Origin of the sequence: Nocardia sp. CA-120079 (assembly GCF_050955745.1) — a bacterium.
In the GTDB taxonomy this organism is placed as follows: domain Bacteria; phylum Actinomycetota; class Actinomycetes; order Mycobacteriales; family Mycobacteriaceae; genus Nocardia.
Genome location: NZ_CP192088.1, coordinates 4,969,565 through 5,084,907 on the forward strand (window position 1 = coordinate 4,969,565; position 115,343 = coordinate 5,084,907).

A 115,343-nucleotide genomic window follows, 5' to 3' on the forward strand; every position below is an offset into this window, starting at 1 on the left:
TCGATGCCCTGACCCGCCGCAAAAGGATGCAGGGCTACGAGACTCTGTGGCAGCCCGGCATGGATCACGCTGGTATCGCTACTCAGAACGTGGTCGAACGCGAACTGGCCAAGGAAGGCTTGTCCCGTTACGACCTCGGGCGAGAGGCGTTCGAGCGGCGGGTCTGGCAGTGGAAGACGGAATCCGGCGGCGCTATCGGCGATCAGATGCGCCGCCTCGGCGATGGCGTCGACTGGGACCGCGAACGCTTCACCATGGACGAGGGCCTGTCCCGCGCGGTGCAGACCATCTTCAAGCGCCTGTTCGACGACGAGCTCATCTACCGGGCCGAACGCATCATCAACTGGTGCCCAAGGTGCACCACCGCGATCTCCGATATCGAGGTCGACCACCAAGAACTCGACGGCGAGCTGGTCTCGATCCGCTACGGCGACGGCAAGGACTCAATCGTGGTCGCCACCACCCGCGCGGAGACGATGCTCGGCGACACCGCCGTGGCTGTGCACCCCGACGACGACCGCTACCGCCACCTCGTCGGCCGCGAAATCGAACTCCCGCTGACCGGACGCCGCATTCCCGTCGTCGCCGACGACCACGTCGACCCGGAATTCGGTACCGGCGCGGTCAAAGTCACCCCAGCTCACGACCCGAACGATTTCGAGATCGGCGGGCGCCACGACCTGCCCTCGATCACGATCATGGACGAACGAGCGATCATCACCGCCGCCGGTCCATTCCAGGGCTTGGACCGGCTCGAAGCCCGCAGTTCCGTGGTCGCCGCGCTGCGCGCCGACGGACGCATCGTCGCCGAGAAACGTCCCTACCCACACGCGGTCGGACACTGCTCACGCTGCGGCACCGTCATCGAACCCCGGCTGTCGATGCAGTGGTGGGTCAAAGTCGCCCCGCTGGCGAAGGCAGCAGGCGACGCCGTCCGCGACGGGCGAGTCGCCATCCACCCACCAGAGCTGACCAGCCGCTACTTCGACTGGATCGATAACCTGCGCGACTGGAACATCTCCCGACAGCTGTGGTGGGGCCACCGCATCCCCATCTGGTATGGGCCCACGGGCGAAGTTGTGTGCGTCGGGCCGGAGGAGACCGCACCGGATGGCTGGGTGCAAGACCCTGATGTTCTCGATACCTGGTTCTCCTCCGCGCTGTGGCCGTTCTCGACGATGGGCTGGCCCCAACAAACCGAAAGCCTCGCGAAGTTCTATCCCAATTCGGTGCTGTTCACCGGCTATGACCTGTTGTTCTTCTGGATTGCCCGGATGATGATGTTCGGGCTCTACGCCACCGGCCAACCACCTTTCGCGGTGATCGCTTTGCACGGCATGGTTCGCGATAAGCACGGCAAGAAGATGAGCAAGTCTTTCGGCAACGTAGTCGACCCGATCGAATGGATGGACGCCTACGGCACCGACGCGTTGCGGTTCGCGCTCGCCCGCGCGGCCAACCCCGGCACCGACGCACCCATCGCCGAGGAATCGGTCGAAGGCGCACGCAACTTCACTACCAAGGTGTGGAATGCTACCCGCTTCGCACTGCTCAACGGAGCCACGACAACCGGTCCGCTTCCTGTCGCCGAAGAGTTGTCATCGGTGGATCGATGGATTCTGTCCCGGCTCAATACCGTTGTCGCCGAGGCAGATACCCTATTCGAGGACTATCAGTTCGCGAAGCTGACAGAAGGGCTCTATCACTTCGCGTGGGACGAAGTCTTCGACTGGTATCTCGAACTGTCCAAATCGACGTTTGCTGCGGGCGGCGACGCGGCCGAAAAGTCTCGGCGCGTGCTCGGTCACGTCCTGGATACCGTTCTGCGACTTCTGCACCCGATCATCCCCTTCGTCACCGAGAAGCTCTGGACAACACTTACCGGGAAAGAATCCATCGTCATCGCCGAATGGCCGACCGATAGTGGCTACCGCGATCGTGGTGCGGAGGGCGAGATCGCGGATCTGCAACTTGTCGTCACCGAGGTCCGGCGGTTCCGATCGGATCAAGGAGTGCCGCCCGGCAAGCCAGTACCAGCACACCTCGAGTTGCCCGCCAGTTTGCAGATACACGAGCCTGCGATCCGACAATTGCTGCGCCTCCATACCGGTACCGAATCGTTCTCCGCGACAGCCACGCTGTCGATCGGCCAAGCGCGAGTCAGTCTCGACCTGTCGCAAGCCATCGACGTCGACGCCGAGCGCCGCCGCTTGGAGAAAGCCCTCGCCTCGGCGCAAAAGGAACTTGAAGCCGCAGTGAAGAAACTGAACAACGACGGCTTTCTTGCCAAAGCACCTGCCGATGTCATTGAAGGTATCCGCACTCGACAGCAGACCGCTCACAACGAAATCGACCGAATCCAACGTCAACTCCAAACGTTGCCGAGTTAGCGACAAACTCACGTGAACGGAGCCTCCCGAATCCGCCACGACCCCGGAGACACCAGCGTCGACCACGAATCCGTCACCGCCGCACAAGTCGCCGCTATGCCCGAACCCCATGCGGAAGCTGTTGAACGACACTGCCGCCGAGTTCGAAGCCCAAGCCACCGTCGAGGCGGTCTGTGCCCGCGACGCCGACCGTCTCGAGTGCTTGTTCCAGGCACTCGAATATCGCGCCGCGGGCAAGACGCTCATACAGGAATGGATCACCGACTCCCGCGCTCGGCTGAAAACAACCACCGCGATACGTCTAGCCGACGCGGCACTGACCACCCCGCCGTTGAAGTGGCGTTAGTGACGGCTGGCACTGCATACCGACCGTGTCTGCCGCGAGACCGCTGGTCAACCGGATTGTGTGAGGCAATAATTGCCTTGTGCGACCAGCCCTTCGCCAATCCGATCCGCGGGAAACCGCGGAAACGCTGTTCGGCGCCGAACTGCGCGCCCGACGTAAGGCCGCCGGCCTTTCATTGCGGCAGTTGGCCCCACACGTGCTGGTCAGCCACGATCTGCTGTGGAGGATCGAGACGGCACAGCGTCGGCCGCATCCTGACTTGGTTGACCGGCTCGACCGAGCCCTCGATGCTCGAGGCCAGCTGAATCGGCTCGCCGCCCCGTTCACCGATATTGTCCTTCAGCCTCAAGATATTTCGTTGGAGCCAGACCTCGTCGGACCGTCGCTTCGTGATCTGATCACGGAGGTCCGCATGGCTGACCACACCATGGCAGCCAAACGCCTACCCGAGGTGGTGGTCCAGGCGAAGGCGGCCGAGAATGTTGTATCGCGGGTCAACGAGTCGCAGAGGGCGCAGTTACTGCGGAATATCGCTGAAGCGCATCAGCTCGCCGGTTGGATGCTGTTCGATCGAGGCAGCATCTCATTAGCCGAGAATGCGTTCGCCAATGCCCGGCGGACGGCAGAACGCATCGGCGCAATGGATCTAATAGCGTTCGTTGGCGGTCCAAATGCCGCCTTCATGAGCACCTGGAGCGGGGATCCAGCCCAGGGTGCCGAGCGAGCCTATGGGGCGATGTCATGGGCCCGGCGCAGTGGAAATCGGCGCTTGACGGCATTCGTGGCCACCATCGCCGCGCGTGCACACGCGAGAATGGACGAAGCCAACCTCTGCACGAAGATGCTGGTTGAAGCCGAAACGGAGCTGTCCCGGCATCAGCCACAAGAGCCCGACCCGGTCTGGTTGGACGTGTTCGATGACGCTGCCTTGGCTGGGCATCGCGGTTCGTGCTTGTTGGATCTCGGGCAGCCACGGCACGCCGTCGAATCCTTGCGTGAGCAGGATTCGGCCAGCCCAGTGGCCTTTCTGCGCAATCGCACTATCTGGCAACTAGAACAAGCCGAGGCGCAATTGCGAATGGGTGAGGATGAAGCCGCAGCAGCGGCGGTGAATCATGCGATGGATGCCGTAACAGCCAGTTCCATTACTCCTCGGGTTGCGCGCATGTTCCGTTCAATCCTTCTGAAACTGCGTGCATCCGGTGATCACGCGGTGACACCAACTGCTGACCGGTTAGAGGTCTTCATCGGGGCGTGCGTGTGAGTGGGTAAGTCGCCCAACGCATCTCGATACCCCTACTTGAGTCCACGACAATCAGCAGCTCGCCTTGCAACCGGCCTTCCGCTGCCCGGAACCGTCCCGGCCCTTCCAGTTCGAAGCGGGTGTCGCTGGCGAGCGGGTCATCGGCCAGGCTTGCATGCAGGCCGTCGTGCTCCCACCGGAACACCGTCTCGTCGGCTTCCGACCACCAGCTGCCGAGAAGCGGGCGGATCTCCGGTGGACACGACACCGGCTGCCACTCGCGTGGCGGTTGTGTAGGCTGGGATGCGATTGCCTCGCAAAGGGTTTCGGCGGCGAGGTCAGCAGGTTTGATCCCCCGGGTGGCGTTGGCCAAAGCAACCACTGTCACTCCGGTAGCACGGTCCAAAGTCAGCGCGGACTGGAAGCCCGGCATCGCGCCGGTGTGCCCAGCAAAAACATGGCCGCCTCTGCGTTCCAGGATCAACCCAAGGCCCCAGCCTTTGGTCCATGCTTCGGTGTCGACCATTACCTGCAGGGTGTGCATGCTGTCGACGACCTGTGCAGGAAGAACATCGGGTTCTCTCCCCGCGAGAGCGTGCCCCCAGCGCAGGAGATCTCCGGGCGCGGACCACATTTGGCCGCCGACACCGATCGAGGCTTGGTCCATTACCGGTTCGCGATGGACCGTGGCGATATACGGATCCAGCCGGTATCCGATCGCCGCATCGGCAGGGCGTGTCCAACTCGTCCGAGAAAGGTCGAGCGGAGCTAGCAGTCTCTGCTCGATCAGCTGTTCGCACGGTTGCCCACTGACGTTTTCGATGATCTGGCCGAGCACGGCGTATCCGAGATTCGAGTAATGCCACCGCTGTCCCGGATCAGCGACCAATTCAACATCCTGAAACGCGTCGCGAAGTTCGGCGCCTGTCGGTCCTTGCATGCTTTCCCACATGTCCACTGGGGCTTCGCGTTGCAGCCCACTGCTATGCGACAACAGCATCCGAAGTGGCAGCTGCCCGAACGGCGTGTCGGGTAGATAGCGATCGACGGTGGCGTTCAGGCTCAGATCACCGCGGTGGGCCAGTAACAACGTGGCCGCCGCGGTGAATGTTTTCGTGATCGATCCGATGCGGTAGATGCTGTCGATCGTGGCTGGCGTTAGGTTCTCAACGTCCGCGTACCCGGATGAGGCTGCCGCAAATGGGACGCCGTCGACGCCCACCGCGACGGTCAAGCTGGGTATCCGTGCGGCGGTCTGCGCCTGTGCAACCCTGGCGGCCAGCGCCGTCTGGAAGTCGGTGTCCATGCGCCCCTTTCCTTCGTGACCAGCATCCCACACCCTCGGCCACGCTCTGTTGACAAAGTTTCTGTCCACAGCAAAGTCCTTCCACACCGGATTTCCGCAGGCCAGGGTGAAATCAGCACCGCGGACGTCGGTCCGTTTCACAGAGGAGTGTCATGAGAACAATCACCACGGCACGGGATGTATGGACACGCCGCCACGCCTATGAGTATTGGTACGGAGTGGCCGTCTCGAAATCGGAGCCGGGCGCCGAACGTCAGCGAAACGTCAGTGCAACGCGATCAAGCGACAGTTCCGGACACGCGGTCGCGCACCGATTCTGAGGTCCATGCAAATCACGCCTGATGACCCGATTTGGCGGGAATGGTTTTCGTGGCTCGGGCCCGTTGCGGTCGGTCCCTGAGGCCGCTTCCTAATCGCTCCGCTATTCAATCTTTCGCGGGCCGCTGACAACGGCGGTCCCGGGGAGCGTTTGTCAAGAAACGGAGGTTGCCGCGGTGGCTACAGCGGTAATGCATGTCTACGTCCGAGATGACCTGGCCGAGCCCGGATGGCGCGATCGTGTCGAAAGGTTCATTCGCGCGCAGTTGTTCGCCTTGGGCACCATCATCCGCGCCTCGGCAGATGCGGATTCCGATGACGCTGAGGCACCCGAATCCGCCGCGAGACGGTTGTTGAAGGAGATGCTGCGGACCGACAGCTTTCACGCCGTGACCCCGTCGCGGGCGCACCTGCAGGACATTCCGGTTGCTCTGCGAGAGCGATTCACGCGGGCGGAGATGTGGTTCTGGACTGTCCCTGATGACCAGGGGGAGCGATGACGACGGTGGGACTGGTCCTGGTCGAACGAGTCGCCGCGACCGCGGCTGTTGAGATGGTGCTGCCGACGAAGTCGGAATTGACGCGGGCTGCTTGGGGCCTGTCGGTCGAGGCTAAGGGCGGACTCGCAGCGGGAGCCATCATGCGGCTGTCGCACGCGCTGGCGGAACTTCACGCATGGGATCTGGGGTTCCGTGCAGAGCTCGGAACCCGGCCCGCCGGACAGTTCGATCGCAACTACAAGGCCCTGCTCGACAGGGTTGCTGACGTGTTGATGCGCAATCTGCCTGATCTGCCGACCAAGGACCTGAGAGCGGTTGCCGATCGGATCGGGCGAATCACTCGCCTCTCGGCACAAGCGAACCGGCTTGGCCGCAGTATCCGGCGACCGGCACGAGCCGATCAATCGCTTCCCGACTGCTACGTGGATCTGATGGATTATCACCAGATTTGGACGCGGTTGGCCCAATGGATCGACCACTACGACCAGGACGTGTCGGCGCTGGTCGCGCGGGCACCCTGGCGCGCACCGGCCGCCGACGAGCCTTCTGCCGAGGAGCCCAACGCGCACCCTCCAATCCACGGTCCGGTAGCGATCACGTCACCCGTGGATAGCTCGGCGTCGCGCTCGACCCGCCAATGTGGATCGGTTCACCCACCACCATCCGCACCGCAAACACCCGCACCGAAGCACCCCCGGGGAGTGAATGACTGATGTTGCGGTCCAAACGCAAACCCATCCCCGAGTCAGCGCCGGTCCTGCTCGGCTACATCGACACCGCCCGCATCCCGACCGGGAAGACAGCGATCGACGTCGGCGCGCCGATGCGTGCCCGCGCCACCGAGTACGGATACAGCTGGGGCGGAACCTATCTCGACCACCACACCCACGGTGAAACCGTCGCTGCACTCACCCGCGCCGCCGCAGCCGACCCAGCCGTGGTCGCGGTGATCGTCCCCGACCACACCCACCTCCCCGACGGCCTCCACACCATCACTGCCAGCACACGCCGGATCCGCGTCCTGACCACCCACACCCTCAACGACACCCTCGGTCACCGGGCGCGCCCCGCCACCGGGAAGGCCGGGCACGATGACTGAGGACACCGCATACCCCACCTGCGTCGACAATGGTCTGAGCGGGTCGAACGCCAGGGACTGGTCATGACCGGGCCGCGCGTGCGGGCCTACGGGATTGTGAGCTTAGACCGATCCGGGCCGCAGGCCGCGACCGATGTGCAGGCCATCCGCGAGGCTGCTGGCTTCGCACGCGTTGATCTGCGTGCGGTCTCGGTGACGCGTTCGGCGAACCTGAGTGTGCTGCTGGCCAGTTTCGCTGCATCAGGAATCGGTATGGTGATCGTGCCGAGCGTGTTGCATCTGACCGGTTGGCTCGACGTGGTGCGTCGCGACTGCGAGGTGTGGACTCTGTCGCCGCCTGGCTATTGGCCCCGCGTCCACGCTTCGGGGCAACCGGGTGAGTTCATCGCCAGCTCGGGGTTGTGCTGATGAATCCACTTCAACGCATCCGGGACATCCACATCGAGTCGGGTCCGCTCACATTGGTGCCGACCAAATCCACAGTGTCGCTGCTGAACTGGGCGCGACCGCGTACTTGGAGGTCACCATCGACGGCGATGTGCGACCCGGCACTCCGGCGCTGCCCTGCGGCGGGCTCCGGGGGATATCCCGACCCGCGCGTCAACCCGTCGAGTGGCCCCGGTCGCCGCACTTGCACACCACGACTGGATGCCGCGCGGACTGCGTGACTGGTGAATGCCCCGGTCGAATTCGAAAGGACAATTCAGTGACGACAGCGACGGTTTCCATCCCTGAGACCACCAATGCCGAAGCCCTGGCCGCCGAGCGCGCGATGATCGATGAGCGTCGGCGGGTGTATCGGGATCAGTTCGGGTTCAACACTTTCCGTGATCCGCGTACCGATGCGATCACGATGGTCGCTGGCTCGGTGTCGGCGGTGATAACACCAAACAGTCTCGGCGCGCGGGTCAGAGCCTTGTTCGGCTCCGGGGCCGTGCCGGTGTTCTCGGTCGGGCATCGTCTGTGGGTGTTTTTGGCCGACGGCCCGACACCGATGGACAACACCGCTCAGCTGACGGCTGATTTGTTCAAATATGGTGCGGTGCCGCTAGTCTCGGGCGCACTGATCGTGCTGCCAACCCCGGGCAGCGAGAAGCGGTGCTGGATGCACGTGCCCGACGGTGCTGCCCGGCCCCCGTTCGCCGCGGTAGTCGAGGCGGTCCACACCGCTTCAACTGAGGTGGGTTCGCGGTGAGCGCGGTCGATCCGAGCATGTCGCGGCGGTCGCTGGGTGATCAACTGGCCCCGGTCTGGGTGGATTGGCTCGCGTACAAGACCGACGCGTTGGACCGGTTCGTCATCCATGACGTGCCGCATCTGCCGCCGGACCGCTACTCCGAGACCGGCATCCGTGTCGCCGAGCAGGCTCTGCTCGCCCGCTTCACTGCTCTGGACACCGCTGATCCCGACGATCCGCTGCTCACGCGGTTCGGCTGCTACCTCGGTGAGACCTTGACCGAAGCCCTCGACGGGTATTGGTTCAACGACCCGTTCCCGGATCCCCGTCTCCCACGGGCGACGGTGCGGTTCCTTTACACCGATGTCCGGCTGTGTGTCCGGGAGCAGGTTGTCCTGGCCCTGCATCACCGATCCGGCACCTACTGGTCGCACATCTATCGCGCGTTGTCGGGTCTGTGCATGTCGTGGTGGGAATCCGGTCACAGCCGCCGCTGAACCACACCACGCGATACCGCGCCGCCCACGCCGCTGGGCGCGCCCCGAACAGTCACTACCACCAAGGAGTTGGAGAAGGACATGGCCGAGGGAGCCATCAAATGGTTCGACAGGAAACGCGGGTTCGGATTCATCGTGCGCCCCGGCGAAGCGGACATGTTCGTGCACTGCTCCGGCCTGGCGAACCCCGACACCTCTCTCCTCACCGACGGCGTGTGGGTCACCTACGACATCGTCGCGGGCACCAAAGGACCCGAAGCGATCAACGTTCGCCCCGTTCCCAGCAACCGGCCTGCACGGCCTGGTCCGCGCGCTGCCAACCCCACCCACGACCGGGACTGGGACTGACCAGCTCCGGCCGGGTACGAGCCCGACCCGATGACCACGAATCCAGCCTCTAGCTCCCGCCCGCACTAGGAGAGAACCACGGAGATGACCGACCCCACCACGCACACTTCCGGGACTACGATCGGTCCCACGCCGCTGCCGCATGTGACCGGACTTCGCTTGTCTCGCAAGCAAAGCCAGCAGCGGACCCGCCAGCGCGTTCTCGATGCCGCCACCGTCTTGTTCCTCACCGATGGCTACCCAGCGACGTCGATCGAGGCGATCGGCGAACGCACTGGATACACCTACGGTGCGGTTTTAGGCCACTTCCGGACCAAGGACGCACTCGCGGTCGCTGTGCTCGAACAGGTATATCGCCGTGCCCATACCCGTGTGCACCGTTTTCAGGTCCGCGATCACGATCACCTGCGGGCCACCGTCACTACCTGGATGCACATCGCGATCACCCATCCCGGCTGGATCCGCCTCGAACACGCCATCGCCGAAGCCGGGCGATATCGCGACACGCAGATTCGGTTGCGTGATATCCATAGCACCGCAACGACTTTCATCGCCAACGCTATTCGCGTGACGCGCATGGAGCCGGCCGTCCCCCCTGCTACCGCCGCGGCGATGCTGCTGTCGATCGTGATCGGGCATGCCGCCATCGACTTCGACGAGGCCACCACCTCGGCCGGTCTGCGTCTGCTGGTCGACCACGTGCTCGCCCCGGCCAATCCTCAGGCCTCGACGCGTGCCGACACCGCCCAGGCCACCGCACCCGACTCTGACACCGTGACCGAATTCGCCGCCAGCGACGGCCCGTGCGATCGCCGGGTCCACACGTGACGGGGTGGTCGACCGCCCTACGGATCGGGTCGGGGGCGAGAGCGGTTGCCAGAGCATCAGGATTCGACACTTGATGAAGGAGAACACACCAGATGGACGTGGGAGTCTCGGTGAACGTGCCGGATGTACTGGTGGTCGACGATGGGCATTTGCGAGCGAATTGGCCGTATCTGGGGGCCCGGTTGCGGGCCGGGCTAGTCGATCACGACCTGACTGTCCTGTTCGCCAGTCTCGGTGCGGGCCAGCGGATCCGGGATCTGTACGGGATCGCCGCAGTGCCCGCGTTGGTCGTGATCGATGTCGAACCTGATGCCGAGGACATCGCGGCACTGACCAAGCTGGAAGTGGTGGCGGGGGTGACCGGCTGCGCCGAACTCGCCGTCGCCGGCCGGCTCGCGGAGCGGGGCATCGTGTTCGTGGATGGATCACGCGGTCGCGCCCGGTCACAGGCGGAAATCGTGATCGGGCTGATGATCAACGCCCTGCGCCAGATCTGCGGCTGGCACAACATCATTGCCGCCGCCGGACCGTGGCCGCACCCGAGCTGGCAGTTCACCGACCACCCGAGCTACGTCAACGGCACAGTGTGCGGCAAGCAGGTTGCTGTGATCGGGATGGACCCGGTGGGTCGCGCGGTGATCGGATTGTGTGTGGGGATGGGGGCGCAGGTGTCGGCGGTGGACCCGGGCGTCGAGGAGACAGATTTCCAGGAGTTGGGGGCGCGGCGCATTCAACTCGATGAGGTGGCCTCGGTCGCCGATATCGTTGTCGTCGCGGGAAATTGGAGCACACCGCCGCTGACCGGCGCGATGGTCGCACGGTTGGCCAACAGAGCGCTGGTGGTGACGGTGCGCGGCGGCGGGATCGACCTTGTGGCGTTGCGTGCCCGCGTGCTGGCCGATGAACTTTTCTGGGCGACTGATGTCTACGAGTCGGTGCCCGTCGCGGCCGGTGATCCGATCCTGGGCCGCAACAACGTCATTCACACACCAGGCATCGCAGCCTGTACGCGGGAGGCGAACCTCGCCGTGGCCGACATCCTGACCGCCAACATCGACCGTGTCCTGCGTGGAGGTCCACCACTGCGATGGGATTGCGTCCCGGCCTTCACCGTCGAGGACACATCGGGTGAACCCGCTGGAGGCCCTGCGGCAGATGAGCTGATCAACAGTATCGGCGCTGCGGGAGGACATCCATGATCGAGATGACGAAATCGAATATGTTGCGGCACGGCAAACCGTTCGGTGATCCGCGAGCGACATGTGGCAGCCGCCCGGCGGTGGCCTCGATGGCGGTGACCGATATCGGCGTCGGTTTGGTGTATGTACGCTTCGACGCCGATCATCCGCTCGACCTCAACGACGGGTGTGGCTTCGTATTCGACTACGAGTTGCTGGACTCTTCCGTTTACACCCCCGAGGTCTTCGGGGGGATCATCGATGACCGCCTGTTCGAGATCGACCTGCACGCTGAGCTCATCACCGGCCACGACATGCTTTCGGGCCTGGCGAAACTCCGTTACGACATCACCGACCCGGGGGCTCTGTCCAGCATCGAGGGCTGGATCCAGATGTGGACCGAGCGCGAGAACGTCAACGCCAGTGACGACTTCGAACGCATCATGGTTGACACCGCCTACGATCTCACCGTTTCTCATGTCGATCTTGTCCAGACCTGTCGGCAATTGTGGGTGCACAGCTGGTATCTGGATCCTGATCGCCGTACCCAACGGTTCCCGATCACCACGGCCCTGGCATCGGCGGTCCTCGCGGGGCGCGAAATGGGTTGGTGCAGTTGGGACATGCTCGATCTGGATCCGCTGGTGACCGAATCCATTCGAGGCCTCGATGTGTGAGGCGGTGTGTGCATGAGAGCCGCAATCACGGAGGATCGGCACATCGTCGAGGCAGGAAACGACACCGCCGAGGACATAGGCCCGCCGCATCACAGTGACGGAGCTACCGCCGAGCTGGTGAGGGTCGGTCGCCGAGGGGCGCGTGCCCAAGAGTGCAAGCACCGAACAACGGCTGGTCCACCGGCCGGGCCGGTGCGCGAGCCGTCTGCAAATCACTCACTGACCGCGAGATCTGGTGGACGCCAGCAGAATCCGGAAAGCCGCGCTGCGGCCCACGCCAATGGGGGAGAGCTCAAGAATGAACGGAAGACGTTGTCGCTCATGTGGCGGATCGTTGACTGCGGGGCACGTGGGCGATTTGTGCGCGAAGTGTGCATCGGTGGCGGGGTTCAAGAAGCCGATCCCGCCGGGATTCTTCGACTCGCCATCTATGCGGAAGGCCTTGGCGCAACAGGATTTCGGGAGTGTTTTCGGCGCGGTCAGGACAGAAACCGGGTTGAGCCAAGGCCAGTTGGCGCAGCTGGTGGGGCTGAGCCAGGGTCGGGTCTCGGAGATCGAGAACAGGGGCCACAAGGTCACTGGGCTTTCCCTCGGTGCACGGATCTCCATGGCGCTGGGGATCTCCGCGAGCACGATGGGTTTCTGGAGCGAGCCGGGTAGCCTTGTCGATGAGGAGGTGAGTTGGGTGTACCGACGCGACTTCCTCTCACTGGCGACGGCCACCGCGCTGGGCTCGAATCTGCACCCGGAAATCGATCGGCTCGGCAGCGCGCTTCCCACACGAGTGAAATCCTCACCGCGCACAATGATCGGCGCCAACGACATCGAAGCGATCGAAGAAGTCGCCGACTTCTTTCGCCGCCAAGGGCTGGCCCGTGGCAGCGGCTTGTATCGCGATGCTGCCTTGGCGCAACTGCATGAGGTCCGCTCGTATGAGCACGTCGAGTGCAGCGCGGTGTTGCGGCCCTGGTTGTGGGTGGCGACGGCGGAGCTGGCGTGGGTGACCGGTTGGCTGGCCTACGACGTGGAAGATCACGACGGCGCGCGCCGGCTGTGGTCCTATGCTCTGTGGGCCGCTGGTCAGGGCGTCGATCACCCACGTAGTACCGATTTGTCGGTGGCGATCCTGCTGGATTTGGCGCACCAGGCGCTGCATTTGTGGCGGCCGTTGTGGACGGCACCGACTCGTGCGGAACGTGACCACCAGCAGCAGATGCTCGATGACGCATTGCGGTGCGTGCAGACCGCGGCCGTGACCGCGAGTAGCCGCCGCCATCCGGTCTCTACGGTTACCGAAGCGTATATCGCGTCGGTGACGGCGTGGTGCTGGGCGGCTCGTGGTGACGCCGCCGCCGTGCACCGGTCGATCCAGCAATCCCAGGACCTCTACGCGAGGGTGGATCGAAGCAGCCTTGCCCCGTGGGCGGCGTTCATCACTCCCGCCGAAATCTCCGCCCAGCACGGGCATTCGTATTACCTGCTCTCCACCCATGATCGCGATCATGCCCCGACAGCGGTGCAGCTGCTGCGCGCCGCCGTTGAGGGCCACGCGCTTGCGCACGCCCGCAGCAAAGCCGTTGCTCTGCCGACCCTGGCTGGGGCATGCCTGCAGGCCGGTGACCACGACAGCGCCGCTGCCTACTGTGACACCGCGATCGAAGCGATCGGTGGCTTGACCTCGCGACGCTGCTATACCCGGCTGCGCGATTTGAATCGGATTGCGGCCCAATACGATCGCGACTCCCTGGTCACCGATATGCGAGCTCAGATCAGCGACACCCTCGTCGAGGCGAAGTGATCGACAGCGGTCTGCCGGGCCGCGATGCTCTGGGTGCGGTGTGCGCGGAATTCGGTGTCGCCGGCGTCGAGGATGCGGTGATGCTGCATCACCGATCGAACGCGGTGTGGCTGGTTGGTTCTGTCGTGGTGCGTTTGGCACCCGCGACCGAGCTGCGGCGTCAACGCGCTACCGCGGCCGTCGCGGTGACTCGATGGCTGTCGAACCCAGACGATCCGATCGCGCTGACCCCGTTGCCGGGGCGACAACCGGTCCTCGCCGGTGGGGCGGTAGCCACTTTCTGGCCGTACCGGCCTACGCAGGGATCCGCCGATCCGGCCGCTCTCGGCGCGCTGGTGCGGCGACTGCACACGGTCGGTGATCCGCCGCAGGACGCCCCGATTCCGGCCTACCGGCCGTTGCTGCGCCTGGGCGAGGCACTCGACATCGACGACCGTCGCACACGACCGGCGCTGTCTGCCACTGACCGCGTGTGGCTGCGGAGCCGGGCCGATGAACTGGTCGCCGAGTTCGCAGACACGAAGTGGCCGTTGGGAATCGGGCTGATCCACGCCGACGCTCACTCTGGCAACGCGGTTCGCGACCAGGCCGGGTGGGTGTTGATCGACTGGGACGGCACCAGTATCGGCCCCCGGGAGCTGGACCTGATCGGTACGGTTCCCGACCATTTCCACGAATCCGACTGCTATCGACAGCAATTCGCCGACGCCTACGGCTACGACATGCTCACCTGGCCTGGCTGGGTCCTGCTGCGCGACATCGTCGAACTGCACTCGGTCGGGTCCTATATCCGTCTAGCGCCGGACAAACCGGCCGCCGCGACCGAACTCCACCGCCGCGTCCAATCCCTGCGCAGCGGCGACCGATCCGTCCTCTGGCACCCAGTGCACTAAGCCCGCCACCGTAGTCGGGTGCGCGGCCGAGTACTGGCCCCGCACGATCGAAGTTGCGGAATTTCCTGTACGTCCAATGATGTTTTCGCGCAGAGGTTTTCGGTGTCTAGCTAGGCGAGATATTCGACGGTCCCCGAATGCGATCCCTAGCAGGGATATCCCTGCCAGGGATTGGATGACCCTTTCGCGAGCGCGAGCCTGATACAGGCATCCGGCACCGGATTCGCTTCGGTCACATCGTCGTGAACCGTTCGCCGTCCGAGACGTGGCGGACGGCGGGCCCGGTGTCCGGATGCTGTCGGGCTACCTGGGAGGCGCGCATGACCACTGTTGTGGACAAAGAGCTGTGGATTGTCGGACACGCCGACTGCGCCGCCCACGGCGACGTGCGGTTCGGGTCGATCGATGAAGCCCGTTTCATCCGGGTGACCCACTCCGGGCACGGTCCGCAGTGCCGCCAGTACCTCGCTGCCGCCGCATACAGCGGCGGGGTGAACGCCCAAGACGACTGGGACGACTAGCTGGCTCCCATGATCCATCGGTGTGCAGTCGCTGTCAGGGGCGACCGGACCAAGGGGGACGTGCCGGGACCGCATGACGTATACGCCGACGCGCCAAAGTCCGTGCGCCACAGTGAAAGGCCGAATATCAGTGACCACTGGGCAACCAGCTTCACCGCCACCTCCGGTCGACCCGTCGGGGATGCCGGTGCCGCTATTCGGGCCAGAATTCAGGGCGGACCCGCATCGTGCGTACCGGGAAATGCGGCAGCGTTTCGGGTCTCTGGTCCCGGTGGACATCGGGGTACCGGCCACCCTGGTCACCGAATATCGCGATGCACTGGAGATCCTCACCCACGAGGAGCGGTATCCGACCGATCCGACGGCTTGGGCGCAGCAGGTGCCTCCAAACTGCCCCGCTTTGCCGAGCTTGGGCCCGCGCCCGGACGCACTACACACCTCGGGAGCCACACGCTCCAGGTACCGGCTCGCCATCAGCGAAACCCTCGCCAGCATCGACCAATTCGCTCTAGAGGACACAGTCGAACGCGTGGCAGTGACGCTGATCAACGGCTTCTGTGACGATGGTTCGGCGGATCTGCTGGGCCAGTTCGCGCAACCGCTGGTTGTCGACGTGGTTCATGAGGTTCTGGGCCTATCGCCGGAGGCAGGACAGCACGCATTGAACGCGATCATGACGCTGCGAGCCACCGATCCCGCGTCGGTGAAACTGGGCAACCGCATGCTTGAAGAGGCGATCAGCGACACCGTCTCGGCCAAACGGTCCGCCCCAGGCATGGATGTCACATCGTGGCTGCTGAAGCATCGGTCCGGGCTATCGGTCGACGAGGTCATCTGCCAACTGACGATGCTGTACAGGTTCACCGAGCCGACGTGGGACCTGATCGCCAATGCTGTGCTGCGGGCGATGACCGATGAGCCGTTCGGCGGCGACGCTGTTGGTGGCGCACTGTCGCCGCAGGAAGCGATCGAGGAAGTGCTCTACAGCGATCCGCCGCTGGCGATCGCGTTCGCGCGCTTCCCACGGCAGATGCAGATCCTCGACGGCGGCACGGTGCACGAGCACGAACCGGTACTGGTCGGAGTGGCGGCGTGCAACAGCGATCCCGCTGCGATGAATGTGACACGCACGGAGATCCGCGGCAACCGCGCGCACCTTTCTTTCGGTGCGGGAGCCCAAAAGTGCCCGGCAGACGAGCTGGCGACGCTGATCGCGCGCGAGGCCCTCGCTCAACTGTGGGACGCGTTGCCCGATATCGAGCTGGCTGTTCCCGTCGAGAGCCTGGAGCGGGTGGCGAATCCCTTCCTCAGCGCCGTGGTCGCGCTACCGGTCAGGTTCCGCCCGTCCCCTCAGCTTGAGCTTCCATAGGAGACCCCGGCCGTGATGCAGAACTTCCCCCCGGCTCCTGCTGCCCCTGCGCGGGCAGCTTCGGAACCGATCGAACAGGTCGGTCCCCGAATCCTGCTGCACACTCCCGAGTTCGCGAAAGACCCGCACGCCGCCTATCAGGACATGCGGAGCAAGAAGTACGGGTCGCTGGTCCCGGTCGAACTCGCGCCACGCGTCCCCGCGACACTGGTGATCGGCTACTACACCGCAGTGCGGATTCTCACCGATCCCGAGCACTTTCCCGCCGACCCCCGTGCCTGGCAGGACACCATTCCCGCCGACAGCCCGGTTAAGCCGATGTTGGAGTGGCGGCCCAACGCATTGCGTAGCGCGGGCCTCCCGCATGCTCTCTATCGCGGTGCCAACACCGCTGGACTCGACGGCGTCGAGCCGCACCGCCTGCGCGATCAGGTGATCGCCACCACAACGCCGTTGATCAATAAGTTCTGTCGCGCCGGAAAAGCCGATGTCATCGTCGACTACGCGCGGCCACTGGCCTTCTCGGTGATGAACACAATGCTGGGCTGCACCGATGACACCGGAAACGATGTCGCGTGGGCGCTGGCAAGGATGTTCGACTCCACTACCGACACCGACAAAGTCAACCAGGTACTTGTCCAAGCACTTGGGCGTCACATCGCAGACAAGCGGGCGAACCCCGGCGACGACATCACCACGCGGCTGCTCGCCCATAAGCCCGGATTGTCCGACGAGGAACTCATCAACCAGCTGGTCACCCTCTACGCCGCGGGGATCGAGCCGATGGTGAATCTGATCGCCAACACGGTGCTACTGATGGTGACCGAGGACCGATTCCTCACTAGCCGCGAGTCGTTCGGAATGCCGATCGCGGACGCGCTCACCGAGATCTTGGTGAAAGACCCACCGATAACCAACCTCTGCCTCAGTTACCCGCCGCAACCCATCAAGGTTGACGGCATCTGGCTCCCGGCGAATCAGCCTGTCGTGATCAGCATGGCCGCCTGCAACAACGATCCCACCGTCAACACAGGCCAGTTCTTCGAGGCCGAATGGCATCTGTCCTGGGGTGCCGGCCCACACGCGTGTCACCGATCGGCGCGAGTTCTGGCACGCATGATCGCCCACACCGCCATCGAACGACTGCTCGACGCGCTACCCGACCTGGTACCGGCCCGCCCGAAAAAGCAACTCGTCTGGCGTCCCGGACCGTTTCATCGCGCACTGGACGCATTCCCGGTCGTATTCAATCCAGCTCCGCCACTGCACATCTAAGGACAACGCGATGACCATCGACGTACTGCGCCCCCCAGCTCTCGATCGCGACGGTATCCCGGTCCCGCACCGATTCCTCGACACCTATCACCGCGAGTTCATCGAGCACCACCGTGGCACCGGAAGGCTGAACCAAGAGCAGCTGCAGGCTCTGGATGACGACCCCCGGTACTACCTGGAGTTCTTCGACCAGCAGCTGGCCGCCGCGCGCCAGGCGTGGAATCCCGAGCAGGCGGTGGTGTTGCCGCTGACGCTGTGTGACGTCATCGACACACCCGTCGCGCGGTTCGACCACCGTTGGTGGCCCCACCCGGGTCAAACCATGGAGACCATGGTCCGCACCGGCGCCATCGTGGCGCACCACAACGAACGGTGGCGCGCCGATTGGAACACTCTGGCCGGGGTGTGCGAATCCTGGCGACCGGAAGAAGCTTTCGCCGTTCTCGGCGCCATCACCCGCCATCGCGTAGTCGCCCGCGACAGGGTCACAGCTCTCCAAGCCGTCGGTCTATTGCCCTGATCACACAGACCGGGCGACACAACGTTTCGGCCTACCGATGACATTTCCCCGGATCCGAACGCACACGAAAGGTATTGAAACCCAACATGATTCGGCGGCACGCCGCGCGGCTACAGCCGTCGGCGGGGCGCCTGGCGAGAAGGCGAGTTCCACATGACCATCGATCTCACCACCACCCGCGCGCATGTCGGCAGCGAACCTGTCGAGGCGTTGCGGACCGCGTTGTTCGGCCCAGACACCGTGCAGCGGGCATGGGTCCGCGACGCGGTAAGGGCAGTGGAGGACCTGCCGGTGTCGGGCCTGACCTATAACGAGCACGCAGCACGCGGGCCCGTCCTGCTGCGGTCGGCGATCGAGAAGCTCGGCGTACCGGTGCGAGACCTCGCTGCCGACCCCCAGTTGCGGGGTGCGTTCTGCGATGAGTCCGCCGTCAGCGCGACCCACGTGCTGCCGCTTCTGACCGGGGACATCGACCTAGTGGCACACGCGATTCTGACCCTGGGGACCGGCACGCCGTACCAGCAGAAGTGCCTGGCCGATCTCGACACCGGTGCCGCGGTGGGGGTGTTGTCATTGACCGAGCTCGGCGGCACCAACGGCGCCGACCACCGCAACTTGGCGGTCTGGGATTCCACGACAAACGGGTGCTGGATGCGCACCCCCGACCTTCTTGCGGCGTACTCGATGCCGAATCTCGCCGACCGCGACGTGCCGAACATCGTGGTGGCCATCGCCCGCCTGTACGTGCACGGCCATGATGAGGGGGTCTTTGCGTTCCTGCTGCGCTTTCGGACCGCTGACGGATTGGCTGCGGGTGTGGACCTCAAGCCATTGCCGGACAAGGACTTTTCGCCGATGGCTCACGCGATCATCCGGTTCCGCGATTGCTGGGTACCGAAAGATGCACTGCTGGCAGGGGATTGGGCCCGCTTCACCGAGGTCGGGAGTTTCGAATGCGACATCGTTGACCCACGCGAACGCTTCCATCGCACGATCAGTGCACTGGGAGACGGTCGTCTCGACTTGGCGAACGCTTCTGTTGCCAGCGCTCGCGCCGCCCTGCACGGTTTAGACAATTTCGCCCGCCAACGCCGACCAGGCGCAACTGTGATGGCCGACCGTGACGCGGTACAAGACAACCTCGCGACCGGGCTGGCCGCGGTCTACTGCGCGAGTATCCTGGGCCGCTATCTGCGTGACATGCGCGCGGTCACCACCAACAGCGACCCTGCAATGGGACTGTGGTCGATGCTCGCCAAGACCACGCTGACGCAGCTCGCGGAGCGGGTGCTGCTGATGTGCCGGATGCGCACCGCCTCCCACGGCGCGACCGTGCTGAGCCGCCTGGGCGCGTGGCACGAGAACATTTTCGGGGCCATGGTCGCGGAGGGGGAGACACAAGTCCTGCAGATCAAAGCAGGAAAGGCGCTGTTGGACATTGCCACCCCGCAGTTGCCGGGCACACCGGACGATCTGCCTTGGCCGGTCAAGCTTCTTGTCCGGCGCGAGCGGGCCATCGCTGAGGGGCTGCGCCGCGGAGATCTCACGGCGGCAGGGCCGGTCGTGGGCCCAGGCACGGCGGCCATCGCACTGACGGTCGCCGCCGGGGACCGGGCAGTGGCTATCGCCCCGATCATCGCCGCATCCGCCATCACCGAGCCCCTCGCGAAACACCTCCTCATCACCGTCGGTGAGACCTTCGCGCTCGGCCTCATCTACTACCTGTACAGCGGCTGGTACAACACCCACCCAGTCCAGGGCTGGAACGAGCACAACGCCTCGATCGAGGAAGCACTCGCCACACGCCAGCGCTTCCTCATCGACCACATACCGGACCTATGCGCCGCCCTCGACGTCCCCGACCTCCCCGGCTCACCGCTCAGCGGCGACAACTACCTCGCACCCTACGAGGAACTTACCGGCTGGACCCCCGACAGCTTCATTACCGCCACCACACCATGACCCGCCGTCAGCCGGTCCTGGTGGCCGCGCTGGTGGTTGACCGATGCGGCTGTGAACAACGGCGCTTGCAGCCGTATCGGAAGGAAATAGAACGCGCCCACGTGGACTCTGTGACAACGCGCGCCGCCGTTGATGATCCTGCTCAGCCTCAGTTTCTGGGCCGCACACAGCCTTCACCACCTCACACGGCCGCGCAACTACCAAACAGGTTGCAGGAGAAGGGAAATTCATGTCCAGCGTGGAACTCATCCCCGGTTGCTTCTCGCCGACACCATGTTCGAACTCGCGGCTGCGGGCGTCGCCGAGCATGCACGAACCCGGCACCATGAGCCTGATGGTCTGCGGGAACGGCGAATTCGGGAACCGGCGCCACCTCTACCGCCACAGAATCGGGTGCTGTCGGCGTTGGCCAAGGCTGGTTGCCCGCTGCAGGCGATCGACTTCCCAGGGGGCGACGACGTCCCGGGCCGCGGCGGGATCGTGAAAACCCCGAAGATCTGTGGACGCAACAAGTTCGCAGTCGCTCTCCAGGCTAACAACTCCCACATCGTCGGGGCTCGACCTGCTGGTCACCACATCGGCGCGCGGCCAGATGCAGCGGCATATGGTTGAGGTGGAACCGCGAGCGCTGATCCGGAACGACATCCCCCAGTCGGCGCGGATCTGGAACTTCTGGATGGGCGGCAAGGACTACTGCGACATCGATCGGATTGTCGGGGGCGAGTGCATCAGTGTGTACCCGGACATCACCACGATGGCGGTGCAGTCGCGGCAGTTCTTGGTCCGCGCGGTCGATTTCGTCGCCCGTGACGCCGGTGTCCACCAGTTCCTCGATATCGGCTGCGGCTTGCCGACTTTGCTGAACACCCATGAGGTAGCCCAGGCTGTGGCGCCAGCGGCGAGAGTGGTTTACATCGACAACGATCCGCTGGTACTCGCATACGCCCGAGCGTTGCTGATCAGCACGACACCGGAAGGCATCACAAGCTGCGTGTACGGAGATTTCCATGAACCCACGCAGATCCTCTACCAGGCGCGGAACCGACTGGACTTCACTGAGCCCGTCGCGGTGATGTTCATGGGGGTGCTCGGCCACGCCCGCAGCCACGACGACATGCTGCAGACGGTGCGCACCGTGATGGCCGAGATGCCCTCTGGCAGTTTCCTGGCCATGTGGGACGGCACCGACGACAGCCCGGCCTACGTGGAAATGTGGCGCCGCTACGGAACGGCCGGTGCGGTGCCCTACGTTCCTCGTCCCCGTGAGGCGATCCGCGCCGCGTTCGACGGTTTGGAATTCGTAGAACCGGGCTTTGTGCCGATCACGAACTGGCGTGCCGTCGCCGCCGAAGTCGGCCAGACCACACCGGTCTCGGCCTACGGTGCAGTTGCACGCAAACCATGAGAATAGGGAGCCACGACTTGCGAGCAGTCCCGCTTTCCCTTGACCCCACGGATCCATGAACCGCTCTAGGTTTCCGGCGCGGGGTGGGCGCGGGCCGGTGACCAGCAGATCACCCGCAAGCGCATCCTCCACTCGGCGCGTGCGTTGTTCCTTGCCCATGGCTTACGTCCACATCGATCGATCAGATCGCTGAGTGCGTCGCCTATACACGAGGCGCGGTCTACAACAACATCGACTCTCACGAACGGGCTGGGACTATCGACAAGGCTAGCGACCCGACAGACCCCCGCCCAGCGCAACGGCTTCCAATAATGACTGGAGCGCAGCGGCGCGCGGCATCACGATGGTGCGATGGGAGAGATCACGGGCACCGCGGCGCGAATCGCGTGGGCGGACCTGCCACGGCCGGTACGCGCCGAACTCGAACGCCGCCTCGGTGCACGGGTTCGCACTGCTGCCTCCCAATCGGGTGGGTTCAGCCACGGCATGGCCGCGCGACTGCTGTTGGATGATGGCCGCAGGGTGTTCGCGAAAGCGATCAATTGCGCGGACAACCTGTCAGGCGTGTACCGGACCGAAGCGCGGACCGCAGCACGGTTACCGCGCACGGTGCCGACTTCGTCAGTCCAGTTCACGGTCGACATCGCGGGATGGTTCGCCGTAGTGTTCGACGACCTCGACGGCCGCCACCCCCGACTCGAACGGCCGACCGAGTTGCGTGCGGTCCTCGCCACAGTCGAGCAGTTGACCCACACACTGACACCGAGCCCACTGTCCGATGCGCCCACGATCGCCGATGGCTACGGGCCGAGCCTGAACTGCTGGCGGCGATTCGCCGGGCAGGGCCCGCCCTCCGACCTCGACAGCTGGTCGCTGAGCAACCTCGACCGGTTGGCCGAGTTGGAATCGACCTGGCCTGAACACGCCGCCGGTGACACCCTGTTACACACCGACTTACGGCCGGATAATATGCTGCTGCGTCCCGAAGGGGGCGTGTCGGTGATCGACTGGGCGTGGCCGTGCGTCGGCGCAGCCTGGATCGACCTCGTCTCGCTGGCGCCATCGATCGCGGCCAGCGGCGTCGACCCGGACCCAATCCTTGCCGCGCATACGTCGACTCGTGATGCCGAGCCAGCGGCGATAGACGCGTTCATCTGTGCGCTGGTCGGCTACTGGGAGAACAACAGCCGCCAACCCGGCCCACCACGATCACCAAATCTTCGCCGCCACCAAGCGCACTCGGCACAGGTGTCACGGGCATGGCTGAGGCGACGGCTGGCATGGCCGTAGAGACGGCGTCGCGATCGGCTCACTGGAGAGAATCTTCGAGTCGTCGCGACACCGCCTGACCATTGATCCGCTTTGCCGGGGCCCTGTTCTCTTTCTACGGCAGCGGCAGGGCCAGCCCATACCGCGACGCGATCTTGGGCTGACGTCAAAAACCTGGTTCGCCACACCTAGTGTGGCGTGGCGGGACCCCAAGGGCTACATGGTCGCCGCCACGAGGTGGCCCGATCGTCGGTGATTCATCGCGATACGTGTTTGCGCTGAGGGGTCGGCGGGATGGGATCGGTCGTTGACAGCCGGAGGTATTGACCACTGGACTGCAAGCTCCATTTCGCGTAGTAGTCGGCAACGGAGTCATCTGCGACCAGTCCGACGTGGCTGATCCCGCATGTACTGGCCCATTCGATCAAGCGGTTGATGATTGCTTGACCGATGCCGTGACCGTGAAAACCCTCTGCGACAACGACATCCACGATGGTGGCGTACACCGCGCCGTCGCCGACGACCCGGCCCATCCCGACTGTGATGCCATCCCGTAGGGCGACGACACCGAACAGCGACTGTGCCAGCGCTGCCTGGCATTTCGACCGCGGAGGACTCGCCCATCCGACTGACTCACGCAGAGATCGATACTCCTCGACGGTCGTGGTTCGATCTACAATGGTGAATTTCGGCAGCATCATCGGGGCACTGCTGCGACAGTTGTGTCGTCCCAGTAGGCGGTGTCGCGGCCGTAGTTCGGTGTGGTGTAGGCCGTGTCCCAGGCGGCACCTGATTCCATCAGGTCTCTCCATGGGGCGACTTCGACGTAGAGGACGCGCATCGAGTTCAGTGCTGCGTAGTGCAGTGCTGGCCCGTCAGTGGTGACGGCGTCCTCGGCTACGGCGACTTCGAAGTTGTGTTCGAGGCCCGCCCGTACGGTGGCTTCGACGCACACGTTGGTTTGCAGACCGGCGACGACGAGTCGTTGAGCGCCGAGGCTGCGCAGTATCGGCCCTAGTTCGGTGTAGGCGAAGAAGTTATGCCTGGTCTTCTCCAACACCACATCACCGGATTCGGGTGCCACCGCATCCATCAACTGCGAGCGCCACACCTTTTCCTCCGGTCGCAGGTGCGGTACCCGTGAGGCCCGATATCGGCGGTGTCGCGCGGCCCGCGGGTTGAATGCCAACTGCCCTGCCGGGCTGAGGGTTTGGCGTGAGTAGATCACAGGTACATCGGCGGATCTCGCTGCGGCGAGCAGGGTTGCGCACTCGGTGACCACCTCGTGCAGCCGCCAGATTGGTGGCCACCCCAGCGCGTCGCGTACATCTTGGACCAGATAGCTGTTCTGCAGGTCCATCATGAGCAGCACGGTGCTCGGCATCGAAACGCTCCCTCCCGCTGGACGCGGGTATTGATTGTGCCGATGGCTGCTCGAGCTGTCGACGCTGTCGAGTGTGGTGGTCGTGACGTTGAAGGCGGTCGCGCGGGCCTGCGGCCGCGACTGGTTCCAGGGCTGAGACGAACTGAGTCCATACAGCCTCCCGTATAGATAAACCAGTGAAAACGGAATCCCACAGACCAGCACTGCACTGCACTGCCGGATCCTCGTTCCGACCTACGATGCCAGCCCTGCCGCTCGCGGACATCGCCATGGAGTCCGCGACAGTTGCCGTCGCCGAGTCCGTACGCGCAACCATGTTCGGGTTGTCCGGCCCGACTCGTCCCGGCGATAGCTCCGCCACCGTGTCCAGTCATCATGCGACGGCACGACAGCCTCGCGGGTTTGCTGGACGCTCTGATCACTCGCGCCGAGGCAGGCAGCTAGCCGTAAGACACCGATCCGGTATCCGAAGAACCGCTAAAATGCTTGGAACACAGTCTATTTGACGAGAGAACCGGCGACGTTGCGCCGGGGGTGAACACATGGGGTCCACTAATAGACTGCCTGGCTGGAGACGGCCGCACGTGCCGTCGGAGGTTGGGCTCGGTCTGGCAGTTCGTTCATTCCACGCCACCTTGATTCCATGATTCGCGGGAAGGATTGCCCCTGATGCCCGAGAAGGTCGTCAAGGAGAAGGTACTGGTCTACGTCGTTTACGACGGCAAGCTGCTGGTGTTCCGGCACACCGACTACTCGTGGGAGGAAGTCGGGATCCAGGTGCCCGCTGGCAGCATTCGAGCTGGGGAAACGCCCGAGGATGCGGCGCTGCGCGAAGCGAGGGAGGAGACCGGGCTGTCGGAGTTCAAGATCGTACGCAAGCTCGGAGAAGCCGAATACGACATCAGCCCCTACCGGTTCGAGATCCAGCACCGGCACTTCTTCGAGTTGGAGTTGTGCCAGGACGCGACCGACCGGTGGGCAAGCCAGGAAGACCACGACGGCGAGGCAGAGCCGACACGGTTCGAATGCTTCTGGATTCCGCTCGAAGCCGCCCACGTTCTGCAATCGGGACAGGGTGCTCTGCTCGGCCGCCTCCTCGACTGAGCCAGACCAAAGCCACCGATTCGGGTTGGGAGTGAGCCGTGTGAACGGGGACAACGACAGCCCGTATTTGACGATGACGCAAACCGGAACCGAGACAGCGGCGTCGGTCATCTGCAAGCTGCGCGGAGAGACCTGCGACATCGACTGTCTCTACTGCCGCTTAGCCTGACAGCTTTGCGATCATTCCCTGACGCCGGCTTTGCCGAGTTGACGGTTGTAACTGTGCGGGCGGGACACGATGGTTGTCCCTGAGGGTGTTCGCTCGTCGCGCACTGACGTAGAGTGCACATTTGGGCCGCCCGCGCTGGCCCGCACCGTGCCGGACACCGACGCCCACGCCGTCGCCGGGCTGTTCACGGTCAAGGTCTGTGATCGTGCGGAGCGTGTGTTGTCGTGCCTGGAAACTTATGAGGCGCGGAGCGTGGAAAGCCGTGCCGCACAAGGAGTTCCGGATGACCCGCGATTACTGGCGCAAGAAGGCCGTGCGTGACCACGCCGCAGCGACCGGCAGAACCTACCTCGATGCAGCTTCCTCCATGCGGACCACTCAGCCGGGAGGAGTTGCCCTTGCGAGCGATCTGCACGACAGCCTGGCCGCCGGGCTCGACACAGCGGGATGGCCGGTCGAGATCGAGCACCACCCCGAGGCGACCGGACTGCGTCTGTATGCCGGGCCCGCGACGATCTCCGTCGAACGGCAGAACGAGCTGTCTAGTTTCACCGGCGACGAGCACCCCGACGACCCCGACACGTTTGACCTGTCCATGCCGCTTCGCGTGATCGTGTGGGCCCCGCTTGTCGTCGACTTCTCCGAGGAACTGGGCCGGGTCCGCGGCGTCGACGCCCACGAGATCCCCGCCAGCGGTGGTGTATCCCGGATCATCGCTGAGATCGACCGCGTGGTGGGGCAGGCTCGTCAACGCGATCATGCCGACACAGCCGTCGACACCGACTGCGCAATCTGCGGGGACTCGTACCCCGCATCGGCGTTGTTGGAGCCCACCACGACTAGGGTCAGCGTGTGTCCTGCGTGCGCATTCGACGGCGATCTGCTCGGTGCCCATCCTGCCCAGCTCGCCTTCCAACTCGACCAGGCCGCCACCACGAACCTGGCACTCGCGGCCGGCTGGGCGGGAATGCAGGCATTGTTGTGTTGTTTGGGCGGCGGCGAGTTCCACACATGGCTGACCCAGGAGTGGACGGCAGCCGGCACCGTTTTCCGCCCACTGGAGTGGTGGCACGATCCGGGAAAGACGTGGATCTGGCTGCCTCCGGCAGATCGCCGGCCGAGCGTGTTTGCCGATTTCGGCTGCGGCGCCTCCCTCAAAGACATTGCCGCCGCGATCGACCAGGCCCACCCGGATCTGCGCGCTCTCAGCCGAGCCAATCGAGCGGACGAGGTGAGCGAATACCTGGACGACGGCGAAAGCGACGATCTCGATGACACCACGCTGGAACGGATCTGGCCCGCGGCTGTCGCCTACACTGTCGCCCTGCTCACCCAGAAGACCGAACGCCCGAATCACCGCACGCCCTGGCACGTGATGGAGTCATTCGAACTCGCGGAGTGGGTCGACGAACTGGAATCCGATCTCGACTATTACCAAGTGGAATCCGTTCTGGGCGTCGCCATTCCGACCATCCTTCATGCCCTCGACCCGGTCGACCAGGAGATCTGAACGGTGAACGCCTGGAGAGCGTGATCGTGGACCTGATCCGTTCCGACGACACCCAGTGGCCTTGGCCCGATGCCATCGATCGCACGATCAGCGCCTGGCACTGCGATGCATCCCCACTTTGACCACCGCGCCGGATCATCCGCTCCACGGCGCACTCGCCGCCGCGGTGACCGCTACATCCTTCAGGCCGTGATCTTCCTGCCCGCCAAGCCAACGATGTGGTCGACCCTGGCCTTGTCACCGTCGTAGTCGGCGCTGGCGGCACGGTAGAACAAGTTCCGCTCCTCGACGAAAGCCCAGACGGCGACCGCTGACTCAGTGTCGCGCTCACCATAATTGGTGGACTGTGCGCGGACCTGGGATTGCGGTTCACGGACAGAAGGTGGCTCTTTCGAGTCGAACCAGTCGTCATGGGCGTAGACGCTGTACTGTGTCTGCCGCTATGTCTCTGGCGTGCAAGCTCATTGAGATCGATGTCATGGGTCGGCGGTCACCGTTTGGCGTCAGTTTGGTTACAGTGGATTGCGGTGGGGCTCAGGCCCGACGGACTTCGTTCGCCATGGGGGGGATCGATTGTGGCCATTGTTCTTTCGTGTCCGGTGTGGTGTGTGTGGCATCGCGATCTGGATGAGCCCGATACTTGTTGTGTGCATTACGGTCCGGAATTGTCGGTTCCGGTTTCGGGGATGGTTTCGTCGAGTGCGCAGCGGCGTGTGTTTGTGCGGTTGACTGCCGTGGACTGTGATGGTGTGCGGCACCGCGTAATTGCTCTCGTCGTGCCAGGGGTTGGTCATGTGGAGTTGACCTCCGGGCAGGCGCGTGCGCTGGCTGAGTGGTTAATTGTCGGGACCGAAGTGTGTGGTGTCGCGTCCGCGGTGCCGATGTGTCGGCCGTTGTGGTGTGTCGATCATCGCGACCTGGATCCATCGGATCCGGGTGCGCTGGTGCAGCATTACGGTCCGGTGGTGTCGGTGAAGGTGTCGGGGCCCGAGCTGTCGGCTGCGGTCGGGGTGCGAGTGAAGGCGGCGGATGTAGACGGGGATCGGCATGTTTTCCTGGAGTTGATATTGCCGGACGCGCTGACCAGCGTGACAGAAACACAGGCATGCAAGATCGCGGCGAACCTGCTCGATTCAGCGGATGTCTACGACGGCCTCTCGTAACGACAGTGCGGAGGTCTCGGGATCGGTGTGGCTGGGTGGTGTCGGGTGCGTGCGGAATCGGCGGGTGCGGCCGTGCTTAGTCGTGGGGCTCGGGGATGCGGCGGAGCCGTGGCCGGTATCGGCTCGTTTCGGATGAACAGCGCCCGACTCGTGGCGTGACACGATATTTCGCGTGACACATGGATAAGTGGTGGCGAGGTCAGCGACCAACGGTTCTGCTGTTTCGTTCAGTATTTACAGTCCGAGGTCATCGTCTGGAAGGTGATTGACAGGCTCGGGGTGGTCAGTGCTGTTCTCATGGCCGGGTTCGTCTGCCGGTTCGATGAGCTGGCGATGGTGTTGTTCGTACGCTAGCTGGGTGTGGTTGAGGTTGCGGCGGCGGCGTTGCTCGGCGTGGTATTTCTCGAGCTGTTGGTTGATGTCGGCGATGCGGGTCCGGACTTCTTCACTGGTGTGGGTTCCCGCTTCGGTGTGGTGTTGGTCGGTGTCTAGTGCGTGTTCAGAGGCGGTGTTCAGGAGTTGGTCCCAGCCGTCGGGGGTTCCGGCGAGCAGGATGGCGTCGCGTTTTGCCTGGCGTGCGGCGGCGCGTGCGGTGCTGTGTTCGCGGTTGCGCGTGGTTTGTTCGGCGATCAGGGTGTCGATGCGGGTTTGCAGAGCTCGGCGTTGGCCGCGCCGGTAGGTGGGTGTGGCGTCGAGATCGGCGCGCGCGTCGTGGAGTTCGGTCGCAACGGCGTGGAAGGCTTTGGCGGCGGTGTGGAGTTGCTGGTCGGCGGTGTGGGCGTCGCGGATCGCCTGTTGTGCTGCGGTGTGGCGGCGGGCGAGATCGTCTGGGTCGGGTGGGTGCTGGGGTGGGTTGAACAGGAATGTCTCGGTGTCGGCGAGGGCGAGGCGTTGGTGTAGTTGGGTGATGTGCTCGTCGAGTTGAGCGTCGGCGAGCACGTAGAGCGGATTGTCGAATGCTGGATCGGCGGGGTCGGCCGAGCGCGATGGCTGGGTGGTGTCGGGAAGTGGATGATCGTGGAGCCAGGCTTCGATCGCGGCTCGGTGTGCTGGGTTGGGGGTGGCGCGCCAGTCGCGGCGCAGCATGGCGAGAGCGGCGGCGGGGGGTTTGGTGGCGGCGATGTGGGTGCAGCGTGCGGCGATGTGGTCGGCGGGATCGTGGTCGGGGATGCCTTGCTGGTTACCGTCGCGGCATTCGCCGCAGAGCCCGTCGTCGGCGCGGCGCGGAGGTATGGGGGAGGCGTCGGTTCGGGTGCGTTCGAGACTGCAGGCGACACAGCCCAATCCGCGGGTGTCGGGCAGGGCGGCGCGGTCGTAATCGAGTGGGCGGTGCTTCGGCCGCGCATCGGGTAACACCTCGCGGTAGTAGTGATGCAGAACTCCATCCGGAACCACGTTGTCGTAGGGCTGGTCGTCGACGTCGGCGCGGTTGTCGTGGTAGCCCTGCTCGGCTCGGCGGGCATCGATCTGTGCGTCGGTGAGTTGTTCGCGGCGTGCATCGGGGTTGATGTGGTCAGGGTGGTCACGGGCGACCTCGCGGTGTCGGTCACGCTGGTAGATGGGTTCGGCTGGGCGGGTGGGGGTTTGGTAGACGTGCGGGTCGCTGGCCGGTGTGCATGCCTCGATGAGTGCCCGATGCTCAGGGAGACGCTCGGCAGCCCACCGCAACCGTGCGCGGGCGATGGGAAAGGCATTGCGATAGAGGGTTTCGGCGATGTCGGCGAGGACGGTGTGTTGTTCGTCGGTGGCGATGTCGGCGAGCTCGCCGAACGCATCGACGGCTGCGGCGATCTGGCCGGTGCGGAACAGTTCGGCCACCTCGCGAATACGTTCGGGGAACTCAGCGGCGTCGGTTTCAGTTCCGATGTCTACCTCGGAGGCCGGTAGTGACGCGGGTTCGGGGGGCATTGGTTGGCGGCCTTCCTGGTTGTATTCGGGTTGCGGTGGTACATCAGGGGGTGTGGTGGACTCGGGTGAATCCGCGCGACCAGGCGCGTCGGCGGTGGGAGCGTTGGTGTGTGGGGTGGGTGTGTGGTGCAGGAGTGCGTCGATGCGCCAGGCCAGCGCGGAAGCGAGTTGGTCGGGGCGCAGGCTGGAGGTGTCGTCGGGTTGGGCGGCGAGGAGCAGTTCGTGCGCGGTGGTGAGTAGTTGCTGGGGCGTCCAGTCGGTGCCGGTCGCGCGGTCGATCGCAGCGACCACACGCGGCCACGCCGGGTCGGCGATGACGCGGTCGGCGGCCTCGTCGCCGAGCACGGCGCATAGATCGGTGATCCAGTCCGGGCGCAGGTTGCGGTGTCCGCGGCCGGTGTCGAGTGCGGAGGGTTCCAACTCCAGGCGTGACCACAGTGCGGCCGCGGGCATCTGATCGGGCAGCGGGCGCAGCGCCGCGGCGTCGGTGAGCCGGATTTCGATGTCGATTCCCGCGCGGGAGGCGACTTCGATCTTGTCCGCGAGGACGGGCCAATACGGGTCTTCCACGACGCGGGCCTCCAACCGCTCGACGGTGGCGGCCCATTTGTTCACCGGCAGACCGATATCGCCGAGCGCGTCAGTGACGCGGGCGTCGAGGAGTTGTTTGTGCTCACGTTCGAGCGCGCCGTAGCGGGGTGGTCCGGTGGGGCGCATGTCGCGGTCGTCGACATGCAGGCTGGCGCGCCAGACCGCGAGCTCGCCGAGCAGCCACGGATCGGTGCCGACGAGAGGTCGTGCCCAGTGCGGCGCTGTTACCGGAGTCCATGTGTGGCTGTCGCGGCGGATCTGAGCCGCGAGATCGCCGACGATGCGGGCACGCGGGGTGACTTGTGTGGAGTCGAGATCCTCGCGCAGACCGCGCGGGATTCCTTGTGCCCACGGCAGCGGTCCGGTGCCGGTGGAATGCGCGCCGGAGGGGTCCAGACGCCAGTCCAGCACCGCGGCAACATCATCGGCGGTGTCGAGTTCCCGCACACGTGCGGCGGTGTGCAGGGCCTCAATAGGGTCGCGCCCGGACAGCGCGATCATCGCCAGATGCTGACGCAACACCGGGTAGGCGGGGCTGTCGGTGAGGTGCGGGCGCAGAGCTTCCGCGGCAGCGTCGAGACGATCCAAGCCATCAGTGCCGAGGGCGTGTTCGGCGGCGACACCGAGCGCGTCGAGGTAGATATCGAGGGCGCGCCCGATCCGGATCCGCGGGTCGAGCGCGTCACGTAGTTGGGTGTGTGCTGACTTTTGTGCGCCGTCGCGACCCAGGATGCGCAGCAAAACTTCGACCGCGGTGCGCGGAAACACCGCCGGTTCACTCCAAAACGAGCCCTCACTGCCATCCAACGCGGTCGGAACGTAGGCGTGGTTGGCGTACACACCGCGCGTCATCGCGACATACAACTGCTGCCGAGATTCACCTCCGGTGAGCGCGACATGACAGGTATCGGCGGTGATTCCCTGCGCGGAATCGATCGTCGTGGCGTAACCCAGGCGCACATGCGCGCTCACATAGCCGGCGGGAAGCCGCACACTCGCACCGCGTTTTCCATCGGACCGCAGGTGCGTGACGCTCAGGCTGCCGTCGTCGTGGACGGCGGTGACGGTCCACGCGTAGCCGTTGCGCACCCAATCACGTGCGCCCAGACGTAGGCGTGGATTGTTGCGGCGGGTGCGGATCGTGTCACCGACCGACACTGACAGACCGTCGGCGAGCTCGCATTCCGCGCCGACAACACCACCGCTGTGGGCGATGCGATCGGTGCGGGCGCGCGCGTTGAGCGCGGTCACCACGTCGTGGTTTGCGGCCAGCATGATCGCGTCGCGGCCCGCGAGATGGTCAGCGGCCCAGGCGGTGTAGGTGTCATCGTGGGTCGCGCCGTGATGGCCTGCGTGCACGCGAGCGTTGTCCAGATACCAGCCCAGGGCGGCTGGATCGCCTTCGCGCAGTTGCAAACTGGCCGTCGCTTCCGCGGTGGAGGCGAAGCGCACGACGTGGGTCAGTGTCAGGGTGTGCTCGGGTGCGGCGGCGTTCATGTCGGCGTCGGCGCCGCCGGCGTCGATCGCGGGCAGTTGCTGATCGTCGCCGATGCAGCGGATCGTCGCCCCGCGAGAAGCCAGAAACCGCAGCAGCCGTAGGCGTTTGAGGTTGCCGAGTTTGACGTGCTCGTCGACGATCACCAGTGTGTCGGCGTCGATTTGCAGCACCCATTCCGGCAGCGACGGTGGGACATCACGCTCCACAGCGGGGTTGTCAGGACGCGGTGTGTGACGAGACAAGACGTCGAGGACCTTGTCGACGGTCTCGACCCGGGCACCGATCGATTCCCCCAGTACCGCGGCGGCGGACGCGGTGGGTGCCAGTCCGAGGACTTGTCCGCCGTTGGTGTGCCAGGCGTCGGTGAGCACGGCCATCGCAGTGGTCTTGCCTGATCCGGCGGGGGCGTTGGCGGTATGCACCCGCAACCCCGAGGTGGCGAAGCCTTCGATGACACCGACCTGCCCGGCATTCAACGGCCTGTTCGGGTGCAGCGTGTTGTAGTCGCGCACCGCCGCAGCCACGGTGTCGGGGGTGAGTTGGCGGGCGCCGGACTGCACCGACAGCTCGATCAGCTGCTTTTCCACCGACAACGTGTGCGCCGAGGTGAACAGCCGCGAGCCCGCAGCGGTGTAGACGCTGGAGCCATCGCGACGACGCAGCAGCTCGGGCACCCTACGCAATTCGGGTGCATCCGCGATATCGGGGTCGCCGCGTTCGATCGACTGGGTCGGTGAGAGCGCCTCGGTCAGTACCGCTTCGGCGGCGTGTTCCCAATCCCGGCCTCGGATGCGGCCGCGGATCTGCCGCTCGATTTCGGCGCGCACGTTGTTGGGCCGCCAGGTCGCTCGGTGCTCCGCCACGACCTCCAGCACGTGCTCGGCGGTGTGCGCGATCCACTGAGCCGACACCGAAACACGCGGCGCACGAATTGGATTCAATGCACCCACGACCATTCGTGACAGCGCTTCCCGGCCGCCGAGCAGCGCGACGGCTTCGGCCCGCCAGCTGGCGCGTTGCTCGGCCAGTGACCGCAATTGGTGTTTAGCGGGGCGGGTTTCCAGGGTGGCGCGCTGGGCGAGGTCATAGATTTCGCCGGGGATGGGTTCGCGCCCGAACTGGTGTTGGAAGTCGGCGGCGAGCTCACCCAGACGTTCTTTGATCGCGGCTTCGCGCCGCGACCACGCCTCGATCAACCGGGTTGGGATGCCGACGATTTCGCGGATCGGCCGCTTGGTCGGATCGGTTCCGGCGCGTTCGGTGAACTCCACACCGACGAGCTCTTCGAGATGATGCTCCAAGCGGGTGTTGTAGATCTCGGACACGGTGACCACAGCGTGGTAGATCGCGGCACCATCGAGGGTGCGCCATTTTCCGTCGAGCGTGCGCACCCGGTTCGCGATCACCACGTGCGTGTGCAGGTCGGGATCCCCGGCACGGCTATCGCGGTGGGTGAAGCAGGCCGCGACAATGCCCTCGACATCGACCCGCCGCACGCCGTTGCGTCCGAGCCGGGTGAAGATCGCGTGCTTCTCGAGCCACTCGAGCGCGTCGCGCACCGCGCGCTGGTGCGCGAGCTCGATCTTGTCCGCGACGGTGCGCGGGGTCAGCGCCCATAGCACCGAGACGCTCTTCACCGGTGAGAAAGTGATATCGAAACCCGCGACCGCGGTCGTGTTGGGGCGCGAGTTACGCGCCACCCACCCCGATAATTCCCGCGCATCCAAGGGCGGACGATCGTAGGTTTCGCAGAACATTTCAAACGCGACACGAGTACGAATACGCGCGCGTTGGTCATCGCTGATAGCGTCGTGAGGGTCGAATCCGTGCGCGGAATTGTATTCGGTGAAGGCTTTCGCGCACCGTTTCCGGAACTCGGAAACCTCCGCATAGACCCGGAATGGGTTACCTAAACGCGACGCGTGATCGGCGGCTTGTGTCGCTTGTTTGTGCGTAACACCCTTGTTGATCTCAGCGCCGTAGACACGTTCTTCGATCACTTCCGCGTTCGGATGACGCCCCAGTCCTAGCAGGGATTTCAGCTGTTCTTCGGTGACCTCTTCACCGAGTTGCAAGCCTAACGCGGCAAGGCCCGTGCCGTGCCAGCGGCCCGGAGCTTCCCCATGAGCTGAGTAATAGTCAGCGAGGCTGGAACGGCCGCGAGCCGAAACATCATTCGCGGCGACATTGCGCAGATAATATTGATACCCATTGCCTGCCGCGACTTTATGAATCGTCGCGGTCATATACCCATCAAGCACCCCACCGGCCATTTACGCCAGGGGTTGGATTTGACTATTTTTTCGTCAAATCAAGCATATTCCCAGGTCGTTATCAAATCGTTACCTCCTGGATGCAAGAGGTGTGCTTGTGAAATAGAGATAAAGAGAGGGGAGTAGGTGAGTAGTAGGAGGAGGAGAAGTCGCTGGGTGGTGATGGGGAGCGTAGTGGAGGGGCTGGCGAGTTGTGAGGTGATGGTGGAGGGGATTGGGTTGAAGGGGCGCTGGTAGCTGGTGGTGTCCGGTCCGTCGCGGGAGTGGGCACCGCGACGGACCGGGGTAGCGAGGGACGCTGGTGGTCTGGGCGGCGGGGAGCCGCTGTGCGCGAGCGGTTCTGGACTACCTCGTGCCGGGCTCGGTGGTGGTGGTGGAACACCGGCAGTGGCAGCGAGATTCGGTGAGGGGGCGTGCCCAGTGCACGCAGATGGCGAACCAGCACAGGACCCAGATCGAGGAGTAGTGGTCGGAGAGGAAGTCGAGCCAGGGGTGGGGCACGGCGTGTACCTCCAAGTCGGAGCGGGAGGGAGGGGATGTCGGTGGTGGCGTCCGGTCCGCAGTTCGAGCGCTCAGTCGAGTGGTGCGGCGATGCGCGTCCACCCACTGGGCTCGCAGGCGTAGTAGCGGTCCTCGATGGCGACGACGTCGCCGACCGACAGCGACCGCAACGGCTTCTCGGCCCACGCGTGGGCGTGGGCGTGGTCGTCGGGGAGTTCGGGGTGGCCGTTGAACGCGGCGAAGGCGCGTTCGAGGATCACCGCGTCGGCCGCGAGACCGTCGGTGGGGACGGTGTACTCGTAGGCGAGGACCAGCGGCGCGTCGGGGGTGTAGCCGTGGAGCAGGGAGTGCGGGTCGCGGTTGAGGAACACCCGCACGGTGACGGCACGGCGGTGCGGTGCGAATGCGCGGCGCAACGCTCGGGTGAGGCGGCGTAGGCCGGTCGGGTATCGGTGCATCACGAGAGCTCCTCGAGGTTCGAGTTGGTGGTGGACCGGTCCGCCGTGGGCGCGAGGCAGCCACGGCGGACCGGCGATCAAAGGGAGACAGCGGATGTCGGGTCAGGCCGCTTGGGACTGACGGGGCCGGGCGGGTACGAGGCCGAGATCGATCCGGCAGGTGAGGCAGTAGTTGTCGGTGTGGATGACGCTGTAGCGGGTGCAGCCGTCGCAGCGGCCGTGACGCTGATCGGCTCCCAACTTCGCCCGCCGGTTCCGCGCGGCGGCGCGGGGACGCGGTGCTACCTCGGTGGCGGCAACCTCGGTGGCGCGTTGGAGCGGCTTGGCCGGGTTCGGGGTGAGCTCGGGATGGGTGGCGAGGAAGCGGGTGATGTGGCGGCAGATCGGGTGCGGTGCCGCCCGGTGCCAGACTTCGACGATCAGGGCGTGCGCGCCGGCCGGGTAGGTAGCGGCGAGGAATTCACAGCGAGAGACCACGAAATCCTCGGTGGTGAACTCCTCGGGCAGCGGCGCGATCCCGGGCCGTGCGTCGGCGCGGCAGGAATCGCAGAGCCCGTCGTCGGAAACCAACTGTCCGCCTCGAATGTGGATGGGCCGCTGGTCGGTCATGGAGCGTTCGATGAAGCAGGACACGCACCGCCACCCCATGACCGGGACCATCGCGGCGTTGTCGTAGTCGAGGCCGTTGCCCTGGTTCGGAATCTCCGGCCGCGCGTCGTCACGCACCCGCAACCCGGTGCGGGCCTCGGCGAACGCCTTCGCTTCGTCCTCGGTGATCCGGCCACTGCGCCTCGGCGCACCACCTTGGCCGCGTCGGCGCGAGCGCCGATCCCGCGCCGCTGTCTCGTCGTGGCTGTCGAAGTAGTCGCTGGCGCGTTCGTCCAACGTCTCGCCGTCGCGCGCGCCCTCGCGCTGGGCGATCCACGCGGCGCGGTGCTCGGTGTCGTACTGGCCCGCAACATAGTTGACGTAGACGCGGTCCCACAGCTCGGTGGCTTCGGCGTGGTCGCGAGCATACCGACGACGCTGCCGCTTGGCGCGCTCCTCGTCGGAATCGGGATCGGGCACCGGAACCTCGATCGGGCGTTGCGGCGGTTCGGGGGCGGCGTTGGGATCGGCGATAGTGGTGCCGTCGGTGAACATGCTGCCGGTCACGTACCCGGTGAGGATTGCCTCGGTCGCGATCGCATACGGCAGCAGGTGGGCACGGTGATCCCCAGGAATGCTCGGCGTCGGGACTGGACGGGCTTGGGTGCGCGCGGCGACCTTGTCGGGGGCGAGGCGGGCAGCGTCGGTGGCTCGCGACGGGACGCGGTGGGTGATCAGCGGCCGGTAGCGGTCGCGCACCGGCATCGGCGGGAGCTCGGCGGCGGTGTAGGAGACCTCGAAGATCTCCGGTAGCTCTCGGGAGTGCAGGCCAGGGTCGGTGTCGGGGGCGCACAGGTTGATCAGCTCCCGGCGTTCGGGATCGGCCGCCTTCCACATCGCGTCGAGCCGTTTGTGCGCGGTCGCGAACGGGTAGCGGGTGAAGGTGTCGGCGAGCTCGTCGAGGAACGCACGCTGGGCCGGTGACGCGAGAGCGAGTACGTCGGGGAACATCTCGCGCGCGAGGCGCGGGCTGTCGACGTGGAAGAGGCGGTCCAGGTGGAACAGAGCATCGAGGAAAGCACTGGGCATGACGAATGTCCTGTCTCGCGAGGAAAAACGAAACCCACCCCGGGAATCGCGCTGCGCTTTTCGCAACACGAGGGGTGGGCGGCTGGTCGGGTGACCCGCCTGAAGGGCGATCGACCAGGGCGGTGAACGACGCGGCGGAGGGAACGCGCCGAAACGGGTGGGCGCGAATTTCGCGCGCACACAACCCAACCCACACCCAGACCGCTGGGCGTCGCGCCGGAGGAAATTCGTGCACGCACGGGCGCGGGCCCGCAGGCGCGGCGCGCACCGCCCTGGTAGCCCTTCAGTCAGGCGGGGCGCTCGACCAGACGAACACCCCGGACACCCAACCCAAACCCCTTCCTTTTCTTGCTTTCCTGGGCGGGAAGGTCAGGCCACCAACGGTGGACGCTGCACGAAGTAGGCATCAGCGTCGGCCTCGGCACGGCGGCGACGCTGCGCGGCTCGCTCGTCGCGGGCACGGTGCCGCAACACACTCGGTCCGAGAGGGTGGGGCGTGTGGCGTGCGCGGCGAGCCGCGCACGCCTCCGCTGTCTCGCGCCTGGCGTCGGTGGTCGTACTCGGGGTCGCGTGCAGGCGAAGATCGTGACCGGGCTCGCGGACCGGAGTGCGCGCCCACGGACCGAGCTCGACTTCCACCGGGATCTCGATGGCGTCGGCCAGGGCGTAGAGGCCCTCGTCGGGACCTGTGCAGGGGACGGATCCGGTGTCGGACACCCCGATACGGGCGCTGGCGATCGAGACCACCCGCGCCAATGCTGTTTCCGGGGAGTCGGCGAACCCACGGTGGATGAGACCGAGAAACCCCCAGTCGGCCGGGGGGAGGGTCTTCAACGCATCCCGGAACTGTTGCCGGGCCCGAGAGGGATCGGTGTCGATCAGCTCGTCGAGGGCAGCGATATCGGCCAACAAAGAGGTCACCGCGATCGCGGTGTGGGAAGCAATGGTCACGACAGTTCTCCTGATCACGGAAGTGGAACGGACAGGGCGGGATTCGGCTCGGGTGGCGTTGGTGCCCGGCGGCGACAGCCACCGGGCACCACACCCGTGGAGAGGAAGGCGAAGTCAGAACTGGGGGTCGTCGTTGCTGGTGCCGCCGCCGAAGGAACCCGCGGTGTTCACCGCCCACGGATCGGCCGACCCGCCCCCTCCGCTGCCGGTGGCCGCTGCCGCGCCGACCAGGTCACGGGAGCGGCCACCGGTATCCGAACGTCCGGCCCAGGATGAGCCGTTGCCGTTGGTGTCGCGTTTGGTGCGGGTGACTTTGGCGGTGGCGAAAAGCAACGACGGCCCGACCTCGTCGACCTCGAGCTCAACGACGGTGCGGTTCTGACCGTCGGGGGTCTGCCAGCGGCGCTGCTTGAGGCGGCCAGTCACAATCACGCGCGAGCCCCTGCTCAAGCTCTCCGCGGCGTTCTCCGCGGCCTCGCGCCACAGGTTGCAGCGCAGAAACAACGCCTCGCCGTCTTTCCACTCCCCGCTGCTGGGATCGCGGTAGCGGGGTGTGGAAGCGACGGTGAAATCGAGGACCGCCACACCATTGGGTGTGAACCGGAGTTCTGGATCCGCGGTCAGATTCCCTTTGACGGTGATGACCGTATCTGCAGCCATGCCGAGTACTCCTTCGAATGTTAGTGGATGAGAACAGCAATCGCGCGCACAGGCCCGCACGGACCGCGCTGGCGGCCACCGGTGAGGGCAGCCAGTGAATCGGGCGGGGTTGAGTCGTTGAACCCGACATCGCGGTGGCCGAGGAATCCCCATGGCCGGTGCAGGGGTGGATGCCGCGCCGGGTCAGTGGGGGATCGGTCCCAAATCGATGCCGAGGTCGGCGGCGATGCCGCGTCCGGTGTGGGCGAGTCGGCGCACGGTTTGTGGGCGTATTCCGCTGCGCAGTGAGGTTTCGAGGAGGATGGCCATCGAGTGTGTCGAGTCGGCGTGCAGAGCGGCCTGCAGGGCGATACCGGCGAGCGGGCCGTCGCCGCGGATGTAGGCGCTGTAGGCGAGAAGTGTTGCGGCATCAGCGCGGTCGCAGCCCGAAAGTGCCCGAGCCGAGGCCACCCACAGCCGTTCGGCGGGCGCGGCGTGCTCACCCACCGCGAGAGCGAACAACGAATCACGCACCATCCGATCCCGCAGCGCCGCAGCCAATTCGGCGTACTGTCCGGCGGTGAGCGCGATCCCGGAGTCGGTGTCGGCGACCCGCCACAGCACCCACTCCAACCCCTGCCGGTGATAGCTGTCGGGATCGCCGCGGCGCACGGCCTCGGCATACCGGTCGTGCGCCTGCCGGAGGGCCTCGTCGAGATCCGCGGCGACTTGGGTGGCCAGGTCGGTGTCGGGGGTGAGCAGTTCGGTGAGTTCGGAGCGGGTGCTGCGGATCGGCCGCCCGTGGAGCACGTGGGCGAGGGTCACCATCGAGGTGGCCGGGTCCGGCAGTGTCCCATGACTGTTGGGTCCGAGCAGATCCCACCAGCGTTGCTGCGGTTGGATCGCGCGGACTGCCCACGCGCCCGCGACCACGATGTCCTCCTCGGCCAGGCAACTGGTGAACTCGGCGACGAGCCGTGCCCACGGCCCGATTCTCGAGTGGGTTTGGGGCTGTGTGTCGTGGGGTTCAGTAATCCGGTCGTCGACGATGACCGCGAGCACCATGGTCGCGTCCTCGGTGGCGCAGATGCTGGCGACGGCGTCGGCGTAAGCATCCGCCCGACCTGGGTGGGTGTCGTCGTTGTCGAGATCCAGCCGTAGCACCGCGTCGATGACGGGTGCTCGCCGCCGATCACCGGTATCGCGAAGTACTGCCACCACCAGCGAGCGTTCGGGGACGAATCCGATCATCGCGGGTACCGCCGCGATCAATTCACCGGCATCATCGACATGCAGCGACTCGTCTGGAACACGATTCCGGGAAACCCGATCCAGATCACCGGTCAGCTGATCGAATAGGCGCGATAGAGCGTCATCGGTGTTGTCGGACATGGAAGTCCTCTCGGTCGCGGGATGTGTGTGCGATGACCGGGCGTGCCTGCGGCATGAGCGGTCAGTGCGTCGGCTGGTCGTGGGGTCGATGAATTTGGTGGATCGGCGCGGCGGCAGCACACCTCGGGCGCGGGCGTGACCGATGACGGTGTCGTGGCGGTGCGCGGCGTGGACGCGGCTGCGGTCGTGGCGGTGCCGGTCGGGTCCGTGTTCGTCACCGCGGCCGCCGCGTGGGGGGCAGGCGATGCGGTTGGACAGCGAACAGCCACACCATGTCGGGTGAGCTTCGGTTCGGGGTCGGCGGTCAGAACCGATCACGATGAGGACAGGTGCCTGCGGCTATGAGGGTGTTCTGTTTCTATTCGGGTGAGTGAGGAGCACCGGCCCACCACGAACAGTTCCGTGGTGGGCCGGTGCGGGTTGTGGTGTGCTGGTTCAGGACTCGATGTCGATGTCGTGGTAGTCGATGAGTTTGGCGGCGGCCTGTTCGACGTCGACGAGGGCGAAGTCGATGTCGGGATCGGCTGTGGCCTCGTGGAGGAACCGCAGGTACCGCTGTGTGGCGGGTAGGGCGTCGCGCCACAGGCTCTTGCCGATCTCGAGTTCGGCGCAGGCGAGCTGCATGGCGAGCACGATCGTCCACGCCCGGTTGGGTGAGGCGTTGCTGATCGCGGTGACCAACGCCTCGATTGAGGCGTCGATCCGTAGCAGCGAGGCCACTTTCGTACGCTCGGTGGGGTTGAGTTTGTGCGCGAGGGCTTCGGCGACGAACCTGGCGGTGGACTGGTGCAGGGTGGCACCGGCCACCAGTTGCGGCAGGAATTTGTTGCGGCGGTCGTTGGCGGCCTCTCCGCGCACGTTCAACTCGATCACCCGCCGCCGCGCCAGCCGAGCCTGCTCCCGCTCGGCTGCGGCATCGGCTTCGATCTGCGGGTCGGGTTCGACCACGACGACCTGGAATCGGCTGCCCGCCAGTGCATCCTCGGGCAGGTAGTAGGTCGGGGTCCACCGATCCGCGCGCTGCACCGACTCGGCGTGACACAGTCCCTCGGCGGGGTCGGCGTCGGGGTTGGCGCGGGTGTTCCAGTCCACGGCCTCGGATTCGACGAGCGCACCGGTTTCCCTGTCGACGAGCAGTGCGTTTTTCTCCACCGTCAACCACACCACCCACTGCTGCGGGTCGGCATAGATGTCCTCGGTGGTGACCGGATCGCCGTTGGAGGTGGTGAGTGTGGCGGCGGGCACGACCCCGGTGTCGGTGTCGGGTTCGGTGGTCAGGATGCCGAATCCGTAAGCGGCATACGGGAGTGCGGCTTGCAGCAGGGCGCGGGTCGCGGCGCGTTCGTTGTCGATGCGCTTGTGCACGTAGGTGAAGTCGTAGCGTCCGGCGCGTTCGAGGCGCGCCACGGCATCGGTGTCGCCGCGGCGTTCGTAGTCGGCGATGATCGCGAGCTGATCGAAATCGAGCTGCCGTCCCTCGGTCAGGAGTCGTTTCGCGGTCGGCGACGCCCCGATAGCGGCGGTCTTGGTGATCTCGGATCGCTTGCGCTGCAACCCTTCGGCCACCCGCGTCGGGCTCGCCCCCAGCTCCAGGGTGAGCGCGACACCGCTGGCGCGGTCGGCATCGAGTAACGGGATCCGGCGATCGTTGAGGTTGATCTGGTCGATCGTGCGCGCGATGCGGCGTTCGTTATCGTCGACGCTCGTGTCGGCGTCGGTGATCCACACCGGCACCCTCGCCAGGCCGACCTCGCGGGCCAGCAGCACCCGCAATTGGCCGTCGTAGACGTGCACCGACCCGTCGGGCTCACGCTCGGCCAACGCCGGGGCGCGTACCCCGAACATGCTGATTGACGCCTTCTCCTTGGAATAGGCGTCCAGATCGATCGTCGTTCGCACGTTCTCATCTATGAGCAGTTCATTGGGATCCATGTACGCCGCCTCAGCCTGCGGTGGCGGTGACACGATCGGATCGGAATCAGTGGGGGCGTCGGGCTCCACATCGGTGCGGTTGATATCCACGATGTCGGGCGTGGGGCTCGTGTGGGGCTGTTCGGTGCTGGTGTCGGGGGCGACGGACAGCGAGGCAGTGCTCACGGTGATCTCCTCACAGAACAGACGACGCGGCACCGCACCCCGGGTCGAGCGGGGGGCGGTGCCGCGCCGAAAATGCGGATACGGGATAGCCCAAGCGCGCCTGGGAATCTGGGGCTGCGGTGGGGCCGGGTGTCAGGCGGCGCGGGTGTTGCGCTGGCGGGTGAGGTTGACCGGTGCCAGCCGCAGCACGCCGCGCTCGTCTTTGGTGTAGGTCCAGTTCCGGGCGCGCCAGTGCGGGAACTGCGCGCGCCAGCCCTCCAGCCTCGGTGTGTCAGGGATCGCGGTGACTGGACCGGCATAGCCGCGCTCGACGAGGGTCTGATACTCCGCGCGGGTCATGGTCTGCACGGCAACAGGATTCGAGGACATCAACAACCTCCAACACAATCGAATCGGATGAGGGTGCTGCCGCCATGGACAGCGGTGGCAGCGAGAGGAAACGCCTTAGCCGCGTCTGAGGGATCAGCGAGACAGTGAGTTGATCGCTGCCAGAAGGGCGGCGGTGGTGGTGACCGGCTCGGCGCGGCGGTCCTGGATCAAGCGGTGACAGCCCGCTGAGGCCGCGGCGTCGGCGGGTCCGGGCACCGCGAAAACCGGGCGGTGCAGCCGGTGGGCCCATCCGGCGGTGTTCAGGGTGCCCGACCAGCGACCCGCCTCGGGAACCACCACCGCATGCGACAGTGCCGCCACGAGCCGGTTGCGCCGCAGGAACCGGTCACGGGTGGGTCCGCTGCCCGGCGGGTACTCCGACACGATCGCCCCCGACTCGGCGATCCGGTCGAACAACTCCCGATGCGGATACGGGTATGCGCGATCCACGCCGTTGGCCAGGACCACGGTCGTGCCCGCCGCGTGGGCAAGCGCGGCCCGGTGCGCGAGGGCGTCCACGCCATAGGCACCGCCGCTGACGATATGCCAGTCGCGCTCGGCCAACACACGGGCGATCTCGGCGGTGATCCGTTCGCCGCGTTCGGTGATCGCCCGCGCCCCGACCACCCCGACCCTGCGCGCGGTCGCTGGCACACCGTGGCCGCGGACCCACACCGCGACCGGAGCGGCGTCGGCGACGGTGAGATCGTCGAATCCCAATGCCGCCCAGTGCGAGTCGTCACGGGTCAGCAGCCGCGCCCCTACTTTCGCTGCGCGTTCGAGATCCTCGGCGGCCAGCTCCCCGACGGTCGTGCGGGACATCGGGTCCGGTCGTCGACCGGTGAGCTGGTCGGCAAGTTGTTCGACCGAGTCGAGATCACCCGGCGCCGCGCCCACACCGTTGACGCTGTGCAGTACGGCGCGGGCGAGGATCGCCCACGTGAGCTGGCGTTCCTGCGAAGGTGCGGCTGCGGCCACGGTGGTCCTCCCTGGGGAATGGTGAAAGAAGTGCGGCTCAGGCCGATGGCGACACCGGATCCGGGTGCGCCGCCATCGGGTGGGCGAGGCCGGGCACGAATCAGCGAGTTGGCCGAAAGTCGGCGAGCGACCAGACGCCGGGGTGTGCGGATGTGAGGGCGGCGGCCGCACAGAACGCAAAAGGTGTCCGGCGCGGAGGAGGGGAGATAGTGGATACACTCCGGAGGGGTTGGCGTGCATCCACTCTCGCGCCTCGGCGCCAAGACCGAAAAGGCATGGACGCGGGCAGCATCGGAACCGATCAGTGGGCTGTGTGAAGCGTTACCCCCGGGCGACCCCGACCCCTGCTGTCCAGACTAACGCCGGCCTCAGCGGGATACGGCGGTACTCGCCAGTTCCGGAACCTATCCCGAAACGCGTCGACAGTGCCGGGTGCACTCGTCGGCGGCGGTGGTGTTCGCGCGGTGAGGATCGCCGATGGTCGCTGCGGCGGGCCGCAAGGATGGACAGACAGAGTGAATCGACCCGGTTTGCAACCGCATCTACAGACCCCGCAGCGGCACAGCGAAAATGTTCAGTGCTGGCGGGCGGTGAACCGAGGTGGGTGCTGCTACCTCTCTGGTGTGCGGCGGTCAGGCGACCGGCTGGTGTGGGTGGCGGCGTAGGTGAGGCCGTCGCCGATGGTGCGTGCGGCTTCGGCGTCGGTGAATCCGTCGATACCGACGTGCTGTGCCGCAGCATCGGAAAGGACGCAGTAGGCGTGGTCGCGGTCGAGCAGTCCCTGCCCGACGAGACGCCCGAGGCTGTTGGCGGCCAGCAACACCGCGCGATGGCGTGTACCAGTGCGTGCGAACCGGATCCGGTCGGCCTGGTTACGCAGTGCCGCCGCGATGTAGGCGTCCGGGTGTGTGATCTGGGCAGCCGACCCCACCGGCAGCAGCGGTGGCAGAGGCGGTGGTGCGAGGAGTACGGCCAGCCAGCGCGGTAGCGGGATCGGGTCGCGGTCGTCGAGGACCTGATACCGCCCCGACAGCAGCGCGGAGCCGGGGCCGACGACATAGCCGCCGATACCGCGGCTGTCGATGCGCCACCCGAGGCGGGCGATGGTGTTGCGCAACAACGGGGTTGGGGGTGGCCGGTAGTACAGATGCATCCCGCCCGAGGGTGTAGCGACTGCGAAGGTCGGCACCGGGACCCGGTGCCCGGCTTCGGAAGCGAGGCGTGCGAGGACGTCGCGGCCGTCGCGGGCACCGGCCCACCGCGCGGGTGGGGGCTGGTCGTGGCTGGTGTCGAGGTCGAGCACGTGTAGTCGACTGGGCCCGCAGGCGATACCGATGTTTCTCTCGGGGCAGCGCAGCCACCACGAGCGGATGCGGGCGGGATCGACGGTGGCGGCGTTCTCCCAGTTCTCGATCGCGGGTGCCTTGCTGCCCGCGTGTAAGGGAAACACGTGGAACCCGCGGGCAGCGCTGTGGATCGCGACGCGGACCCGCGTGGCGGCGTCGGGGCAGTGGTGTTCGCGCGCGCCGGCCGCGGCACGCGGGGCGGGGTTCACAGCGTTCCTATCGTGCGTTGCGCGGCGAGGTGGTGGGCGAGGTTGAGAACGCGGTCGCGGCCCAGGCGCAGTTTCAATTCGGCCTCACCGCTGCGAAGCACCCGGATCGAGGCCGATACCGGGTCGGTGAGATCGCCGAAATCGATCCGGCCCTCGCGGGAACGATGGACAGGTGCCAGCACGGCGGCCAACTCGTCGAGCACCGCGTCGCGGCGGGCGAGGACGGCCGCGTCTTCGCAGGCCCTAGCCCGGTATCCGTCGAGGGTGCGTTGATAGCCGGGGAGCAGACGTCGCGCGATGTCCGCGGCGATCCGGGCGGGCGGCCGGTGGGCGGCGACGGTGATGACATGGTCAGGGTCGCCGCGATAGCGGTGGGCGCTGAACCGGGTGTAGGTGCCTTCGATGCGCAGACGGCCGTGATCGGCGTGGCGTGAGGAATCATCGCCGTGGGTGATCGTCAACGACTGGTCCGCCGGGCCGGCGAGCACAGCGTGGCGGCGGGTCATGTATCCCCGCTCTGCACGCCACCCGTCTCCGAGCTCGGCAGCGACCTGATGGGTGAGGTCGAGGAAATCCATACCAGCGCAACTCCTTTCGCACAGTGGATGGACGGATTAGTGGTCTGGTCAGATCCCGAACACATTGCGCAGCGCGGCCAGCACCGCCAACGGTTCCGGCGGCTGATCTCCGGAGGGGGCGGTGGCGTCGCGGATCTTGCGGAGCTTCAGGAACCGGACACCGGTGAGATTCACTCCGACTGCGGGGGCGGTGTGCTCGCTGCCGGGGTCGTCGACGATCCGGTAGTCATCGATGCGCAGCCATGCCTCGTACCAGGCTTCGGCCGGTCGGGCTGCGCGGGACGGTTCACGAGGGTCGGGGTCGCGGGGCTGCCAGTACCGGCATTCACAGTCCGTGTCGTCGCAGTGAGCGAAGCGCACCGCGGGGTTGGCGTGGTAGTGGTGTTGTTGTCCTGCCAGCATCGGGCACGCGAGTCGGCTGTAGTGCGCGCACTCGGGATGCAAACCCGGTTCGACCGCTAGGCCGCGCAGGTAGTCGATCGAGCGGATGAACACGATAACCCGGTCCTCGAGCCGTTGACCGCAGATCTGACACCGCGTGCCCCACAAGATTTCCCAGGCGCGGCGCGGGTCGAGCATCCCCCAGACCGGTCGCGCGGGGTCACGATGGGTGAGAGTGATGTGGGGGACGACCAGTCCCCGCGCACGCGTAGCGCCGGTGAGGCGTGCGGGGACCGGGACCCGGTCCGGGCCGGTCGCAGACGACGGTGTGGGAGTCAATGCTCACCTCGAATCTTTCAGTGGACAGGTTCGGCGGTCAGGGCGACGCTGACCCGCCGGTTGGGGTGTCCGGGGCTGTGGATGCCGACCTCGATGCGGGCTGTCGGTGCGCCGGGTGCGGCGGGGCCGGTGCTCCAGGGGTGGAAGCGCTCCTCGTCGAGGTCGGGCAGGTTCGCCTCGATCCAGGCGATGAGGTCGCCGATGTGGCCGATCACGTGCTCGGCCATCGGTTTCCGGTGTGTGGGTCGTGGTCGTGGACGGTGACCACGGTCGGGGCACCGGGTACCTGGGTGGTGAGTGAGCGCGGCAGCACGCCTTGTCGGCCACCGGCGGCCCAGCACCCGTGCGCGATCACCCACCGGCTATCGGTGCGTTGTGCGGGGACCAGCCGCCACCCGAACTCGGGCCACTCAAGACCGAACGGGTCAGGGGCCCAGCTGATCTCGCTGCCACCATCGGGGGTGACGGTGGTGATTTCGGTGGCGTACTCGACGCGCACCAACGCCAGCGCAGCGCTGCCCCGCATGAGGGTGCGGGTGGGCAGACCGTCGAAGACCCCGATGGGGGTGTCCGGTCGCGGGCCGGTGGCAAACGCCGCGTGATATCCCACCACCAGCATCGACAGCGCCTGCCCGCTCTCGGGCAGGTACGGCGCGTAGCGCGGATAGACCCAGATACGCGCGCTGTAGGAAGACAAGTCAGTGCCGATCGTGATCACCCCTCAGCTTTCGGAACAGGGGCGATGTCGCTGTGGGTGAGCAGCGGCGTGAGGAACTGGTCGCGGTCGGTGTGCAACGGGTTGGTCATCGGGGTGAGGGCTCCGTGTCGGTCGTGGCGGGGGTGTGGGGGTGGACTGCTTCGATGAACCGCAGCGGCAGCAGAACTCGGTCGTGGCCACCGAGGCGGTGCAGGACCGTGTGGTGGCGGTGGACCGCGGCGACGTGGACGCGGTCGTGGCGGTGCCCGCCGCGGGTGGTGATCGTCGCGACGGAGCCGCAGCGACGTAGCCGATGAAGTTCGACGGTGATGAGCACGATCACCGGATCGGCAGCCTCACCGCCACTGCCACCGTGACCGTCGTCGCCGGTGTCGGTGTCGGGATCGGTCAGCTCGGCGACCCGCTGCGCGATTGTTTGGCGCAGGCGGCGCAGCCCGTCCCACGGGGCGGCCTCCCGCACGAGGGTGTCGAGGCGATCCAGGAGGTGCCCCCGGAGCCGGATCTGTGTCTGGGCTCCCGTCTCGGCGATGGTGTGGTGTCCACTCATCGGTTCGCTGCCCGCCACCGGCGCCGCGGCGTGAGCCACCGCACCGGGCGGGGCCGGTGTCGTGTCGCGATCGCCGCGGTCGGGGTCTCGGGGGCGAGATCAGCGTTAAGCCATTCGGTTGCAAGGTTGTCGGTGTCGCGGATTCGCATCCGGACGCAGTGTTCGTCGGTGCTGGCGATGACCTGGTGGTCGTTGGTGTCGTGGACACGGATCAGGACGCTGGCCGGGTTGAGGCCGTAGGGCATGACAGAGGTACTCCTGTGTGTCCAGTAGGAAAGGTGGTTGGTTGTGTGAATGACTGACGACTGATTCGTAAGCTCGTCGTCGCTTGCCGGTGGAAGTCCGGTCCGGGTAGCTGTCAGGAGGCCCGGTAGCAGGCTGGCGGTGTCGTCTGGAAACGGGCGGTGTCGAAGCCCAGCGTCGAGCATCCCGCGTGGCGGGGTGTGCAACCGAACGGTCCGTAACGTGAAGTGAAGCCTGCCGCGTCGTTATCTCACCCACTCGGTGACGGGTGGGGCAAGGGAGTGCCGAGCCTGGAGGAGTAGGGCGAAGGCCATGGAAGCGGTGAAGATCCTGAAGGTGCAGCCGTGAAGGACTCCCCGGCGTAAGGGGCTCGGAACGTTCGGATAGTGATGGCGGGAACTGGAGAGGCCCTCCCCGGCCCACCCGACTGCGTGATGCGGGTGGAGTTCGGTGACCTATAACCGGTGACGAGCCGGGAAGTGGAAGCCAGCCGGAAGGGAGTCGGAGGTGGTCGTAGTACCGGTTGAGCCGGGCGGACAACACAACCGCCGGTGAGGGAAGGGCCACTACTTCGTCGATGCGTGTTGATGTAGATGGAGGTGCCCGGTGAGTGCCGTGAAGGCTAGTCCCGCCGACAGCAGAGCCGTTGCCGCAGGCAAGGTTTCGTTGGACAAGGTGCGTGCCCTGCAACACACGCTCTACCGGACGGCCAAGGCCGATCCCGGGCGGCGGTTTCATGCGTTGTGGGACAAGGTCTTGCGCAGAGACGTCTTGTGGCGTGGCTGGGTTGCGGTGCGCGCCAATGGTGGTGCACCGGGTGTCGACCGGATCACCTTGGACTGGATCGAAGACGAGTACGGCGCTGACCGGCTCGTGGACGAACTGGCTGGTGAGTTGCGGGAGGGGTCGTATCGGCCGCTTCCGGCGCGGCGGGTGTATATCCCCAAACCGGGGACGAAAGATCAACGACCGTTGTCGATTCCCGCTGTTCGTGACCGGATCGTGCAGTCCGCGTTGAAGATCGTGCTCGAGCCGATCTATGAGGCGGATTTTCTGCCGTGCAGTGTCGGGTTCCGCCCGAAACGTTCGGCGCATGATGGGCTCCAAGTTCTCGTCGATGAGACGTGGCGGGGCCGCCGGTGGGTGGTGGAAACCGATATCGCCGACTGCTTTTCGGCGATACCGCATGAGGGGTTGATGGCAGCGGTCGAGGAACGAGTGTGTGACCAGTCGGTGCTGAAGCTGCTGCGCGCGATGCTGCGGGCGGGAGTGATGGAGTCCGGTATGGTGCGGCATCGGGTAACCGGGACTCCGCAAGGAGGACCGATCAGCCCGTTGATGTGCAACGTGTATCTGCACCGGCTCGACCGGATGTGGAACGCGCGTGCTTTCGGGGTGCTGGTCCGGTATGCCGATGACGCTGTGGTGGTGTGCAGGTCCCGGCAGCAGGCCGAAGACGCGCACGCGCGGCTGCGCCTGGTGCTGGCTGAACTCGGTCTGGAACCGAAGCAAGCCAAGACACGCATCGTCGAATTGGTGGTGGGCGGAGAGGGTTTCGACTTTCTCGGCTTTCATCATCGGATGGTGCGGTCTCGGGGTGTGCGTGGCCGTCGTGGTGTCGAGTTCCTTGCTCGCTGGCCCAGTGATCAGGCGATGCGGCGTGCTCGGGAACGGATCGGGCGGTTGACGCTCCGGTCCCGGTTGTTGTTGCCGGTCGAGGCGGTGGTGGAGGATCTGAACAGGTTCTTGCGGGGCTGGGCGGGATATTTCCGCTATGGCCATTCCACGGTCCGCTTCGCCAAGATCGAAGACCATGCACGTGATCGGCTCGCGTTGTTCATCGGCAAACGGCACAAACGCGGACGCGGTTTCGGCCGATCCGTCGTGAAATACCTGTCGTTGTACCAGTGCGGGCTGCTGAGCCTGAAGGGAATCGTGATCGCACCCAGGGCGGGAAAGCCCTGGCGGGAGAAACCGAATGCCGGCGGTGAACGGCGTAGGTAAGCCGTGTGCGGGAGAACCGCACGCACGGTTTGACGTGGCGGGAGCTGGAGTGGTCACTGCCTGACCACGGACACCAGGGGACGCACAACCGACCGGGAAACCGGCGGCACGAAGGCCCTGGGTCCTACCGTCAGTGATCATTCACTACTCCAGTTCCCGACCCGACTGCAGGTGGGGCGGGGTGGGGGAAGTGCCGGGGGTTCAGGCGTTTTCGAGGTCGAGCAGGTCCGCGTAGCGTTGGTGGCCCGCGAGGTCGGGGCAGGCGCAGTGGGGGAAAAGTTGGTGGCAGTCGGCGCAGAATCCGCAATAGGTGCAGTGCGGGCCGAGGCGTTCGCTGTCGTCTTCGCCGCAGCAAAAGCAGTAGTCGAGTTCGCCGTCGTAGACGTAGCCCCAGCGGTCATCGAGGTAGTCGTGGTTGGAGTACCAGATCCCGGTGTCGGTGTCCCAGTGTCCCCGCGCCTCGTTGAACAGGTAAGCACGGTGGCGGTAGGCGGGATCGACGGTGAGCAGCACGATCTTGTCGCTGCCCAGCCACCTCTCCAGGCCCTCACGCCCGGTCCAGGAGTCCAGCGACCCGAACGGCGCGGTGGGTAAGAAATCCTCGGCGGCGATCCTGGTATCGGAACGCTCGTCCCCAGGGGCGGGGTGGACATTGGGAGGCAGGATCCCGTTGTGGGCGAGCACGGTTCGCTCGTCGCCGCCGACGGTGAAGGGGTGGCAGTTGTCGAGGGTGTGCTGGCCGTGGGTGGCGTAGCGGGAATGGAACAACGCCGGACCGTCGGGGTATTCGCAACGCAGTGCGGCGAATTCACCGATCGCGGTCTCGGCGTCGAGGCTGTGGCCGGTGGTGATCGTGTCCGCGGTGATCAGGGCGTAGCCGTGCCCGTGCGGGTTGGACAAGGCCCCGTTGCGCAGCGCGGTGATGTCGGGTGCCGCGCCTGGCTTGAGGAATGTCAGCATGCACATTGCAGGACCTCCAACTCGGTGAGCAGATCGGCATAGTCAGGGCGGGTGGACAGCCAGGCGGTGAACGCCGACCACTCCCAGCCGCGGCGGCGCGCGACCTGCGCGGCGGTGAGGGTGCGGGTGTATTCGACCGACGCCGCGGCGAACGCGAGCGCGGCCTTGACCTGGCGCGGGTAGAGGGAGCTGGCGAACACGCGTAGTTCGAAGGTGTGGGCGGGGTAGACATTGATGGCCTGATAGCGGCCCCACCCGTTGGTGCTGCCCTTGGCGAATTCGGCGGCGCTCGAGCGGGCTTCGGGGGAGAATTCCGCCCAATCACGCGAGCGGCGGCGCGCCAGCGTGATGACCTGAGATTCGTTGCGGTAGACGAACTTCAACCACCGGTAGATGTGGGCGGGGGAAGAGAACCCGGCCCGGGAGACGTGCACGTGGATCCCGACGCTGCTGTCGGTGCGGCAACCCAATAGCCGCAGCTTGTTCAACAGCTGCCACGGGAACCGGGTGCGCGCGTAGTCCCACGACATCGGGTGGGTGACCAGCTCGAACCCGCACGGACTGATGGAGCTGTCCTCTTTGAGGTAACCCAGGTCCCCGAGCTCGGCGACCGCGAGTTCGACCGCGTCGTCGAATTGCGAATGGGGGGTGATGAGTTCGAGTTCCATGCCCAAAAACAGCGGGCCCTCGCCGTGGAACGACGGTTGCGGGCGGTAGTCGTAGTCGTGGACCAGGTGGTGGCCGCCCTCGTGGTAGCAGTTGTCGCAGCGGTCGTCGCTGAGCGGGATGAGGGTGTCGCAGTCCTCGCAGTAGTGGTAGTCATCGAAGCGGCACGTCGAGCACACCTCGTTGCCGCCCTGCACGGTCTCGGTGTGGTCGGCGTACGCGCCGCACTCATCACAGCGGTCGTAATTTTCGACGCAGGTCGGGCACACGTCCGGCCCGTCGATCACCGCGGTGATATCGCGGGTGAACAGATCACAGCGGTCACAACGCGACCAACCGTCAAGGCAGCGAGGACACAGCGCGGTGTCGGTGACCGTGTAGCCGACCTCACGGGTGTGGATGGCGCAGCCATCGCACAACGAGAGACCGGTGGCGCAGTCACCGCAGACCCGGTCGCCTTCGACGAGGGTGACGACAGTGTCCGAGGCGACGATGAGCGCGCAGTCCTCACAGCGCGTATCGGGCACGGTGGTGGTGGGCATGGGGGATCACGACCTTTCGACGGGAACGGCAAAGCCCCCGCACAACCGCCGGAAAACCGGTGGGGTGCGGGGGCTTTGACAGGTGAGGTGGAGATCGACAGTGGCGCGGGTCAGGCAGTGTCAGGTGCGCTCGTGCGGGCGCGATGGTGACCGGTGCGCCGGGTGCGGGTCAGCGCACTCGCCTCGCCACTGCGGCCTCGGGTGGCGTGAGGGGAGTAGCAATCACAGTGCGGGAAGGGCTGCTCGCAGTCGAAGCACCAACCGCACCACGTGCAGTGACGGCCTCGCCGGTCGAGGTCGAACTCCCGGCACCCACCGCAGCGCAGCCGGTAGCGGTCGGGCCAGCGCCGCGACATCGGCTGATAACTGGTGTTGGAGTACCAGATCCGGTCCTCCCAGATCCCGGCCTGCTCACCGAAGAGGTAGGCGCGGTGCTGGTAGGTGGGGTCGACGGTGAGGATCAGCAGCTTGCTTGACCCCAGCCACGACGCCAGACCGCGGGCCCCGCGGTGGGTGTCGATCGACCCGAACGGCTGTGCGGCCAAATATTCCTCGGCCGCGATCCGGGTATCCGACCGCGGATCGTAGGCGCGCGGATGCACCCGTTTGGGCAGGGTCCCGTTGTGCGCCAACACCGTTCGTGGATCACCACCGAGCCGGAACGGATGACAGTTCTCGATCGAGCGGACACCGCGTGTGGCGTAGCGGGAATGGAACAACGCGTACCCGTCGGGATACCGCGCACGCAAACCGGTGAACTCCTCGATCAACGGCTCGGAATCCATGCTGTGACCGATGCGGATGCCGTCGCCGATGATCAGGGCGTACCCGTGGCCGTGATGGTTGGTGTGCGCGCCGATCCGCAATGGATGCGGATCAGGGGCGATACCGGGCGGGAAGCAGGTCAGCAGGCACATGCGAGCTCCAATTCACGCAACTGTTCGGTCAACGGCAGATACGCCGGGCGCTCATCAACCCACGTGGCGAAACGCGCCCACTCCCACGCACCGGCACGCACGTCGGGGATGCGCAGGGCGCGGGTGTAGTCGATCGAGGCCGCGGTGAACGCCAACGTCGCCTGCACCCGCCCGACATCCAGCGACGCCGCGAAGATCCGCAACTCGAGGGTGTGACGCGGGTAGGGGTTGATGGCCTGATACCGGTCCAGGCCCAAGGCGTGGACGTGGTTCTTGGCGGTGTCCTTGACCCTTGAGCGCGCGGCCCGGTCGAACGGGGCGTAGCGGGAACGTCGCCGCGCCAGCCGGGTGACCTCGGATTCGTTGCGGTACAACAACTTCATCCACCGGAACACATGCGCGGGGGACGCGAAACCTGCGCGGCTGGCATGCACATGCAACCCGACGCCGGCGTTCGTGCCGCAGCCGAGATCCTCGAGTTCGCCCAGCAAGGCCCAGGGGAAACGGTCGAGGGCGTAGCTGTAGCTCATCGGGTGGGACACGAGTTCGAATCCGCCGGGCTGGATCGAGGAATCCCGCTTCAAATACCCCAGCCCGGCCAAGCGGTCGGTCGCGAGCTCGACTGCAGCGTCGTGGATGTCGTCGGGGACGACGATCTCGAGTTCGAGCCCGAGAAACAGCGGCCCTTCGCCGTGGAAACGGGGATCGGGTTTGAAGCTGTAGTTACGCACCCGCGCCGGATGCGCACACAACTCACAACCGCGTTGCCCGCGCAGCAGCGTCCCGCACTCCCGACACGAACCGAACCCCGTCGCGCAGCGGACACAGGCTCGCAGCCCACCAGAGACATAGCGGCTCGCGGAACTGTGGCGGCCACAGTTGAAACACCGGTCGAAGAACGCGTCCGCGCATCGGTAGCACACCGTTTCGTCGGTGTCGGTGCGCTCGTAGGGATGGGTCAACCGAGCACACGACACACACCCGCTCCACCCCGCCGTGCACCTGCCGCACAGTCGACGGTCATCAGCGGTCTCGGTGAGACACAGCACCCGGTTTGCGCAGCCATCACACGACGGCAGCTCGCCGAGACACGGTGGGCACACTGACTGGTCCTCGACCGGATATCGCGGACCGCTCCGGCGGGTCCGGCACACCGCACACGCGGTGGTATCGAGTTCAGGCATGACAGAACACCTTTCGCGGAAACGAAAGAACGCCAGATCCGAGCGAGGGAATCGCTCGAACCTGACGTTCGACAGGACAGGACAACGGCAGACAGACGCGGCGACCGGGGACCAGCGGTGGGGTCTGGTGCGTGGTCACTAGAAATGCAGCTGTGCCGATCGGCGGCCCGCCGCAGCCGATAGATGAGGTGGCGGAGTGGATGCTCATACCCCACGAATCAGGAAACTTGCCAACAGCACTGACCACGCAGCTGCTCAAAGCGGGTCAGACGCAAGGATTTGAGAAACCTTCGACAGCAGATCACCCGCGCCGTAGTTTGATTACAAGACCGGTGCAATGGGAGGAACCGTGATGCGTGTCGATGCCGAATTCACCAGTGGCGCAGTGGCCTTGCGGGGTTGGCTGTATCGGCCCGAGCAGGCGTCGGGGCTCGTCCCGCTGGTGGTGATGACGCACGGGTTCGCGGGCGTCAAGGAATGGGTTGCCCCGTTCGCCGAAGTGTTCAGCAAGGCTGGTTTGGCTTGTCTTGTCTACGACCACCCTGGATTCGGGACCTCTGATGGTGAACCGCGTTTCGAGGTCGACCCTTTCGGGCAGATCGAGGGCTACCGCGATGCGATCACCTTCGCCCAGACTCTCGACGGTATCGACCCCGAACGCATCGGCATCTGGGGAACCAGCTTCGCGGGCGGCCACGTCCTGGTCGTCGCGGCGACCGATCGACGGGTGCGCGCGGTCGTATCACAGGTGCCATTGACCAACGGGTGGGCCAACTTCCGCAGCTTGGTGCCCACCATCATGCTGCCGACCGTGCATGCGGCCATCGCCGCCGACCGCCAGGCCCGCGCCTCCGGTAAACCGCACCAGACGATCAAGGCGGCCTCCGATGATCCGACCGAACTCGTCGCCATGCCCGGTATCGAGGTCTACAACTGGTTGATGGCCAACGGCCCGCAAGTCCCGACCTGGCGCAACGAGGTCACCCTCTCCAGCATCGATAAATTCCAGTCCTACGCCCCAGAAGCGTTCCTGCGCCGCGTATCTCCGACACCGTTGCTGATGGTGATCGCCGATCAGGACACCCTGACACCCGCCGATATCGCGCTGCAGAGCTACGCCGAGGCACTGGAACCCAAACAGTTGGCGCTGATCCCCGGCCCGCACTTCGCCGTGTACGAAGAACAGTTCGAGCGAGCATCTAGTGTCGCTCGGGACTTCCTGCTAGCCAAGCTGAGTGGACAGCGTCCGCCCCGGCTCGGGTGAGGCTCGCAGGTTGTTAGAGGTGCATCGCGCAACGAGCCAACGTGACGGGCGGTAACGCGTAGGATCTTAGGCGGGAGAATCAGCGGGCGAGCCCAACCAGGAGGCTGGCCATGTCTTTGCGTCGCCCACCGCGGTCCCCGCGGACACCTCGATCCCCAGAAGTCCTTGAACGATTGGAACGCTCGCGGGAGCGTATCCGTGTACGACGAGAAGAGGCACGCGAGAGAGAGCGAACAATCGCCGACGCGGTGAAGCGTTACCTCGATCATTGGCAAGCGATCACAGCCTGCGAGACCGCGCGTGATCAAGAAGTCGAGGCGCTACGCCAGCAGATCAGCGTGGTCGAATCACGAACCGCCGAGGAGATCGCCCGGCATCGAGTCGATCAAGCTCTTGCCGCTGCTCTGATCCGTGACCTAGGGCAAAGCGATGACGACGTGGCCGAATTGCTCGAAATCAGTGGCAAACATGCCCGGCAATTGATCAACGCTGGACGCGCAACTGGCAGTACAACATCGCCGAAAACGTCATCGAAGGGCACCACAACGCCGACTCAGCCGCCATATCGGGATGCTCAACATGTCGATGTGAATCCCGTGCCGGGAAACCTTGCGGGCCAAGGTGGCACCGAATCAGACGATGGGCAGGAGTCCAGCGGCAAGGACGACTCACCCACTCACCAACCTGTTGACACCGTGTGATTAACGACTCGAGGGCACTCGAGGCTGAAGATTGCACGCGGATGTGCGCGACCATGGCCTCGCGCGGAGCGGAAGGCCACAGATGGACCCCAGATCCAACTTCACGAATGAGCGTTTTGTTCGTATCAACAGCCTCTGATCCCGTGGCGACCTCAAACGTTGGCGTAGCCACCAGCGTTCCACACGAACCATCGGAAGTGCTGAGGTGCGAACGCCTGCCTGGCGGGAACGCCTGGCGCCGGAGAGAAGGGCCAGAACGCCGATCCGCAGCGGTGGCAGTAGAACGCTGACTGCCACACACTGTGAGCGTTGCGGCGGCCGCGAGATATACGCCCATTGCGACGACCCCGTAACGCGGCAACACCAAGGACGAACAAGCCCGGGGCCGCTATCCCGCCGACAAACAACGCTGCTCCAGCCAAGAAGCCAACGTGCGTTGCTTCAGGGTTATTCGACGTCGCCGCAGATGCAATACTCATAACGACGACCAACAGTGCAGGCAGCAGCAACAACAAGCCGAGCACGGTAATCCGCGCCACCGGACGCTGATTGGGTTCGCGTGCCAGACTGCGCGCCAATGCCGTGGTATGAGTACGTTCGACCGTCGCGCTCCCGAACACGGGAACCAGGCCGTTGGCCGCTATTCCGACACCGGAGTAGAGGTCCATCCCGGAACTAGTCGACACCCCGTCCGAGTGGACCGCTGGCACACTTTGGATCAAATCCATGCGACCGCAGGCCGGGCAAGAAATGTCGATGTCCATGCCTGCGTCCCCTCCCGACGGTGGCGCGCCGCGGTGACGTCTGCTGCGCAACAGCGTCTCCGTTGATAGCCGATGCTGTGGCGAATGATCCTTATATGGAACACGGCGCGCAGCCTGATGTCGAGGGGAGTGGCGGCTGTCGGCGTGTTTGGCGGGAACGCTGCGAGGCTTCATCGGTTTCCTCCCTGGGATCTACTTATGTCCAATGGCAGTTCGCTGGCGAAGGCGATGGTGAGTCGGTTGTGACGCGAATTCCCTTGAGCCGCAAGGACAGTGGCGAGGCAGGCAGGGCCGATACGTCCGATAGGCGTTCGCCCGGGTATCCGGGCGTCTATTCGGGTATCGCGATCGTGATTGGAGTGGGCGATTTATCCGTGTGTTGTTGCTCTGCATCGGGTACAGGATCATGCGGTTGGTGACGGGACTTCATGGTGTTGCTGTCGATGTCGGGTTCCTTTTCGTTCGATCAATTGGTCCGGAGTCGTCGTGTCCGGGTCGCTGATCGCTGCCGCGTCGCTGAGCATTCGGCTGATCGTCGACCGGCTCTTGTTGAGCTCGCGCGAGATTCGGGTGGGCGACCAGCCGTCGAGGTGGTGATGAGCCAGCACCTGTGCCACCAACTCGGGGTCGCGGCGTCGGGCCGGGTCTCGTGCGCACAGAAGCACGGCCACTTCGGTGAACTCGTGGTGGGTGCGCTCGACAGGCTGGGGTGGCGTGCGCACGGCGTCGGTGCCGGTGGCGGGCTCCGGTCGAGTCGGCGTCGGGAGAGTAGCTGGTGGTGTGCATGTTTCCAGCGGTGGGGAGCGTCTGTGGGTGGCCGGACCGCTGTTGCGGTGGGTGCTGGAGTGGGCAAGGGCCAGCAGCGCGACAGTGGACTGTGCCATCGACCCTTCGATGATCAACGGCCACAGCCACGCTTCACCGTGCGGGACACCGGCGGTGATCGCCAGCGACCGCAGGGCGGTGAACGACAGCCAGAACGCCCCGATGGCAATGAATGCGGTCATAGCGGTCGCGACCACGTGGGTACCGCGGGCTCCGTCGTGCGCACCCAGCAGCACCGAGACACCGTGCACCGCAGCCAGCAGCGCCAGGGGCGGAATGACCGCGACCGCCGCGGCGACCGCGGGCAGCGCGGTGTCGTGCAGGAGGGCTTGGGTGGCGTTGCCGGTGATGCTCACGATGGCCGCTGCGGTGAGCACGGTCCAGAAGAACGCGTGCGCACGCGGCTTGCGGGCGGTCGGGGCAGGCCGTGCGGTGTGCACGCCGCCGTGAGCTGAGTCGATGGATTCCTCAGGCATGGAACAGCTTCCTTGTGCGACCTGGGTCAGCGTGCGGACGAGGCATGTGTGCTCGGCTGGTGTGCGGATGCGAGTGGATGTGGTTCGCCGGTCATGATCGACAATGCGGCGGCTACTTCCTGCAGCGACGACTTGACGTAGGTGGCAGTGGCGCCGCTGGTCTTTCCGCGGTGCCCGGCGTATTCGCGGGCGACGGCGAAGCTGAAGGTGCGCTCGACCCAGGTGAGGGTGGTGTGGCGCAGCCAGTGCATGGTGATGCCTTGGGCGGCGACCCAGGGCAGGACCTCGCCGATGCGGTTCCAGATGTTGTCGTATCGGCGTGTGGTGATCGGTTTTCCGTTGCGGTAGCGCAGCAGCTGTCCCGATTGTGGGCTGTTGCGTTTGGTGGCGTGGTCGAGCAGGTGCCGCATCAACGTCGGTGATACGGGCTGCCAGCGGTGGGCGCCATCCTTCTCGCGCAAGTACACCAGGCATTGGTCGGGGTCGAGGTCGTGCGGGCGCAGCGCGAGGGCACCGCCACGGCGGCAGGCTGTTTCGATGTGCAGGCGCAGAATCAGCGAGTCGAGTTCGGGGTCGTCACCGGTGGTTGCGGTGACCTGGCAGATCTCGGCGAGCTGGCCCGAGGGGATCGCGTATCGGTGTGAGGGACGTCGCACCGGCATCGTGAGCTGACGGGCTGGGTTGTCGCACGGGCGAATCCACCCGTGGTCCTCGGCATAGCGGTATACACAGCGCACAGCGCTGACGAAGTGCTCGACCGCACTCGCACCGCCGCGGGACGCGCGGTTGACGCGGGCACCGAGTTGGATCGCGCGTGCCATCTCGTCGAGGTCGGGTTTGCTCACCTGATCGAGGCGCCGGTCCGGCCATTGCTGTTCCAACCGGTCCAGATGGGTGCCATAGGTGCGTCTGGTGCCCGCCTTGAGCGTTCCGCGGACACGGGGAACGATCTCACCGAAAGTCGGCACCGTCGCCCCGACGGTGACGAGGTCGGCGGGGGAGATACCCATCTGGGTCAGCAGCAGTCGTGCCGCGGCGATGGTTTCCGCGCTGGCGGTCGGTGTGTTCATCGGCGCACCGCCTCGAGCAGTCGCAGGCTGGCAGCACACAACTCATCGAGTGCGGCAGGCGGGTGAATCAACAACTGCTTGCGGGCACGGTGCCCGATCAGCAACGTGCGGTCCCCGACGAACAAGCTCACCTGCCGCCGCAGCCGATACGGGATGCGGAAGTAGCCACCCGCGGCGATAGCGGTGTTTCCGTCGAGGGCCGGTCGGGCCAGCAGCACTCCAGCGTCGAGGCGGGTCAGCTCCAGACAGGTGCCCGGTCGCCAGTCGAGGGCGGCGAAGCCGAGCTTGTCCAGGACGCGGCCGCCGTCGCCGAGGGTGCAGATCCCGTAGACGACATCACCGTCGGCAGGGCGCACCGTCTGTCTCTCGGGCAGCGGGCCGTGGATGAGCTCCTGCAGCGGGGACTGAGGCGGGATGACGGGCGCGATCATCGGCGATCACCTGCGCCAGCAAACATTCGCGAGGGGGCAGATGTGACGCAATCCGGCAGATATGCCAGGAATCGGTGCAGGTCAGAACGTGTTTCCACTGGTCGGCTCCTGTGTGTGCAAGGGCACTCGCACACAGAGCACGAATTTCTGTCACGTTTGACGTGAATCTGTGCGCGAGAGGGGATTTGCGGCACCAATTCGCGACAGGAATGACAGATATACGTGTTCGAGTGGCATCGAATCCTTATCGCCCCGGGCGCCGTCTAATTCAGCTCGTGTCGACAGTCGTGACTGAGGTGAGGGAGCTATTACCCTCACCTCCAACGGATTCCGGACACGCTGACCAACGCTTCCGTCAGGTGTGTGGCGGTGGCCTACCGGCTTTCGGTAAGGTGGAAGGCGGGAGAATCAGCGGACGGGTGGTCTGGAGCCTCGTATGCTCACGCCTCGTCCCCCCGCTCAGATGTCATGCGTCTTGTCGCTGATCTGTCCTTGCCGGCCTCTCGTGGAGGGCCGCGAGAACGATAGCCACAGTTACGGACTGACGGCGTCGCGAGTTTCTGGGGACCAGCAGACACCAATTGATCTCCTCGTCCATCTCCCCGGAGTTGTCGTCAGCGGATTGCCCTGTGACACATCGGACTCGCTCGCGGTCGTCCACGGTTTCGGATCTGTCGGGGCTGGTGACCGGAGATTGCCGCTACCGGAACAAGTTCCTTGGACGCCTCCGCATTTCAGTATCGATTCGCGACAGAGCGCGTCTCTTCGCACCCTACCGCTGACTGCTGGTCGTCCGTTCGATACCGGCCTCGATCAGGCGGATGCACCAGGAGTGCTTCGACATGGCTGTGGGCGTTCTGGGCATTCCGTAATGCTCAGTCCCGCAATGCGCTTCGAGAGCGGAGGCGCTGACCGTGTGCGCTAGCCCCAGCAATCGGCGCGTTAACCATCGCGGGGAAGGGCCTGGCATCATCAGAGTCGACTGCCCGCAAACCCCGCCCGAGCTGAACGACGACGCGGCGAGGGTGTTGCTTCACCTGCTGGTTCGATATGCCCGCGAACACTCCACCGAGAGGGAAGACGATGCCGACCGAGTCCAACGAGTGGGCCGTACTCGACGAGCTGCTCGGACTCGTCCCCGAGGCCGCAGACAGCAGCGGTGACAAACAGTTCGCGTTCTATGGTCGCTGCTCGACCGAGGACAACCAAGACCCCGAGACCTCGTATCGGTGGCAGCGGGGCAACGCGGAGAAGTTCGTTGCCGAAGCGTCGATCATCGAGGACTACTTCGACATCGGACAGTCGCGGTCGGTGCCCTGGCACCGTAGAAAGGAAGCCGCACGACTTCTGGCCGACCTGAAGAATCCCGCCAGAGGTTGGACCGCCATCGTCGTGGGCGAGGGCACGCGTTGCTGGTTCGGCAACCAATTCAGCCTCGTCGCGCCCCGCCTCCACGCTCAAGGGGTGCAGGTTTGGGTGCCCGAGCTCGGTGGTCGCTTCGACCCGCGCAACGTGACTCATTCGATGATGATGAGTATGCTCGGCGGACTGAGTGAGTCCGAACGCCAACATGTCCAGCAGCGCACTCGCGCCAGCATGGACGCTCAAGTCCTCAACGAAGGCCGACACCAAGGCGGACGCGCGCCGTATGGCTACATCGTGGTCGACGGCCCACCCCATCCCAATCCCAATCGGGCCTCCGATGGGCTGAAACTGCGGATCCTGTCGATCGACGCAGCCACCGCGCCGGTGGTACAGCGGATCTTCCGTGACTACCTTGCCGGCTGCGGCGACAAGGCCATCGCGATCGCGCTCAACCGCGAAGGGGTGCCGTGCCCGTCGGCACATCGGCCCGAGCAGAATCGGCACCGGTCTCGAGATGGATGGCAGGCAGGCACGGTCGCCGCGATCTTGCAGAATCCCCGCTACACCGGATACGCCGTCTTTGGCCGATGGACCAAACACGAGGAACTTCTCGATCCCGACGACGCTGCCGCCGGCAACATCACCCGATTCCGGCGCTCGCCCAACCAGCGGATCGTCCGCTCGAAGAAGCCGGCTCACCCAGCCATTGTGTCGGTGCAAACCTTCACGACCGCCCAATTGACACGCAGGCGCCGGGCTGGCACCGGCAACCGTGCGCGCAGTCGCCTGGAACGCGCACGCAAGCCGTCGCCGCGCGAGTATCTGCTGCGAGGGCTGGTCCGCTGCGACGCATGCGGCCGTAAGATGCAGGCCGAGGTGGTCAGCAGCATCGTCTACTACCGATGCCGCGCCAAGACACTGGCCCCCGCAAGCCCAGCCTTGGCGCAGCACCCGCCGACGGTCAACTTGCGCGAAGACACCATCACCTCATCGATCGACCGCTGGCTGGTTACCGTGTTCGACCGCAGACACCGAGATCACACCATTGCTATCCTGCTCGCCGCCCAGAACGACGACGACCGCGACGCGCAGCGTGTACTTCTGCGGCGGCGTATCGCCGACGCCGAGGCCCGGCTCGGACGCCACCTCACCGCCATCGAAGCAGGTGTGGACCCACAAGCCCTGGTCGCCGCCATGAACGCCGCACAAGCAGACAAAGCGGCAGCCCATGCAGAACTACATAATCTGCCGAGCACGCCTCGGCTGACCGAAACCGAGATCCGCAAGCTCATCGACTCCCTCGGCGACATCTCAGCGGTACTCGCGGCAGGCGCACGATCCGACAAAGCAGCCCTGTATCAAGCCCTGCAACTCCACATAAAGTTCCAGCCCCAACAACAGGTCGCCGTTGTCGGGGCTGATCTTGGGTTTAGCACTGGTGTCCGGAGGGGGACTTGAACCCCCACGCCCGATAAAGGGCACTAGCACCTCAAGCTAGCGCGTCTGCCATTCCGCCACCCGGACCGGTGTGCTCAGCAAGGTTATCGGATGTGGCGGCGTTGACCAAATCGCGGGTTTAGCTGGTGATTCTCGGTTTTGCGCGGTCGTCTTGCCTGAGCTGGCGACGAGTACCTACTATTCGAGCCAGTACTTACCGATACGCGTGGGCAGGTAGCGATGGGTGCCAAGAGATCCGGACCGTACTTCTGCGGCATCGACGCGGCGATGGATGTGGTGGGCGGGAAGTGGAAGGCGCTGATCCTGTGGGAGTTGGCGAATCACGGCGTGCGCCGCTTCGGCGAACTGCGCAAGGGTCTGCCCGGCGTCTCGGAGAAGATGCTGATCCAGCAGCTGCGCGAGCTGGAGGAGGACGGCATCGTGGATCGCGAGATCTATCGCGAGGTGCCGCCGAAGGTCGAGTATCGGCTGACCGAATTGGGCATTGCCCTCAATGCGGCGCTGGAGCCGCTGGGCGTGTGGGGCCGCGATCGCATCGACCGGATCGGCGCCGGGCGCGTCCACCTGGCCACGTGAGTGCTCATCCCAGGATCGGGAGCGTCCGTTCCTCGGCCAGCCTCGACAATGCCTCCTGCATGATCCCGGTGACGTACTCGTAGCCGCGATCCACATCCAGCTCCGGCCCCATCATTTCGTGCAGGTCGATCGGCGGCAGGAATTCGACGGTCACTTTCGTGGGCAATGGAATATGCCCGGCCAGGTCGCTGATGTTCAGTCCCCACGGCAGCGCCAGCGAAATCGGGAACACCTTCAACCGCAGTGTCCGATCCAGCCGTAGCAGCCGGGCGATCCGGTCGCCGCGGGTGAGCATCAGGGCGTTCTGCTGCGCACCGTAGTTCACGAACGGCACGATCGGCACGTTTTCCTCCCAAGCCACTCGTAGGAATCCGGTGCGTCCGGCGAAATCGAGCTGGTCCTCTTCCCAGGTGGGGCGGTGCACCTCCCAGTCACCGCCGGGATATACCAGCACCGCCGCACCAGTGCACAGCGCCGCCTTGGCGCTTTCGCGATCGGCCGCCACCGTTCCGAAGCGGGACAGGAATGCGCCAAGCAGCGGCACGGCCATCACCAGATTGTGGGCGAGTTGGTAGAAGGGGCGGTCGGGTCCGAAATAATGCGCGAACGCGAGGGTTGTCACGAGCGCCTCGGGCGAGACATTGCCGCCGGAGTGGTTGCCGACCAACAGTATCGGTCCGTCTTCGGGTATCAGTTCCATCCCGCGCACCTCGGCACGAAAGTACGCGCGAACCAGCTGCCAGGACGGTCCGATGGCGTGGGTGATGAACCCGGGATCCCGATCGTTCATATCCGCCTTGGGAACCCGCGCTCGTATCTGCTGGGCGACCCAGTCGGTCGCGCTATCGATCGGCGGCAATGGCAGGCTCGGCAGCTTCATGGGTCCGGCTTTCTGGTCAGACTTCGACTGGGACATACCCGGCAATGTCGCGACCACACAGCATCGACGATTGCGATCAGCGTGAATCGACCCGCACCCGCCTGCGATCGCGCACCTCGCGACGGCGCAGGGTGCCGGGCGGGTGCCGCCATGGCACCCTGCGGGCGGTGTCAGGTGGTAGGAAAGGGTACGTGTCTGCAACTGGCGAAGTATCCGGTCCGAACACCACATCTCGTGCCGTGTCCGAAGTGGTCGAATTGGTCAGCACGCTGATCCGGTTCGACACTTCCAACACCGGGGATCTGGCGACCACCAAGGGCGAGCGCGAATGTGCGCAGTGGGTGGCCGATCAGCTGCATCAGGCGGGGTACACGACCGAGTACGTGGAGTCGGGCGCACCGGGTCGCGGGAATGTGTTCGCGCGGTTGAAGGGAGCCGATTCCAGCCGCGGCGCGCTGCTGATCCACGGACACCTGGATGTGGTGCCCGCTGAGGCCGCGGACTGGAGTGTGCACCCGTTCTCGGGTGCGGTGCGCGACGGCTATGTGTGGGGGCGCGGCGCGATCGATATGAAGGATATGGTCGGCATGATGCTGGCCATCGCGCGCCAGTTCAAGATCGAGGGGACGGTGCCGCCGCGCGATATCGTCTTCGCCTTCCTCGCCGATGAGGAGAACGGCGGCAAGTGGGGTTCACAGTGGCTGGTGCAGAATCGGCCCGACCTGTTCGACGGGATCACCGAGGCGGTGGGGGAGGTCGGCGGCTTCTCGCTGACCGTGCCGCGCCCGGACGGCACCGACCGTCGGTTGTATCTGGTGGAGACGGCCGAGAAGGGGCTCGGCTGGATGCGGTTGCGGGCCAAGGCTCGTGCCGGTCACGGTTCGTTCCTGCACGAGGACAATGCCGTCACGATCCTGGCCGCCGCGGTGGCGCGCCTGGGCAAACACACCTTCCCCCTCGTGCTCTCGGATTCGGTCGCCGAATTCCTGGCCGCGGTCGCCGAGGAGACCGGCTTGGAGTTCGATCCGTCGAGTCCCGATATCGAGGGTCAGCTCGCGAAGTTGGGCACCATCTCCCGCATCATCGGCGCGACACTGCGCGATACCGCGAATCCGACCATGCTGCAGGCGGGTTACAAGGCGAATGTGATCCCGCAGACCGCCGAGGCGGTCGTCGACTGTCGCGTGGTGCCGGGGCGGCAGGCCGCGTTCGAGCGTGAGGTGGACGAGCTGATCGGTCCGGATGTCGAGCGCGAGTGGATCACCAAACTCGACTCCTACGAAACGACATTCGACGGACATCTCGTCGACGCGATGAACGCCGCCATTCTCGCCCACGACCCGCAGGGCCGGACCGTCCCCTATATGCTCTCCGGCGGTACCGACGCAAAGGCCTTCGCCCGCTTGGGTATTCGCTGCTTCGGTTTCGCACCGCTGCAGCTGCCACCGGAATTGGACTTCACGGCACTGTTCCACGGTGTCGACGAGCGGGTTCCGGTGCAGGCACTCGAATTCGGCACCCGGGTGCTGGAACACTTCCTGTTGAACAGCTGACGATCGAAAGGACCCACCGTGCCCGACTACTCTTACAACCCGTACGACGCGCTGCCCGAGGTGCCCAGCTTCACGGTGACCTCGGAGGATGTCGCCGATGGCGAGAGCTTCGGCAACGATCAGGTCAGCGGCGTCTTCGGCGCGGGCGGCAAGGATGTCTCGCCGCAGCTGTCCTGGTCCGGATTCCCTGCGGAGACAAAGAGTTTCGCGGTCACCGTCTACGATCCGGATGCACCGACTGCCGCCGGTTTCTGGCATTGGGCGGTGGCCAACATTCCGGCGAGCACCACCTCGCTGCCACGCGGAGCGGGTAGTGAGGGCGGTGTCCTGCCCGAGGGAGCGGTCACATTGCGCAATGACGGTGCGTTCCCAGGATTCGTCGGTGCGGCGCCACCGGCCGGGCACGGGTACCACCGCTACTTCATCGTCGTGCACGCGGTGGATGTGGAGCGGTTGGAGATCGACGAGAACGGCACACCCGCCTTCCTCGGCTTCAACCTGTTCTCGCACACCGTGGCCCGCGCCACCATCGTCGCCAAGTACGAGGTCGCCTAGCATTTGCCGGGAAAACGACTGTGGCCCTGAGCTTTTGCTCAGGGCCACCGATCGTTACGAGACGTTCACCACCGATTCGGGCAGCGGCGTGGTGTACAGCGAGGCGATCTCCTCGGCGTACTTCGCCGCGATCGGGTTGCGCTTGAGCTTCATCGTCGGGGTCAGCTCGTCCCCGCCCGGCTCCCACGGCTTGCCGACCACGGTGAACCGTTTGATCTGCTCGACTCGCGACAGCTTGCGGTTACCCGCGACGACAGCCGCCAGCACCTCGTCCAGGATCTCCTTGTGGGTGGCCAGCGCGGCCAAATCGTCGGCGGGCGCGTCGAATTCCTTGGCCCGGATGGCGGCGGTGTCCGGATCGAGCACGATCAGCGCGGAGATGAACGGTTTGGCCTCACCGATCGCTACCACCTGACCGACCAGCGAGGAGGCCGACTTGACCGCGTTCTCGATATTGGTCGGGGAGATGTTCTTACCCGACTCGTTGATGATCAGTTCCTTCTTGCGATCCACGATGCGCACATAACCGTCGGCATCGATGGTGGCGACGTCACCGGTGGCCAGCCAGCCGTCGGCGTCGAGCGCCTCCTTGGTCTTGTCGGGTTGTTTGCGGTAGCCCGGGGTGACGATGGCGCCACGCACCAGCAGTTCGCCGTCCTCGCCGAGCCGGAGCTCGAGGCCCTCGACGGCCCGGCCGACCGAACCCGGCCGCGGCTTGGACAATTCGGTGTAGGTGGCCACGCCGGTGGTCTCCGACATACCCCATACCTCGCTGACGGTGAACCCGAGTCCGAGGAAGTATTCGAGGGTTTCGGCCGGGATCGCGGCTGCGCCGGAGGCGGCGACCTTCAGGTTGTCCAGGCCGAGGGCGGCCCGCAGTTTCGACAGCACCAGCGCGTCGGCGACCTTGTACTGCGCGGCGAGCACCGGGCTGCGGCCTTTGCCCGCCAGATCGGCACGGGCGGCCGCGATGCCGGTATTGATGGCCCAGTTCGCCAGCGCCTTCTTCACCGGGCTCGCTTCGGTGGCCAGCTTGCCATCGATACCGGCCTTGATCTTCTGCCACACCCGGGGCACACCGAAGAAGACCGTGGGGTGTGCGTCGGGCAGCGCGGCGGCGATCTCGCGCGGATCCGGCACGCAGGTGATCAGGATGCCGGTGAGCAGGCTGATGGCATGGCCGGAAATGCGGTCGGCGACGTGCGCGGCCGGCAGATAAGAGATGGCGCGGTCGTCGAAGCCGACCCGCAGTGGGCCGTTGACCAGCGCGATGATCTGGGCCAGCACATTGCGGTGGGTGATCTCCACACCCTTGGACGGGCCGGTGGTGCCCGAGGTGTAGATCAGCGTGGCCAGATCGTCGGGGGTGACCGCCTGCCATGCGGCATCGAAATCGAAGTCGGCGGCCGGATTCGCCTCGAGGTCGGCCAGGTCGACCGTATCGGCGGCCGGGCCGTCCACCACCACGATGTGCTCGAGCTCGACGCCCGCGCCCTTGATCACGTCGAGGAAGACGCGCTCGGTGATCACCACCTTGTTCTCCGCATTGGTGAACAAATGCTTGATCTGCTCGGGAGAGCTGGTGTTGTAGATCGAGAACGGGGTGGCGCCCAAATGCAGTGCGGCCGTGTCGATCAGATTGAACTCGGGCCGGTTGGTGAGCATGATCCCGACGGTGTCGCCGTGGCCGACGCCCAAGCCGGACAGCCCCGCCGCCAGCGTGCGCACCCGCTCACCGTATTCGCGCCAGCTGATCTCCGTGGTACCGCCGACCGTCCGCAACGCGACCTGATCCGGTCGTAACTTCACGGTCTCCTGGAATGCCTCCGGCACCGTGTACACCGTCTTGCCGGACTCGTGCGCGAAACCGATTTCTGTTGTCGTCATCTTCCCGTTTCCCGATATCTCTGGCGTGAACCGCGCCCGGCGCGACCGCGTGGTTTCCACGCGGTTCGAGACCCGCTGCTCCTGATAAATTGCAAGGGACTCTATCTCATCGTGTCACGCGGTGGGATAGCACCGTGTGGCGCGGCTCACTCATGGTAGCCAGACCGGGGTAATCGTGCCCGTTACTTGGACGCGGGGAATGTGCGCCGACGGCGGGCCTGACCCCGCATCGTCCAGAACCGCCAGATGCGGCTCTTGCGTTTGAATACCGGTTGTACATCCGGAGCCCATGGCACGTCGCTGGTGGGGATGAGATGGCCGCGGCGTCGGCGTTTCGCATCCAGATATGCCGCGGCCCGCGCACTGAGCACCGTCGTCAGCAGCGGTTCCATGGTCACGGCCAGACCGGCGGCGCGCAGTTCGGCGACCTTTTCCGGATTGTTGGTGAGTAGGCGCACACGGGTCAGTCCGAGTTCCTGCAGGCTTTTCGCCGCGTGCAGGTAGCTACGACCGTCCGCGGGGAATCCGAGCTGCTCGTAGCTGGTGAAAGTGTCCGCGCCCGACCGCTGACTCTCCCGATAGCCCAGCGCCTTGGCGATCAGCCCGACACCGCGGCCCTCTTGCTCCAGATAGACCAGGACACCGCTGCCCTCAGCCCAGATCAGGTCCAAGGACTTGTCGAGTTCCGGCCCGCAATCGCAATCGTCCGAACCGAGCCCCTCGCCATATAGACACCGCGAATGCACCCGGACCAGACACCCATCGTCGGCTTCGCCGAAGACGAGCACATGTCCGTACTCGGCGCCGCCGGCCACTTCCATCACACGAACCTGCAGATCCTGCCCCTTGCGGGTGAGCCGATGGGCGGTCTCACCAAGCGTCGGCACAGCTGTGGTCAATGCTCCTCCGAAGACAATGGGGATAGTTGGGGTTTGCCGCCGTTTGCGGCGCGAGAAGGTTCGGGCTGCCAGCGAACGACAAACTGTAACTCGATCACCGATTTCAGCGCTGTAAATCTATTCGAGCCGCGCTATCGCGTATGTTACGCGCCGGCCGACTCCTCCCCGGCCAGGTGGACGATGCGGTCGATATCCCTAACCGACGGCATGGCGTCCGGGATGTCACCGAACGACTGTGTCGCGACCATGGCCGCGGTCGCCCAGCGGAATGCCGGTTCGTCGGCCGGCCGGCCGGTCGCGACGATCTTCGATACCAGCGCGGCGGAGAAAGCCGCCGCGGCACCCGGCGAATCTTCCAGTGCCACAGGAAAATCCGCGATATCCGCATTGATCTCGTCGGATCTGACGATGCAACGGAAGCCATCGATCACGCAGACCCCCCGCACACCCAGACTACGCAGCCGTTGCGCCACCTCGGTCCCGGACGCAGACGGATCCCCGGGCAGCAATGCGCGCAGTTCCCACGTCGAGCCGACGAGATAGTCGACGGCACCGAAATACTGGTAGAGATATTGCGGCGCATCGATCGGCGGCGAGGGGTTCACCACCAACGACGGCCGATGATCCATCTCCCCGATGGCCGCCAGCACGTCCTTGATCGCATCGGAGGGCTGCTCGAAGGTCAATACGACCGCATCCGAGGCTGCGAGCGCCTCACGAAACCGTGGTTCGCTCACCACGTGTGCTCCTTGCCAGATGCGGTCGTCCTCGCAGCCGATTTTGCTGGACACCCCCGTGCTCGTGATCATGACCGCAGAGACATTCGTCGTGGCGCCGTTGACCACTTTGACCAACCGGGTATCGACATTCTCGGTGCGTAAATAGTTGAGGATGTGCCTGCCGGCGTCGTCGTTTCCGACTGCGGAGATGAGCCGAGCCTGCAGTCCGAGGCGCGCAGCCGCCACCGCACGGTTGAGCCCCTTACCGCCCGCATGCACCTCGAAGCTGCCCGGCGTGGATTTGCCCGCCGACGGAATTTGGCCGATCCGGTAGATGTGGTCGATCACCGCCGATCCGATGACCGTGACCGCGCCACGGCGCGGCGCTACATCCGGCAGTGCGATCAGCACCTTCGGTTCGGGGGTGAACCTGTAGTTCGATGTCGAATAGGCCGCCGCGGCGGCGAGCTTGGCCGCCAATTCGGTAAATGCGCGTCGCTCGGGCGTAGCCCGCAACGAACGCACGGTCGGTGCGGACGGTACGAAATCTGCACCGTACGCCTCGTGCAGGCCCCGCCACTGTTCGGTCAGGTACACGCGACGCTCGCCGAGGTCGGCCGCGTACAGTCGCTCGAGATCTATTCCGGCTGGGGGCTTTTCACGCAACAGCCCCAACGACAGTTCGGCGTCGGCGATCAAACGATTGGTCGGATCCAATTGCCGCGCGAGGTCACGAACCACGGGCAAGACGGCTTCCTCCGCCGACAGCCCCTCCTGCTGCGCTCGCTGGCGGATGACGGATAGATCCAGCAGGGGAGCGACATCGATTTCCGTGGTGCGCAACCGATCCGCACTCAGCCCCGAGCGTTTGCTGAGCCTGGTGAGGATGTTGCGGATGGCAACCGTGCGTGAGTCCTGCTGGACCATAGGCGGGCCTGTCCTCCATGACGCTGCGATCGTTCCCTGTGCCACTCTCACGATATGCCAATCGTCCGGGGTTTAGCCGCCGAGTGAATCGGCAATTACCAACTTACAACGGCAATTGACCGTAGTGAATGGCAAATGCCACACTGAGTTACGGCGACCAAGTGTCGTCCACCAGATGACTCGGGAGGGCCTGGTGATGAGAATGATTCTGCTGATACGGCACGCACGGCGGCGCGGGGAGCCAAGGGCCGGCGGCACCGAAACCGAACTCGCTGCGAACCGCGCCACCATCTAGGCGAACGAATCGCGTTCGCCGGGACGAGATTTCACCCGATCAAGCCGACTTCGTCGCCTGCTCCATCCGACAGCAGCGAGCCCCGGCTGACCGCGACGCAGCGGTCCACCGGGACTCAGCCGAAAGCGATCGGCGACAGCTCTGGCACCCCTGGAGACAGCCGTGACGATCTACGAATGCAGCCGGTCGATGACCAGCAGCGTCACGCCCGACGAATGGGCGTGGCGGGCATGGCGCGAAGAACCGGCATGGCGATTGAGCTGGGTATCCGACCAGCTGACCCGCGAACAGGCCTGGGCCGGAATGCAATTGCAGGAGATTCTGAGCCTCCCGGACCCGGCATCGGACCACGACGCGCACGCGCGGGCATTGGCCGATCAACTCGGTATCACCGTGCAGCAGGCACTGCACACGCTGCACCAACGGATGCTCGACAGGAGGCATTCGTGACCATCTACGTAACTCACTGGTCGATGACCAGCGATCTCACCGCGGAGTCGGCCTACCGGCTGGCGGACAAGTGGGCCAAGTCGTGGCGGCTGAGCTGGCTGCCCGAACGGCTGCTGACGCGGGAACAAGCTTTGGCGGGGATGGATCTCGCGGAGATCTTCAGCACCCAGGATTTCCGGCACGACTCGACGGTTCACGCACGGGCCTTCTATTGCGCCGGCCAGATCGGAATACCCCTCGAGCTCATCGGGCTCGAATTGCTACACCGGAGGCACCCATGACCGTCGACACCACCGACTGGACCATGATCAGCGATATCACCCCCGAGTCGGCATACCGACAGACCGGGTCGGGGACCGCGGTCTGGCGACTGAGCTGGCTGCCGGATCGGCTGCTGACTCGCGAACAGGCGCTGGCCGGCATGGAGCTCGATGAGATCCTCAGCGATCCGGACATCGTGCACGATCGGCACGCCCACGCCGATGCGGCCATTCTGGCCGGGCGGGTCGGCATCATCTGGGAGCAGGCGGTGATCCTGCTGTCGAAGCGGATACTAGCTCGATTACGCCAGCGTCCCAACGGGATTCAGGACGATCCGGCGGGCTGCGAATCCGCGGGGCAGTCCCGGATGTCGCTGCACGCAGACCGGACACCGTGGGTGTTCCGATAGCGTGCGGCGCGGCGAGGCATCGGCCGCCGGGAGGAGGCGGCGGGTGCCGTAGCGGCGGGGAAGCCGCGTCAGGGAGTCGGTGCTACGACCCGATCGATCTCGTGCATGGTCGGCATCCCGTCGGCGAGAGGGCTGCTCGTTCGGGTTGCCGCCATCGCGGCGGTCGCCCACTCGAAATCCGCACGGTTCGCGGGCTGCCCGGTCCGCATGAGTCGGTAGGCCAGCGCCGCGTCGAAGGCCGCGCTGGCCGCGGGGGATGGCGCCTCCGGCCGCGCCGAAAGGTCGAGCTGGAGGGTGCCGGAGCGGACCCGGCAGGCGAGTTGCTCCACCTCGCAGACGCAGTATGCACCGCGTGCCAGTAGCGCGGGCGCGATGGTCGTCGCGAATTGCTCGCCGCCGACGCTATCGCTGTCGCCGGCCAATTCGCCGAGTTCCCACGGACTTCCGTTCAGATAGTCGATCGGCTCGAAGTGATGTCCGAGGTCCTGAAGATTCTCGACAGGGGGTGCGGGGTGAACCAGAAGGCGTGGGCGCTTCGGCATCGCACGGATCATCGATAGTGCCTCGTTGATGACCTCGGTCGGCAACTCGAACGTCATCAGCACTGCATCCGAGGACCCGATCGCCGCGCAAACCTGCTCGCTGCGCAGATCCGCGGTGCCGAGCTTGGCGCCGTCGGCCCGGCCGATGAATGCCCCCGCGCCATTACGATCGACCATCACGACGGCAACCGGTGTGGTTCCGGGAACGACCTTGACCAGTCCGGTGTCGACGTTCTCGCGCCGCAGATACTCGATGATGCGACGGCCGCTGTCGTCGTCTCCGATCACGGTGACCAGGCGGACTCGCAAGCCGAGGCGGGCCGCCGCGACGGCCCGATTGAGTCCCTTGCCCCCGACTTGCGCCTCGAATGTCCCGCTGGCCTCGGAGCCTTCGGAGGGCATGGTGTCCGTGCGGTAGATGTGATCGATGACCGCGTCACCGATGACGGTGACCACGCCGTGCGGATGCCACTGTTCGGCACCGGTGACCATGCGCCGCCCCCTATGGTGCTCTCGACTTGTCGCACACCAGCTTAGGCCGCGCACGCGCGAAATGGCATGTCCCGCAACAATACATCGGCCGCACGAAACGACCGGTCGGGATCAGGTACGTGCGACGTGGTCCGCGCCCACTGCCTCGGCGATGCAGTGGTAACCGGCTTCGCGCAGTCGCTGGGCGATACCGCGGTGGATGTGGCGCATCCAGAACGGTCCGCCGTAGATGAAACCGGTGTAGCCCTGCAGCAGGGTGGCACCGGCGAGGATACGTTCCCAAGCCTGATCGGCGGTTTCGATGCCGCCGACCGAGATAAGCACCAGACGGTCGCCGACGCGGCGGTAGAGCCGGCGCAGCACTTCCAGGGAACGCTCGGCGACCGGGGGCCCGGACAGACCACCCGCGCCCATGGCAGCGACCTCGGCGGCCTCGGTGCGCAGGCCGTCGCGGCGGATGGTGGTGTTGGTGGCGACGATCCCGGCCAGGCCGAGTTCCACCGCGAGATCGGCGACGGCGTCGACATCGTCGTCGGACAGGTCGGGGGCGATTTTCACCAGCACCGGAACTTCGACGCTGTCGAGGACGGCCTGCAGGACCGGGCGCAGGGATTCGACGGCCTGCAGATCCCGCAGGCCAGGGGTGTTCGGCGAGCTGACATTGACGACGACGAAGTCGGCCAGCGGACCGAGCAGCGAAGCACTCACCGCATAGTCGGCTGCGGCGTCGGCAGGCTCGACGATTTTCGTTTTACCGATATTCGCGCCGATCGGGACTCCGCCGCGACGGTTGCGCAGATGTTCGGCCGCCGCCGCGGCGCCGTGGTTGTTGAAACCCATCCGGTTGATCAGACCGTGGTCGGCGGGCAGCCGGAACAGCCGCGGTGCGGGATTGCCGGGCTGGGCCTGCGCGGTGACAGTGCCGATTTCGGCGAATCCGAACCCCAATGGCGCCCAGGCGTTCACACCGTCGGCGTTCTTGTCGAATCCGGCGGCCAGCCCGAGCGGCGCCGGGAAGTCGATGCCGAAGGCATGGTTGCGCAGGATCGGATCGTCGGTGGTCAGCACTCTGGTCATCGCCCAGCGCGACGGCGCGAACCGGGCAGCCAACCGCATGGCTGTGAACGCCAGATGGTGGATGCGTTCCGGCGGAAGCAGGAACATCAGGCGCAGCAGCAGTGAATACATGGCCTCACATTCCCGGTTCGGGCTGGGGTAGTAGTGCGGTTTTTCGGCGCCGCAGCAGTACCCGCCTGCTGCCGTCGGTGTAGGCGCGCACCCGCGACAGTTCCCAGCCGCCGAATTCGGCTTGGATGGCCAGCCGCATCGACGCCGTCACCCGGGTCACCTCCGGTGGGAGTCGCAGCGGCACGTATTCGTAGTCGTCACTGGTGGTTTCCCAGCTCGCCGGTAGCGCTGCGCGTGATTGTGGCGCCATCACTGCCCTTTCTTCCGCTGGTCCGCGCGGATCCGTTGCAGACCGTCTCCGGTCGCGGAACCGACGAACAGGTCACCGGTGCGCTCGTCGATGGTCACCGAGTTCGGCTGTCGAACCGTCGGATAACGGCCCACCTCTTTCGGTATACCCGTCGACAGGTCGAATCCGACGACTTCGTTGCTCTGGGTACACGTCACCCACACGGTGTCGGACCGCTGATCGTAGGCAAGCGCGTAAGGCGACGATCCTACCGGGAATCGCTGCCGCAGTACGAGCGGTCCGGCAGTGTAGACCAACAGCTCGTCACCCGCAGTGTCGGTGACGATGATCCGGCCGAACGGGTCGGTGATCAGATTGGTTGCGCCGTCACCCGCGCGCAGTGCCAGGCCGAGGCGGTCTTTGCCGAGGTCGAGCTGGGTGAGCGAGGTCTGGCGGCGGTCCAGGACCGAGACATGGTCGCCGGTGACGGCGAGTGCGTCGGCGGAGGCCAGGCCGGAGATGGTTTCGGCGACCTTGCCGTCGGGGGACAGTTCGCGCACCTTGCCGTCTGCGGTGCCGACGAACATCGTGCCGTCGTCGCGATAGCGCACCGATCTGGCATCGCCGTCTACGGGCACCTCGGTGGTGACGCCGGTGGTGATGTCGACGCGCATGATCCGGTGGTCGCCGGGGATCAGCAATTCACCCGGCTTGCCCTGCGCCAAGCCGACACCATGGGCGGGCAGCAGGAGGGTGCGCATCGCCACGTCCGGCGCGCCGGTGGGATCGACGCGGGTGAACGTAGCGGGGTCGATGACGAACAACATCGTGCTGGTGTCATGGCCGGCTTCGAGCGCGACCAGTCGTCCCGTGCCCGCCTCGGCGAACAGTCCGCCGACCGGGTTGTGAAGCCCCCACACATCCCCGGCGGGATGCGCACGCTGCTCGGGGGCGACCGCCGCGGTGGCCGCCGGTCGGGTCTCGAGCTTGTCGCTATCGGAATCGGAGGAACATCCGGCGATCAGCGCCAGCACCGCCACACCAGCGAGCGCTGCGGGCAGCGAACCATGTGGGCGCATCCACCGAACTCCTTACTACGACGAATCATCCGCTACCGCACCATCTGACCATGATGGCGCACGTGACCGGCCTACCGGGGTCGTCGCCGGCGCAGAATGTCGGTGATCGGGGTTACGGTTGACTCGAAACAATGTCCAATTCAGGGAGATCCGGTTGAAAGCCGACCATCCATCGGGATTTGCCATCGATGACATAACCGTTGGTCCGTTTGCTCACGGATTCGGCACCACGGCCGATGGCAGGCCCTACGCCTTCCGCACCGTGCGCTCAACCGTGGAGCTGGAGATCTACCGTGCCGACCTCGACAGCGATGTGCCGGGACCGGAGGACGTGGTCGCGGTCGCACAGGCCCGCGCCACCGATATCGACCTCGACGACGAACGCAGTGTCGTAGCGCTGGTGCGCGACATGATTCCGGACGCGATACCGGTCGAAAGGGCCCCCGATCGGGATATGACAACCGTGCGTGCCCTGCTCGGGCGCATCAGTTCAGTCATTGATGGTATGTAGATGGTGATGCCAAGCACACGATTCCTCCGTTCCGCGCTGACCGCGGCCACCCTCGTCGCGGTGGCTGCGGCGTGCAGCACCGGACCGGACGAGGCCTCGGTCGATGCCGCGCGTTCCTCGGCCAACGCCTCGCTGTCGTCCTCGATCGCGGCCTCCTCGAGTGCCGCGCACCGACCGCTGCCGACGGCCGCCGAATTGGACGCGCAGATCAAACGCGCCCTTGATCCGGCACTGCCCGACTCCGAACGCACCGACCTCATCGAGGACGGCAATGCCTTCCGCGACGCCATCCCGGATATGTATCGGGCACTGCAGGACAATCCACGCGCCATCTACGGCGTCACCGACCCGGTCTTCGACAACCGCGACGGCACCCTGACCGCGACCATGCGGCTGGACAAGGACGGCAGCGGCACCGCGGTGCGCACCACCGTCGTGCATTTCGTGCTGCTCGACGGCAAGTGGAAGATCTCGCGCACCGATCTGTGCGGCATTCTGCGCTCGGCCGACTACCGCACCGCGGCCTGCGGCTAGATGATCGAATCCGGCTCGCTGCGGTGGGGACGTCTCATCCACCGCCACCGCTATCTGGTGCTGGGCACAGCCATTGTCGTGGTGCTGCTCTCGGGCTGGTACGGCCGGGATCTGGCGGGCAGGCTGACCCAGGAGGGCTGGTTCGACGAGAGCAGTGAGTCGGTGGCCGCCGCCAAGATCGCCGATGCCACCTTCGGCCGTGATACCGACAGCGACATAATTTTGCTGTACACCGCGCCGGAGGGGATGACCGTCGACGACCCGACAGTGCGTGCGGCAGTGACGAATTCGCTGAAGCAGCTGCTGGCCCGTCATCCCGACCGGGTCCTCAAGATCGACAGTTATTGGGACAGCCCCTTCGCCGCGCAGGCCACCGACGCCTCGCACACCCACGCCTTCGCCAGCGTCGGATTACGTGGGGAAGGCACCGTGACGGTCGAGAACTACACCGCGATCAAGGGTGAGCTGGGCGCTGGGCGCGCGGGCGGTGGACCCGGCGGCACCACGGTGCAGTTGGCCGGGCTGCAGCCGATTGTCGAGGGCATCAATCAGGGCATGCAGGACGATATCCGCCGGGCCGAGATCATCGCGCTGCCGATCGTGGCGATCCTGTTGTATTTCGTTTTCGGCGGGGTGGTCGGGGCGTTGCTGCCGGTGCTGATCGGCGGGATGACGGTGCTGGGCACCCAGGGCACCATCCGGATGCTCACCGATCACATCCAGGTGAACGTTTTCGCCAGTGCTGTGGTCACTTTGGTGAGTCTGGGGTTGGCGATCGACTACGGGCTGTTCACCGTGACCCGGTTCCGCGAGGAGTTGGCCGCCGGGCACAGTGTCGAGGATGCGACGGCGCGCACCGTTGCCACGGCCGGGCGCACCGTACTGTTCTCGGCCGCGATCATCGCGATCAGTCTGGCCGCGTTGTTCATCTTCCCGAACGGGGTGTTGCGGTCGGTTCCCTATGGCGGCATCAGTTCGGTGCTGCTCGCCGCGCTGTTGTCGGTCACGGCGCTGCCCGCGGTGCTGAGCATTGTCGGGCGGCGGATCGACCTGTGGGGTTGGCATCGGTTCTCGCGCACCAAAACCGAGGTGCAGATCGACGCCGGATTCTTCTCGCGGCTGGCGACCTGGGCGATGCGGCGGCCGTGGGCGGTGGTGGTGCCGATCGTGCTCGGGTTGCTCGTGTTGATCGTTCCGATTCGCAATATCGAGTTCGGCGGGATCAGCGAAAGGTATCTGTCCGCGGACAACCCGGCACGGGTCGCCCAGGAGCGGTTCGACCAGTTGTTCCCGAGTTTTCGCACCGAACCGATCAAACTGGTCGTGGTGGGCGCGAATCCGCAGCAGCTCGGCGATATTCGCTACGAGGCGAGCCGGATTCACGGTCTAACCAGTCGTTTCGAGCCGAGCGCGCCGACCGAGGACGGGATCAATGTGCTCAACGCCGGTCTCGCCGACAAGCGCGATGCGGATGCGGTGATCGATGCGCTGCGGGCGATTCCGGAACCGTCCGGGGTGAAGATCATGGTGACCGGGGTGCCCGCGCTCGAGCGTGACAGCATCAATGGGCTGCTGGTGCGGCTGCCGTTGCTGGTCGGGCTCCTGGCGGTCGCGGCGTTGGTGATGCTGTATCTGGCGTTTCGTTCGATCGTGTTGGCGCTCAAGGCCGTTTTGATGAGCGCGTTGAGTCTTGCCTCCACACTGGGCGTGCTCACCTGGGTGTTCGTCGAGGGGCACGGGGCCGGGATCTTCGACTTCACGCCGGGGCCGCTGATGTTCGCGGTGCTGGCGTTGATCGTGACGGTGGTGTTCGGGCTGTCCACCGACTACGAGGTGTTCCTGCTGTCGCGGATGGCCGAGGCGCGCGCGGACGGTGCGTCGCCGCCGGAAGCCATCCGTTACGGCATCGCCCACACCGGCGGCGTAATCACTTCTGCCGCAGCGATTCTCATCGTGGTGACCGGTGCGTTCGGCTTTTCCGATCTGGTGTTGATGAAGTACATCGCCTACGGCATGATCGCGGCACTGGTCCTGGACGCGTCCGTGGTCCGCATGCTGTTGACGCCCGCGGTGCTGAAGCTGATCTGGCGTTGAACCCTCAGCGGGCGAGAGGATCGACAATGACTGTACTGAAGGTGTTCTTCACGCTATGGGCGATCAACGGCGCGCTGCGGTTGCTGTGGCATCAGGCTTGAGATCGACTGTTCGCAGCTCGGCCGGGAACCGCCCTCCTGTGGCCGGTTACCGCGCCGAGGCGTGGTTTCGAGCGATGGATCGTTCAGCGACGAGCAGTCCTGGCCCCGTGGAGCCCGGTTACACATCGAGGAATTCGGCTCGGCGTTGTCGGACGGATCGAGTCCGGTTATGCGGCGGCCGGCACTGGCGGCCCGTCCGCGGTGATCACGACCTATGTTCGGAATGCGCGGTAGGCGAACCATCGGCCGATGCAGCTCGGCCGGCGAGTGATGCTTGTCGAGTCCGATGCTCCGGGCCCCCGACAACCGTGCTCGTGCGAAGGCTCGCCTGCTCCGACGCGCCGCAGGACTGCCACGCGGTCAGCGGCGGACGGGCAGGACCAGCTGGGCGCCGGTCAGCGGGTGGTCGAGGACTTCGACGGGGTGTTGGTAGACGCGGGTGAGGAGTTCGGTGGTGAGGACTTTGCGGGGTGGGCCGTCGGCGGCGATGTGGCCGGATTCCAGGACCGCGACGCGGTCGGCGTAGGCGGCGGCGATGCCGAGGTCGTGCAGGACGACGACAACGGCGGCGCCCGCGGCGGCTCGTGCGGTGGCCAGGCGCAGGACCGCTTCTTGGTGGCCGAGGTCGAGCGCGGCGGTGGGTTCGTCCAATAGCAGGGTTGCGGTGTCCTGAGCAAGCACGCGGGCCAGGGCGACGCGGGCGCGTTCACCGCCGGAGAGCGTCGGAAATGGTCGGGCGGCAAGGTGTTCCACGTCAGCGGCGGTCATGGCGGCGGCGATCCGCTCGTCATCGAGGTCGCGCCGCTCGGTCCGCACCCACGGCGCGCGCCCCATAGCGACCACTTCGTGTGCGGTGAACGGGAATCCGACGGTGTGGCTCTGCGGCAATACCGCCCGGCGCCGCGCCATATCCAAATGCGACCAGTGACCCAGCGCCCGCCCATCGAGTTCGATGGTGCCCTCGCTCGGCTCCAACTCACCCCCGAGCGCCGCCAACAGTGTCGACTTGCCCGCCCCGTTCGGCCCCACCAACGCCACGATCTGACCCGCAACAACATCGAAGTCGACAGCTTCGAGGACCCGGCGCGTATGGGCTCGCGAAGCGCCACGCCTGTCGATGCTCACTCCGCGAGCCCGAAGCGTCACCGCGCCCCGCTGCGGCGGCACCGGCAACTCATGTGTCCGCGCGAACACCGAACCCAGTCTCACACCGCTCATATCTGCACTCCACCGGCAGTCTCCGGCATGTACACTCGGCCGCCGCCGGCGATCCCGCGCGCCCGAGCTTCGCTGCTGATGCTGCCTCGCAGCGCCCTCGGGTGGGACATGCTGGTGCGCCCTAGCTGTTGACCCGTCGGCGCGTCCTGCTCGTCGGTTGCCGGCCCGCTAGGTGGCATCGGCGCGCGACGCCACCTGGAATTTGCGTTCGAGCTGCCCGGTAGCCCACTAGCCGTCCAGTCGACGCGGCGGCCCTGGTCGGGTTCCGCCTCGTCGAAGGGGCCGAATCCCTTCTCGGGATCCGCGCCTGTTGTCGATGACCACTGGTGATGGATCCGAGAAAGCAGGCGAACGCTTCGAGGCGAGGCAGCGCGACACCACATCCCGAGCGTGTGCGGATCGGTTACGCCCCAAGCGATTTCGTGACTCATGCCCAACCTCCGGAGCGAGCACGCGTGCGGCGCAGGAGCCAGAAGAAGAAGGGGCCGCCGATGAGGGAGGTGAGCATGCCGAGGGGCAGGTCGGCATTGTGGACCAGTGAGCGGGCGGCCACGTCGGCGGCGAGGAGTACGACCGCGCCGACGATGGCGCTCAACGGGATGAGGATGCGGTGTGCGGGGCCGACCAGCATGCGGACCACATGCGGCACGATCAGTCCGACGAACAGCACGATGCCGGTGAAGGCGACGCCCGCGGTGGCCAGGACGGCGACCACCACGATGACGTTACGGCGCAGGCGCTCCACGTCCACGCCCAGATGCCGCGCGGCGGATTCACCGAGGGCGAGCAGGTCCAGCCGGGGCGCGATGAGCACCGCGGCGAGGATGCCGAGTGCGGCCAGCGGAGCGACGACATGCACCGCATCCCAGGTGGCTCCGTTGAGACTGCCCAGCTGCCAGAACACGATCTGATCGCGGGCGGCGGGGCTCGCGATGAACAGCAGGAACGCGATCAACCCACCGGCGAAGGCATTGATCGCGACACCGGTGAGTACCAGCGTGACCACCTCGGTGCGCCCATTCGAGCGTGACAGCAGATACACCAGCAAGGTGGTCAGCAACCCCGCCGCGAATGCCGCCGCGGCCACCGACCACGCCGCCACGAACGCACCACCAACCACGATCACTGTGCCCGCACCGACCGCCGCTCCCGCCGATACGCCGATAACACCGGGTTCCGCGAGCGGATTCGCGAACACCCCCTGCAGCAATGCACCCGCTGTCGCCAATGCGGCGCCGACCAGGATCGCGAGCACCACGCGGGGAAACCGCACTTCCCACAGCGTCACCTCACCCGCCGGATGCCCGGGCATCGGCCCCCAGTCCAACCCGATCCGATGCAGCACACTGCCCGCGACCTCGGCGGGCGTCGTCGGCACCTGCCCGATCGCCGCGGATGCCAACGCCAACACCACCAGCGCCGCGACCGCCACGGCGAATACGATCGCGGTCCGCGACCACCCCCGCGACTTCGGCGCAATCGGATGCGGGCTGTGCGGCATCGCCGAGTCGGTCGTCGTTGTCCCAGTTGCCCTTTCGTTCACACCCGCACCTGTCCGATCACGGTGCGCGAGCGCACCCGCGACCTCGGCGCAATCCGATGCCGACTGCGCCGCATCGCCGAGTCGGCTGCTCCCGCGGTCATTTCGTGCACGCTCGCAGTCCCTGACGCTCGTCTGCGCTGTTCGCCGAGTGTCCTCGTGGTTCGCACGCTCATCACGGCCGTGCTGCTATGCCCGGCTCCCTGTCCGTGAAGTACTGCCCGCACCTCGCCGGGCTGCCCGACCATGGGCCGCCCGCCGTGATCCGCCAGGCACCGTAACGCGCCGCTCATGCGGGCTCGGTGCCGTACACGGCCGCACTGAGGGCGGCGATCACCCGGCCGGTGTTCGGGCCGAAACTCAACACCACCGAGTCGGCCATATCGACCACGCGCTTGTCGCGCCCGGCGGGTGTCTGCGCGATGCCGGGCACCTTTTCCAGCCCGTCGACGCCGCCGACCGACTTCAGCCCGTCCGACATCACCAGCAGCACGTCCGGTGCGGCCGCGATCATGGCCTCACTGGTTATCGCGACGAACGGTTCGGGCAACCCGGCCTCGGTGCCCGCATCGCGCGCGCCGAGTGCGGCGATGAGAGCGTCGGCGCCGGAGCCGGGTCCGGCGAGCATGGTGATGGCGGTGCTGCGCAGGTAGAGGAAGGCGATGGTGAGGGGTTTGTCCTGCTTGGGTACCGCGGCACTGGCGGCGGCGATTTCGCCACGGGTGCGCTGGGCCAGGGCTTGGCCGCGATCGGGTACGCCGAGCGCCGCGGCGACCGCCTCGATCTGCGGCACCACCCCGTCCATCGTGCGTTGCGGATCGAAATAGACGACCGTCACCCCGGCCGCGCGCAGTTGCTCGCGCACCTGCGGCGCGGCGCTGGTGCTGTCGGTGAGAAAGACCGAAGGACGCAGTGCCAGAACGGATTCCACGTTCAGCGAACCGCTGCCACCGGTCACGATGGGCAAATTCGCGACCGCGGGAAATCCAGCCGCGGTGCTGCGCCCGACCATTTTGGCGCCCATACCCAACGCCCAGACCGTCTGCGCGAGTGTGCCGAAGCGGTCGGCGGCGATGATGCGGCCGGCATCGGTGACCGTGACTTCGGCCCCGTCGAAGGATCGGACGGTCGCGGGCAGCGTAGGCGTGGGCTCGGGCCCGATCGGCACCGGATCGAGGTTCTCCAATTTCGCGGTGACCGGCCCGCGCCCGCCGCTGCCGGTGGCATCGCTGCCGGTTCCGCAGGCCGTACCGACCAGCAGGGTCAATGCCAGCACAGCCAGCAGAGAACGCGCCCCGCCGGATCGGACACGGTCGAGAAACCTCATGCAGGTAAGGCTAGCCTCCCACATCGGATCACCCCGCCGCGCGTGCGCTGACATCGTCGAGCGCGGCCGCGATGGCACGCGGCAGTTCCAATGTCTCGGCGGCCAGCACCCCGGTGAGCTGCCCGATATCGCGCGCGCCGACGATCATGCTCGCGATGCCGGGACGGTCGCGGATCCAGGCGAGGGCCACGGCCAACGGTGAGGTGGCCAGTCCGTCGGCGGCGGTCACCAGCGCCTCGACCACCCGGGTCGCGTGGTCGTCGAGCCGGTGCCGGATCTCGGCGGCGGTCGCCTCGTCCGCACCGCGCGAATCGGCGGGCACCCCGTCGCGGTACTTGCCGGTGAGAATGCCCCCGGCCAGCGGCGCGGTGGCGATCAGCCCCACACCATGATGTCGAGCAGCCGGAATGAAGTCGGTTTCGGTGTCACGGACCAGCAGCGAGTACGGGGTCTGCGCGACGGTGACCGGCGCGACCGCGGCGAGACTGGCGACCTGCCAGGCATTGAACCCCCGCGCACCCGCGTAGCGGACGCGCCCGGAGCGCACCGCGAATTCGAGAGTGGCGGCGACCTCGTCGAGCGGGGTCGCGGGATCCCAGGCGGCGACATGCCAGATATCGAGATAGTCGGTGCCCAGTTCGAGCAGTGTCCGATCGAGCTGGCGCAGCAGCGCGCGACGGGAGGTGTCCACGGCCGGTCGCACCGGCTCCGGCTCGGGCACGGTCGGCCCCGCGGGTGCGGGCATGGTCCGCGGCGCGACACCCGCGCAGCCGCTGAGCACCAGATCGTCGCGGGAGACCAGATCGCCGAGCAGTTCGGCCAGGATCCGTTGTGCCGCACCTCCGGCGTAGGCGGGGGAGGTATCGACCAGTGTGCCGCCGGCCTCGGCGAACGCCACCAACTGCACCGCCGCGTCGTCGGTATCGGTATGCGCCCCCCAGGTGTGGGTGGCAAGTCCTATCCGGGACACCCGTAGGCCGCTGCGGCCGACCGTCCGCTGTTCCATCACCGTGTCCGCGCAATCGTCACGGCGCCAAGCCTAGAGTGTGGATACGCAACTCGACGCCCACCAGCACCGTGGGTCGCACGGTCGAGCCGGGCATGCCGCCGCCATCTCGACACTGTACTGTCGCTGCGTGATTGCGGCGGTGGTCACAGTGATGCGATCGATCGCCGGACCAATTGCCCAGTAGCAACACATATTTCGGGCGGAAGTGGAGGCTGGTTCGTGGTCGGCGAGTCGATGACCTGGGTTCAGGCCTTGGTACTTGGTCTGGTGCAGGGTCTCACGGAGTTTCTGCCGATCTCCTCCTCGGCGCATCTGCGCATCGTGTCGGGGGTGTTCTTCGGCGACGACGCGGGCGCCTCGTTCACCGCGGTCACCCAGTTGGGCACCGAGGCGGCGGTGCTGGTGTTCTTCGCCAAGGACATCTGGCGGATCATCCTCGCGTGGTTCGCCGGGCTGCGCGATCGGCTGACCAAGCGTGGCGAGCCGGAGCTGCCGCTGCACGACCAGCCCACCATGCGCCTTCCGGTCATTACCGCCGATCACAAGCGCGTCCTGGACGAGCAGGCGCAGCGTGAACTCGACTACCGCATCGGCTGGTATGTGATCATCGCGACGATCCCGATCGGGGTGCTCGGATTCCTGTTCAAGGATCTGATCCGCACCGGCGCCCGCAATTTATGGTTGATCTCGTTCATGCTGGTCGCGTTCGCGCTGGTCATCGCCGCCGGTGAGTACTACGGACGCAGGATCCGCCCGATCGAGCAGCTGACCACCCGCGACGGTTTGATCATGGGCTTCGCGCAATGCCTGGCCCTGGTCCCGGGTGTGTCACGTTCCGGTGCGACCGCGACGGCGGGTCTGTTCCTCGGGCTCGAGCGTGAAGCGGCCGTGCGGTTCTCGTTTCTGCTCGCCATTCCCGCGGTGACCGCGTCGGGCCTGTTCAGCCTGCCCGACGCGTTCGAACCGGCGGGTGAGGGCCTCAATGCCAGCGGGCCACAACTGCTGGTCGCGACGATTCTGGCGTTCGTGGTCGGGTATGCCTCGGTGGCGTGGCTGTTGAAGTTCGTCGGCAAACATTCCCTGGACTGGTTCGTCGGCTACCGCATCGTGCTCGGGCTGACGGTCATGGGCCTGCTCGCGAGCGGAGTGGTGTCGGCGACATGATCGTTAGGCTGGTGCCATGACGGTGATCCTGCTGCGGCACGGTGTTTCGACCTCGAATACCGCCCGCACCCTGGCCGGGCGCAGTGCGGGCGTCGATCTGACCGAGTACGGCGAGACCCAGGCCCGCGCCGTCGCCGAACGGCTCGCCGCGCTGCCGATCGAGCACATCGTGCATTCGCCGCTGCTGCGCTGTCAGCGCACGATCGCGCCGCTGGCGGAAAAACTCGGTCTGGAACCGGAATCCGATGATCGCCTGCTCGAGGTCGACTACGGCGACTGGACCGGCAAGGCGATCGCGGATCTGCTGACCGAACCGCTGTGGAAGGTGGTGCAGCGGCACGCCTCCGGCGCGGTCTTCCCCAGCGGCGAAGGTCTGGCGCAGGTACAGGCCCGCGCGGTGGCCGCGGTGCGCGAGCACGATCGACGGTTCGCCGAAAAGGCCGGTCACGATGTGTTGTGGGTGGCGTGCACGCACGGTGACGTGATCAAGTCGGTGCTCGCCGACGCGCTCGGCCTGCACCTCGACGGTTTCCAGCGCATCGTGGTCGAACCCGCCTCGATCAGCATCGTGCGCTACACCCCGACCGCGCCGTATGTGGTTCGGCTCAATGACACGGGAGCGGATCTTTCGGGTTTGGCAAGCAAACCGCAACGGCCCGCCGCCGATTCCGGGACTCCCGCCGACCCCGAAGCCGGTCCGGTTCCCGGTGGCGAGTTCGGTGCTACCCCGAGTGCGGATAATGGGAATGCGGAGCTTCGAGATTCCTTGTAAACGAGTAGGTGGCGTGTTGCGGAGTCCAGCGCCGCGGGTAGTCGATCAGGGTCACGTATCAGGAGGTGCAGATGTCTCGCGCAATCCATGTATTTCGCACCCCCGATCGTTTTGTCGCCGGGACCGTCGGTGAGCCGGGCGATCGCGCGTTCTACCTGCAGGCCGTGCAGGAACCACGGGTGGTCAGCGTGGCGTTGGAGAAGCAGCAGGTGAAGGTGCTCGCCGACCGGATGGGTCTGCTGCTCGACGAGGTCGCGCGCCGCTTCGGTGCCGAGGTGCCGCCGCAGGCCGAGGACATCTCCGACAGCGACCCGCTGGTGACCCCGATCGACGCCGAGTTCCGGGTCGGCACCATGGGCCTGGGCTGGGACGCCGATGCGGGCGCGGTGGTGGTGGAGCTGTTGGCGATCACCGAAACCGAGGTCGACGAGTCGGTGGTGCTCGATGACACCGAGGAGGGCCCGGACGCGGTGCGGGTGTTCCTGACCCCGATCCAGGCGCGGGAGTTCGCGTTGCGTTCCACCCGGGTGATCGCGGCGGGCCGGCCGCCGTGTCCGCTGTGCGGGGAACCGCTTTCCTCGCGCGGGCATATGTGTGTGCGAACCAACGGATACAAGCGCGGGGATATTTTCGGCGCGGCCGAGCTAGAGGAGTAGTCCGTGGCCGAGCCTCGGTGGCACACCGCGGAATTGACGGTGATCGGGCGGGTGACGACCGCGAGCAATGTCACCCTGGTCTGCGATACGGACGGTGTTCGCGTGGTCTACAAGCCGGTGCGCGGGGAGCGGCCGCTCTGGGATTTCCCGGACGGCACCCTGGCCGGGCGTGAGGTGGCCTCGTATCGGGTGTCGGATGCGCTCGGCTGGGGTGTCATTCCGGAGACGATCCTGCGCGATGGCCCCTATGGGCCGGGCATGGTGCAGCGGTGGGTGGAGTCGGTGGACAACCACACCGATCAGGGCAGCCGGCTCGATCTGGTGGATCTGGTGCCGTTGGGTGCGGTGCCCGACGGGTTCTGCGAGGTGCTACGCGCCGAGGATCCGGCGGGTAACGAGGTGTCGCTGATCCATGCCGACGATCCGCGACTGCAGCGGATGGCGGTGCTCGATGTGCTGCTCAACAATGCCGACCGTAAGGGCGGGCATGCGCTGGAAGGTGTCGACGGGCAGGTCTACGGCGTCGATCACGGCATCTGCCTGCACACCGAGCACAAGTTGCGCACTGTGCTGTGGGGCTGGGCGGGTAAACCCATCTGTGACGGGTTGATGGCCGATATCGCCACCTTCGCCGAGGTGCTGCCCGGTTCGGTCGCCGATGATCTCGCACCGCATCTCACCGATGCGGAGATCGAGGCGCTCGCCGACCGTACGCAGGAACTGTTGGACAATCCGGTGATGCCGGTGCCGCGCACGTCGCGGCCGATTCCGTGGCCCGCGTTCTGAGCTGAAGCCGGCACCGCCCGCGATACCGCCGGCGGCAGCCTGCGATGTGCGGGCGATGCCGTATTGCATCGAGTGTCGGGGCGCAGGTGCTGCCTGAGGGGTTACGGTTGCCGCTGTCCGACCTGGCGCGGAGGGCCGAAGATTCGTGCGGCGTTCTGCAGATGCACGACCGCGGCCGGGAGTGGCGCTCAGTTGAGCAGCGGGCGGACTTGGGCACCGACGAAGCGGACGAATTCGATCAGGTTCGGATCGTCATCGGTGGGTTCGAGGACTACGGTGTCGGCGCCTGCGTCGGCGTAGCGGCGGACGGCATCCACGATGGCGTGTGCGTCGCCCGCGACGCCTGCCGCTGCCGGATGCTCACCGGAGTTGCGTTGCTGGGCCGCCGTCAAGCGTGCGGCCGCGTCCGGGCCGGTGGCCGTCAGCAGGTTGACGATCACCCGATGCGGTTCGGTGCGTGCGGCTTTCGCGCGGCCTTCCTCGATGCGCGCACGGGCGGCGCGGACGCCGTCGGGGGTGGTTCGTGCGGTGAGGATGGTGGCGTCGGCGAGTTCGCCGGACAGTCGCAGGGTCTGCGGGCCGGTCGCGGCGGCGGTGATCGGCGGGGGCGTGATCGGCGGCCATTCCAGGGCGACATTGTCGAGGCGCACGTATCGGCCTGCGGCGCTGACCTTTTCACCGTTCAGCAGTCCGCGCAGCGCAACCAGATGTTCGCGTAGCAGCGTCATCGGCGATTCGACCCGCGCGCCGATCTGTCCCATCCAGTCCTGCACACCATGCCCGAAACCCGGAAGCACCCGGCCCGGATGCAGCCGCAACAGCGCCGCCACCTCCATGGCGGTGAGCGCCACATTACGCAGCGGCACCGGCATCACCCCGATCCCGACGCGCACCCGCTCGGTCCGCGCCAACACCGTTGCGGCAGTGGTGATTCCACCGGCCCAGAAACAGTCCTCCCACAACCACAGTTCCTCGAGACCGCTGTCCTCGGCCGCGGCCGCGACCGCGGCCAAATGTTCCGGGGAAACTTGGGGCATCGACACCGCACCGAGAACAGTCACCTGTCCAACCTAGCGCGATCGCCCTCGGCCGCGGCCGAATTCGGACAGCCCGGTGCGCTTGGCAAACTCAGCGACAGTGACCTGCGCCACTCGCGGCAATACGATCCGCCGGACGGCAAACATTGACATTCGACATTTGCGGCATCGCGGCAGGTCAGATCCGGGGTGGTTGCCTTACAACCTACTGCTGGGAGCGGGGCGCGGCGCAATGGCCGCCACCACACCTTTACCCTCGAATCATGCAGTCCTGGTCCGATACCGCCCTACCGACAATTCCCGGAGCAGGGCCACCGTTGCGGTTGTACGACACCGCCGACCGGCAGGTTCGCCCGGTGACCCCGGGCCACACGGCCACCATGTACGTCTGCGGGATCACCCCCTATGACGCCACCCACCTCGGGCATGCCGCCACCTACCTGACGTTCGACCTGGTCAACCGGTTGTGGCGCGACGCGGGCCACGAGGTGCACTACGTGCAGAACGTCACCGACGTCGACGACCCGCTGTTCGAGCGCGCCGCCCGCGACGGTGTGGACTGGCGTGATCTGGGCACCCGCGAGATCAATCTGTTCCGCGAGGACATGTCCGCTCTGCGCATCGTGCCGCCGCGCGACTACATCGGCGCCGTGGAGTCTGTCGACGAGGTCATCGAATTCGTGCAGAAGCTGCTGGCCTCGGGCGCGGCGTACACGGTCGAGGATGCCGAATATCCCGACATCTACTTCCGCGCCGATGCCACCGAGCAGTTCGGCTACGAATCCGGCTACGACCGCGCAACCATGGATCGCCTGTTCGCCGAACGCGGCGGCGATCCCGACCGTCCCGGCAAGCGCGACACCATCGACGCACTGCTGTGGCGCGCCGCGCGTCCCGACGAGCCGTCGTGGCCGGCGCCCTTCGGTGCCGGGCGGCCCGGTTGGCATATCGAGTGTGCGGCTATCGCGCTCAACCGCGTGGGCCCCGAATTCGATATCCAAGGCGGCGGCAGCGACCTGATCTACCCGCACCACGAATACTCCGCCGCACACGCCGAGGCATTGATCGCGGGCCGCCGCTTCGCCCGCCATTACGTGCACGCCGGTCTTATCGGCCTGGACGGCGAGAAGATGTCCAAATCTCGCGGCAATTTGGTGCTGGTCTCGAAACTGCGCGCCGCGGGCGTCGACCCTGCCGCGATCCGCCTCGGCCTGCTCGCCGGTCACTACCGCCAAGACCGCATGTGGACCGACGCTGTCCTCGCCGACGCCACCACCCGCCTGGACCTGTGGCGCCGAGCCGCCGCGCTCGCTTGCGGCCCCGCCGCCGAAGACACCCTCGCTCGCCTGCGCCAACACCTCGCCGACGACCTCGACACCCCGAAAGCCCTTGCCGCCGTGGACAACTGGGCCAACCAGGCCCTGAACTACGGAGGTCAAGACAGCGCGGCCCCAAGCCTGATCACAACCGCCGTGGACGGTCTGCTGGGCGTACAGCTGTAATCCAACCCCGCCCGAACAGAGATCAGCGCATGCGGTGGGCGCGCCGCTGAAGTGCGGTCGCACCCGATCGTGCGGTCTGCGCTCCGCAGCCGTGGATTCGGTAAGTGTCACAGCGGTAACCCGCCCCGCGCGGAGCGGCGTCCACGTCCTGTCCATTGCCGTGGCGGGCCCACTTCGGCATGCCACGGCGGCGGACGGTACCGCGAGATTCGCGCCGCGTCTCGAGATCACGGCTACCGCTGGATGCGAACTGCAGGGGCACCTACCACCGGTCCGCTGCATGCGCTGGGTAGGGCCGTGAGCTCCGCTCCTGGATCTCAGGCCATCGAGGTGGTTATCACCTGCGCCGAAACCGCCGCACTGCCCGTAGCCAGCGGCGCCCGAGCGGATTCGAGCAGCTCACTGATGAGTGGCGCCGCGTGCGGATGTCAGCGGCCGCCGAGAGCAATTCGACGCGCTCCTTCACACGCTTCGGCCTGCGTATCCGCGATCCGGCGTAGGTGGGTGCGAAAGTGCCTGTGCGGTCAGGAATGTCGGCTCGGTGGCGGCTGCCGGACGGTGCTTGGGTTGTTCAGGGAGGTGATCCGTGGTGTTGTACACGGGTGTGCGGCATTCATCCTCGGGGCTTGGTGGGGCGGTGGTCGGCGCTCGATGGTGTGATCGGCGCGGGTGCGGCGTTGGCGGCGGGGCGGTTGCAGGCCTCGGCTGCGCCGGGGGATCCGCGGACGGTGGCGGCACGGGTGCGGTTCTTCGGGGCGGATGTGGTGGATCCAAAAACGGGTGCGGTGCGTGCGGATCGAGTGGTGTTGTCCTGGGTGGGGTGTACGACCTATGCGTTCGCGCTGGCCGGGTCGGTGTTTCTGCTGGATGCGTGGGTGCCGCGGCTGACGAGCACCGGTTATGTGCCCGCGACGGCGCAGGATCTGGCGGATCTGGCGCCGGAGGCGATATTCATCGGGCACGGGCATTTCGATCATGCCGCTGATGCGGGTCGGATTGCCGAGGCGTCGGGGGCCGTCGTGTACGGAACCGCCGAGCACGGCGTGAATATCCGTGCGCAGGTGGCGGATCCGACATTCCCGACGGTCGCGCTCGGGGACGGGGCGTCGCTGCCGGGGGAGCGGCACGAGTTCAAAATGGGACGCGTCGAGGTCACCGCGGTTCGTCACCTGCACTCCGCGCGCACCGCTGCCGAGCGGCCCGGCGGGTCCGCGCCGTTCTTTCCGCTGCCGGAACTGGGTGCTCTGGTGCGGCATCCACCGACCCTGGCAGGTGTCCTGCAGAGTGCGCCGCGCCTAGGCGATCCGGAGGGCGGCACCCTCCTCTACCAATTCCGCGTTCCCGGGTTCGCGCTGGTCTGGCACGATTCCTCGGGTCCGCTCACCGAGAAGGCCCCGCAGGTCTTCGACGTTTTCGCCGACCTTGCACCCACCGACGTCCAGATCGGCGCGGTCCAGGGCTTCAACCAGATCAGCAATGGTCTTCGCGACCCGCGCCGCTACATCGAGGCCATCCGTCCCGCACTGTTCGTCCCCAGCCACCACGACAACTGGCTGCCCGGCTTAACCGCCTCCGCCGCCACCTACGACATCCCACTGCATAGCGAACTGGCCCGCATCCCCACCGACCACCGCCCAGATCTGCGGCCCCTCTACGACCCGGTCGACTACGTCAATCCCCACCGCCTGACCTTCCCGTTGTAACCCCAACTCCCACAGCGTTTTACAGCCACACCCTGTCGGGTATCGCGGTCCCACCGCCTGACCGCCACAGCACAACTCCCAGAGCCTTCCGGCTACCTCGGCCGACACTTGTTCCCGCGTGTACCCCTGACTCCCAACACGCCTCAGGGCTGTTCACTCGATCGGCGCAGCGTCGTGTGCCGAAGCCAACGCCAGCCTTGCACAGCCATCGACCCGCTCGAACGCTGCCAACCCATACGGTCGCCGCGCTCCGATCGAGGCGATGGATCCCACCAGCACGCGATGCATCCAGACCGAAGTGCCGCTCAGGGAACTGATGGGAGGCGGGCGGCCATGGTGGCCAGGTTGTCGGCGAAGGTGAGGACGAATTCGACGCAGAGGTCGATGAGTTCGTCGCGGGTGACCTCGATGCCGCCGTCGAGCCAGGCCAGGATCAGTTCGGCGGCGCCGCCGGTGATCATCAGCGAGACCGCGCGCACCAGGGTGTCGCTGCCCGGTGGTGGCGCGAGGAGGGCGCGTTCCTGATCGGCGACGACGTCGGCGATGGTGCGCATGGCGGCGGCGCGGCGGCGCATCAGGGTTGCGCTGCCGTGGGCTTCGGCGAACGCGACGCGGGCGCGGCGCGGGTCGTCGATGACGGAGGTGACGATGGCGGTTACCGCCGCGCGTGTTTTGGCCGGAATCCCCTCGGGTGCGGCGGCGAGGGCGTCGAGGGAACTGCGGACGGCGGTGTCGATGATCTCGTCGTGCACGGCGGCGGCCAGGGCGTCGAGGTCAGGGAAGCTCTCATAGAAGAAGCGGGGGCCGACCTTGGCCTGTTCGCAGACTCCGCGCACCGTGGTGGTCGCCCACCCCTGGGTGCCGATGATCTCCAGGGCCGCATCCATCAGGCGACGGCGGCGTTCCTCGCGCCGCTGCTCGGCGGAGGTGCCGCGGTAGATCCCGGTCGCTGCCCGTGTCACAGGCTCAGTATGCCGCAGGCAAATCAGGAAACAACCGTTTACGGAAACCATTGATTCCTGTATGGTGTGGATCACATGATTTTCGCAAGGATGCGAGAGGACGACCATGATGTCGACGATGGGCCGACGGGCAAAGTACGCCGCATCCGCGCTGGCCGAGCGTTATCCGTCGCGGACCCGAGCCCTCGCCGAACCACCCGCCGGTAGCGAATTGCGGCCGATACTAGGCGATTACGGCTTACCGGTGATCGGGCACGCCCTCCCAGCCATGACGGACAACCTCGATTTCGCGCGGCGGCGCTTCGAGAAATACGGCCCCGTGCAGTGGTCCGGACTGCTCGGGCGGCAGGTCGTGATGGTGGTGAGCCCGGAGGCGATCGAGGAGGTGCTCGCGGACCGGGACAAGGTGTATTCCGCCAAGGGCGGCTACGACTTCTTCATCGGACCGTTCTTCCGTGGCGGCATCCTGCTGCGTGATTTCGAGGAGCACCGCTACCACCGGCGCATTCTGCAGCAGGCCTTCACTCGGCCGCGACTGGTCGGCTATCTCGACATCACCACACCGGCGATCGCCCGCGGCATGAGTGACTGGTTGCCCGCCGACGACTTTCAGCTTTTCCCCGCGACGAAACATGTGCTGCTGCGCATGGCGTCGGAGGTGTTCATGGGCGCACGCCTCGGTCCCGAGGCGGCGCGGCTCGAGCGTGCGTTCATCGATGCGGTGCGCGGCGGGCAGGCGTTGGTGCGCACCAATCTGCCCGGCGGTGTGTGGGCGAAGGGCTTGCGCGGGCGCAAGATACTCGAGGACTACTGCCGCCGGGAAATGCCCGCCCGACGCGCGGGCACCGGTGACGACCTGTTCAGCGTGCTGTGCCACACCGCCAGCGATGAGGGCCATACCTTCACCGATCAGGACATCGTCGACCATCTGATCTTCGTGCTGATGGCCGCGCACGACACCAGCACCATCGCGCTGGCGATGATGGGCTATCAACTCGGTCTGCACCCGGAATGGCAGGACCGGCTGCGGGCGGAATCGCAAGCGCTGGGCAAGGATTCGCTGGACTACGACGATCTCGACCGGCTGCCCGCCCTGGATCTGGTGTTCAAGGAGATCCTGCGGATGTACTCCCCGGTCGGTCAGCAGATCCGGGAGACGGTGCGCGACACCGCGATTCAAGGCCACTTCCTACCCGCGGGCACCATCGTCGTCATCGGCTCGCATTCGGCGATGCGTATCGACCGCTGGTGGCACGACCCCGATGTCTTCGACCCCGAGCGTTTCACCGCAGAACGCCAAGAGGACAAATCCCACCGCTACGTCTGGGCGCCCTTCGGCGGTGGCGCGCACAAGTGCATCGGCCTGTACTTCGGCGGTATGACCGTCAAGGCGATCATGCATCGCATGCTGTTGCACTACCAGTGGTCGGTACCGGCCGGATATGCGCCGCCGATGGGCTGGGCGACCGGCCCCATCCCGCTCGACGGCCTACCGATCCGGCTGCAAGCCGCACGCGTCGAAACCCGGCGTCCCGCATGAGAATCACCGCCGACCGGACCCGCTGCCAAGGCCACGCCATGTGCGAAGCCTTACTCCCGCACATCTTCGAAGTCGACAACTCCGGCAAAGTCCGCATTCTCACCGACCCCATCCCCACCCCCGACCATCCCGACGCCCAACTCGCCATAGACACCTGCCCCGTCGAAGCCCTCCGCGCCGAGGCATGAGAATGTGCTGGCGGCGGGGCGCTCTCGACGTTTGCCACCACCGTCACTGGATGATCGCTGGTCCAGGCGCTGGGTCAGACCTCGGAGGGGATTTGGCCGGCTGGTTCGTGGGTGGTGGCGGATAGGGGTTGGGGCGTAGAGGGTTTCGATTTCGGTGGCGTATTCGGTCGCGATGGGCTTGCGGCGCAGTTTCATGGTGAGGGTGATTTCGTCGCCGGGCTCCCAGAAGGTGGGCAGGATGGTGAAGCGTTTGATCTGTTCCACGCGGGACAGTTTCGCGTTGCCGGCGGCGATGCCCTGGGCGATTTCGGCGATGACGCCCGGGTCGGCGGCCAAGGCGGGGGCGGAGGCGTCGGGCAGCCCGTGCTGGGTCGCATAGGGTGTCGCGGATTCGGCGTCGAGCACGATCAGGGCGGTGTTGTAGGGGCGGGCGTCGCCGATGGTGACGATCGAGCCGACCAGCGGGGTGGCGGCCTTGATGGTGTTCTCGATATTGGCCGGGGACATATTCTTTCCGGCCGCGTTGATGATGAGTTCCTTTTTGCGGTCGACCACGCGTAGGTAGCCGTCGGCGTCGCGGGTGAGGATATCGCCGGTGTGCAGCCAGCCATCGGCGTCGATCGCATCGGCGGTCTTGCCCGGTTCCTTGCGGTAGCGCTTCATGACGAGCGGTCCGCGGACCAGGAATTCGCCGTCGTCGGCGATTTTGGCCTCCGAACCGGGCAGCATGCGACCGACGGTGCCCAGACGCGCCTCGGCGGGTGGGCTGGCGCTGGCCACACAGGTCAGTTCGGACATCCCCCAGATCTCGGAGATGGGCACACCGAGACCGCAGAAGAACCCGAGGGTCTCCGGTGGGATCGGCGCGGCACCCGACATCGCCCACTTCACCTGGTCCAGACCGAGTTGGGCGCGCAACTTCGACAGCACCGACTCGTCGGCCTCGGCCCATTCGGCGGCCAGCTCCGCATCGACGGTTGCGCCCTCGAGTAGCACTGCGGCCTTGCGTGCGGCCACAGCGAGCGCCCATTGCAGTGTGGCCCTCGTGGTTTCGTCGGGCTCGTTGGCGATCGAGAACTCGACCGCGGCCTTGAACTTCTCCCACACTCGTGGCACCGCACCCCAAATCGTCGGGCGCGCATCCAATAGCGCCGCGGGCAGCTGGTTGCGGTCCGGCACGACGGTGATCTGAGTGCCGTAGTACTCCTGCAGGTACAGCGCGGTGAACCGGTCGGCCATATGCGCGGTCGGCAGGTAGGAGGTCTGCCGGTCGCCGAATTCCACGGGGAGTACGGCATTGAAGGCGTGCGCCTCGGCGGTCAGATTGGCATGGGTGATCTCGACGCCCTTCGGATTTCCGGTGGTACCGGAGGTATAGACCAGGGTCGCGATATCATCGGGCCGCACCGAACGCCATGTCGCCTCGAAGTCGAAATCGTTGCGGCACTTGGCCTTCAGCTCCGCGAGACTGATCGTTCCCGCGTGCTCGGCATCCATGCACACGATGGTCTCGATCTGCGCTCCGCAGGTGCGGACCCGCTCGACGTACTGTTCCTCGCAGATCACCACCCGATTGCCCGCATTGCCGAACACATAGTTCAGCTGCTCGGGTGCGAGGGTGTTGTATACCGAGAACGAGGTCGCGCCGGTGTGCTGTGCGCCCACCTCGATCGGATAGAACTCGACCCGATTGGCCATCATCAGCGCGACCGTATCCCCGCGCCCGATCCCGAGCGCATGCAATCCCGCCGCGAAGTTTTGCGTCGCACCCGAGCCACCGGGTTGGGGCGATCACCCATCCGGAAGCCGACGGATGAACGTGCCCGGTGCGCTTCGGGTTTCGAGTTGTGCGAGTTTCCGGGGGCGCCACGATGCCGAGTCGAGGGCAGGTCGCGACTCTCGCTCTCCGGTTCTGCAGTCGGTCGCGGGTCCACATGCTCGGTATGCGCCGTCGCGGATGGTTCCGGCGCGGTGCGGGCCGAGGATGGCCCGCGAGACCGACCGGGATCAGCCGGCGCCCTTGACGAATCCCGGGTGCCGGCACGGTATCCGGGTGGTCAGGCGCCACAGGGAGGTCACTTCTGCGGCTCGGGCCGCGTGGAACGGGTCGGTGATGTCGCGGGGTCGGAAGTGGTGCCGCCTGGTGTCGATCCGCTCGATGACCCGCAGGCCCGCCGAGTCGATGGCGACGAGGAGTTCGGTGCGGGTGCGCAGGCCGAGGCGTTCGGCCAGATCGGATAGGACCAGCCAGCCCTCGCCGCCGGGTTCGAGGTGAGCGGGGAGTTCGGTCAGGAAGGCGCGCAGCATGGCGCTGTCGGGGTCGTAGACGCCTTGTTCGACGCTGGAGGTCGGCCGGACCGGCAGCCACGGCGGGTTGCAGACGATCAGATGTGCGCTGCCGTCGGGGTACAGGCCTGGGCCCTGGACTTCGATGCGGTTCGCGAGCCCGAGGCGGTCGACATTGTCGCGGGCGCAGTCGAGTGCGCGCGGATTGCTATCGGTGGCGACGATGTGGTCGACGCCGCGGCGGGCCAGTACCGCCGCAAGTACGCCGGTTCCGGTTCCGAGGTCGAATGCGGTGTGGTGCTGAGCCGGCAGCGGTGCCGCGGCGACCAGATCGACGTATTCGCCGCGCACGGGGGAGAACACTCCGTAGTGCGGGTGGATCCGCGTGCCGAGAGCCGGTACCGGGACACCGTTTTCACGCCACTCGTGCGCCCCGATCGCGCCGAGCAGTTCGGTCAACGCGATCACCATCGGCTCATGCGCAGACCCATATACCTCGGTGCACGCCTGCCGAACATCGGGCGCGCGGCGCAATGCCAGGGAATGGTCCGGCTCCAATTGCACGATCAGCCTGCCCAACACCCGCGCCCGCTGCCCACGAGCCCGCCGATAGATGTGAAAGGATTCGGCCGGTCCCTTGCCCACCGGTACGGGTTTGCGATCGATGCGGCGGCTCAGCGCCCGCAGCAGCTGACGGGCGTTGTGAAAATCGCCGCGCCACAGCAGCGCCGTCCCCTGGCAGGCCAGGCGGTAGGCGGTATCGGCACGTATACGGTCATCGACGACGGTGACCTGCGCGGGCGCCGCAGCCGCGCTTTCGGAATGCCACTGTGCGCTGTGGTCGGTATCGGCTTCGGTCCAATGAATGGTCGACATGGGGTGCTCCTCGTGATCGGACGTGCGTTGGCACGGAGAACACTTCGACGAGGAGCGAGAGAACGGCCTGAGTCAGCCGGGGCTGTTGAGGACGGACTAGCGGTTCCGCGTCGAAGCGCGAACACCGAAGTCGCCGAGGACCATACCGAGCGTCATGAGTAGCCCTTTCCCTGAGTCGACACCACGAGACTCGCACACGAGCCACTGCCACCACGCACCGGGTCCACACAAGGGCCCATCACGAGGTCCACAATCCGATCGGGATCGGTGGCGCGTGTTCGCAGCCGGTCGAGGCCGCTGTCGCTTCGGCACCGCACCTGTACCGAATCGCCTTCCACCGCAAAGCTTCCCATTACGTCGTCCGCCTTCGGCTCCAGTCCCTCCCGCCCGGCGCAGGACCTGGCGGCGGCGCACGTCCGAGGACATCTGCGTTCGCCGCCCGCAATGGCTGGCCTGCGGACGAAATCCTCGACAGCTGAATCGATTTCGCTGAAAACCGCCACGGCGACCGGAGCCGGATCTGCTCCCGAGTGCGGGGAACGTCAGGCCGACGCGGTCAGGCGACGCCCATCCACTTGTCGATCCGATCGATCGCCCCGGGCGTGAACGCGCAGGTGACGTGGTCGCATGGCAGTAGCGTCAGTGACACGTCCACGCCGGCGCTTTTCCACTGTTGCTGGAGTGCTTGCGCGCCGGCGACGGGAATCCATTCGTCGAACAGGCCGTGCCACAGGTAGATCGGCATCGTCGGAGTCAGGCCACCGGCCTTGGTTTCGCGGTAGATCCGCTGGACGACTTCGGTCGGGTATGGGTCGACCTTGGTCAGCGTGCGCAGCGCCACCGGTGCGGCGCCGAGCAGGGCGGCATTGGAGCAGAGGTTCTTGTTCTCCTGCGCGGTCCGCACCCCCAGGTCGTTGAGCAGGTCGAAAGCCTCGGGCGTGGCTCGGGCGACGCCGAGCGCCGCCATCAGATACAGCGCTGCGGCGGGCGGTTTCCCGTCCATCGTTTTGCGCAGCAGGCTCAGGTTTGCGGGTGTGCCACCGGCGGCGGCACCGAGGATCCGCAGTTCGGGGGCATAGGTGGGCTGCAGCTGCGCGGCCCATACGGTGGCGATCGCGCCACCGCTGTAGCCGATCATCGTGGTAGGGCTGCCCGCGAGTCCGGCTGCCGGAAGCTGTAGTGCGGCACGGATTCCGTCGAGCACTTCGCGCGCCTGGGTGGGCCCGTGCGCGTAGGCCATCTTGGGGCCTTGGTAGTCGGTCATCACGACCGCGTAACCGTGTCCGAGCAGTTGGCGGGTGATGTCGGGCGCCTCGATGGAGACCGAGTGGGTCAGTTGGTAGGACGGGTTGCACTGGAGCCCGATGCTGTCGATGGCGTAGTCATTGCTGACGACGCGCCCGTTCCATGTCTTGGGTTTCATGATCGTGGTGAGCGCGGCGATCGAAGTGCCGTCGGCGGCAGTGGATTTGAACCACACCTGCCAGGCGGCGAAGTCGTTGGTGGCGGCCAGTGGCGGCAGAATCTGCACCGACCGCGACGACAGGATCGCGCCGTTGGACAGCCCGTCGGTATTGAAATGCTGATCGAGGTAGGCGTCGCCGGTCGGGTCGGGATCGTATTTCGCGTAGTCACCGCTGTCGGCCGCGACCAGGGGCGAGGCCGCGAATATGGTGAGTGCCAGGGTGGTCGCGACGGAGAGGGCGCGCCACGGCAGCCGAAACATGAACAGGTCGCCTTTCGCTCGAACAACGCGTTGACCGGGGACACCGCGTCGGCAGAGGTTAAACCAACCGAGGCCGCGATACCGCGCATTTCACGATCAACTCCGAAATTCGTGTTGCGCGATAGCGGCTCGCCACGCAATAGCTGTACACGTCTGGGACAGTCGCCTACATTGCTGACATGGACACCATCGAGCTCGACGCACCGGACGGCGCTCTCGAAGCGATCCTGGCCCGCCCGACCGGGGATGGTCCGTGGCCCGGTGTCGTGGTGCTGCACGACGGTGTCGGTTTCGGCCCGGATATCCGTAGCAATGTCGAAATGCTCGCCGACTACGGCTATCTCGCGATCGCCCCGAACCTGTTCGCCAATGGCCGGGTGCGCTGCATCCGCGCGGTGATGCGGTCGCTGATCTTCACCGGTGCCAGCCCCGCGGTCCGGGAGATACTCGCCGCTCGCGACCGCTTGGTCGCCGATTCCGCCTGCACCGGCAAGACCGCGGTCATCGGCTTCTGCATGGGCGGTGGTTTCGCATTGCTCACCGCGCCAATGGGTTTCGATGCGGCCGCACCGTTCTATCCGGGCCTCTACGGCGACTACCGCACCCAACTCGAGGGCGCGTGCCCGGTGGTGGCCAGCTATGCCCAGCTCGATCCCTCACTGCTGGGCGCGGGCCGCAAACTCGATCGTGTGCTGACCGATCTGGGTGTCGAGCACGACATCAAGACCTACCCGGGCACCATGCACGGCTTCGCCAACGTCTTCGGCATCGACCCGGTTCTGCGGGTCGCCGGTCTGGGCTACGACGCCGAGGCCACCCGCGATGCCTGGCATCGCATCTTCGCGTTCTTCGACAAGCACCTGACCGATGCACCGGATGCGCCTGCGGCCGACGAATCCGAGTAGCGCGGGCTCGCGGCATGCCGCAACCCGAGGGTCCGACCACGGCTCCCGCTCGTCCGCATCCCCGCCACCCTCGATGACTTGCGGCGAAAACCTCACTCTCCGCGCCACCGCGGCGCACGCTTCTCGGCGAACGCGCGCGGCCCTTCCAGCGCGTCTTTGCTGGCGAAGATCGGTCCCGCCTCCCGGAAACTCATCTCCCACATCGGCGCATCCCAATCGGAGCCGAATTCGTTGCCGCGATGCATGATTCGCTTGGACGCGCGCACCGACAGCGGTGCGTTGGCGGCGATCTTCTCGGCGATCGCTATTGCGGTGGGCAGCACCTGATCGGCCGGGACTACCCGGTTGACCAACCCCCAGTGCGCGGCGGCCGCGGCATCGATGGGCGCTCCGGTGAGCACCATCTCGTGAGCGATCTTGGTGGGATCTGGCGCGGCAGCCGCAGCACACCACCGGCGGCGGCGAACAACCCGCGGGTGACCTCGGGCAGTCCGAGTTCGGCATCGGCGCTCATCACCGCGAGATCACACGCCAATACGATTTCGGTGCCACCGCCGAGGGCGAATCCGTTGACCGCGGCGACGAGCGGTTTGTCGATGAAATGCTGGACCAGCCCGGCGAATCCGTACTCCGGATGGCCCGGGTCGTGAATCCCGTTGCCGCGAGCCAGTTCCTTGAGGTCCGCCCCTGCGCAGAACGCGCGACCGGCCCCGGTGATCACCCCGGCCCGCAGGTCCCGATCGGCCGCGACCTCCTCGAGTGCCGCACCGACGGCGATCGAGAGCGCGGAGTTCACCGCGTTCATCGCCTCGGGCCGATTCAGCGTGATGATCGCGATATGGCCCTGGCGTTGCAGGATGGCGGCCTCGGTCATGTCGGGCTCCTCAGTTGATGTGTGCCGAACCTACCGTTTACGAGCTGGATTCGGTCAGCTTGGCGACGACCGGGCCGAACATCGTGTTCTTGATCGCGCCCAGCGTCGCGGGATCCTTGCTGCCGAGCGGGGCGAGCATCGCGATGGCGGCGGTGGCGACCGCGGCTTCGCCCGCGGTGGCGTCGACGATATCCAGTGCCGCGGCGTCTATTCCGCCGAAGCGGCGACCGGTCGTCATCGAGGCCACCGCGGCCTTGGGGGCCAGCTTGGACTGGATCAGCGCGGCCATGCCCGGGGTGAACGGAATGCGGATATCGACCTCGGGCAAACAGAAGAAGCCGCGGTCGGCGCGCATCACCCGGTAGTCGTGGGCGAGGGCGAGCATGGCGCCGGCGCCGAAGGCGTGCCCGGGCAGTGCGGCAGCGGTGGGTATGGGCAGGGTGAGCACGCGGGCGAACAAGGCCTGCACCCGGCCGATGTACCACTGGGTGCGGTCACCATTGGCGACCAGCCAGTCCAGGTCGAGGCCGTTGGAGTAGAACTTGCCGCTCGCGGTGGTCACCAGACCGTGAGCCTCCTCGGCGAGTGCGGTGTCGAGGTGGGCGTTGACCGCGTCGAGAAAGTCCGGGGTGAAACGATTTTCGTCATCGCCGAGGTCGAGGACGGCGATCTTTTCGTGGTAGCTCAGTGTGCTCATGTTGTTCCTTACTTCGGGTGTTATTCGGGTGGGCCGACCGCGAGCACCGCGCGCACGGCAGCGCGAAGGTGTTCGCGGGCAATGGGTTTGGCGATCCGGTCGCGGCGCAGCAGGATGCCGGTCGGCAAATCGACGACGCAGGTGGTGATCACATCGACCGCGGCGCCGTCACCGCGGCCCCACAGGGCACGTGAGAGCCGGATGAGCAGTCGCACCAGCGCGTCATCGGTTCCGGCGAGTTCGGCGAGGACCTGTTCGGGCAGTTCGTCGCCGAGCAGTTCGTCGCGTGAGACGGTCAGTAGCAGTTTCGAGGAGTCCGGGTATCGCCGCGCGAACTCCACCGGCGTCTCGGCGGCGGCCAAAACCGCCTCGAGCGCGCCTGAGGTGTCGTCGTTCGCGGACAGATGCACCTCGACCGACTCGGTCTGCATCCGCAGAAACCGCCCCGCCGCCCGTAACCAGCTGCGCCCGAGCAGTTCCGCGCGCGAGCCGAAGGTGTGATAGATCGCGCCGTTGGACACGCCGGTGGCCGCCGCGACGGCCCGGATGGTGACCGCAGCCGGACCCGAGCGCACCGCCAGCGACTCCGCGGCATCGAGCACGGTGTCAGGGTCGTGGGTCCGTGGGCGGGGCATGCCATGACTATAACAGAGCAATTGCTCTGTTATTAATCGGCAGCTCCCCGGCAAACCCTCTTCCGCTATGCCACTGCATGTTTCACCCGGTCACGGGTACTTTCGCGGTCGGCGACCCCAATGCGTGGACTTCGTTACGTTTCGGCGCGACGGACATACGATGAGGTACTGTCCGGTCCACCCTGCCCGCACGAACAGAAACGGCGCCTGCGAATGTCACGAGTGGTCACCAAGGAGCAGTACTTCGACACCGCTCTGGAGGTCTTGGCCGAACTCGGCTTCAAGGGCCTCAATATCGGCGTGCTGTGTCGCCGCCTCGGTGTCACCAGCGGCTCGTTCTACCACCATTTCGGCAGCTGGCAGGGCTTCGTGGACGCGCTGCTCGAGCATTGGGAGAACCGCCAGGTCATCATCCTGCGCACGCTGAACTTCAACCAGGGCAATCCCGACGACGACATCCGCGCCATGTCCGACCTCGCCGCGGGCCTGCACCACGCCGCCGAGGCCGCGATCCGGGCCTGGGCCGGCAATGACGAATCGGTGAATCTGGCACTCAAGCGGGTCGATGAATCGCGCCGCCGCACCGTGCACAAGGCGATCAAAGGCGTTGTGGGCGATGAGGAGACCACGGCGGTGGTCACCGCGCTCGGCATGTCGATGCTGATCGGCTACCAGCAGATCGCCGCGGGCGGGGAGGACATTTCACTGGACCAACTGCTGGCCCAGTACGCGCGGTTGATCTACTCCCACGCCCGCCGCTCAGCCGAGTAGCTCGTCCACATAGCACCACCGCCACGCCTCACCGGGCTCCACGCTGCGCATCACCGGATGTCCGGTAGCGGCAAAATGCTTGGTCGCGTGATTGCCCACCGAGGAGTCACAGCAGGCAATGTGCCCGCAGGACAGGCACATTCGCAGATGTACCCAGGTATATCCCTCGGCGAGGCATTCTTTGCACTCGTCGGGTTCGGTGGGCTCACGCACCAGCGGCGCGGACTCGAGGTGCGCGCAGCTGTCGGCCGCCACCGGGGCGGCGAGCGGTTCGACGCGTTCCTCTTCGGTTTCGTCGAAGCGGTCGATCATCGATTCCTCGAGATCGAGCCGCGAGAGCACGTACTGCAGGATCTCGTAGTCCGCGCCGCCCGAATCCCGCACACGCAGTACCGTTTCCCGTTCCGCGCGTAGCATTTCCAGCCGCAGCCGACGATATTCGGCGGTCGGTGTCGCCAGTTCCGATTCCGAGCGGCCCAGCCGTTCCCAGGCCGCGTTGGTCTTCCAGGTGACCCGATCGCGCAGTTGTTCGACGACACCCGGCGGCGTATCAGCAGTGATGTGCTTGTCCAGTTCGGCCAGTCCGGCCGCGGTCGCCTGCTGCAGCAGATTCGCCTTCTGCAGTGCGTTTTCCGCGCGGCTCGGGCCGCGCACATGCAGCCGCCGCACCACCCACGGCAGCGTAGTCCCCTGCAGCAGTAGCGTTCCCGCGACCACGACGAGCGCGAGCAGTTTGAGCACCGGCAGATGCTTGGTGTCGGCGGGCAGCAGCAGCACCGCTGCCAGGGTGACCACGCCGCGCATGCCCGCCCACGACACCACCACCGGATGACTCAGCGGCACATCGGCATTCGACAATCCGAGCTTGCGCGAGAGCAACGCGACCGGGAACACCCACAGCGGCCGCGACAGCATCGCCGCGAGCATGACCGCCACCGCCGCCACGATCAGGGTGCGGTGATCGAGGTCGCTGTTCCACGCGCCTTCGATGATCGCGCGCATCTGCAGCCCGATTATCAGGAACACGACGCTTTCCAGGATGAATTGGATGGTGCGCCAGTTGGTTCTTTCGGCGATGCGGGAGGCGGCGCTCTGCCACACCGGCGCACCGTGGCCCAGGACCATGCCGCAGGTCACCACCGCGATCACACCGGAGGCATTGATCCCCTCGGCGGGCAGATAGGCGACGAACGGCGCCAGGAACGACAGCGTGGTGTCCAGCACCGGATCGGTGATCCGCCGCCGCAGCATCGCCAGCAGATAGGCGATCACGACACCTACCGCCGCACCACCGCCCGCGGCCAGCAGGAAGTCACCACCGGCCTTCCACACCGACGCCGTGCCCGCGGCCGCCGCGATCGCGGTGCGCACCGTGACCAGTGCGGTCGCGTCGTTGAACATCGACTCGTCTTCGAGGATCGTGACGATCCGGCGCGGCATGCCGATGCGCCGCGCGATCCCGGTCGCGGCCACCGCGTCCGTCGGCGCGACCACCGCGCCCAGGGCCACCGCCACCGCGAACGAAACCGGCAGCAGCCAGCACACCACCGCCGCGACCACGAACGTGCTGAACAACACCAGCCCCACCGACAGCAGCGCGATGGTGCGCGCATTGGCCCGGAAGTCGACCAGCGAGGTGCGAATCGCCGAGGTGTAGAGCAGCGGCGGCAGGAAACCCAACAGAATGACCTCGGGATCCGGGTGGACCTCGGGAACGTGCGGCAAATACGACGCGACCACCCCCGCCAGCGTCAACACCAGCGGTTCGGATATCCCGAATCGTCGCGCGAGCGCCGCGAGCGACGCCGCCGACGCGACTAGAACAACGAGGCCGATCGCGACATGCACTGTGGCATTGTCGCAGAGCAAACACCCGGCTCGAAAAGACCATGCGGTACGTGACACGGACAGTGTGGTTCGGTTCTTCCGAATGGCTGTGGCGGTAGCGTGCGCGCGCAATAGTTGTCGGCACGAAGGAGGTAGACATGGAAGAGTTTGCGTCCTGGCGGGCGAGCGGTCGGCGGCACACCCACCGCGGCCATCAGATCTTCTGGCAGGACAGCGCCGGTGACGGTGCCGGAAATCTGCTCTGTATCCACGGTTTCCCCACCGCGTCCTGGGACTGGCACGCGGTGTGGCCGGGTCTGCGCGAGCGCTTCGCACGGCTCATCGCCCCGGATATGATCGGCTTCGGCTGGTCGGCCAAACCCCGCAATTACGATTACCGGATCGCCGATCAGGCCGATCTCCACGAGAATCTGCTGCGTGAGCAGGGGATTTCCCGCACGCACATCCTGGCCCACGATTACGGCGACACCGTCGCCCAGGAGTTGCTGGCCCGCGACGCACAGCGCCGCGCCGACGGCGACGATTCCTTGGTGATCGAATCGGTATGTCTGCTCAACGGCGGACTGTTCCCCGAGACCCATCGTGCGCGACCGGTGCAGAAGTTGCTGGCGAGTCCGCTGGGACCGCTGCTCGGAGTGTTGGGTACCGAGCGGGTCTTCCGTCGCAGCCTCGCCGGGGTCTTCGGTCCCGACACCCGTCCCAGTTCCCACGAGCTCGATCAGTACTGGATCCTGTGGTGTAGCAAGCACGGGAAGAGCAACGGGCACAAGCTGATTCGGTATATGGGCGAGCGCAAGGCGAACCGGGAGCGCTGGGTGGGCGCGCTGGTCGACACGCCGGTTCCGGTCCGGCTGATCGACGGTCTGCTCGATCCGGTATCGGGTGCGCACATGGTGCGCCGCTATCGCGAGCTGATCCCGGATCCGGATGTGGTCGAGTTGCCGAAGGTCGGCCATTACCCCCAGTTCGAAGCCCCCAGGGAGACCTTGGCCGCGGTGCTGGATTTCCACGCCAGCCGTGTGCGGTAGACGCACAACCAGCGTTATGGGGTGTCCCATACTATGGCTACATGGCAGCGACACGCCGATCGAATAAGGAGGCTCCGGCGCGCCCACGGCAGCGTGACGCGCGCCGGCGGATGATCGAGGGCACGATCGAATCCCTGCGCATCCATGGCGCGAGCGCCACCAGTGTGGACCGGGTGCTGGCCGATACCGGTGCGCCTCGCGGGTCGGTCTATCACCACTTTCCCGGCGGTCGCACCCAACTGATCACCGACGCGTTGACCGCGGCCGGTGGGTCGATGTCGGAGTTCATCGAAACGATCACCCGCGAGAACGATCCGAGGACCGCACTGGATATGTTCGTCGCGCTGTGGCGACGGACCCTCGTCGACAGCGACTACCGCGCGGGCTGCCCGATCTTCGCGGTTGCCATCGAAACCAATGACGACGCACCGGAATTCGCGGCATCTGCCGCCGCGATCTTCGCCCGCTGGAATACCGCGCTCACCGATCTGCTCAGTCGGCACGGCCTCGATCCGGTGCGTTCGCGGCGCATGGCCACGCTCACCGTCGCCGCCGTCGAGGGGGCGATCGCGCTGTGTCGCGTCGAGCGCGCCACCACACCGCTCGAGGACACCGTCGGCGAGTTGCAAACTCATCTGACGAACGCCATCAGCGCTTCCGAGTAGCGCCTGATCGATCCGTCGCCCGACGCCGCCCGGCACTACACCTGGGCCGGGTCGCCAACTTCCGATATGCGGCGTCCACCTCGCGGCGGAAGGGGGTCCCCTTGACATCCCGATTATGGTGGACACCATAATCAGCGTCGGGTGCAGCTTCCACCGCACCCACCACGGACCCGAGGAGACGCCGATGTCGCGAGCAACCGAGCTCGACCTGGAGACGATCGACCTGGCCCGCAACGGGAGAGTGCTCACCGCGACCATCGTCGCGCCGCCACTGAACTTCGTCACCCCCGCCGTCGTACGGGATCTGGACCTGCTCACCGCGGCGGCCGATACCGACGACACGGTCGGCGCGATCGTGCTCACCGGCGGTCTGCCCGGGCGGTTCCTCACCCACGCGGATCCCAGGGCACTCACCGGCATGCTCGCGATGCCGCATCCGTTCATTCCGGCCCGCGCGGTGGCGCCGCTGATCCCGATACTCAATACGAGCCTGCGGGTACCGGGGGCGGCGCGGGCGTTGGAGCGTTACGGTGGCGGTCTGGGCACCGGGATGGTGTGGGGTTACCGCTGGAAGCGAACGACCCTGCGGATGAACCGCTCTGGTGTGGTCTATCTGGCCGCCATCAATGGTCCGGCCCTCGGCGGCGGCCACGAGATCGCCCTGGCCTGCGATATCCGGTATGCCGCCGACGCCGAGCACGTCAAACTCGGTCAGATCGAATCGATCGCCGATCTCATTCCGGGTGGCGGCGGAACCCAGCGTCTGCCGCGGCTGATCGGCGCGGCCAAGGCGATCGAGTTGACCCTCGAAGGTGGACCGCTCAGCGCACAGCAGGGCCTGCGCTTGGGTCTGGTGCACCGGCTCACCGCCGAGGACGAGTTGCTCGCCGAAACCGAGGCCACCGCGGCGCGTCTGGCCGCGCGCAATCCGGTCGTCGTCAAGGAGCTCAAGCGCGCCATCTACTTCGGCACGGAGCGGTCGTTGTCGCGCGGTCTGAATCACGAACTCGCCGCCTTCCTGTCTACCGGCAGCAGTAAGGCGGCCACCCGCACCCAGGACGCCTTCTTCGCCGATCTCGATCGGCTCGGCGACACACCGTTTCTGGCCGAGCCGAAGGCCTGGATCGACGGCACTCGCGTCGACCAGACCAGTTGATCCCGCATCCATATTTTCGACAGGCGGTTTCGCTTCCGCTCTCGATCGACGACAACTCAGAGGAGCATCGATGAGTACCGCCGCGCAGCAGGGCAGCCGAGTCGACAGCAGTGCGCGGTCCAGACGCAATGATGCTGTGGCACAACAGGAATGGCATAAGACCGCGTGCATCCTGTGTGAGAACAACTGCGGCCTGCTGATCCAGCTCGAGGGCCGCGGCTTCGCCAAGATCCGCGGCGACAAGGACCACGTCGCCTCGGCCGGATACACCTGCAACAAGGCGCTGCGCCTGGACCACTACCAGAACGGCGGCACCCGCCTGACCGCCCCGCTGCGCCGCGAAGCCGACGGAAGTTTCACCGAAATCGACTGGGACACCGCGATTTCCGAGGTCGCCGCGCGCCTCACCCAGGTCAAGGACACATATGGTGGCGACAAGATCTTCTTCTACGGCGGCGGGGGACAGGGCAACCACCTCGGCGGCGCTTACAGCGGTGCGCTGCGCCGGGCGCTGGGCAGTCGCTACCGCTCGACCGCGCTCGCTCAGGAGAAGACCGGCGAGGGCTGGGTCGACGCGCATTTGACCGGCGGCCACACCACCGGCGATTTCGAACATGCCGAGGTTTCGGTCTTCCTCGGCAAGAACCCCTGGCAGTCGCATGGTGTACCGCGTGCCCGCACCGTCCTGCAGCAGATCGCCAAGGATCCGGCCCGCACCATGATCGTGCTCGATCCGGTGCGCACCGAAACCGCCGATCTCGCCGATATCCATCTGCAGGTCCGCCCCGGCACCGACGCGTGGTGCCTGGCCGCGATGCTCGCCGTGGTGGTGCAAGACGATCTGCTCGATCACACATTCCTCACCGAACACGCCGACCAGGTCGACGCCGTCACCGCGGTGCTGCGCGATATCGATATCGCGTCCTATGCCGAAGTCTGCGGTGTGCCGGTGGAATTGCTGCGTACCGCCGCGCACCGGATCGGCACCGCGAGCAGTGTGGCCACCTATGAGGACCTGGGTGTCCAGCAGAGCCCCAACAGCACCCTGATCTCCTATTTGAACAAGCTGCTCTGGCTGCTCACCGGAAACTTCGCCAAACCCGGTGCCATGCAACCGCATTCGTGGATGGCGCCGTTGGCGAGCTACAGCCGTGACATCAAACGCAGCCCGGTGACGGGCGCACCGATCCTCGGCGGCATGTTGCCGTGTAATTCGATCGCCGAGGAAATCCGCACCGATCACTCCGACCGGTTCCGGGCAATGATCATCGAATCCGCGAATCCGGCACACTCACTCGCCGATTCGGCCGCCTTCCGCGCCGCACTGGACGCACTGGATCTGGTGGTGGTCATCGATGTCGCGTTCACCGAAACCGCACGCCACGCCAACTATGTGCTGCCCGCGGCCAGCCAGTTCGAGAAGTGGGAGGCCACCTTCTTCAATCTGGAGTTCCCGCACAACACCTTCCATCTGCGCGCGCCGGTACTCGAACCGCTACCCGGCACACTGCCCGAACCCGAGATCTACGCGCGCCTGCTCCGTGAACTCGGTGTCGTCGGGCGTGCCGAGCTGACGGTACTGGCGACCGCCGCCAAGCTCGGGCGTCGCCCCTACGCATTGGCCTTCGCCGCACTGTTGGCCATGAACAAGAAGATCGGCGGGCTCGCCCCCTACCTGCTCTATGAAACCCTGGGCCCGACCCTGCCCGATGGTGCGCGTTCGGCCGCTGTGCTGTGGGCGCTTGCGCAGCGCGTCGCGAAGGTGCACCCCGCCGCTATGCGTCGAGCGGGTCATCCCGATGCCGATGCGCTGTTCGACGCCATCCTCGCGGGCCGCTCCGGCGTCACCTTCACCATCGACGACTATCCCGACGCCTGGGACTATGTACCGCATCCGCGCATCCCGTTGGCAATCCCGGAATTGCTGCACGCGCTGCGCGAACTCCCGGCCACGCCCGCCACGCACACCAGCCCCGAATTCCCCTTCGTCCTCTCGGCCGGGGAGCGACGATCCTTCACCGCCAACACCATTTTCCGCGACAACAGCTGGCGTCGCCGGGACCCGGAGGGCGCGTTGCGCCTCAACCCCGACGATGCCACCGCCCTCGGTCTCAGCACCGGTGAGCGCGCCCGCATCACCACCCGGCGTGGCAGCGCCGTCGCCGTGGTCGAGATCAACGACCGCATGCGCCCCGGGCATGCGTCGCTGCCCAATGGGCTGGGCATCGATTTGCCCGACGGCACCCGCACCGGTGTGGCCGCGAATGAGCTCACCGATGCCGGTTGGCGCGATGCGATTGCCGGAACACCGTGGCACAAGCATGTTCCAGCCCGGATCGAACCATTGCGCGAGGTGTAGCTTTTCGTGGACGAGCCACGGGGTGATCGCATCATTCCCGCGCGATCGAACACATCCGCCCAGATCGGACAATTACGGCGCACGCGTCGGCGCCGGCACCGACCTGCGTGCGGCCGGGTCTGTGAGCAACCGAACTTCGTGACGCTCCACTGCTTTTCGCGCACATGGCGACACCGTACAGTCGGCCCATGGTTTTCCGGCTCGAGCTGCAACCTGCCCCGCCCCTGCACCTGACACCCAATTGTGTGGTGCATACCGGGACGGTGCGACTATTCGTCACCGGCACGCTCATCCACTCCTCCGGAGCCCCCGCCGAACCGTTCGGCTTCTTCCTCCCGAACACCCGTCCCCTGCCCGAAGACGCGCCCGAACCGCACCTGTGGGCGGAGATGCATCTGATGACCGCCACCGCGGCTTCGGGAAACTTCCCGTTCGGCATCACCCACACCCAGGCCGCCTACGTCCCGGACCCGCGCGCGGGCCTGCACCGCTGGCTGCACCTCACCGCCGCCGCCCACCCCGCCCGAGAGCTCCGCCTCGGCTACCGAGTCACGGTTCAAACGCCCTGATCGGTCTCGGCGGCGTGCACCGAGGCGACCGCATCCGAACCGGTCCGCGCGTGACGGTCAGCTCGCGCCGTGGAATGGCCCCAAGCCACGTGATCGCCGGACTTCCCGGCCGCGACAGCCGGGCAGCGGCGCGGATGCCGCCGGGCAGTGCAGTCCTACGAAGTCGGCGCAGGCTCGCGATCGACATCCGGCGCCGTCGGCGCGGGGGTCGCCGGAGTCACTGTGACCCACGTGTTGTTGACCGCGGAGCAGCCGGAGAAGGTGTCGGTGAGCGAGGGATCGTGCAGCAGGTTCACGTTGGCGCCGGGTAGCTGCGCCGCTACCTGCCAGCCGACGCCGGGGTCTTGATGTCCCCATCCGTGTGGGATCGCGATTGCACCGGTGCGGATATCGTCGCTGACCTCGAGGGTGACCACGATCGAACCCATCGGTGAGGTCACGGTGACTGGTTCACCGTCGGACAGACCGCGTTCGGCGGCATCGGCGGGATGCATGAGCGCGGTGCATCGGTCGCGTCCTTTCACCATGGGCGGGAGGTTGTGCAGCCAGGAGTTGTTGCTGCGCAGGTGCCGTCGGCCGATCAGCCGAAGATCGAAGCCCTCGGGTGCTTTTGTCGGTGCCACCGGATCGGAGGTTTCGTCGATCAAAGTCCGTGCGCCGTTGAGGAAATCCTGCGGCGCCAACGCCACCTTGCGATCCTTGGTTGCGATCAGCGAACGCAACCGTGGTCGCAGCGGGCCCAGGTCGATACCACCCGGCGCCGCCTTCACTTTGCCGAAGGTCAAACCGTTGCGGCCGCGCCGTAGCACTCCGTACGGGCCGGCGGCGATCGCGGCCATCGCCATCCGCAGCGGGCTCAGTTGATCGAATACAGCGTTGAGCGCCCGGCTGGTGATCGACCGCGCTGGCAGCGGCAGCACCTCGGTGATCAGGCGGGCCAGGATCTCCCAGTCCTCCAGCGCACCTTTCGGGGGCTCGAAGACCCGTCCGCTGAAGCGGACGTTGTTGCGCACACTGAACGACGCCAGTACCAGATCCAGATCGGCGTGCTCGAGCGGCGAGACCGGTGGAAGCACGAAATCGGCGTGTCTGGCGGTCTCGGTCAGATAGAGATCCACGGCCACCATGCACTCCAGCCCATCCAGCGCGGCACCGAGCCGGCCGCGCTGTGGCGTGGACAGTACCGGGTTGCCCGCATAGGTGATCATCGCCCTGATGTGGCCCAGCTCCATTTCATCGGCGAGCACCGCCACCGGCAGCTCCGACCGGAAAGACTTGAACCGGCCCGAGCTATCGGTCCACGCACCGTGCGCCGTCGGCACGAAACGACCCAGCGGTGCCCCATCCACTGCCGGTTTGGCGAACATCTGCCCGCCCGGCCGGTCCAGGTTCCCGGTGACCGCGTTGATGGTGTTCACCAGCCAGTGCGTCAAAGTCCCCGTTACCTGCTGGCACACCCCGATCCGGGCATACAGCACCGCCGAGGGTGCGGCCGCGTGCTCGCGCGCCAGCTGCCGAATCGTCTGCGCGTCCACCCCCGCATGTGCTGCTGCCCGCTCGGGCGTGAAATCGGCGACCAGCGTGGACAATTCGCCCCATCCGGTGCACTGCGCACGAATCCGGTCTTCGTCACACAGCTGCTCGGTCACCAGCACATGCAGCATTCCCAACAGCAGATATGGGTCGCCGCCGGGCGCCACCGCGACATGCTCATCGGCCAGCCGCGCGGTCTCGGTGCGCCGCGGATCGATCACCACCACCTTGCCGCCGCGGCGACGCACCTTCTGGATGCGCAGCTTCGCGCCCGGCATGGTGCTCACCGACCCGTTCGACACCGCCGGATTGGCGCCCATGATCACCAACCGGTGTGTGCGGTCGATGTCGACCACCGGCATCAGGACGTTCGCGCCGAACATCCGCCACGCCACGAATTCCTGCGGGAATTGGTCGATGGAGGACGCGGAGTAGAAGTTGCGAGTCATCAGCGCCACTCGAAGCAGCGCACCATAGATCACCGAGGAGCTGTGCGCGGCCGGGTTACCCAGGTACATCCCGACAGCGCTGGCACCGTGCTCGCGGCGGATCCGGCGCAGCCGCTGCCCGATCTCCCGGAACGCCTCATCCCAGCCGACCGGTTCGAACCGGTCACCCACCCGGCGCAACGGAGTACGCAGCCGGTCCGGGTCGTGATGCAGGGCGCCCATCGCCGTCGCCTTCGGGCAGATATAGCCGGCAGACAGTACATCGTCGGGGTTGCCTTCGATCCGGGTTACCCGTTCGTCCTCGACGGTTACCAGGATTCCGCAATGGGCCTCACACAGGGTGCACTGGCGGGCAATCGTGGTCGCGCTCATGAGTCTTCACTCCGCATCAGTCCAACACCGCCGGAGTCCGGCTCCAGCCTTGTGCCGAGCTTATCGGCCGAACGCCAATAACACACCCGGATGTCCGACTCGGTCGCCGCAGGATCCAGCGTGCAGCCGCAGGCCGTGGTCCGATTCCAGCCGACGCTGCGGATTCACCGCTGACGCCCCCGCAACCTCTCGGCCGAATTCCCTTCCACCGGTTCGGAATTGCGCGCCGCACCGATGTGCTGGGGGCACCGTGCCGCGGATGTGAGCGCGATGGTTGCCCGTTGTGTCGACACGTTGCCCGCTCATGGCTGCATGCGGCGGCAGACTGATCGAACTCCGCGCCTACGAGGTCTGGACGGCGTGCCGTCGGTGGACGGGGCGGATGTCCGACCAGAGTTGGCGGACAAGTGCCTTGCACTCGTCGACGGTTCCGGGCCGGCCGACCGCTGTCCAGCCAGTGGGCGCGGGTCGGTGTGCGGGCCAGATCGCGTATTGGTCGTCGTCGTTGACCACGACTGTGCGCAGGGGTGAGCTGGTACTCGGTGTCTTGGACGCCGCCGCGTCTTCGATAAGGCGGCGTCTGTCGAGTTTGCCGTTGGCGGTGACGGACGCCTCGGCGCGCAGGACATAGACGTCGGGTCGAAGGTGATCGGGGACAGCGGATGCCATGTGGCTGCGCAGATCCAACTCGCCGGAGGTGGACCCGGTGCGCAGTGTCACGTACGCGGCCAGGTATTTACCGCGGCGGTCGTTCTGTTCCCCGGTCACATAGGCGGCGACGACGTCGGGGTGATTCAGTACCGCCTGCTCGACTTCGGCGGGTTCGATGCGGCGGCCGCGGATCTTGAGTTGGTTGTCGAGGCGACCCAGGAACTCCATTCCGCCATAGCCGATCGTGCGCACCCGGTCGCCGGTTCGGTACAGTCGGTCGCCAGGTCGGGATGCGTGCGGGTCCGGCGTGAATCGTTCCGCGGTGAGGTCGGGTGCGCCGAGGTATCCGCAGGCCAATCCCGCTCCGGTGATGCACAATTCGCCCGGTTCGCCGTCGGGGACCGGATTCAGGTCCTCGTCGAGGATATAGGTGCGCACGCCGGTGATGTCGTGGCCGATGACGACGACCGGCGGCAGCGGATCGGCACTCGTCTGGACGTGCGCGGTGACGAGGACGGTCGATTCGGTGGGGCCGTAGCCAACGATTATCGAGGTGTCGGGCAGGTGTCGCGCGCTCAGTTCGAGGTGGGCGGGGAAGATGGCCTCGCCGCCGAGGAGCAGATCGCGCAAGGGGCGCAACGCATGTGGTTGTTCCTCCAGGATCAGCCGGAACATGGTGGGGGTCAGGAAGGTCGCCGTCGCGCCGTGATCGTGGACCAGGCGGGCGAATTCGCCTACCGATGGCGGTCCGGGCGGCGCGATCGCGAGCCGGCCGCCATTGATCAAGGCGCCCCAGGTCTCGAATATCGACGGATCGAAGGTGGGCGCGGTGTGTAGTAGATAGCACTGTTCCGGTCCCACCGTCATGTAGTTCTGGGTGGTGACGACATTGACCACCGCGCGGTGCGGAATGGCCACCGCCTTGGGTTTTCCGGTGGAGCCGGAGGTGAACATGATGCACGCGAAGTGATCCGGTCCGACGCAATCGGGAAGCGGCTCCGCGGCATGGTGGACCAGATTGTCGTACAGCAACGTTCGGACGGCGCCGGGCAGCCGGTCGCGGGTGACGCGGTCGGTGATCACGACGGGCACCCCGGCGATCGCGATCTGATCGGCGAGCGCCTTATCGGGTTGCGCGGGATCCAAGGTCAGGTAGGCGCCGCCTGCGGCCAGCACGGCGAGGTGCGCGGTGACGAGCCTTTCGCTACGCGGAAGGTGAACGCCCACAGGGATATCGGGTCCCACACCGTGACGGCGCAGACCTGCCGCGACGCGGCGGGCGGTGTCGGCGAGTTCCGCATAGCCGAAGCGGCGCTCGCCGAACTCCATTGCCACCGAATCCGGTGTGCGAGTGGACCATTGAAACACCCGGCCGTGCACCGTGTCGGACACATCGTCGTCGTACCCGTCGTCACGGTGCATGTGATCCGCCTGCCCTACGCGTGAGTGAGTCCAATGATGTTATTGCTCGGGCTATTTCACGTATCTTGCCAACTAGGGGAATAGTGGCGGCGCGCTCATGGGCGACGCTCGGAGGATGGACAGTCTGTACCACCGGATCCGGCGCGGGATCGAGAACTTCGCCGATGCCGTGGCTCTTGTCGACGACGGGCGCGCGCTGACGTATCGCGAGCTCGGCCAGCGGGTCGACGCCATGGCGGATCGGTTGCGGGATAACGGAGTAGAACCCGAGACGGTGACCGCGATCTGTGTCCGGCAACCCGCGGTGTCGATCGTGTCGGTGCTGGCGGTGTGGGCCGCCGGGGGCGCCTATCTGCCGCTGGACGCC

Annotated in this window: 102 protein-coding genes, 1 tRNA gene and 2 pseudogenes (2 of these 105 running past the window's edge); 54 read left to right on the plus strand and 51 right to left on the minus strand. The window is 66.1% G+C overall.

What is annotated here, in order from left to right; all coding sequences use genetic code 11:
* The 3 genes from ACQPYR_RS22825 to ACQPYR_RS22835 form a co-directional block, all read left to right on the plus strand.
* Positions 1-2,390 carry the 3' portion of a valine--tRNA ligase gene (locus ACQPYR_RS22825; protein WP_433620986.1) on the plus strand. Its footprint begins 217 nt before the window's first position, so the window shows 2,390 of its 2,607 coding nt (coding positions 218-2,607); its start codon lies off the left edge, out of view; it ends in the stop codon at positions 2,388-2,390.
* A 109-nt stretch (positions 2,391-2,499) separates the two neighbouring features.
* Positions 2,500-2,736, plus strand: a complete 237-nt coding sequence (locus tag ACQPYR_RS22830) for an HD domain-containing protein (RefSeq protein ID WP_433620987.1) — start codon at positions 2,500-2,502, stop codon at positions 2,734-2,736.
* A 79-nt stretch (positions 2,737-2,815) separates the two neighbouring features.
* Complete coding sequence (locus tag ACQPYR_RS22835; protein WP_433620988.1) at positions 2,816-4,000, plus strand: helix-turn-helix domain-containing protein; 1,185 nt, start codon at positions 2,816-2,818, stop codon at positions 3,998-4,000.
* Here ACQPYR_RS22835 and ACQPYR_RS22840 read toward each other — a convergent pair.
* Positions 3,981-5,285 carry a serine hydrolase domain-containing protein gene (locus tag ACQPYR_RS22840; protein ID WP_433620989.1) on the minus strand — a complete coding sequence of 435 codons (1,305 nt, stop codon included), beginning with the start codon at positions 5,283-5,285 and terminating at the stop codon, positions 3,981-3,983. The genes ACQPYR_RS22835 and ACQPYR_RS22840 overlap by 20 nt on opposite strands.
* A gap of 494 nt (positions 5,286-5,779) precedes the next feature.
* On the opposite strand from ACQPYR_RS22840, the gene ACQPYR_RS22845 reads away from it, so the two are divergent.
* From ACQPYR_RS22845 to ACQPYR_RS22935, 19 genes are all read left to right on the plus strand, one after another.
* Positions 5,780-6,103 carry a hypothetical protein gene (locus ACQPYR_RS22845; RefSeq protein WP_433620990.1) on the plus strand — a complete coding sequence of 108 codons (324 nt, stop codon included), beginning with the start codon at positions 5,780-5,782 and terminating at the stop codon, positions 6,101-6,103.
* A gap of 53 nt (positions 6,104-6,156) precedes the next feature.
* Positions 6,157-6,816 carry a hypothetical protein gene (locus ACQPYR_RS22850; protein ID WP_433620991.1) on the plus strand — a complete coding sequence of 220 codons (660 nt, stop codon included), beginning with the start codon at positions 6,157-6,159 and terminating at the stop codon, positions 6,814-6,816.
* A complete protein-coding gene (locus ACQPYR_RS22855; RefSeq protein WP_433620992.1) occupies positions 6,816-7,202 on the plus strand; it encodes a hypothetical protein in 387 nt (128 codons plus the stop codon). The genes ACQPYR_RS22850 and ACQPYR_RS22855 overlap by 1 nt, the downstream gene beginning before the upstream one ends.
* A 63-nt stretch (positions 7,203-7,265) precedes the next feature.
* Positions 7,266-7,610 carry a hypothetical protein gene (locus ACQPYR_RS22860; RefSeq protein WP_433620993.1) on the plus strand — a complete coding sequence of 115 codons (345 nt, stop codon included), beginning with the start codon at positions 7,266-7,268 and terminating at the stop codon, positions 7,608-7,610.
* 298 nt (positions 7,611-7,908) lie between these two features.
* A complete protein-coding gene (locus ACQPYR_RS22865; RefSeq protein ID WP_433620994.1) occupies positions 7,909-8,397 on the plus strand; it encodes a hypothetical protein in 489 nt (162 codons plus the stop codon).
* Positions 8,394-8,876, plus strand: a complete 483-nt coding sequence (locus ACQPYR_RS22870; protein ID WP_433620995.1) for a hypothetical protein — start codon at positions 8,394-8,396, stop codon at positions 8,874-8,876. Before ACQPYR_RS22865 ends, ACQPYR_RS22870 begins: the two co-directional genes overlap by 4 nt.
* 81 nt (positions 8,877-8,957) lie before the next feature.
* Positions 8,958-9,224, plus strand: coding sequence for a cold-shock protein (locus tag ACQPYR_RS22875; RefSeq protein ID WP_433620996.1), 267 nt, complete (start codon positions 8,958-8,960; stop codon positions 9,222-9,224).
* Between the two features lie 84 nt (positions 9,225-9,308).
* Positions 9,309-10,052 (plus strand): TetR family transcriptional regulator, encoded by a 744-nt coding sequence (locus tag ACQPYR_RS22880; protein WP_433620997.1) that lies wholly within the window; start codon positions 9,309-9,311, stop codon positions 10,050-10,052.
* A gap of 92 nt (positions 10,053-10,144) precedes the next feature.
* Positions 10,145-11,251, plus strand: coding sequence for an NAD(P)-dependent oxidoreductase (locus tag ACQPYR_RS22885; protein WP_433620998.1), 1,107 nt, complete (start codon positions 10,145-10,147; stop codon positions 11,249-11,251).
* Entirely contained in the window at positions 11,248-11,907 is a 660-nt protein-coding gene (locus ACQPYR_RS22890) for a hypothetical protein (RefSeq protein ID WP_433620999.1), read from the plus strand. The genes ACQPYR_RS22885 and ACQPYR_RS22890 overlap by 4 nt, the downstream gene beginning before the upstream one ends.
* A 235-nt stretch (positions 11,908-12,142) precedes the next feature.
* On the plus strand, positions 12,143-13,705 hold the full coding sequence (locus ACQPYR_RS22895) for a helix-turn-helix domain-containing protein (protein ID WP_433621000.1): 1,563 nt from the start codon (positions 12,143-12,145) through the stop codon (positions 13,703-13,705).
* Positions 13,702-14,598, plus strand: a complete 897-nt coding sequence (locus tag ACQPYR_RS22900) for a phosphotransferase (protein WP_433621001.1) — start codon at positions 13,702-13,704, stop codon at positions 14,596-14,598. Before ACQPYR_RS22895 ends, ACQPYR_RS22900 begins: the two co-directional genes overlap by 4 nt.
* Positions 14,599-14,918: 320 nt before the next feature.
* A complete protein-coding gene (locus tag ACQPYR_RS22905; protein WP_433621002.1) occupies positions 14,919-15,119 on the plus strand; it encodes a hypothetical protein in 201 nt (66 codons plus the stop codon).
* 529 nt (positions 15,120-15,648) lie between these two features.
* Entirely contained in the window at positions 15,649-16,488 is an 840-nt protein-coding gene (locus ACQPYR_RS22910; protein ID WP_433621003.1) for a hypothetical protein, read from the plus strand.
* 15 nt (positions 16,489-16,503) lie between these two features.
* Entirely contained in the window at positions 16,504-17,763 is a 1,260-nt protein-coding gene (locus ACQPYR_RS22915; RefSeq protein WP_433635217.1) for a cytochrome P450, read from the plus strand.
* 10 nt (positions 17,764-17,773) lie between these two features.
* On the plus strand, positions 17,774-18,283 hold the full coding sequence (locus ACQPYR_RS22920) for a hypothetical protein (protein ID WP_433621004.1): 510 nt from the start codon (positions 17,774-17,776) through the stop codon (positions 18,281-18,283).
* 153 nt (positions 18,284-18,436) lie between these two features.
* Positions 18,437-20,245, plus strand: a complete 1,809-nt coding sequence (locus tag ACQPYR_RS22925; RefSeq protein WP_433621005.1) for a hypothetical protein — start codon at positions 18,437-18,439, stop codon at positions 20,243-20,245.
* 604 nt (positions 20,246-20,849) lie between these two features.
* Entirely contained in the window at positions 20,850-21,650 is an 801-nt protein-coding gene (locus ACQPYR_RS22930) for an SAM-dependent methyltransferase (protein WP_433621006.1), read from the plus strand.
* A 351-nt stretch (positions 21,651-22,001) separates the two neighbouring features.
* The gene (locus tag ACQPYR_RS22935; protein WP_433621007.1) at positions 22,002-22,940 is read left to right on the plus strand and encodes a phosphotransferase; all 939 of its coding nucleotides are present in this window, start codon (positions 22,002-22,004) and stop codon (positions 22,938-22,940) included.
* 236 nt (positions 22,941-23,176) lie between these two features.
* On the opposite strand, the gene ACQPYR_RS22940 is transcribed toward ACQPYR_RS22935, so the two are convergent.
* The gene (locus ACQPYR_RS22940) at positions 23,177-23,731 is read right to left on the minus strand and encodes a GNAT family N-acetyltransferase (protein WP_433621008.1); all 555 of its coding nucleotides are present in this window, start codon (positions 23,729-23,731) and stop codon (positions 23,177-23,179) included.
* Positions 23,617-24,303 carry a cysteine hydrolase family protein gene (locus ACQPYR_RS22945; RefSeq protein WP_433621009.1) on the minus strand — a complete coding sequence of 229 codons (687 nt, stop codon included), beginning with the start codon at positions 24,301-24,303 and terminating at the stop codon, positions 23,617-23,619. Before ACQPYR_RS22945 ends, ACQPYR_RS22940 begins: the two co-directional genes overlap by 115 nt.
* A gap of 669 nt (positions 24,304-24,972) precedes the next feature.
* Here ACQPYR_RS22945 and ACQPYR_RS22950 point away from each other — a divergent pair.
* The 3 genes from ACQPYR_RS22950 (at position 24,973) to ACQPYR_RS22960 (ending at position 28,249) form a co-directional block, all read left to right on the plus strand.
* Positions 24,973-25,407: an NUDIX hydrolase gene (locus ACQPYR_RS22950; RefSeq protein ID WP_433621010.1), complete on the plus strand. Its 435-nt coding sequence runs from the start codon at positions 24,973-24,975 to the stop codon at positions 25,405-25,407.
* A 290-nt stretch (positions 25,408-25,697) separates the two neighbouring features.
* On the plus strand, positions 25,698-27,086 hold the full coding sequence (locus ACQPYR_RS22955) for a hypothetical protein (RefSeq protein ID WP_433621011.1): 1,389 nt from the start codon (positions 25,698-25,700) through the stop codon (positions 27,084-27,086).
* A 794-nt stretch (positions 27,087-27,880) separates the two neighbouring features.
* On the plus strand, positions 27,881-28,249 hold the full coding sequence (locus ACQPYR_RS22960) for a hypothetical protein (protein ID WP_433621012.1): 369 nt from the start codon (positions 27,881-27,883) through the stop codon (positions 28,247-28,249).
* A gap of 234 nt (positions 28,250-28,483) precedes the next feature.
* Here the strand turns inward: ACQPYR_RS22960 and mobF are convergent, their stop codons facing one another.
* The 16 genes from mobF to ACQPYR_RS23040 form a co-directional block, all read right to left on the minus strand.
* Positions 28,484-34,519 (minus strand): MobF family relaxase, encoded by a 6,036-nt coding sequence (gene mobF / locus ACQPYR_RS22965; RefSeq protein ID WP_433621013.1) that lies wholly within the window; start codon positions 34,517-34,519, stop codon positions 28,484-28,486.
* A gap of 572 nt (positions 34,520-35,091) precedes the next feature.
* The gene (locus tag ACQPYR_RS22970; RefSeq protein ID WP_433621014.1) at positions 35,092-35,481 is read right to left on the minus strand and encodes a hypothetical protein; all 390 of its coding nucleotides are present in this window, start codon (positions 35,479-35,481) and stop codon (positions 35,092-35,094) included.
* Between the two features lie 99 nt (positions 35,482-35,580).
* Positions 35,581-37,155, minus strand: coding sequence for a hypothetical protein (locus ACQPYR_RS22975; protein WP_433621015.1), 1,575 nt, complete (start codon positions 37,153-37,155; stop codon positions 35,581-35,583).
* A 369-nt stretch (positions 37,156-37,524) separates the two neighbouring features.
* Positions 37,525-38,106 (minus strand): hypothetical protein, encoded by a 582-nt coding sequence (locus tag ACQPYR_RS22980; protein ID WP_433621016.1) that lies wholly within the window; start codon positions 38,104-38,106, stop codon positions 37,525-37,527.
* Positions 38,107-38,220: 114 nt separating this feature from the next.
* The gene (locus ACQPYR_RS22985) at positions 38,221-38,766 is read right to left on the minus strand and encodes a single-stranded DNA-binding protein (RefSeq protein WP_433621017.1); all 546 of its coding nucleotides are present in this window, start codon (positions 38,764-38,766) and stop codon (positions 38,221-38,223) included.
* 183 nt (positions 38,767-38,949) lie between these two features.
* The gene (locus ACQPYR_RS22990; protein WP_433621018.1) at positions 38,950-40,137 is read right to left on the minus strand and encodes a DUF4192 domain-containing protein; all 1,188 of its coding nucleotides are present in this window, start codon (positions 40,135-40,137) and stop codon (positions 38,950-38,952) included.
* A 435-nt stretch (positions 40,138-40,572) separates the two neighbouring features.
* Positions 40,573-42,234, minus strand: a complete 1,662-nt coding sequence (locus ACQPYR_RS22995) for a hypothetical protein (RefSeq protein WP_433621019.1) — start codon at positions 42,232-42,234, stop codon at positions 40,573-40,575.
* A gap of 132 nt (positions 42,235-42,366) precedes the next feature.
* Positions 42,367-42,603: a hypothetical protein gene (locus ACQPYR_RS23000; RefSeq protein WP_433621020.1), complete on the minus strand. Its 237-nt coding sequence runs from the start codon at positions 42,601-42,603 to the stop codon at positions 42,367-42,369.
* Positions 42,604-42,696: 93 nt separating this feature from the next.
* The gene (gene dprA, locus ACQPYR_RS23005; protein WP_433621021.1) at positions 42,697-43,581 is read right to left on the minus strand and encodes a DNA-processing protein DprA; all 885 of its coding nucleotides are present in this window, start codon (positions 43,579-43,581) and stop codon (positions 42,697-42,699) included.
* Positions 43,582-44,191: 610 nt separating this feature from the next.
* Positions 44,192-45,136 carry a bifunctional DNA primase/polymerase gene (locus tag ACQPYR_RS23010; protein WP_433621022.1) on the minus strand — a complete coding sequence of 315 codons (945 nt, stop codon included), beginning with the start codon at positions 45,134-45,136 and terminating at the stop codon, positions 44,192-44,194.
* Positions 45,133-45,714: a hypothetical protein gene (locus tag ACQPYR_RS23015; RefSeq protein ID WP_433621023.1), complete on the minus strand. Its 582-nt coding sequence runs from the start codon at positions 45,712-45,714 to the stop codon at positions 45,133-45,135. The genes ACQPYR_RS23010 and ACQPYR_RS23015 overlap by 4 nt, the downstream gene beginning before the upstream one ends.
* 48 nt (positions 45,715-45,762) lie before the next feature.
* The gene (locus tag ACQPYR_RS23020) at positions 45,763-46,434 is read right to left on the minus strand and encodes a hypothetical protein (RefSeq protein WP_433621024.1); all 672 of its coding nucleotides are present in this window, start codon (positions 46,432-46,434) and stop codon (positions 45,763-45,765) included.
* A 17-nt stretch (positions 46,435-46,451) separates the two neighbouring features.
* A complete protein-coding gene (locus ACQPYR_RS23025) occupies positions 46,452-46,661 on the minus strand; it encodes a hypothetical protein (RefSeq protein WP_433621025.1) in 210 nt (69 codons plus the stop codon).
* Positions 46,646-47,131, minus strand: a complete 486-nt coding sequence (locus ACQPYR_RS23030) for a hypothetical protein (RefSeq protein WP_433621026.1) — start codon at positions 47,129-47,131, stop codon at positions 46,646-46,648. The genes ACQPYR_RS23025 and ACQPYR_RS23030 overlap by 16 nt, the downstream gene beginning before the upstream one ends.
* Before the next feature lie 106 nt (positions 47,132-47,237).
* Positions 47,238-47,699: a hypothetical protein gene (locus ACQPYR_RS23035; protein WP_433621027.1), complete on the minus strand. Its 462-nt coding sequence runs from the start codon at positions 47,697-47,699 to the stop codon at positions 47,238-47,240.
* Complete coding sequence (locus ACQPYR_RS23040; protein WP_433621028.1) at positions 47,696-47,944, minus strand: hypothetical protein; 249 nt, start codon at positions 47,942-47,944, stop codon at positions 47,696-47,698. Before ACQPYR_RS23040 ends, ACQPYR_RS23035 begins: the two co-directional genes overlap by 4 nt.
* 604 nt (positions 47,945-48,548) lie before the next feature.
* On the opposite strand from ACQPYR_RS23040, the gene ltrA reads away from it, so the two are divergent.
* The gene (gene ltrA / locus ACQPYR_RS23045) at positions 48,549-49,946 is read left to right on the plus strand and encodes a group II intron reverse transcriptase/maturase (RefSeq protein ID WP_433621029.1); all 1,398 of its coding nucleotides are present in this window, start codon (positions 48,549-48,551) and stop codon (positions 49,944-49,946) included.
* Positions 49,947-50,147: 201 nt separating this feature from the next.
* On the opposite strand, the gene ACQPYR_RS23050 is transcribed toward ltrA, so the two are convergent.
* From ACQPYR_RS23050 to ACQPYR_RS23065, 4 genes are all read right to left on the minus strand, one after another.
* Positions 50,148-50,912 (minus strand): hypothetical protein, encoded by a 765-nt coding sequence (locus ACQPYR_RS23050; protein WP_433621030.1) that lies wholly within the window; start codon positions 50,910-50,912, stop codon positions 50,148-50,150.
* Entirely contained in the window at positions 50,900-52,114 is a 1,215-nt protein-coding gene (locus tag ACQPYR_RS23055) for a hypothetical protein (protein ID WP_433621031.1), read from the minus strand. Before ACQPYR_RS23055 ends, ACQPYR_RS23050 begins: the two co-directional genes overlap by 13 nt.
* Before the next feature lie 110 nt (positions 52,115-52,224).
* Positions 52,225-53,031, minus strand: coding sequence for a hypothetical protein (locus ACQPYR_RS23060; RefSeq protein ID WP_433621032.1), 807 nt, complete (start codon positions 53,029-53,031; stop codon positions 52,225-52,227).
* The gene (locus tag ACQPYR_RS23065; RefSeq protein WP_433621033.1) at positions 53,019-53,762 is read right to left on the minus strand and encodes a hypothetical protein; all 744 of its coding nucleotides are present in this window, start codon (positions 53,760-53,762) and stop codon (positions 53,019-53,021) included. The genes ACQPYR_RS23060 and ACQPYR_RS23065 overlap by 13 nt, the downstream gene beginning before the upstream one ends.
* Positions 53,763-54,567: 805 nt before the next feature.
* On the opposite strand from ACQPYR_RS23065, the gene ACQPYR_RS23070 reads away from it, so the two are divergent.
* The gene (locus ACQPYR_RS23070; protein ID WP_433621034.1) at positions 54,568-55,479 is read left to right on the plus strand and encodes an alpha/beta hydrolase; all 912 of its coding nucleotides are present in this window, start codon (positions 54,568-54,570) and stop codon (positions 55,477-55,479) included.
* Positions 55,480-55,727: 248 nt separating this feature from the next.
* On the plus strand, positions 55,728-56,180 hold the full coding sequence (locus tag ACQPYR_RS23075; RefSeq protein WP_433621036.1) for a hypothetical protein: 453 nt from the start codon (positions 55,728-55,730) through the stop codon (positions 56,178-56,180).
* A gap of 152 nt (positions 56,181-56,332) precedes the next feature.
* Here the strand turns inward: ACQPYR_RS23075 and ACQPYR_RS23080 are convergent, their stop codons facing one another.
* From ACQPYR_RS23080 to ACQPYR_RS23095, 4 genes are all read right to left on the minus strand, one after another.
* On the minus strand, positions 56,333-56,944 hold the full coding sequence (locus ACQPYR_RS23080) for a hypothetical protein (RefSeq protein WP_433621037.1): 612 nt from the start codon (positions 56,942-56,944) through the stop codon (positions 56,333-56,335).
* 404 nt (positions 56,945-57,348) lie between these two features.
* Positions 57,349-58,245, minus strand: a complete 897-nt coding sequence (locus ACQPYR_RS23085) for a DUF2637 domain-containing protein (RefSeq protein WP_433621038.1) — start codon at positions 58,243-58,245, stop codon at positions 57,349-57,351.
* A gap of 26 nt (positions 58,246-58,271) precedes the next feature.
* Positions 58,272-59,315: a tyrosine-type recombinase/integrase gene (locus ACQPYR_RS23090; protein ID WP_433621039.1), complete on the minus strand. Its 1,044-nt coding sequence runs from the start codon at positions 59,313-59,315 to the stop codon at positions 58,272-58,274.
* On the minus strand, positions 59,312-59,746 hold the full coding sequence (locus tag ACQPYR_RS23095; RefSeq protein WP_433621040.1) for a hypothetical protein: 435 nt from the start codon (positions 59,744-59,746) through the stop codon (positions 59,312-59,314). Before ACQPYR_RS23095 ends, ACQPYR_RS23090 begins: the two co-directional genes overlap by 4 nt.
* 1,083 nt (positions 59,747-60,829) lie before the next feature.
* Between ACQPYR_RS23095 and ACQPYR_RS23100 the strand changes: the two genes are divergently transcribed.
* The gene (locus ACQPYR_RS23100) at positions 60,830-62,569 is read left to right on the plus strand and encodes a recombinase family protein (RefSeq protein ID WP_433621041.1); all 1,740 of its coding nucleotides are present in this window, start codon (positions 60,830-60,832) and stop codon (positions 62,567-62,569) included.
* Here ACQPYR_RS23100 and ACQPYR_RS23105 read toward each other — a convergent pair.
* Positions 62,548-62,635 (minus strand) — tRNA-Leu (locus ACQPYR_RS23105). The genes ACQPYR_RS23100 and ACQPYR_RS23105 overlap by 22 nt on opposite strands.
* A gap of 153 nt (positions 62,636-62,788) precedes the next feature.
* On the opposite strand from ACQPYR_RS23105, the gene ACQPYR_RS23110 reads away from it, so the two are divergent.
* A complete protein-coding gene (locus tag ACQPYR_RS23110) occupies positions 62,789-63,145 on the plus strand; it encodes a winged helix-turn-helix transcriptional regulator (RefSeq protein ID WP_433621042.1) in 357 nt (118 codons plus the stop codon).
* 4 nt (positions 63,146-63,149) lie between these two features.
* Here ACQPYR_RS23110 and ACQPYR_RS23115 read toward each other — a convergent pair whose 3' ends face one another.
* A complete protein-coding gene (locus tag ACQPYR_RS23115; protein WP_433621044.1) occupies positions 63,150-64,025 on the minus strand; it encodes a lysophospholipid acyltransferase family protein in 876 nt (291 codons plus the stop codon).
* A gap of 191 nt (positions 64,026-64,216) precedes the next feature.
* Here ACQPYR_RS23115 and ACQPYR_RS23120 point away from each other — a divergent pair, with 191 nt between their 5' ends.
* Both ACQPYR_RS23120 and ACQPYR_RS23125 read left to right on the plus strand, forming a co-directional pair.
* Positions 64,217-65,578 (plus strand): M20/M25/M40 family metallo-hydrolase, encoded by a 1,362-nt coding sequence (locus ACQPYR_RS23120; protein WP_433621045.1) that lies wholly within the window; start codon positions 64,217-64,219, stop codon positions 65,576-65,578.
* Positions 65,579-65,596: 18 nt separating this feature from the next.
* Positions 65,597-66,133 (plus strand): YbhB/YbcL family Raf kinase inhibitor-like protein, encoded by a 537-nt coding sequence (locus ACQPYR_RS23125; protein WP_433621046.1) that lies wholly within the window; start codon positions 65,597-65,599, stop codon positions 66,131-66,133.
* A gap of 54 nt (positions 66,134-66,187) precedes the next feature.
* Here the strand turns inward: ACQPYR_RS23125 and ACQPYR_RS23130 are convergent, their stop codons facing one another.
* The 3 genes from ACQPYR_RS23130 to ACQPYR_RS23140 form a co-directional block, all read right to left on the minus strand.
* The gene (locus ACQPYR_RS23130) at positions 66,188-68,020 is read right to left on the minus strand and encodes an AMP-dependent synthetase/ligase (protein WP_433621047.1); all 1,833 of its coding nucleotides are present in this window, start codon (positions 68,018-68,020) and stop codon (positions 66,188-66,190) included.
* A gap of 182 nt (positions 68,021-68,202) precedes the next feature.
* Complete coding sequence (locus tag ACQPYR_RS23135) at positions 68,203-68,919, minus strand: GTP cyclohydrolase II (RefSeq protein WP_433621048.1); 717 nt, start codon at positions 68,917-68,919, stop codon at positions 68,203-68,205.
* A 143-nt stretch (positions 68,920-69,062) separates the two neighbouring features.
* Positions 69,063-70,565, minus strand: a complete 1,503-nt coding sequence (locus tag ACQPYR_RS23140; protein WP_433621049.1) for a PfkB family carbohydrate kinase — start codon at positions 70,563-70,565, stop codon at positions 69,063-69,065.
* A 457-nt stretch (positions 70,566-71,022) separates the two neighbouring features.
* On the opposite strand from ACQPYR_RS23140, the gene ACQPYR_RS23145 reads away from it, so the two are divergent.
* From ACQPYR_RS23145 to ACQPYR_RS23155, 3 genes are read left to right on the plus strand one after another with little or no spacing between them, the layout of a single operon-like run.
* A complete protein-coding gene (locus ACQPYR_RS23145) occupies positions 71,023-71,310 on the plus strand; it encodes a hypothetical protein (protein WP_433621050.1) in 288 nt (95 codons plus the stop codon).
* Complete coding sequence (locus ACQPYR_RS23150) at positions 71,307-71,591, plus strand: hypothetical protein (RefSeq protein ID WP_433520270.1); 285 nt, start codon at positions 71,307-71,309, stop codon at positions 71,589-71,591. Before ACQPYR_RS23145 ends, ACQPYR_RS23150 begins: the two co-directional genes overlap by 4 nt.
* Positions 71,588-71,980, plus strand: a complete 393-nt coding sequence (locus ACQPYR_RS23155; RefSeq protein WP_433621051.1) for a hypothetical protein — start codon at positions 71,588-71,590, stop codon at positions 71,978-71,980. The genes ACQPYR_RS23150 and ACQPYR_RS23155 overlap by 4 nt, the downstream gene beginning before the upstream one ends.
* A gap of 68 nt (positions 71,981-72,048) precedes the next feature.
* On the opposite strand, the gene ACQPYR_RS23160 is transcribed toward ACQPYR_RS23155, so the two are convergent.
* The 4 genes from ACQPYR_RS23160 to ACQPYR_RS23175 all read right to left on the minus strand — a co-directional run bounded on the left by ACQPYR_RS23160 (position 72,049) and on the right by ACQPYR_RS23175 (position 75,510).
* Positions 72,049-73,014, minus strand: a complete 966-nt coding sequence (locus tag ACQPYR_RS23160) for a PfkB family carbohydrate kinase (protein WP_433621052.1) — start codon at positions 73,012-73,014, stop codon at positions 72,049-72,051.
* A 111-nt stretch (positions 73,015-73,125) separates the two neighbouring features.
* Positions 73,126-74,202: a quinone-dependent dihydroorotate dehydrogenase gene (locus ACQPYR_RS23165; protein WP_433621053.1), complete on the minus strand. Its 1,077-nt coding sequence runs from the start codon at positions 74,200-74,202 to the stop codon at positions 73,126-73,128.
* Between the two features lie 4 nt (positions 74,203-74,206).
* Entirely contained in the window at positions 74,207-74,452 is a 246-nt protein-coding gene (locus ACQPYR_RS23170) for a DUF5703 family protein (protein ID WP_040691094.1), read from the minus strand.
* Positions 74,452-75,510 carry a YncE family protein gene (locus tag ACQPYR_RS23175; protein WP_433621054.1) on the minus strand — a complete coding sequence of 353 codons (1,059 nt, stop codon included), beginning with the start codon at positions 75,508-75,510 and terminating at the stop codon, positions 74,452-74,454. Before ACQPYR_RS23175 ends, ACQPYR_RS23170 begins: the two co-directional genes overlap by 1 nt.
* A gap of 154 nt (positions 75,511-75,664) precedes the next feature.
* On the opposite strand from ACQPYR_RS23175, the gene ACQPYR_RS23180 reads away from it, so the two are divergent.
* Genes ACQPYR_RS23180 through ACQPYR_RS23190 form a run of 3 tightly spaced genes read left to right on the plus strand, consistent with a single transcriptional unit; the run spans position 75,665 to position 78,649 of the window.
* On the plus strand, positions 75,665-76,021 hold the full coding sequence (locus ACQPYR_RS23180; protein ID WP_062993124.1) for a hypothetical protein: 357 nt from the start codon (positions 75,665-75,667) through the stop codon (positions 76,019-76,021).
* Positions 76,022-76,027: 6 nt separating this feature from the next.
* Positions 76,028-76,555, plus strand: a complete 528-nt coding sequence (locus ACQPYR_RS23185; RefSeq protein WP_433621055.1) for a hypothetical protein — start codon at positions 76,028-76,030, stop codon at positions 76,553-76,555.
* Positions 76,556-78,649 (plus strand): MMPL family transporter, encoded by a 2,094-nt coding sequence (locus ACQPYR_RS23190; RefSeq protein ID WP_433621056.1) that lies wholly within the window; start codon positions 76,556-76,558, stop codon positions 78,647-78,649.
* 461 nt (positions 78,650-79,110) lie between these two features.
* Here ACQPYR_RS23190 and ACQPYR_RS23195 read toward each other — a convergent pair whose 3' ends face one another.
* From ACQPYR_RS23195 to ACQPYR_RS23210, 4 genes are all read right to left on the minus strand, one after another.
* Complete coding sequence (locus ACQPYR_RS23195; RefSeq protein WP_433621057.1) at positions 79,111-79,968, minus strand: heme ABC transporter ATP-binding protein; 858 nt, start codon at positions 79,966-79,968, stop codon at positions 79,111-79,113.
* 427 nt (positions 79,969-80,395) lie between these two features.
* Complete coding sequence (locus ACQPYR_RS23200; protein ID WP_433635218.1) at positions 80,396-81,469, minus strand: FecCD family ABC transporter permease; 1,074 nt, start codon at positions 81,467-81,469, stop codon at positions 80,396-80,398.
* A 328-nt stretch (positions 81,470-81,797) separates the two neighbouring features.
* Complete coding sequence (locus ACQPYR_RS23205; protein ID WP_433621058.1) at positions 81,798-82,835, minus strand: heme/hemin ABC transporter substrate-binding protein; 1,038 nt, start codon at positions 82,833-82,835, stop codon at positions 81,798-81,800.
* Positions 82,836-82,863: 28 nt separating this feature from the next.
* On the minus strand, positions 82,864-83,841 hold the full coding sequence (locus ACQPYR_RS23210; protein WP_433621060.1) for an aldo/keto reductase: 978 nt from the start codon (positions 83,839-83,841) through the stop codon (positions 82,864-82,866).
* A gap of 237 nt (positions 83,842-84,078) precedes the next feature.
* Here ACQPYR_RS23210 and ACQPYR_RS23215 point away from each other — a divergent pair, with 237 nt between their 5' ends.
* The 4 genes from ACQPYR_RS23215 (at position 84,079) to ACQPYR_RS23230 (ending at position 87,222) form a co-directional block, all read left to right on the plus strand.
* Complete coding sequence (locus ACQPYR_RS23215) at positions 84,079-85,008, plus strand: undecaprenyl-diphosphate phosphatase (protein ID WP_433621061.1); 930 nt, start codon at positions 84,079-84,081, stop codon at positions 85,006-85,008.
* Positions 85,009-85,024: 16 nt separating this feature from the next.
* Entirely contained in the window at positions 85,025-85,780 is a 756-nt protein-coding gene (locus ACQPYR_RS23220) for a histidine phosphatase family protein (RefSeq protein ID WP_433621062.1), read from the plus strand.
* A gap of 71 nt (positions 85,781-85,851) precedes the next feature.
* Positions 85,852-86,436 carry a DUF3090 domain-containing protein gene (locus ACQPYR_RS23225; protein WP_327098856.1) on the plus strand — a complete coding sequence of 195 codons (585 nt, stop codon included), beginning with the start codon at positions 85,852-85,854 and terminating at the stop codon, positions 86,434-86,436.
* Between the two features lie 3 nt (positions 86,437-86,439).
* Positions 86,440-87,222, plus strand: a complete 783-nt coding sequence (locus ACQPYR_RS23230) for an SCO1664 family protein (protein WP_433621063.1) — start codon at positions 86,440-86,442, stop codon at positions 87,220-87,222.
* Positions 87,223-87,410: 188 nt separating this feature from the next.
* Here the strand turns inward: ACQPYR_RS23230 and ACQPYR_RS23235 are convergent, their stop codons facing one another.
* A complete protein-coding gene (locus ACQPYR_RS23235) occupies positions 87,411-88,283 on the minus strand; it encodes an LLM class flavin-dependent oxidoreductase (RefSeq protein ID WP_433621064.1) in 873 nt (290 codons plus the stop codon).
* 239 nt (positions 88,284-88,522) lie between these two features.
* Here ACQPYR_RS23235 and mshC point away from each other — a divergent pair, with 239 nt between their 5' ends.
* Both mshC and ACQPYR_RS23245 read left to right on the plus strand, forming a co-directional pair.
* A complete protein-coding gene (gene mshC, locus ACQPYR_RS23240; protein ID WP_433621065.1) occupies positions 88,523-89,761 on the plus strand; it encodes a cysteine--1-D-myo-inosityl 2-amino-2-deoxy-alpha-D-glucopyranoside ligase in 1,239 nt (412 codons plus the stop codon).
* Between the two features lie 629 nt (positions 89,762-90,390).
* Positions 90,391-91,464 carry an MBL fold metallo-hydrolase gene (locus ACQPYR_RS23245; RefSeq protein ID WP_433635219.1) on the plus strand — a complete coding sequence of 358 codons (1,074 nt, stop codon included), beginning with the start codon at positions 90,391-90,393 and terminating at the stop codon, positions 91,462-91,464.
* Between the two features lie 305 nt (positions 91,465-91,769).
* On the opposite strand, the gene ACQPYR_RS23250 is transcribed toward ACQPYR_RS23245, so the two are convergent.
* Positions 91,770-92,426: a TetR/AcrR family transcriptional regulator gene (locus tag ACQPYR_RS23250; protein WP_433621066.1), complete on the minus strand. Its 657-nt coding sequence runs from the start codon at positions 92,424-92,426 to the stop codon at positions 91,770-91,772.
* A gap of 118 nt (positions 92,427-92,544) precedes the next feature.
* On the opposite strand from ACQPYR_RS23250, the gene ACQPYR_RS23255 reads away from it, so the two are divergent.
* Both ACQPYR_RS23255 and ACQPYR_RS23260 read left to right on the plus strand, forming a co-directional pair.
* On the plus strand, positions 92,545-93,966 hold the full coding sequence (locus ACQPYR_RS23255) for a cytochrome P450 (protein ID WP_433621067.1): 1,422 nt from the start codon (positions 92,545-92,547) through the stop codon (positions 93,964-93,966).
* Between the two features lie 38 nt (positions 93,967-94,004).
* On the plus strand, positions 94,005-94,154 hold the full coding sequence (locus tag ACQPYR_RS23260; protein WP_433635220.1) for a ferredoxin: 150 nt from the start codon (positions 94,005-94,007) through the stop codon (positions 94,152-94,154).
* A gap of 99 nt (positions 94,155-94,253) precedes the next feature.
* Here ACQPYR_RS23260 and fadD11 read toward each other — a convergent pair.
* From fadD11 to ACQPYR_RS23275, 3 genes and pseudogenes are all read right to left on the minus strand, one after another.
* Positions 94,254-95,906, minus strand: a pseudogene (gene fadD11, locus ACQPYR_RS23265) (fatty acid--CoA ligase FadD11); the annotation flags it as partial.
* Positions 95,907-96,161: 255 nt separating this feature from the next.
* The gene (locus ACQPYR_RS23270) at positions 96,162-97,316 is read right to left on the minus strand and encodes a methyltransferase (protein WP_433621068.1); all 1,155 of its coding nucleotides are present in this window, start codon (positions 97,314-97,316) and stop codon (positions 96,162-96,164) included.
* Between the two features lie 556 nt (positions 97,317-97,872).
* Positions 97,873-99,042, minus strand: a complete 1,170-nt coding sequence (locus ACQPYR_RS23275; protein ID WP_433621069.1) for a lipase family protein — start codon at positions 99,040-99,042, stop codon at positions 97,873-97,875.
* A 179-nt stretch (positions 99,043-99,221) separates the two neighbouring features.
* Between ACQPYR_RS23275 and ACQPYR_RS23280 the strand changes: the two genes are divergently transcribed.
* Complete coding sequence (locus tag ACQPYR_RS23280) at positions 99,222-99,947, plus strand: dienelactone hydrolase family protein (protein WP_433621070.1); 726 nt, start codon at positions 99,222-99,224, stop codon at positions 99,945-99,947.
* Positions 99,948-100,039: 92 nt separating this feature from the next.
* Here the strand turns inward: ACQPYR_RS23280 and ACQPYR_RS23285 are convergent.
* From ACQPYR_RS23285 to ACQPYR_RS23295, 3 genes and pseudogenes are all read right to left on the minus strand, one after another.
* Positions 100,040-100,821: pseudogene (locus ACQPYR_RS23285) on the minus strand (crotonase/enoyl-CoA hydratase family protein).
* Positions 100,822-100,858: 37 nt separating this feature from the next.
* Positions 100,859-101,518 carry an enoyl-CoA hydratase-related protein gene (locus ACQPYR_RS23290; protein WP_433621071.1) on the minus strand — a complete coding sequence of 220 codons (660 nt, stop codon included), beginning with the start codon at positions 101,516-101,518 and terminating at the stop codon, positions 100,859-100,861.
* 20 nt (positions 101,519-101,538) lie between these two features.
* Positions 101,539-102,153, minus strand: coding sequence for a helix-turn-helix domain-containing protein (locus ACQPYR_RS23295; protein ID WP_433621072.1), 615 nt, complete (start codon positions 102,151-102,153; stop codon positions 101,539-101,541).
* Between the two features lie 213 nt (positions 102,154-102,366).
* Here ACQPYR_RS23295 and ACQPYR_RS23300 point away from each other — a divergent pair, with 213 nt between their 5' ends.
* Positions 102,367-102,924 carry a TetR/AcrR family transcriptional regulator gene (locus ACQPYR_RS23300; protein WP_433520299.1) on the plus strand — a complete coding sequence of 186 codons (558 nt, stop codon included), beginning with the start codon at positions 102,367-102,369 and terminating at the stop codon, positions 102,922-102,924.
* Here the strand turns inward: ACQPYR_RS23300 and ACQPYR_RS23305 are convergent.
* Positions 102,913-104,772 carry a Na+/H+ antiporter gene (locus ACQPYR_RS23305; protein WP_433621073.1) on the minus strand — a complete coding sequence of 620 codons (1,860 nt, stop codon included), beginning with the start codon at positions 104,770-104,772 and terminating at the stop codon, positions 102,913-102,915. The two genes, ACQPYR_RS23300 and ACQPYR_RS23305, sit on opposite strands and share 12 nt — an antisense overlap.
* 137 nt (positions 104,773-104,909) lie before the next feature.
* Between ACQPYR_RS23305 and ACQPYR_RS23310 the strand changes: the two genes are divergently transcribed.
* From ACQPYR_RS23310 to ACQPYR_RS23330, 5 genes are all read left to right on the plus strand, one after another.
* The gene (locus tag ACQPYR_RS23310) at positions 104,910-105,800 is read left to right on the plus strand and encodes an alpha/beta fold hydrolase (RefSeq protein ID WP_433621074.1); all 891 of its coding nucleotides are present in this window, start codon (positions 104,910-104,912) and stop codon (positions 105,798-105,800) included.
* A 41-nt stretch (positions 105,801-105,841) separates the two neighbouring features.
* Positions 105,842-106,465, plus strand: coding sequence for a TetR/AcrR family transcriptional regulator (locus tag ACQPYR_RS23315; RefSeq protein ID WP_433621075.1), 624 nt, complete (start codon positions 105,842-105,844; stop codon positions 106,463-106,465).
* A 184-nt stretch (positions 106,466-106,649) separates the two neighbouring features.
* On the plus strand, positions 106,650-107,621 hold the full coding sequence (locus tag ACQPYR_RS23320; RefSeq protein ID WP_433621076.1) for an enoyl-CoA hydratase/isomerase family protein: 972 nt from the start codon (positions 106,650-106,652) through the stop codon (positions 107,619-107,621).
* 70 nt (positions 107,622-107,691) lie between these two features.
* Positions 107,692-109,980, plus strand: coding sequence for a molybdopterin-dependent oxidoreductase (locus tag ACQPYR_RS23325; RefSeq protein WP_433621077.1), 2,289 nt, complete (start codon positions 107,692-107,694; stop codon positions 109,978-109,980).
* A 188-nt stretch (positions 109,981-110,168) separates the two neighbouring features.
* A complete protein-coding gene (locus ACQPYR_RS23330; protein WP_433621078.1) occupies positions 110,169-110,549 on the plus strand; it encodes a hypothetical protein in 381 nt (126 codons plus the stop codon).
* Positions 110,550-110,704: 155 nt separating this feature from the next.
* Here ACQPYR_RS23330 and ACQPYR_RS23335 read toward each other — a convergent pair whose 3' ends face one another.
* Positions 110,705-112,903, minus strand: coding sequence for a molybdopterin-dependent oxidoreductase (locus tag ACQPYR_RS23335; RefSeq protein WP_433621079.1), 2,199 nt, complete (start codon positions 112,901-112,903; stop codon positions 110,705-110,707).
* A 342-nt stretch (positions 112,904-113,245) separates the two neighbouring features.
* Complete coding sequence (locus ACQPYR_RS23340; RefSeq protein ID WP_433621080.1) at positions 113,246-114,976, minus strand: amino acid adenylation domain-containing protein; 1,731 nt, start codon at positions 114,974-114,976, stop codon at positions 113,246-113,248.
* A gap of 115 nt (positions 114,977-115,091) precedes the next feature.
* Here ACQPYR_RS23340 and ACQPYR_RS23345 point away from each other — a divergent pair, with 115 nt between their 5' ends.
* Positions 115,092-115,343 carry the 5' portion of an amino acid adenylation domain-containing protein gene (locus ACQPYR_RS23345; protein ID WP_433621081.1) on the plus strand. Its footprint extends 2,787 nt past the window's final position, so the window shows 252 of its 3,039 coding nt (coding positions 1-252); the start codon lies at positions 115,092-115,094; its stop codon lies off the right edge, out of view.

What these genes read in the sequence shown, in the direction of transcription:
- ACQPYR_RS22830 (WP_433620987.1), top strand. Translation starts at nt 2,500, where the DNA reads ATGCGGAAGCTGTTGAACGACACTGCCGCCGAGTTCGAAGCCCAAGCC.
- ACQPYR_RS22840 (WP_433620989.1), bottom strand. Translation starts at nt 5,285, where the DNA reads ATGGACACCGACTTCCAGACGGCGCTGGCCGCCAGGGTTGCACAGGCG.
- ACQPYR_RS22850 (WP_433620991.1), top strand. Translation starts at nt 6,157, where the DNA reads ATGGTGCTGCCGACGAAGTCGGAATTGACGCGGGCTGCTTGGGGCCTG.
- ACQPYR_RS22855 (WP_433620992.1), top strand. Translation starts at nt 6,816, where the DNA reads ATGTTGCGGTCCAAACGCAAACCCATCCCCGAGTCAGCGCCGGTCCTG.
- ACQPYR_RS22860 (WP_433620993.1), top strand. Translation starts at nt 7,266, where the DNA reads ATGACCGGGCCGCGCGTGCGGGCCTACGGGATTGTGAGCTTAGACCGA.
- ACQPYR_RS22875 (WP_433620996.1), top strand. Translation starts at nt 8,958, where the DNA reads ATGGCCGAGGGAGCCATCAAATGGTTCGACAGGAAACGCGGGTTCGGA.
- ACQPYR_RS22880 (WP_433620997.1), top strand. Translation starts at nt 9,309, where the DNA reads ATGACCGACCCCACCACGCACACTTCCGGGACTACGATCGGTCCCACG.
- ACQPYR_RS22885 (WP_433620998.1), top strand. Translation starts at nt 10,145, where the DNA reads ATGGACGTGGGAGTCTCGGTGAACGTGCCGGATGTACTGGTGGTCGAC.
- ACQPYR_RS22890 (WP_433620999.1), top strand. Translation starts at nt 11,248, where the DNA reads ATGATCGAGATGACGAAATCGAATATGTTGCGGCACGGCAAACCGTTC.
- ACQPYR_RS22905 (WP_433621002.1), top strand. Translation starts at nt 14,919, where the DNA reads ATGACCACTGTTGTGGACAAAGAGCTGTGGATTGTCGGACACGCCGAC.
- ACQPYR_RS22915 (WP_433635217.1), top strand. Translation starts at nt 16,504, where the DNA reads ATGCAGAACTTCCCCCCGGCTCCTGCTGCCCCTGCGCGGGCAGCTTCG.
- ACQPYR_RS22920 (WP_433621004.1), top strand. Translation starts at nt 17,774, where the DNA reads ATGACCATCGACGTACTGCGCCCCCCAGCTCTCGATCGCGACGGTATC.
- ACQPYR_RS22925 (WP_433621005.1), top strand. Translation starts at nt 18,437, where the DNA reads ATGACCATCGATCTCACCACCACCCGCGCGCATGTCGGCAGCGAACCT.
- ACQPYR_RS22930 (WP_433621006.1), top strand. Translation starts at nt 20,850, where the DNA reads ATGGTTGAGGTGGAACCGCGAGCGCTGATCCGGAACGACATCCCCCAG.
- ACQPYR_RS22935 (WP_433621007.1), top strand. Translation starts at nt 22,002, where the DNA reads ATGGGAGAGATCACGGGCACCGCGGCGCGAATCGCGTGGGCGGACCTG.
- ACQPYR_RS22940 (WP_433621008.1), bottom strand. Translation starts at nt 23,731, where the DNA reads ATGGAGAGACCTGATGGAATCAGGTGCCGCCTGGGACACGGCCTACAC.
- ACQPYR_RS22945 (WP_433621009.1), bottom strand. Translation starts at nt 24,303, where the DNA reads ATGCCGAGCACCGTGCTGCTCATGATGGACCTGCAGAACAGCTATCTG.
- ACQPYR_RS22950 (WP_433621010.1), top strand. Translation starts at nt 24,973, where the DNA reads ATGCCCGAGAAGGTCGTCAAGGAGAAGGTACTGGTCTACGTCGTTTAC.
- mobF (WP_433621013.1), bottom strand. Translation starts at nt 34,519, where the DNA reads ATGGCCGGTGGGGTGCTTGATGGGTATATGACCGCGACGATTCATAAA.
- ACQPYR_RS22975 (WP_433621015.1), bottom strand. Translation starts at nt 37,155, where the DNA reads ATGCCCAGTGCTTTCCTCGATGCTCTGTTCCACCTGGACCGCCTCTTC.
- ACQPYR_RS22985 (WP_433621017.1), bottom strand. Translation starts at nt 38,766, where the DNA reads ATGGCTGCAGATACGGTCATCACCGTCAAAGGGAATCTGACCGCGGAT.
- ACQPYR_RS22990 (WP_433621018.1), bottom strand. Translation starts at nt 40,137, where the DNA reads ATGTCCGACAACACCGATGACGCTCTATCGCGCCTATTCGATCAGCTG.
- ACQPYR_RS23000 (WP_433621020.1), bottom strand. Translation starts at nt 42,603, where the DNA reads ATGTCCTCGAATCCTGTTGCCGTGCAGACCATGACCCGCGCGGAGTAT.
- ACQPYR_RS23015 (WP_433621023.1), bottom strand. Translation starts at nt 45,714, where the DNA reads ATGGATTTCCTCGACCTCACCCATCAGGTCGCTGCCGAGCTCGGAGAC.
- ACQPYR_RS23025 (WP_433621025.1), bottom strand. Translation starts at nt 46,661, where the DNA reads ATGGCCGAGCACGTGATCGGCCACATCGGCGACCTCATCGCCTGGATC.
- ACQPYR_RS23035 (WP_433621027.1), bottom strand. Translation starts at nt 47,699, where the DNA reads ATGAGTGGACACCACACCATCGCCGAGACGGGAGCCCAGACACAGATC.
- ACQPYR_RS23040 (WP_433621028.1), bottom strand. Translation starts at nt 47,944, where the DNA reads ATGCCCTACGGCCTCAACCCGGCCAGCGTCCTGATCCGTGTCCACGAC.
- ACQPYR_RS23050 (WP_433621030.1), bottom strand. Translation starts at nt 50,912, where the DNA reads ATGTGCATGCTGACATTCCTCAAGCCAGGCGCGGCACCCGACATCACC.
- ACQPYR_RS23055 (WP_433621031.1), bottom strand. Translation starts at nt 52,114, where the DNA reads ATGCCCACCACCACCGTGCCCGATACGCGCTGTGAGGACTGCGCGCTC.
- ACQPYR_RS23060 (WP_433621032.1), bottom strand. Translation starts at nt 53,031, where the DNA reads ATGTGCCTGCTGACCTGCTTCCCGCCCGGTATCGCCCCTGATCCGCAT.
- ACQPYR_RS23070 (WP_433621034.1), top strand. Translation starts at nt 54,568, where the DNA reads ATGCGTGTCGATGCCGAATTCACCAGTGGCGCAGTGGCCTTGCGGGGT.
- ACQPYR_RS23080 (WP_433621037.1), bottom strand. Translation starts at nt 56,944, where the DNA reads ATGGACATCGACATTTCTTGCCCGGCCTGCGGTCGCATGGATTTGATC.
- ACQPYR_RS23085 (WP_433621038.1), bottom strand. Translation starts at nt 58,245, where the DNA reads ATGCCTGAGGAATCCATCGACTCAGCTCACGGCGGCGTGCACACCGCA.
- ACQPYR_RS23090 (WP_433621039.1), bottom strand. Translation starts at nt 59,315, where the DNA reads ATGAACACACCGACCGCCAGCGCGGAAACCATCGCCGCGGCACGACTG.
- ACQPYR_RS23095 (WP_433621040.1), bottom strand. Translation starts at nt 59,746, where the DNA reads ATGATCGCGCCCGTCATCCCGCCTCAGTCCCCGCTGCAGGAGCTCATC.
- ACQPYR_RS23100 (WP_433621041.1), top strand. Translation starts at nt 60,830, where the DNA reads ATGCCGACCGAGTCCAACGAGTGGGCCGTACTCGACGAGCTGCTCGGA.
- ACQPYR_RS23110 (WP_433621042.1), top strand. Translation starts at nt 62,789, where the DNA reads ATGGGTGCCAAGAGATCCGGACCGTACTTCTGCGGCATCGACGCGGCG.
- ACQPYR_RS23115 (WP_433621044.1), bottom strand. Translation starts at nt 64,025, where the DNA reads ATGAAGCTGCCGAGCCTGCCATTGCCGCCGATCGATAGCGCGACCGAC.
- ACQPYR_RS23130 (WP_433621047.1), bottom strand. Translation starts at nt 68,020, where the DNA reads ATGACGACAACAGAAATCGGTTTCGCGCACGAGTCCGGCAAGACGGTG.
- ACQPYR_RS23140 (WP_433621049.1), bottom strand. Translation starts at nt 70,565, where the DNA reads ATGGTCCAGCAGGACTCACGCACGGTTGCCATCCGCAACATCCTCACC.
- ACQPYR_RS23155 (WP_433621051.1), top strand. Translation starts at nt 71,588, where the DNA reads ATGACCGTCGACACCACCGACTGGACCATGATCAGCGATATCACCCCC.
- ACQPYR_RS23160 (WP_433621052.1), bottom strand. Translation starts at nt 73,014, where the DNA reads ATGGTCACCGGTGCCGAACAGTGGCATCCGCACGGCGTGGTCACCGTC.
- ACQPYR_RS23165 (WP_433621053.1), bottom strand. Translation starts at nt 74,202, where the DNA reads ATGTATTCACTGCTGCTGCGCCTGATGTTCCTGCTTCCGCCGGAACGC.
- ACQPYR_RS23170 (WP_040691094.1), bottom strand. Translation starts at nt 74,452, where the DNA reads ATGGCGCCACAATCACGCGCAGCGCTACCGGCGAGCTGGGAAACCACC.
- ACQPYR_RS23175 (WP_433621054.1), bottom strand. Translation starts at nt 75,510, where the DNA reads ATGCGCCCACATGGTTCGCTGCCCGCAGCGCTCGCTGGTGTGGCGGTG.
- ACQPYR_RS23185 (WP_433621055.1), top strand. Translation starts at nt 76,028, where the DNA reads ATGCCAAGCACACGATTCCTCCGTTCCGCGCTGACCGCGGCCACCCTC.
- ACQPYR_RS23190 (WP_433621056.1), top strand. Translation starts at nt 76,556, where the DNA reads ATGATCGAATCCGGCTCGCTGCGGTGGGGACGTCTCATCCACCGCCAC.
- ACQPYR_RS23195 (WP_433621057.1), bottom strand. Translation starts at nt 79,968, where the DNA reads ATGAGCGGTGTGAGACTGGGTTCGGTGTTCGCGCGGACACATGAGTTG.
- ACQPYR_RS23200 (WP_433635218.1), bottom strand. Translation starts at nt 81,469, where the DNA reads ATGCCGCACAGCCCGCATCCGATTGCGCCGAAGTCGCGGGGGTGGTCG.
- ACQPYR_RS23205 (WP_433621058.1), bottom strand. Translation starts at nt 82,835, where the DNA reads ATGAGGTTTCTCGACCGTGTCCGATCCGGCGGGGCGCGTTCTCTGCTG.
- ACQPYR_RS23210 (WP_433621060.1), bottom strand. Translation starts at nt 83,841, where the DNA reads ATGGAACAGCGGACGGTCGGCCGCAGCGGCCTACGGGTGTCCCGGATA.
- ACQPYR_RS23215 (WP_433621061.1), top strand. Translation starts at nt 84,079, where the DNA reads ATGACCTGGGTTCAGGCCTTGGTACTTGGTCTGGTGCAGGGTCTCACG.
- ACQPYR_RS23220 (WP_433621062.1), top strand. Translation starts at nt 85,025, where the DNA reads ATGACGGTGATCCTGCTGCGGCACGGTGTTTCGACCTCGAATACCGCC.
- ACQPYR_RS23225 (WP_327098856.1), top strand. Translation starts at nt 85,852, where the DNA reads ATGTCTCGCGCAATCCATGTATTTCGCACCCCCGATCGTTTTGTCGCC.
- mshC (WP_433621065.1), top strand. Translation starts at nt 88,523, where the DNA reads ATGCAGTCCTGGTCCGATACCGCCCTACCGACAATTCCCGGAGCAGGG.
- ACQPYR_RS23255 (WP_433621067.1), top strand. Translation starts at nt 92,545, where the DNA reads ATGGGCCGACGGGCAAAGTACGCCGCATCCGCGCTGGCCGAGCGTTAT.
- ACQPYR_RS23260 (WP_433635220.1), top strand. Translation starts at nt 94,005, where the DNA reads ATGTGCGAAGCCTTACTCCCGCACATCTTCGAAGTCGACAACTCCGGC.
- ACQPYR_RS23270 (WP_433621068.1), bottom strand. Translation starts at nt 97,316, where the DNA reads ATGTCGACCATTCATTGGACCGAAGCCGATACCGACCACAGCGCACAG.
- ACQPYR_RS23275 (WP_433621069.1), bottom strand. Translation starts at nt 99,042, where the DNA reads ATGTTTCGGCTGCCGTGGCGCGCCCTCTCCGTCGCGACCACCCTGGCA.
- ACQPYR_RS23280 (WP_433621070.1), top strand. Translation starts at nt 99,222, where the DNA reads ATGGACACCATCGAGCTCGACGCACCGGACGGCGCTCTCGAAGCGATC.
- ACQPYR_RS23290 (WP_433621071.1), bottom strand. Translation starts at nt 101,518, where the DNA reads ATGAGCACACTGAGCTACCACGAAAAGATCGCCGTCCTCGACCTCGGC.
- ACQPYR_RS23295 (WP_433621072.1), bottom strand. Translation starts at nt 102,153, where the DNA reads ATGCCCCGCCCACGGACCCACGACCCTGACACCGTGCTCGATGCCGCG.
- ACQPYR_RS23300 (WP_433520299.1), top strand. Translation starts at nt 102,367, where the DNA reads ATGTCACGAGTGGTCACCAAGGAGCAGTACTTCGACACCGCTCTGGAG.
- ACQPYR_RS23310 (WP_433621074.1), top strand. Translation starts at nt 104,910, where the DNA reads ATGGAAGAGTTTGCGTCCTGGCGGGCGAGCGGTCGGCGGCACACCCAC.
- ACQPYR_RS23315 (WP_433621075.1), top strand. Translation starts at nt 105,842, where the DNA reads ATGGCAGCGACACGCCGATCGAATAAGGAGGCTCCGGCGCGCCCACGG.
- ACQPYR_RS23320 (WP_433621076.1), top strand. Translation starts at nt 106,650, where the DNA reads ATGTCGCGAGCAACCGAGCTCGACCTGGAGACGATCGACCTGGCCCGC.
- ACQPYR_RS23325 (WP_433621077.1), top strand. Translation starts at nt 107,692, where the DNA reads ATGAGTACCGCCGCGCAGCAGGGCAGCCGAGTCGACAGCAGTGCGCGG.
- ACQPYR_RS23330 (WP_433621078.1), top strand. Translation starts at nt 110,169, where the DNA reads ATGGTTTTCCGGCTCGAGCTGCAACCTGCCCCGCCCCTGCACCTGACA.
- ACQPYR_RS23335 (WP_433621079.1), bottom strand. Translation starts at nt 112,903, where the DNA reads ATGAGCGCGACCACGATTGCCCGCCAGTGCACCCTGTGTGAGGCCCAT.
- ACQPYR_RS23340 (WP_433621080.1), bottom strand. Translation starts at nt 114,976, where the DNA reads ATGCACCGTGACGACGGGTACGACGACGATGTGTCCGACACGGTGCAC.